Source organism: Brackiella oedipodis DSM 13743, assembly GCF_000621025.1.
Lineage (GTDB): Bacteria > Pseudomonadota > Gammaproteobacteria > Burkholderiales > Burkholderiaceae_B > Oligella > Oligella oedipodis.
In genome coordinates this window covers 57,672-173,014 of record NZ_KK211205.1, presented here as the reverse complement: position 1 = coordinate 173,014, position 115,343 = coordinate 57,672, and the positions used below count along the sequence as shown (strand labels likewise).

Below are 115,343 nucleotides of genomic sequence, written 5' to 3'. Positions count from 1 at the left end.
TGAGCCACAAGGGGACTGATGTGTTTAAAAACATCCCTTCACCGTTCACAGTCGTGCGCTACCATTCCTTATCCACGGATAGAGCGTCTTTACCCGATTGCCTCAAAATCACGGCGCAAACTGATGATGGCGAGATTATGGGTATTGCTCACAAAAAATTTCCGATTTATGGTGTGCAGTTTCATCCAGAGTCGATTTTGAGTGAATATGGTCATCGCCTTTTACAAAATTTCTTAGAGCTATAACAAGGATTCGCCATGGCTATTAGTTACCAAGAAGCCCTTACGCGCTGTATTGAACACCGCGAAATTTTTGAAGATGAAATGTTGGATTTGTTCCGTGACCTAATGGCGGGACGTATTCCAGATCCACTTGCCGCGGCGATTTTGATCGGCCTGCGGGTCAAAAAAGAAACCATTGACGAAATTAAAGCCGCGGCCCTAGTGATGCGCGAATGCGCCCTCAGGGTCGAAATAGATCACCCCGAAGATGCCTTGGATATGTGTGGCACCGGTGGTGATGGCGCGAATACCTTTAATATCACCACCGCTTGCATGTTTTTAACGGCCGCTGCGGGTGTGCCCGTGGCCAAACACGGCAATCGCAGCGCTTCTAGTCCTGCGGGCAATGCCGATGCCCTCGAAGCTCTGGGCGCCAAGGTCGAGATCCCTCCCGAAAAAGTGGCTGAATGCTTGCGAGAAACGGGGATTGGCTTTATGTTTGCGCCGTATCATCACAAAAGCATGAAAAACATCGCCCACATCCGCAAAGCACTAGGCGTACGCACGATTTTTAATATCTTAGGTCCACTGACCAATCCCGCTAATGCCGCGAATCAAATTATGGGCGTTTTTCATCCAGACTTAGTGGGTATTCAACCGCGGGTCTTGCGAGAATTAGGCTCTCGACACGTAATGATTATTCATGGCATGGATGGTATGGATGAGGCCTCTTTAGGTGCCGATACCATGGTCGGCGAATTAATCGATGGTGAAATCAAAGAGTACCGTATCCACCCCGAAGACTTTGGTTTTCAAATGCACTCTAATCGCAGCTTCAAGGTCTCCACTCGCGAGGAGTCAGTCAGCATTATTCGCGATATTCTGGACAATCATGACAGTCCTGCCAAAGATATCGTACTGCTCAATAGTGGTATTGCGATTTATGCAGGCAATAAAGCGGCCTCGATTGAAGAAGGCATAGAGGTTGCGCGCTCGGTATTGCAAAACGGCGCCGCCAAACGCAAACTTAAGGAATTCGTGGACTTTACCCAGAATTTATAACGCTAAATTCAGCCACAGTCGCTTCTTGAGGACGCGTGCTGTGGGTTCTGCTTAAAGGTGAGTTGTATGGAAGATATTCTAAAAAAAATTGTGAGACATAAACGTGAAGAAATCACAGCACTCAAGAATTACCGCAGTGCCGCGACCGTACTAGGCGAAGCGCAAGCACGTCAAGATGTGCGTGGTTTTGCGAATGCCCTCAAAAAGGCCATTGATGAAAAGCGTCCTGCTGTGATCGCCGAGATCAAAAAAGCCTCGCCTTCTAAGGGCGTGATTCGCGAGCACTTTGAACCTGCTGAAATTGCGCGCAGTTATGCCGCCAATCATGCCACTTGTCTCTCGGTTTTGACCGATAAAGAATTCTTCCAAGGTTCACCCGAATACTTGCGACAAGCCCGTGCCGCTTGCCAACTACCGGTATTATGCAAGGATTTTATTATCGATAGTTATCAAGTTATTAATGCCCGCGCCATGGGCGCCGATTGTATTTTATTGATTGTGGCGGCGTTGAGTGATCAGGAATTGCACGATTTTGAGCAACAAGCCGAGGCTTTAGATCTCGACGTCTTAGTGGAGGTGCATGACCAGAACGAGTTGGAACGCGCACTCAAACTCAATACCCCTTTAGTGGGCATTAATAATCGCAATTTACGCAGCTTCAAAACAGACCTGCAAACCACGTTTGATCTGCTGCCAAGCGTACCTAAAGATCGTTATATTATTACCGAGAGCGGCATCAATACCCCTGCGGATATAGCGCTTATGAAGCAGCATGACGTGTATGGTTTTTTAATTGGTGAAGCGTTTATGCGCCAAGCCAATCCTGGTGAAGCTCTCGCTCAATTAATCAATAAGCAAAAAGGATAAGCATGACTCAAGATTGTACTTTATGTGAAGAAGCCCCAGAAGGCTTGATCTGGGAAAATGCCCAAGTACAGGTGCTCAATGCACTGGACCAAGACTACCCTGCGTACACGCGCGTGGTCTGGAAAGCTCACCAAAAAGAGATGACAGATTTAAGCCCCGAAGAGCAACAGCAGTTAATGCAGGTAGTCTTTACGGTGGAGCGTGTACAACGCGATATCTTTAAGCCGCTCAAAGTCAATTTGGCGGAATTAGGTAATTATGTACCACACTTACACTGGCACATCATTCCACGCTTTGAAAATGACCGTCATTATCCCAATCCGATCTGGGCGATGCCCCAAGAAAACAACCCCATCAAAACCATGGAGTTAATTAACCAGCACAACGATTTACTTGAAGATTACGAACGGGCGCTTCGGGCGGCGCTCGATGCACTCTAAAGGGCTTAGTCGAGCCATTTCATAATCATCTTCATCGTTAAGACATGCCTCTACCTCACCGGGTCAGAGGCATTGTTATTAGGTAAAAAACGCGTCTGCCCTTGCTCACTTAACTCACTTTGGTGACCTGTGGTAACTACTTAAGTGTTACCCCTAATCTGTAATAATTGCTTACTCTTTTTACTAAAAATAAACTAAACTAGTTGCTTGATTGACTATACACAGGGAGACTCACTGTGACCAAAGCAAATAAATTGCCTCCTTTTATCAGCCACCTCTTGTGGTTTATCGTCGCCATTTTGGGCGCTTTTGCCCTGGGCTATATCGCTCTACAACGTGGCGAAACCATTAATGCCGTATGGATCCTGATTGCGGCCATCTGTGTTTATTTAATTGGCTATCGTTATTACAGCCTTTATATTGCTCGTAATGCCTTGCAGCTCGATAGCACGCGCATGACGCCCGCTTGGCGGCACAATGATGGCCTAGACTATGTTCCAACCAACAAATCGGTATTATTCGGCCACCACTTTGCGGCGATTGCGGGTGCAGGGCCTTTGGTAGGACCTGTATTAGCGGCGCAAATGGGCTATTTACCTGGCATGATTTGGCTTTTAGCAGGTTGTATTTTTGCTGGTGCTGTACAGGACTTTGTCGTCTTATTTATTTCCAGTCGCCGCGACGGTCGTTCCCTTGGCGAGCTCGTTAAAGACGAACTCGGTACGATCCCTGGTATTGTCGCCCTCGTCGCTTGTTATATGATCATGGTGATTTTATTGGCGGTGCTCGCGATGGTCGTAGTCACCGCTTTAACTCACAGTCCATGGGGTACCTTTACCGTCATCTACACCGTACCTTTAGCGATTTTTATGGGGATTTATTTACGTTATATCCGTCCCGGTCGCGTGCTTGAGGTTTCCATTATTGGTGTGGTTTTACTCATTCTCGGCATCCAATTCGGTGGTTATGTGGCCGCTCACGAGAGCTGGAGCAAATGGTTTAACTATGATGGCGTCAGCCTAACTTGGGGCTTGATTGTCTATGGTTTTGTGGCAGCGGTATTGCCTGTATGGTTGCTGTTGGCACCGCGCGACTACCTTTCTACCTTCCTTAAATTGGGCGCCATCATCACCCTAGCCATTGGTATTTTTATTGTGGCTCCAGAAATGAAAATGCCTGCACTCACCCAATTTACTGACGGTACGGGCCCGGTCTGGAAAGGTGATTTATTCCCCTTCTTGTTCATCACGATTGCTTGTGGTGCAGTGTCTGGCTTCCATGCGCTGATTTCTTCTGGTACCACCCCCAAAATGCTCAACAATGAAGCTGACGCCCGTGCTATTGGTTATGGTGGCATGATCATGGAATCTTTTGTCGCGATTATGGCCTTGGTTGCAGCATCTATTATTGATCCGGGTGTGTATTTTGTGATGAATAGCCCGCTTAATTTCCTCAACCCAGAGAATCTTCCGGACGTGGCTCAAGCCGCTGCTCATACCGTTTCGAATATCGGCTTTACGATCACGCCTGAGCTTATTCATCAGGTGGCCAGTGATGTGGGCGAAAACACTATCATCTCGCGCGCTGGCGGAGCGCCTACACTGGCCGTGGGTATGGCCCATATTTTGCATGCGGCCTTCTCTTCCTTTAGCTCCATGCCATTTTGGTATCACTTTGCGATTCTTTTTGAAGCCTTATTTATCCTCACCGCTGTCGATGCCGGTACGCGTTCAGCCCGCTTTATGTTGCAAGACTTCCTCGGTTTATTCCACAAAGGTCTCAGTCGCACGGATTCGCTTCCAGCCAACTTACTCGCGACTTTCTTAGTTGTGCTCTCTTGGGGCTACTTCTTATACCAAGGGGTGGTCGATCCATTAGGTGGTATCAATACCTTGTGGCCTCTGTTTGGGATCACTAACCAAATGTTGGCTGCCATCGCCCTTATGCTTTGCACGGTTGTACTTTTCAAAAGCAAACGTCAACGTTATGCTTGGGTCACGATTGTGCCGAGTATCGCCTTGATTATTTTCACGATGTCAGCGGCTTGGATTAAAGTCGTGGATGACAAAATCGGTTTCTTTGGGGTGGCCAACAACCTCAAGGCTAAGTTTATTGATGTGCCTTTTGTGCCTCAAGGTGCTTTCCATAGCGTTGAACAAGCTAAACAAGCGATTTTGGGTAATCAAATCAATGGTGTGCTCACTATCATCTTTATGTTGACGATTGTGATTATTGCTTTCTACACCATCAAAGCCGCCTTGGCCTCACTCAAAAAAGCGGAACCACATTCTGCGGAATTGCCTTATGAACCGCTACCCGAGTCGGCTTCTCAAGTAGTACACTAATAAGGCGCGGGGCTTTGTTTACCAAGCAAAGCCCCTATCTAGCTGGTACTTATGCTAAACCAACGGAAACAAATCATGTTCAAAAAACTCAGCAGCGCCGGCTCCTATCTAGGGCAAACCTGCCGTTTAATGATTGGTGTACCGGACTATCAAAACTATGTTGCGCACGTCAAACGCACCCACCCTGAGCAAGAGCCCATGAGTTACGAAGAGTTCTTCAAGGATAGACAAAATGCTCGCTATGGTGGTAAGGGCGGATTTAAGTGTTGCTAAGCGCATCGCTTAGCACGCTTTTGCTTGTCTAAGCCATAGCATAGAAACCACCGACACTAACATCTTAGTGTCGGTTTTTTTTAGGTAGGGATTTGCTGCCAGGTGCCATCAGCAAAGCGTTGTATTCTTTCTGCTAACTCAAGCTCCAGTAAATACATATTCAAGTCCTTGATCGACCAATTGAGCTCGCGCGCCAGTGAGTCAACTGACCAGACGGTAAAATCCATACGCTGGAGTAGATCGAGCGCTCTGGGCGATACCTCGAGGGCTTGACGACTCGCACTGGTCGTCGGTAGCGATTTGCTAGGCCGCGGTGACTTTGAGGATGAGCGTTTTGTCGTGGACTTAAGAACTTGAGAAGGCTGAACTGCAGCAGCTGGATTAGGCATAGGCAAGTGCAGTTCCTCAAAAATATCAGCGGCTGTTTCGACCAACTTGGCGCCATTTTTAATGAGCTGATGACAGCCTCGCGCCAGCGGCGAATGGATCGAATCAGGAATGGCAAAAACCTCTCGCCCCAGTTCTGAGGCCATGCCGGCCGTAATCAAGGAGCCGCTTTTGTGGGCCGCTTGTACCACCAAGGTGCCGAGCGCTAAGGCCGCAACAATGCGATTACGCCGCGGAAATTGATGCGCCGCTGCGCCCGTATCTAGCGGCAACTCAGAGAGTAATAAACCTTGTGCTTTGATTTGGCGCGCCAATTGTAAATTCGAGCTCGGATAGATACGATTAATGCCCGTCCCCATCACTGCAATCGTACAGGTCTTATTGACGGTACTGGCTAAGGCACCTTGATGGGCGGCGGTATCTATCCCTTGCGCTAAACCACTGACCACACAGACACCATTAGAGGCTAAATACTGAGCAAAGTTACGGGCATTGGCCAATCCGCTCAGGCTGGCGTTACGGGTACCCACAATCGCTAATGAGGCTTGCTTGAGACTCTCAATTTGACCATCTGCATACAAGAGAATGGGCGGATCATGGCTTTGTAAAAGCGAGGGCGGATAGAGATCATCAGCCAATGTCAGCAGATAATGCTCAGGTTCCTCTAGCCAGGCCAAGGTCTTTGCAATCTGTGCCTCGATTTCAGGCTCAATCTCAGCATGCAAACGCTCGGCAATGGCTGGCGGCAGATGGCGAGCAAGCGCCTGGAGTGGGGCCTCAAACACTTGTTGCGGCAAGCCAAAAGTCGATAACAATTGCCGCGCCCGTACGGGGCCAACCCCAGGCTCTAGCGATAGGCGTAACCAACTGTGTAGTTCTTGAGAGTTCATAGACGATGGCAAAGGCATAAGCAAAAATTGATTGTACGACTTGCCCACAAAAAGCGTTGCACAAGCGGCTGTTTTTATCACTCCATCATCGCCTGTCACAGGGATTGCAAACGAGAGGCATAGAGGATTAAGGCGTAGTCATAAGTGGTTATAATAAGAAGATCACAGTTATTTCAGCAAATTTATACAATTTTATCGTTTACATTATGGCTTTATTACCCATTCTTAAATATCCACACCCAAACCTGCACGTCAAGGCTGACCCCGTCTCTGAAGTCACCCCAGAGATTGCACAAACAGCCAGTGATATGCTGGCAACTATGTACGAATCAAAAGGCATTGGCCTAGCGGCCACTCAGGTGGATATCCAACAGCGCTTATTTGTCATGGATATCTCCGAAGAAGGCAATGAGCCGCAGGTGTTTATCAATCCACAAATCACTTGGTTCAGTGAAGAACTCCAAGAATACGAGGAAGGCTGTTTATCCATCCCTGGCATTTACGATAAGGTGACACGTCCAGCCGCCATCAAAGGCCACGCCACAAACGAAAAAGGGGAACGCTTCGAGTTTGACTACGAAGGCCTCAAAGCGGTTTGTGTGCAGCATGAGATTGATCACCTAGACGGTGTCTTGTTTATTGATCATCTCTCTAAACTCAAACAAAACCGCATCAAAACCAAAATCAAAAAGGCCCAAAAAGAAGCCGCCAAAAACGCTGACTAAAACGGCTTTAAGCTTTAGTTCATCGGATCTTCGATTCAGGCTAGGGTGCCAAACCCTGGCTTTTTTAGTGTGAGCCGTTAGCGGCTCCATTTGCATAGTCACGCGCCCCAAAAAGCGCCGAACCCACCCTGATTTGGGTGGCGCCTTCCGCAATTGCTAACTCAAAATCGGCACTCATGCCCATAGAGAGCTCAGGCAGTGCGAGGCCCGTCGCTTGCCGACATTGCTCGGCCAATTGCGCTAAGCGTCTAAAGCAATCACGCACAATCGTCTGATCGGACGTGTTTTCGGCAACGGTCATAAAACCTTTGACCCGCAAACTGGGCACCTCTTGGAGTTGCCGCAAAAAATCTAGGACCTGCTCTGGCGCCATACCGCTTTTCGATTCCTCGCGGCTAGTTTTCACCTGAATCAAGGCCTCTAAAGTGCGATGATTTTTTTGTAAGTGTTTATCTAGAGCTTGCACTACTGACCAACGATCTAAGCTTTGGATTTCTGTGGCAAAACGCGCCACATATTTGGCTTTATTGGTTTGTAGTGGGCCGATCAGCACCCATTGCAAATGATTGACCCCTTGAGCAGTAAAGTACTCAGCCTTTTGTTTGAGCTCTTGAACGCGGTTTTCGGCAAAGCGTAGTTGCCCCATCTCGATGGCCGGCACAATAGCGCTCTCAGGAAAGGTCTTGCTGACGGGCAAAATCTGCACTGAATTGGGATCGCGGCCGACCTGTTCACAGACTTGAGCCACACGGCGATGTAAGGCTTGATAACGACTTGCAAAACTTGATTGAAGAGCTGGGTTTGTCATAAGAGTTTATTATTCGTACTTTAAACTAAGATGAAACCTCTATCTAGCGCCGCTGTCTAGGGAGTGACGGGTCGTGCATGGACTATACCTAATTGATAGCAAAAGGCATGCATGATATATAGATAAAAGGGTTTTGTATATAATAACTTTGTTTTCCTGATTGTAATTTTAAAAATGAACAAAAATCTTGATGATTTGATTCAACAACTGACACTTCAAGCCATCGCTGAGGATAGTTTTTTAGGCAAGAGCACTGATTTATTCAACACAGGTCGTATTTTTGGTGGTCAAATTTTAGGTCAAGCCCTGGCCGCCGCCCAACAAACGATAGACCCCGCCCGCCATGCTCATTCTTTACATGCTTATTTTGTAAGACCGGGCAATACCAAACTCCCGATTCAATTTGATGTCACCCGCAGCCGGGACGGCCGAAGTTTTTCAGTGCGTCACGTGACCGCTAGTCAAGAAAACAAAGTCATCTTCCAAATGAGCTGTAGCTTTCAACTACTCGAGGAGGGTTTAGAGCGTTTTGATGCGTGGCCCGATGAAGTGCTACCGCCTGAGCAATGCCTTGACTACCAAGACGCCATGGCGAAGTTATTCCATGGCCGTGACAAAGCAGAGTTTTTTGACCAACAAGCCTTTGAGGTACGCATGCCCTACGTCGATCGTATCCTAGAGCGTGCCCAAGATCGCTATACCATGGCTTGGTACAAAGCAGCCGGTCCCCTACCAAAAGATGATTTAGTCCAAAAAAGTCTGCTTGCGTACATTTCTGACTTTAATCTCTTATACAGCAGTGTCTATCGTAACGGTTTTTATCAACATGATGATAAATTCCAAATGGCCAGCCTGGATCATGCTATGTGGTTCCATCGCCCGATCGACCTTAACCAATGGCACTTATACGTTAACACCTCGACCACGACCATGGGCTCACGCAGCCTCTGTATGGGTCAGGTGTACTCCGAAGATGGCGTACTGATCGCCTCTACCGCCCAAGAAGGCCTCACACGTATTAATAATCGCAAGAAATAAATCCAAAATGCTCAATCTTATTGCTATTTTAGTCTTAATTCTTGTGAATGCGATTTTTGTGATGGCAGAAATCGCCATCGTCACCGCCAAGCGTATGCGCTTACAGCACGAAGCCGATCAAGGCAAACGCTCCGCCAAAGTGGCTCTGTCTCTCATCGACAATCCCACCAAGGCGCTCTCCACCACACAAATCGGTATTACACTGATTGGTATTTTTGTGGGGGCTATGGGCGAAGCCTCCCTCGTCAGCATGCTTCAGCCCTATGTGGAATCGATTCCAGGTTTAGCGAACTATGCCTATCAAATTTCCTTGTTTATCGTGGTCATGGGCATTACCTTTGTATCACTGATTATTGGTGAGCTCGTACCTAAGCGCATTGGCATGCAATATGCCGAACAAATCGCCGCCTTTTTTGCTATTCCCATGAAATGGCTCTCCACCATTGTGTCGCCATTTGTCTGGGTCTTATCGTTTACGACGGAATTAATCCTCAAGCTATTGCGCTTTAATCGTCACAATGGCGATGCCCTCACCGAAGAAGATATTAATAGTCTCCTCAAAGAAGGCGCCACAGCCGGCCTCTTTGAAAAAACCGAGCACGATATCGTAGCCCGCGCCCTAAGCCTTGATGATAAGCCCGTGGCTAGTATCATGACGCCCCGCAACGATATTCACTACATCGACCTCAAGGATTCCTTACAAGACAGCTTAACGCAAATCGCTGACAGTCCTTATTCGCGCTTTGTGGTCTGTGAAGATGATCTTGATAATGTGGTGGGCATTATTGATGCCGGAACCCTGTTTGAGCAACAAATTCGTGGTCAGCCCATCAATATTCGTGAGCTCACCCGCCCTGCCAAGTTCGTTCCAGAGACCATTAGTGCCATGGACTTATTGGAAACCTTACAACAGCAACGCTCCGAAATTGCTGTCGTCATTAATGAATACGGAGAGGTTGAGGGCGTATGTACGCTACGCGACATCCTCAAAGTCCTTGTCGGCTATACCATTCCACTCAACGAGGATCAAAGCTCGGACTTTGTCTATCGTGCGGATGGCAGTTGGTCCTTAGACGCTAGCATTGACTTTGATCGTTTTCGTGAAATTCTCGAGACAGATACCGAGTTTCCTGGCGAAGATGAAGACTATCACACCCTAGCAGGTTTTATCTTCCAAGAACTGGGTCATATCCCTGAACCGAAGGAGCATTTCACCTGGCAAGGCTATTATTTTGAGGTCTTGACCATGGATAAGCACCGCATCGACCGCGTCTTAGTGCGGGCTCCTCAAAGTAGTAAAGACATGATTGAAGAATCTGACGACTAAGCGCCAGGCCTCAGTCAACCCTGATGTTTCTTAACACCTAACAAAAAGCCCAAGTCATTAAGACTTGGGCTTTTTTGTGAAATTTGCGCCTGCAGATTAAAAAGTGCTCAAAAGCGTGAGAAACACTAAGCCCTTGCAAGACTCAACACTGTGTGTCGACACGCTGGCTCTGTAAAGCAAGGGCCTTAGACTGTCGCTGAATTGTTCTACAGCACAGCGAATTAATCAATGCTGAGATTATGGTACTTCATGCCTAGCGCGATATTGGCCTTGAAGAAGCCCTCTTTGCTGCCACAATCATAACGCGTCCCCTTATAGTTGTAGCCATACACTGGACGAGTTTTTTGCATGGCAGAGATCGCGTCAGTTAGTTGAATCTCATTGCCGGCACCTTTGCCAACATGGCGTAAATGCTCGAAAATCTCCGGTTCTAGCACATAGCGACCAACCACGGCTGTCGTAGAGGGCGCTTCTTCTGGTTTAGGTTTCTCGATGATTTGTTTGACTAAGGTGACACCCTCACCCTCGTCCTTGCCGGCGATAATGCCATACTTACCAGTATGTTCGCGTGGTACTTCTTGGGTGCCAAGCACACTGCCATTACGCGCATGAGCCACTTGGATGAGCTGCAAGGTCGCAGGGCTTTCGGAGTCGATCAAATCATCCGCTAAAAGCACCGCGAAAGGTTCATTACCGATGACTGGCTCAGCGCACAGTACCGCATGACCTAAACCCAATGGTGCATATTGGCGAATATAAATACAATTGACATTGCTAGGCAGAATATTTTGGACAGCCTCGAGTAGTTCTTGTTTGTTCTTTTGGGCAAGTTCTGCTTCTAGCTCTGGCATGCGATCGAAGTGATCCTCAATAGAGCGTTTGTGACGGCCAGTAATAAACACTAAGTCCGTAATACCGGCTTTGACAGCCTCTTCGACGGCATATTGGATTAATGGTTTATCGACCACAGGTAGCATTTCTTTGGGCATTGCTTTGGTAGCTGGCAAAAAACGCGTACCCAGACCAGCGACTGGAAAAACCGCTTTACGAATTGGGTTCATTGTATCTCTCTGAAGTCCTAAAAGAAGTAATAATCTTCTGATTGTACCCTAAAAAAATAGCGATACAAAAAAAAACGGCTTATACTTAGCTGTTAATAAACCCACTCAAATAGATTGCAAAATTAGTGTATGTCCAACGAAATTTTCTGTCGTACGCCTTTAGACAAAATGCCAGAATGGGCGCAATTCACGCAAGCGACCCAACAAGCCAATGTAAAAAGTGATCACCTACGCATTCTCAATGCGGCGGGTCTCAGCATTGATCTGAGTACGCAACGCCACTCTCAGGAATTGGATCAAGCTGGTGAAACCCTCTTACAGGCTCGCAATTTTACGCAAGCGCGCCAGGCGTTGTTTAACGGCACCAAAATCAATACGACTGAAAATCGCGCGGCCTGGCACACCATGCTCAGAGAGCCCCGTCCTCTACCAGAGGTGGCACACGAATATCGCCGCATGTTGGAATTTGTCCGTCGCACGGATAGTGAGCGACGTTGGCGTAATATTGTCCACATCGGTATTGGCGGAAGTGACTGGGGGGTGCGTTTACTCACGAGTGCCTTTGGCTATACTCATATGTGGCGTAACATCCGCTTTGTGGCCAATGTCGACGGCCATGCCATCGAGAGTGGTTTAGCGGGTCTTGACCCCAAAGAAACGCTCGTCGTCGTCGCCACCAAATCGTTTACTACCGCCGAGACCATGGCGAATGCCCAAAGAGCTCTAGACTGGCTCAAGGCGGGCAATGTCCGCAATCCTTTTAACCAAATTATTGGGATTACGGCCAATCCAGAAAACGCCCGCGCCTGGGGTATTCCTGATCATAATTTATTCCGCTTCTGGGATTGGGTCGGCGGTCGCTTTTCGCTGTGGTCATCGGTGGGCGTAGCGGCTGGCCTAACGGTCGGCACCCCTGTGTTAGCCGGTTTAATCAGTGGCGCGCATGCCATGGATCAACATTTTCTTAACGCACCATTTGCTGAAAACGCGCCAGTGCAATTAGCCTTGGCAGGCATTGGCAACCGCAGTGTCCTAGAGTACGGCTCTCACAATATCGCCGTCTATGACTCTCGCTTAAGTCAACTCGTACCGTATTTGCAACAACTCATCATGGAGTCCCTCGGTAAATCCGTCGATCACTATGGCGAGCCTATCAATGTGCCCACTGGCCCGGTGGTCTGGGGTATGCCCGGCACGGATGCCCAACATACCTTCTTCCAATGGTTACACCAAGGCAGTGACGGTGCGCCGATTGACTTTATTGTCTGTCAAGAAGCTGATCACCAATGGCCGTCTCACCACCGCAAATTATTGGCGCATTGCTTGGCACAGCGTCAAGCTTTGTGGACAGGCAAATCCATCGAAACGGCTTATCAAGAAAATCTTGCTGACGGTAAATCTGAAGCAGAGGCACGCTTATTAGCAAAACACCGTGCCTTGCCAGGCGGTCGACCTTCTACGCTGATCGTCATGCCGCGTCTGACCCCATTTGCACTAGGCGCACTATTGGCCCTCTACGAGCACAAAGTATTTGTACAAGGTCTTGTCTGGGGGCTCAATCCATTTGACCAATGGGGTGTCGAGTTAGGTAAACAGTTGGCCGGCAATATCGAAAAAGAAATTAACGGTGATAGCACCCAAGCCAAATTACACGACTCCTCAACGGCTCATTGGATCAATACCTTCAGAAATAATCACGCATCCTAATCAAAACCCCAGAAGTTTTGGGGGTTTGGCATGCCAGCTAGCGGCAAAGGATTAAAGTAATACTATCGCTGTCTTTTTGCGCTGATTTGTAGGGGTTTGATTTTGGCTTATTTATATCCAGTTTTATTAACCGTGCATATTTTCTGTGCCATTATGTTCGTCGGCACGGTATTTTTTGAAGTGTTAATTATGGGCGGCGCTCGTAAATACACGTCAGCTCGTCTCATGGATGCCATTGAGAGCGCTTTGTCGGCGCGCATCGTCAAAATCGTGCCGATCGCCGTCGTACTCTTATACTTAGCAGGGTTAGGTATGGTGGGCTTGCGCTTCCATACCCTACTTGCACAGCCCTTTGCTAGCGCATTTGCCTGTATGCTCTGGCTCAAGATCCTCTTGGCCGTCAGCGTATTTGCTCACTTTCTCATCGCCTTAATCAAACGCCGACGTGGCACACTCAGTGGTCATTTTTCTAAATGGTTGCACTGGAGCGTGTTTGCCCATGTGGTACTGATTGTCTTGATCGCTAAGTGGATGTTTTATATTTAGTCATGCCCGTTGTGCTGCGGCCCAAACTTGAGCCCAATTCGGTGCTAGTCTAGCGGCATGCTTGGCAGCCAACATCAAACTGGTCTCTCGAGCGATATTTTTGCCGGCGATATCAAAGGCGGTGCCGTGATCCACTGACACCCTGACGACGGGCAAGCCCACGGTAATATTGACGCCCTCATCACCATACACGGCCTTGAAAGGTCCATGCCCTTGATCGTGATAGCAGCAAACTAAGAACTTATAAGCTTTTTCTCGTACAGCCTTAGGCCACAGTACATCTCCCGGGATCGGCCCCAGTGTATGAATACCTTTGGCTTGAGCACGCGCAATGGCCGGTGCAATAATGTTGAGTTCCTCATCCCCAAATAGACCATTTTCACCGGCGTGAGGATTCAAACCCGCGACGGCGATGGTTTCTTGCTCACGGCCTAAGGCTCTTTGAAAGGCATAAATAAGCTCAAATAAACTATCAAAGCGTTGTGCAGTACAGTCCAACACCGCTTGACGCATAGGCACATGGGTGGTGGCATGGAACACATATATATCCTCCGCCGACAACACCAAAGAAAAATCCTTGACACCGAATTCATGCGCCAATAACTCGGTATGCCCTGGCCAATCATAGCCGCCCATGTGCATGGCTTCTTTATTCAGTGGCGCCGTCACTATTCCCGCAATTTGGCCTTGCCGCGCTAAGTCACAGGCGAGCATGACGGCCTGGGCCGACATCGCTCCCGCTTGCGCATTGAGTTGCCCCATGACGACATCATCTAGCGGTGTCGCGGCTTGTAAGACCTCAATAGTACCGATTTGGTTACGCACTTGCGCGGGCGTTTGTAGGGCTTGCACGCAAGCGCCATCATGACCAATTTGCTGAGCCGCCTTACGCATGCTAGCGACATCACCGATAACGACAAAGCGCGCGATTTGCCGCAGTTCGGGATGGTTAAGCAGCATGCGTGCGGTCACTTCGGGACCAATGCCCGCGGCATCACCCATGGTGACGCCTAATACTGGAAGAGCTGAAGACTGCATAAAAAAGATCAAGGGCCGCGAGGCCCTTGTATGAGTAAGTATTATTGAATGAAGAAGATAAAGAGTTTAATGACCATCGCGTTGGCTAAATCGACAAAGAAAGCCCCTACCATAGGCACTAAAAGATACGCTTTTGGAGAAGGGCCAAATCTATCGGTAATGACCTGCATATTGGCAATCGCGGTTGGCGTTGCACCCATACCAAAACCACAGTGACCAGCGGCTAAGACGGCCGAATCGTAATTCGAACCCATCACTTTAAAGGTCACATAGGTGGCAAACACCATCATGACCACGACTTGCACAGCCAAAATCACCAATACAGGTAAGGCCAAATCCGCTAATTCCCAAACACGTAAGCTGAGTAAGGCGATCGCTAAATATAAGGAAAGGGAGGCATTGCCAAAAACGTCGATGGCACGGTCGAACATATCAAAACTAAAGAGATGCGTCAGGACATTGCGTAACACTACCCCCGTCGCCAAGGCCCACACGAAGGTCGGCAATTCAATATAAGTGCCAGCGGTCACAGCGCTAAGAATATCGGCCACCGCCAAGCAGACCGCAAATAAGGTCAAGGTTTCAATCGCAGAAGAGGTGGTGATTAAGCGCATCTCATCACGACGGTTGAACATATCATCACTTTGACGATCACTACCATCATCTGTTCTGGCGTTTTTGGAGGTTCTAAAAAGAGATTGTCGGTTGGCGACTTTACCTAAGGCAAAGTTATCTTCCGTACTGGACACTTGTTCACGTTTGATTTTTTTGATCAAAAAACGCGCCACTGGACCGCCAATCAAACCACCACTGACTAAACCAAACGTCGCCGTTGCAATCCCTAGGGTCGTCGCGCCACTCACGCCCATTTTTTCAAAAATATCACCCCAGGCCGCTGCCGTACCGTGACCACCCGTGAGGGTCACAGAACCAGCCACCAAACCAATTAAGGGATCTAAACCCAACCCACTCGCCATGGCCACACCCACACCATCTTGAATCATGATGAAGAATGACACCACCACTAAGAAAATCACCAACGGCATACCACCCGCTTTGAGGCGTTTGAAGTCTGCTGCTAAACCGATGGAGGTAAAGAACATCAACATAAAGAAGGTTTGTAAGTCGGTATCAAAAGTAAACTTAAGTGCTAATGACTCAGAAGCACCAAACCAACTTGGCCACATTCTTAAAATAAAGATAATAATGGCGGCCACCAAACCACCCGCCACAGGCTCAGGAATATTAAAGTCAGATAAAAACTTAACTTTAGAAACTAACAAGCGTCCTAATATCAGAACAAATGTGGCAATAATCAGGGTATACACCCCGTTGAGCTCGAATTCCATAGACACCCCTATGTAAAATTAATACAACTTTTACAACTTGCTATCGTTGCTTACAATCACCAGAATTGTAGCACCATTCAATTGCAAGTTTTAATTTACTTGTCAGTCACACTAATATGATAAAAAGAGCACCGCAAATGTTAAAAAAATTGATCTAACTTAACACTATATGCAGGCTACTGACGGTAATTGACCGAGTTCACCTGGGTTTTACTAATAGTCAAAAGGAACTTGGCGTTTTAAGATGCAAGACATATTCTTGTTGTCTAACTTAATGATATTTTGTTCCAATGTCAGTGTCTGAATCGCATACAATTATTGGCATTAGTGGCTGCTCAACCGACAGCGATGATCACTATAGTCAAGTATCCAACACCATAGAGGCTGTTGAACGCGCTGGCGGCATTCCACTTATTTTGCCTCCCATTAATCCTGGCTTTGTACCGGCCTGGATTGATGTTATTGATGGTCTGATTATTGGCCATCGCATTGATGTCGATCCTTCCACCTATCAGGGTCAATATCAACCCGATTTACACAATAGCAACCCGACCCAAGACACGGTCGAAATCAAACTGATCCTAGCGTGTATCGAGCAACAAGTGCCTTTGCTATGTATCAGTCGGGGTTTGCATTTACTTAATCTGGCGCTGGGCGGCGATTTACGAATCTGTGAAGCCTATGGTAAACCTCAAACTCAAGCCAAAGCGGCGACGGCGTCTAATGGCACCCTGCCCTTACAATCAATCAAGATCAAAAAAGACTCTATTTTGTATTCGATTTTTGGGCATCATCATTTGCAGGTAAACTCTTCCCATCACCTGGCGCTTGACGGCCTGGGTCGTTGTCTCAATGCTACTGCTCGCAGTGCTGGTGGCATGATAGAAGCCGTGGAACTATTTAGCCACCCAGAAGTCCTGGCCGTACAATGGCAGGCAGACTTAATGGCGCGCCAAGATCAACGGCAACAAAACTTATTCGATTGGCTTGTCCAAAAAGCCTCGCAACGACGCCTCACCAAAGCACCTCGTAAATCTGCCTAAAAATATCTACCACATAGAGGTTTTTTAGGCATTGCATTGTGCTCCGATACGGATCGATCGATAGCCTTAATTATCCAGCGGCTTGACTTCGACAGGTAAATATTCTGATTTAAGAATGCCTTGTAGGGAATAATACGGTAATTTAAGCTCTATAATCCCATCAGCATAGGAGCCTAATGCATACGGGCCATAGGAAAAGACCATAGCGTCATGCCCAAAATAATAATTGTTGTTGTCATAGGCATCTGGATTATTTGACTCCACTTCTTCAGGCGTGAAACCACCAATTTGTGATCGATAATCTACAAAAGCTTCTCGTAAGAGCGCCTTGAGTTTGGGGCGTTGACCTGGAACGAGAACATCATCTAGATTTAGGCGTTTGTGCTGCTCGAGATCAAATACTGAATAACCCTTACCGTATATACCATGCGCACCGCCCGTATAACCACTCCATTGATGGACAAAAGTGGCAAGATTCTGGCGCTGATCAAGAAAACGCGCTTGGTTGACATACCAATAAGGGCCTCTACCCATCGCCGTGTAAGTTTTGTCTTTTTGCTGCTCACGAATTTCATCTTGTCTGAGCTCTTCCAACCATTCGACCTCAGATTGCAACCAATAAGCGGCCGTTTTGTAGGCAAGTTTATCGACCGATGACGCCTGTGAGTTCGTCTCAGTGTTCGACGCTGTCGTCTCTGCAGGATGATTTTCTGTGGTAGAGAGCTCTTCGTTATCAGGTAAAAATGGGACGGTCAGATCTTGTACTAACAAGCGATCCAACCATACTAAACCAGTTTTGTCGATGGCAATTCTTGCGGTTGCGCAATACATATTAGGGGTATCAGGACCCAATTTAAGTTTGTCGTGTCCTTTAATGCATTTTTTGTCGTCAACCACCATTTGTAATTTAGGTCGTAGCAAAGGAATATCTGATATTTGTGCTTGGCTTTGCTGGTTCTGCTCAACGTGGGCGCGGCTGACCGCTGTACTCGCTGTTTGCGGGTCTTTTTGGCAAGAAATTGATAAATTTCGACACCAAAAGCCTTGATTCTGGTGTGGGCCGGGGTGTTGATCGGCAGCACTGACGTTTTCTGGGCTGCAAGCACTCAGCATCCATAGACTAAAGAGGGCCGGTGACAAAATTTTGAGGGATGGCATATCGTTTCTCTGAAAAAATAATGACTTTTCTAAGGGATGTTTGGGATTAGAACTCGCGCCAATTAGTGTAGTTTGGAGCCTCTACAAATTATAAGCCAACCTGAGTGGCTAAGCACTGAGGTTGGCTCTAACTAGGTATGAGGATGGTATTCCACTAAGCTGAGCAACTGCCGCAGCTAACGCAATTACTTGTAGCTTAGTCGAATTGATTCATGGTATTGTCCTTACCCCCGGCTTTGAGTGCTGCTTCGCCAGCAAAGTAGTCTTTGTGGTGGTCGCCAATATCAGAGCCCGCCATATTTTGGTGTTTGACGGTCGCAATACCATTACGGATCTCACGGCGCTGAACACCCGTCACATACGTGAGCATGCCTTCCTTATCGAAGTAACCCTTGGCTAAATCATCCATGGACAAGGCCGTGGTGTGATAGGTCGGTAAGGTAATGAGATGATGGAAGATGCCAGCACGTGCGGAGGCATCGGCTTGGAAGGATTGGATGCGTTTATCGGCCTCTTTGCCAAGCTCGGTATCATCGTAATCCGCACTCATCAACTTACTACGATCATAAGCTGAGAGATCTTTGCCCTCGTCATGCCATGCATCATAGACTTGTTGACGGAAATTAAGCGTCCAGTTGAAAGATGGACTATTGTTATAGACTAATTTGGCTGTCGGCACCTGTTCGCGAATGCGATCAACCATACTTGCAATTTGCTCGACGTGAGGCTTTTCGGTCTCGATCCACAATAAGTCCGCGCCGTTTTGTAGGAAGTGCACACAATCCATCACCACTCGATCGACGCCACTGCCTTTTTTGAATTGGAAAAGACCACTGCTGAGCTTAGTAGGACGAATCAATTTACCCCCGGTGCGCACCACGACTTCACCATTTTTGATGTCGTTAAGGTCTTGAACCTCGTCGCCTTCAAGAAAACTATTGTAGCGATCACCAATATCCCCCTCCTCACGTGAGACCGCAATTTGCTTGGTTAAACCAGCTCCTAGCGAGTCAGTCCGTGCCACAATGACCCCATCATCAACGCCTAACTCAAGGAAGGCATAACGGACGGCGTTAATCTTGGCGATGAAATCATCAAGAGGCACGGTGACTTTACCGTCTTGGTGACCACATTGCTTTTCGTCAGCCACTTGGTTCTCGATTTGGATAGCACAAGCGCCTGCCTCTATCATACGTTTAGCCAATAAATAGGTCGCCTCGACATTACCATAACCCGCATCAATATCGGCAATCATCGGTACAACATGTGTTTCAAAATTGTCGATCTGCTCTTGAATTTGCTTGATCTGAGCTTGATCGCCGGATTCTTTGGCCTTGTCGAGTGCGGTAAAGAGTAAATCAAGCTCACGCGCATCGGCTTGCTTAAGGAAGGTGTAGATCTCTTCGATGAGTTTGTTGACCGCTGTTTTTTCGTGCATAGATTGGTCTGGTAAAGGCCCAAACTCAGAGCGTAGACCAGCCACCATCCAACCTGATAAATAAATATAACGCTTCTTGGTGGTTTGGAAGTGTTTTTTGATGGAGATGAGCTTTTGTTGGGCGACGAAACCATGCCAACATCCCAAAGATTGGGTGTATTTGCTCGGATCTTGATCGTATTCGGCGATATCCTTGCGCATAATGGCAGCACAGTATTTGGCAATATCTACCCCACTTTTGAAGCGATTCTGCAGGCGCATACGGGCTACATAGTCTGGATTGATAGCATGCCAACTCTCTCCTGCTTGTTTGATCGTCTGTTGCGCTTGTTCAATGTTTTCGTTGTATGTCGTCATAGTAAGACTCCTAATCGAGGAAAAAGAAATGGTTAATAGCGTGGCCTAACACTACTTGTCTAGAGTCAGGCAGCCATACAGCACTGCTTAAGACATTGCCACGGTGAACATCACTGTTAAGCACAAATTAGCACGGGAGGTTAGCTTTGAATATTAGCAGTAACACTTATATAAGATATAAGATATATGACTTGCGCGTAGACTTATCGCAGGTCATCGGCTAATCCTAGTATAAGTCCGTAATTTCAAGGATTTAGCCACACGAAGATGGGAGTACACGTATATTGATCTATATAGAAAATATATAGCGAAATGCACAAGGAGACTATCATGGCAATCACTCATCACTCGACATCCAAGACCATTGCTGTAGCCATCCTGACGGGCTTTAATAAGCACTATTTTATTTTTCGCTCCTACTCCAAACGTGCCAAAAATAAATTCGAAGAGGCCGATTGGCTAGGTGTGCAGGCACTCGTGGCCGACAGGGTGCGCTGCTATGACGATAGGGTGGATGAATGCGTCACTTGGTTACATGAACATTACCCCCAGCAAATTTTGGATGAAACACTCTGGAAAAGCATCAAAACCGATTTTATTGCGCTACTTACCAATCATAAACAACCCGAATTGGCCGAAACGTTTTTTAACTCTGTTTCAACGCGCATGTTGGATCGTAGTTACTACAAAAATCAATATATTTTTGTACGCCCTGCCATTGCCACCGAATACATAGAATCCGATGAGGACAGCACCTTCAAGCCGTTTTACCCTGACAATAACGACTTAAGTCCTTGCGTGCGTAATATGTTGCTGCATTTTAATTGGCGCGTGCCATTTACGGATATTGACAAAGATGTCACGAATATCATGTCGACCATCCAAAAAGAGATGGGACCATGGCCTTTCGATGAGTTCAATCTGCATATTCAGATGTTGCAATCGGCGTTTTATCGCAATAAATGTGCTTACATACTCGGCCAAATTATCAATGGCAATGAATCTTATCCATTTGCCATTGCTGTGGTACACGACAAGAAAGGCGGGCTCAAGGTCGATGCGGCCTTGCTGAATGCGCGCTCTATTGCTGTCTTATTCTCTTTTGCTCGGGCCTATTTTTTGGTAGAAATGGAGGTCCCCTCAAATTACGTCAATTTCTTGCGGGCTATGCTGCCGATGCGCAGCAAAATCGATCTCTACAATATGTTGGGCTTACAAAAACAGGGCAAAAATATTTTTTGGCGCGATTTCTTGCAGCATTTACATTATTCAGAAGATAAATTTATCCTCGCCCCTGGCATCAAAGGGTTAGTCATGTCTGTCTTCATGTTGCCCTCGTTTCCCTATGTTTTTAAAGTGATCAAGGATAAATTTGGCCCCAATAAGGATTTTGACCGCGATTATGTTCGTGGCAAATACCTTCTCGTCAAAAAACATGATCGGGTTGGTCGCATGGCCGATACGCTGGAGTTCTCAAAAGTCGCTATCCCGCGCGATCGTTGCACCGATGAAATGCTCAATGAGTTACGCGAGTTTGCGCCTTCTATGCTCGAGGAAAATGATGACTACATTATTATCAAGCACTGCTATATAGAACGACGCCTCAAGCCACTCAATATTTTCTTACCCAAAGCCAATGCTGAACAGCGCCGCGACGCTATTATCGATTATGGGCAAGCACTCAAGGATCTGGCCGCCGCGAATATTTTCCCTGGCGATATGCTGTTTAAAAACTTCGGTATAACACGCTTTGGTCGGGTGATTTTTTATGACTATGACGAAATTGAATACATGACGAGCTGTAATTTCCGACGTATCCCACCTGCCCCCTATCCCGAAATGGAGCTCTCGGGAGAGGTTTGGTATCCCGTCAACAAAAACGATGTCTTCCCAGAAGAATTTGGCACTTTTTTATTGACGGATCCAGAGGTGCGCGAGGTGTTTATGGCACACCATGCAGAACTATTAACACCAGAATTTTGGCAGGAAAAAAAAGACCATATAGAAGCAGGTTTACTCGATGATTTTTATCCATACCCAGACTCGGCTCGTTTTGAAATCGATGGTGATCCTAATTACCTGAGGGAAGGTGCAGACGCCTAGCACATTGGCACAGGCGTATGGCGCTTTTACGTAAGTCCCAGGCACAGACAAACGCCCCAAGACCACAAGAGTCTGGGGCGTTTGTGTTATGGATCACTACTATATAGGGAAACTAAAGGCACCCTAGGAGTCTAGATTGAGAATCTCAGGTGCTGAGTCTTACACTCAAGAGAATCAAGAGGATAAGGCCTGCTTTTTAGCAATTTGGCGCCAGTGATGTAATAAGGGCTCGGTATAGCCTGAAGGCTGCTCCTGGCCCTTGTAAATCAAGTCGCAAGCCGCGCGGAAGGCCGGTGATTGCTCAAAGCGACCGACCATAGGTACATAATGGGCATCGCCTTGGTTTTGGGCATCGACCACTGCCGCCATTCGTTCAAGCGTGGCTTGCACTTGCTCTTTAGTGACGACACCATGCACTAACCAATTGCAAATATGCTGACTGGAGATACGGAGGGTGGCGCGATCTTCCATGAGGCCGATATTGTTAATATCGGGCACCTTGGAGCAGCCAACGCCCTGCTCGACCCAACGCACTACGTATCCTAATAGGCTTTGGCAATTATTATCGAGTTCATGTTGAATGGCCTTAGCCTCCCAATCGGTATGCGCTGCTAAAGGCGGCACAAGAATTTCATCCACATAATTATGGGTGTCATCGAGTAACTGTTTTTGGACCTCAAACACATTGACTTGATGGTAGTGAATCGCATGCAACGTCGCGCCCGTAGGTGAAGGAACCCAAGCGGTATTGGCACCCGATTTAGGGTGCGCAATTTTTTCGGTGAGCATTTTGTGCATGAGATCAGGCATAGCCCACATCCCCTTACCGATTTGAGCACGACCAATAAGTCCACACAGTACCCCCGTCTGGACGTTATTTTTTTCGTAGGCGGGAAACCAGGTAGTGTTTTTGATGTCATTTTTGGGGACCACAGCACCACCACTCATAATGGTATGGATTTCGTCGCCCGTGCGATCCAAGAACCCCGTATTAATAAAGACCAGGCGATCTTTAGCTTGGAGAATGCAAGCCCGCAAATTAATGGAGGTTCGACGCTCCTCATCCATTAAGCCCATTTTGAGGGTGTTGGCGGGTAGTTGAGTCAGTTGCTCAGCGGCCGTAAATAACTCATTGGCAAAAGCAACTTCGGCAGGACCGTGCATTTTGGGTTTGACAATATACACACTACCGGCACGGCTGTTTTTGTTGTCTTGGCGATTAAGGTCAAAAGGCGCAATCAAAGCCGTGACGACAGCATCCATAATGCCCTCATAGACCTCGTCACCATTTTGGTCGAGAATGGCAGGATTAGTCATCAAGTGACCGACATTTCGCACTAGCATGAGGGAGCGCCCGCCTAACACAATGGTCTTTTTGCCATTGGCGGCTGTATATTCACGATCTGGATTCATACGACGGATGAACGTCTTGCCATTTTTGCTGACTTCTTCGGTGAGATCACCGCGCATTAAGCCCAGCCAGTTTTTGTAGGCGAGGGTTTTGTCTTCACCATCGACGGCGGCCACCGAGTCTTCCATATCCATGATGGTCGATAGCGCCGCTTCTAGGATAATGTCTTTGATATGGGCAGGATCCTGTTGACCGATGCGATCCTGAGCATCAATTTGCACATCGATATGTAAACCATTATGCAAGAACAATAAGGAGCTTGGCGCCTGTGCCTCTCCCTGATAACCGATGAATAGTTCGGGATTCACTAAAGTCACGCTTTGACCATTCTGTAAGGTGACCTGTAAACGCCCGTCTTGGACCTGATACTGCTTAGCGTCTTGATGACTAGCGCCTTGTAAAGGCAGACTTTGGTCTAAAAATTCTCTGCCAAAGGCAATCACAGCGTCGCCGCGTTTCGCATTGTAACTCTCACCCGGTGCTAGCTCGCCACTTTGGTCGATGGCATCGGTGCCGTATAAAGCATCATATAAAGAACCCCAACGGGCATTACAAGCATTAATCGCATAACGTGCATTCAGAATAGGTACCACTAATTGCGGCCCCGCTTGCTCAGCAAATTCACGATCTACATGGCTAGGATTGATGGTAAACGGCTCTGGCTCTGGTTCAAGGTAGCCAATGTCTTGCAAAAATTTCTTGTAGGCATCTTGGTCTTGCACCGGGCCTGGATGCTGCTGGTGCCACGCGCTAAGTTGCGCTTGGAACTCATCTCTTTTTTGTAGTAATTGTTTGTTCTTAGGGCCTAACTCTTTAATAATCTTGGCAAAACCAGGCCAGAAGTCGGCGCTTTTGACCGTTGGATGCTGCGCTAAAACTTGACTTTCTAAAAAATCATAAAGCACTTTGTCTACCTGTAGACCAGAGGTTTCGATCCGCTCTGTCATGCTTGTCTCCTCAAAATGATAATGAATAGGTGATTGTTCGGCGGCTAGTGGCTGAAAAAACAGCTTAGCCACAAAACCTCTCTGGCTTTGCGGCTAAGTTCAGCGTTTATTTAGGATTATGGCCTTGATTGGCTTTTTCTCTGAGTGTTTTACGCAGAATCTTACCTACCGCCGTTTTTGGTAATTCGTCCAAGAACTCAATATCTTTAGGCACCTTGTAACCAGTTAAGCGCTCACGACAATAGGCGATGATTTCTTCTTTGGTAAGGCTAGGATCCTTGGCCGTGACATAGAGTTTAATGGTTTCGCCAGAGACAGGATGGTCAACCCCTACGGCGGCTACTTCTGAGACTTTAGGGTGCGATACCACGACGCCCTCAACCTCGTTGGGATAGACATTAAAGCCAGAGACAACAATCATGTCTTTTTGGCGATCGACAATATAGAACTTGCCCTGCTCGTCCATATAACCCAAATCACCGCTCCTAAAGAAACCATCCTCGTAGATGACTTTGGCGGTTTCCTCTGGGCGATTCCAGTAACCCCGCATCACTTGCGGACCCTTGATGCACAGCTCGCCAACTTCGTGAATAGGTAGGTCCTTGCCTTCGGTATTGCGGATGACGATATCGGTCGAAGGCACCGGCATACCGATAGATCCCGTGAAGTGATCATTATTGATATCTTCGACCGTCGCCAACGGTGAGGTCTCTGTAAGGCCATACCCCTGGGTGATCACCTTGCCAGTCTTTTCTTGCCAACGATCTGCAATGGATTTTTGGATGGCATCGCCACCCCCAATACAAAACAGGAACTGACTGAAATCCACCTCTGGAAACTCAGGATGCTGCATTAAACCGTTATAGAGCGTGTTGACGCCCGTCATATTGGTCATGCCGTAGTCCTTAATTTGAGCAATAAAGCTATCCATATTACGAGGATCGGCAATTAGTAAATTACGACCGCCCATGTACACCATACTAAAGAAATTAGCGGTTAAGGCAAAAATATGATAGAGCGGAATCGCTGTGACACAGCGCAGTTCAATGGTAGATAGGTCGATGTTTATGACCGCTTCTACCTGTTTGACGTTACTGAGAATATTGAAATGCGTCAGAATGGCGCCTTTAGAGAGCCCCGTCGTGCCGCCCGTATATTGCAAGAACGCGATATCCTCTTGTGTGACCTCTACCGGTTTAAAGCCAGCCTCTTGACCCTTTTGGAGCGCCTCTTTGTAAGTGATAAAGCCCGGGAAGGATTGTAAATAAGAACCGAATTGCTCGAGCACATCAACACCACCAGTAACCATGAGTGAAGCTTGTTTGGCCTTGTGGACGATTTCAGGATTGAGGCTAGGTTTACCAAACACATCACCGAGACTGGTGACAATCACATGCTTAATGTCGGGTAGTTTGTCTATGCACTTCAGTAAGGTTTCAAAAAAGACATCGGGTAGGATAATGGCCTTGGCACCGGAATCCTTGAGTTGATGGTGTAATTCATAAGAAGTATAGAGGGGATTACAATTAACCACCGTCGCGCCACAACGCATAATGCCGAGCACAGTAATCGGGTATTGAATGAGATTAGGTAGCATCACGGCCACGCGATCACCTTTTGTAATGCCCTGGCTCTGTAAGTAAGCCGCAAACTTGGTACTCTCTGCGCCAAATTCCTGGTAAGACAAAGGTAGTTGTGAACCAATAAAGGCCGTGCGGTCAGCAAATTTCTGGATGCTAGCGTCACACATGTCGACCAAGGATTGATGCTCTAGTGCAGAGATTTCTGCAGGAATACCACTAGGATAATGCTCCAACCAAATTTTCTTACTCATCAAAGCCTCCTTTAACTCTCTGAATGATGTGGAAATGTTGTTTGTTATTTTTTGGAACTGGATAGTGTCTAGTTCATCTTTTATAGCACATCGTTTTTAGTGCAGTAACGATGAAAAACCCTAACAGCTCGGCACTGTTAGGGGTTTTTCGCTAAGCGTTACGCTGCATTAGGCGAGGTTGAAATCAGCGGTTGAGAATTTTAAAATGCACCGACGTAAAAGCCCACGAGGCCAGGGGCTTATTGAGGTGACTGGCGTGTTGATGACTGTGCTGACAGCCCCAGTTGTTGCTCTAGGTCACGATAAAAATCATTATAGGTTGAGGCACCATTTGGTAATTCACCGCGGTTATTGGTATAAGGACCATTTAGATCCTCTAACACAGATGTACCCGGATCACCTGCTTTGAAGCGACTCGCATCCAAATGCACTTGCGTCTGACCATCGGCCAGGCTGCGAGTATAGAGTTTCCAATAATCAAAGCCGCGACTCCCCCATAAATAATAGCCATCATCCCAAGCATGTCGAACTGTAAGATTGCCTTGATGAATACTTGCTTTGTAGCCCTCTGGGTAGCGGTGATCAAAGACTTGTTTGGCGGCCGTTAAGATCGTTGCTTGATCGTAAGCATAGGTCCGATTGGAGACGCGCTGATAGTCTTGGTCGCTAAGGCTAGTGCAAGCAACTAAGGAAGCCAATAAGGCGCTTATGGTGAATTTTCTGAAGATAATCATAATAAACTAAGATTGCGATGAGGAATGAGTGGTATTGGCCGCTGCCTGGCTATTTTCGTCTGTATTTGGCTTAAGATCCATGTGATCACCCTCACTGACTCGATTACCCACTTGAATGAGTTTGCGTAAGATAAAAGAAAAAACAATCAAGAAAATTACAAATACAGCGCAAACAATAATGGCAATCGTCCACATGTGCTGACCTCCATAAAACCGAATACATTTAACTTTATTATAAATATTTACTAGTGCTTTTTATAGGAATAGCCCTTGTTGTCTGCGGTATTTATTGCCAACGCCCCCTTCACTTAATAGGCAGTCTGGCATTACAGAGACTCGCTTAACCTAGATAAATAAAAACCCAAGCACGCATTGCGTACTTGGGTGAATGAATGACAGTGCTCTACAACTCGTCTAATGAGCGCCTAGGCTTGCGCAATGGCCGCGTCGAGCACTTTAAGGGCCTTTTGTAATTCTTCGCGAGAAATAATCAATGGTGGCGCTACATGAATACGATTCTCTGCTACTAAAGGCAAGACCCCTTGTTGGTAACAATAGTCCTTGATTTTGTTCATGCGTTCTGCAGGCAGTTTTTGTTTGCTTTGTTTGTCGGCCACAAACTCAATCGCCCAAAATAGGCCAAGTCCACGAACTTCACCGATAATATCATGCTTTGCCGCCAACGCTTGGAGGCTAGGAGCGAGCACCTCTGTGCCCAACTGGGCGGCATTTTCGACAACTTGGTGCTTTTCCATGGCTTCTATGTTTGCCGTAATCGCCGCCATGGCCAAAGGGTGACCAGAGTAAGTTAGCCCACCCGGATAGAATTTGTCTGCGAAATATTGCGTGAACTTCTCGGACATAATGACGCCACCGCCAGGCACATATCCACCGTTGACGCCTTTAGCAAAGGTAATTAAATCGGGCGTCACATCAAAATGCTCAAGGGTAAGCCATTTGCCGGTACGCCCAAAGCCTACCATGACCTCGTCCATAATAAACATGATGTCAAATTCGTCGCATAGCGCTTTGACACCCTTCATATAGTCTTGTGGTGGTCGAATGACGCCATAAGAACCCGGCATACTTTCGAGCAAAATGCAGGCAATCGTTTGTGGCCCCTCGGATTCAATCACACGACGCAGATACCTGAGGGCACTCTCGCACTCCTGCTCGTCGCTGGTGGCGCCAAAGGCTGAGCGATAGGTATACGTGCTAAAAAAGTGCACATGGTGCAAGGCATATTCGTTTGGAAAACGGCGGTTATCTCCCGTCGCTTGAATGGCCGCGCCCGTATTGCCGTGATAGGAATAATACGAAGATAGTACCTTATGGCGACCTGTGTAGAGGCGACACATGCGAATAGCATTTTCGATCGCATCGGCTCCGGCATTAGTGAAGAATACTTTGTTAAAGCCTTGTGGGGCATGTCGTAACACTGCTTGTGCAGCTTCAGCACGGGCCTGATCAGCATAAGATGGGGAAATCGTGATTAACTGCTCAGCTTGTTTGATGATTTTTTGTAGGACCTCAGGGTGTTGATAACCCATATTGGTATTGACCAGTTGGCTAGAGATATCGAGGTATTGTTTGCCCTCGAAGTCCTCTAGATAACAGCCATGTCCCGTCTTAAAAGCCAGCGGTTTAAATTGATCTTGTACCACCCAACCATGAAACACATGCTCTAGATTGGCTTGCACTACGGCTTGATTGCTGCTTGCTGCTGTTGCCATGACATCTCCTTTTTTGTGTAAGTATTCTTCTTATAGTAAAGCTATTTAGAGTGACTTGATATGAGCGTTTTTATTTAGAAAGGTACATCATCTTCTGGCATATCGGCGCTGGTTACATCGGGTACACCGGTTCTGTTGTTACTACGCTGATTATTACGATTAGACGTATTGTCAAAACCGCCATCATTGTATGATGAACCAGATGAATAATCGTCATAGTTTGGCGCCGAAAAATCCGCGCTACTATCGCGACTACCACCTAGCATTTGCATTTGTTCGGCAACGATTTCTGTGGTCCAACGATCCGCGCCATCACGGTCTTGCCATTTGCGCGTTTGTAGACGACCCTCAATATAGACAGGTCGACCTTTTTTGAGGTATTGGCCTGCAATTTCGGCAAGGCGGCGGAACATAACGACGCGATGCCACTCGGTATTTTCGCGGTTTTCACCACTGTTACGATCCTTCCAATTGAAACTAGTAGCGATACTTAACGTGCATACGGCAGCACCATCTGGGGTGTAACGCATCTCTGGGTCACGACCTAGGTTGCCCACTAAAATGACTTTATTGACTGAGGCCATAATTTATATCCTAAAAATTAATCTGTAATGATTGCTATTGTAAATAGTTTAACAAGCAAATGGGTCTCGATCACCCATATAGCGCTTTGCGATTGCCACGCTGTTATTATGCAAAAAAATGACGTAAGCAAACTACAGAGCGGGCGTTTTTGTCCAGGCAGAATTAGAGGCAGACCTTAGGAATTCACTACATTTTTGATATTGAAAGCGATAATAAACCATAGCAACGCTACGACAGCGGCTAAGCCAAACACGTAATGCACCTCAAAGCGAGCCGCCATCAGGCCGCCCATGGCACCGCCTGCGGCCACCCCTAAGGCTTGCGCCATATTAAAAAAGCCTAAGGCCAGCCCTTTGTGTTCAGGTGGGCAGGCACGGGACACCATAGACGGTTGCAAAGCCTCTAAGACGTTAAAGGCCACAAAATACAAGACTAAACAGACGATAAGAGCGCTTAAGTGCTGACTAAAGAAAGGCATCAGCGCCAATACCACGATGAGTAAAGCAACGCTGCCTAATAAGCCTTGACGATGCAAGTAGCGCGTTTCTATGAAAAAGATAACCGGCACCATCAAGATAAAGGCCAGTAGCATGACGGGTAAATAGATTTTCCATAAATCACCCGTACCTAAATGACTCAAGTGCGTGATGATACTAGGCAGCACCACAAACATAGCCATCATGCCAAAATGCAAACTGAACACCCCCATATTGAGGCGAAGCAAATTAGTATTTTTTAGCACCTCTGCGGCTTTAGTATTGCCCATGGCTCGCCCCTGTATAGCTTGGCTTGGCACACGAAAGGCGGCGATTAATAAGCAAATGACACCAATCCCACTAATGGCCCAAAACAGTCCTGTTAGGCCTGCCCAACGCACAATCAGTGGTGATAAAACCAGCGAAGCCGCAAAGGAGATACCAATTGAGACCCCCGCCATGGCCATGACTCGAGAACGCACTTCTGGACGGGTGCTATCGGCAATCCAAGCGGTAATAGCGGCCGAGACCGCACCAAAACCCTGAATGGCTCGACCCACAATGACCCAATGAACACTGGCACTCAAGGCACAAATAACCCCACCCACAATAAATAACAACATGCCAATCACCACAATGGCTTTGCGACCAAAGCGATCTGAGGCCATGCCCATAGGGATTTGCATAATGGCTTGGGTTAAACCATAGGCGCCAATAGCCAGTCCAATCAGGAAAGGATCTTGCCCACCTCTTAAGATATGAGCCGCTTCTGCAAACACAGGGGTCAATAAAAACAACCCCAACATACGCACGGCAAAAAGAAATGCCAGACTTAACCCTGCCTGACGTTCCTGTGTCGTCAGTTTGAGGCGCGGTTTTCGGGAAGAGCGAGAAGCAGATTGTGAATCTTGGTGAACATGAGTAGCCATAATCAAACAGTAAAAACGACTTTAGATGACGTGCCTTTGTATAAATTGGATTCAGACGCCAAGTAAGTTATAGTTATAGATTGGTTGTTATTTATTATACTATGTCGGCAATTTTTCTTAGCGGCCGAGTCTTTTGCCAAGCCACACCTGAGACGTGTGGATCTGGTGCTAGGGCGGTGGTAGGCGCTCGCTTGCCGTCTTAGGTGCATAGTCTCTTAAGATTCTACTATTAAGGTTCTGGGATGAGCTTTAGGGGCTTTAGGGGCTTTATGACTAGAAGATTTGGGGTATAAGAGGTTAAGGGTTTAAGGTTAAAGGCTTCACAGTTGAACTCGCTACGTCCAGCTTGAGGCGAGTCGCTTTGAGGACTGACCGTATAACCGTAGCACATGGGTTCGCTTCCAACACGCTAAAGTAAGTCACCGAGTCGACGAATTGTATTGTTTTTACCCCTATGCCAAGTTCACCTTAAGCGGTCTCACAGAAGGGCCCTATGACACCTATGAGCTTACACCTGATACCAAAGATCTAAATGTGGCAAATATCCATAGAGCGTTACAAACAGCGTAGGCGTTTAGCTTACACGGAGCAAACCTCATCCTAAGATCATCGACCTATTTCTAAAAGAGTCACCTTTTATGCAATCGAGTTCTGTTAAGCCGCCTCGCAAAGATATTATTCATATCCAAAATGCCCGTACGCATAATCTCAAAAACATCACTTTGGATTTACCACGGCAACAATTAGTGGTCATCACAGGCAAATCGGGTTCCGGCAAATCCTCACTGGCATTTGACACCCTTTACGCCGAAGGGCAGCGTCGCTATGTGGAGAGTCTGTCGACCTATGCACGGCAGTTTTTGCAACTCATGGACAAACCCGATGTCGACCTGATCGAAGGCCTTTCTCCGGCCATCGCCATCGAACAAAAAACGGCGGGTCGCAACCCACGCTCGACTGTCGGTACCACCACCGAGATCCATGATTACCTCCGTTTACTCTATGCACGAGCGGGTACGCCTTATTGCCCGATTCATCATGAACCACTCCAGGCCTTTAGTATTTCACAGATTGTCGATGCCGTGATGGCCATGCCCGAGCAAAGCAAATTAATGCTACTGGCTCCTATCCCCTTAGAAACGCCCGCAGCACTACCAAGCGTCATCGATGATTTACAAGCCCAAGGGTTTATTCGCATTCGTCTCAATCAAGAAGTCATAGAGCTGGATCAAGCGATGCATAGGGTCTTCTCAGATACTGATTGTGAACATTTAGAAGTCGTTGTCGACCGCTTAAAAGTCCGTGCTGATAATCAACAACGTCTGGCCGATAGCCTCGAGACAGCGGTACAAATCGGCCATGGTCGCGTCAAAGTCCTCGATCTCGATCATGACAAGCTCTTAAGCTTTTCGACCCTACCCGCCTGTGCGCATTGTGATTATCACATTCCCAATATGGAGCCACGGCTCTTTAGTTTTAATAATCCCATGGGCGCTTGTGAATGCTGTGGTGGGATGGGCGAAGTCGAGGTATTTGATCCCCAAAAAGTCGTAGCCTTTCCTGAGCTGAGCTTGGTCGATGGTGCAATCAAAGGTTGGGATCGGCGCAATCTCTTTAGCTTAAAGCTGCTCAATAGCTTAGCGGTGCATTATGACTTTGACATAGAGGCGCCGTTTGAACGCCTTCCCAAAACCATTCAAGACATTATTTTGTACGGTTCAGGCACTGAAGAAATCGATTTTTTATACCTCAATAACAAAGGCTCAAGCACACTTAAGCGTCATACCTTTGAAGGCATTATTCCGAATTACGAACGGCGTTGGCAGGATACCGATAATCAAGCCGTCAAAGAAGAACTCAGTCGCTATCGTACCACTATTGAGTGCCCTGAGTGCCACGGCGCCCGCTTGCGTGAGGCCGCGCGCCATGTGTTTATTGGTCAAGCACCGCGCCAGGATGGAGGCCAGGGCTTGGCAATCTATGAGGTTGAGGCGCTGCCTTTAAATGAAGCCTTAGACTGGTTTGAAAACCTTGAGTTAAGTGCGGCAAAGCAAACCATTGCCATGCCGATTCTTCGCGAAATTATGAGTCGTCTCGCTTTTTTAAACAACGTCGGTCTCAAGTATTTATCATTAGATCGACGCACCAATACCATCTCGGGAGGTGAAGCACAACGCATCCGACTGGCAGGTCAGATTGGTTCGGGACTAAGCGGCGTCATGTATGTGTTGGATGAGCCTTCTATCGGGCTTCATCAACGCGATAACGATCGCCTGATTCAAACCTTGTGCCAATTACGCGATATTGGTAATAGTGTCATTGTGGTAGAACATGATGAGGATATGATCAAAGCCGCCAATTATGTGGTGGACATGGGGCCAGGTGCTGGTGAGCATGGTGGTCAAATCATTGCACAGGGTTCACCCACAGAAGTTATGCAAAACAGCCAGTCCTTAACGGGTGCCTATCTAAAAGGCGACTTGCAAATCCTGCAAAAGCAACATCGTCCTGTTGACGCCGATGCCGTACCCTGGCTCCAGTTAAGTGGCTGTAGCGGTCACAATCTCAAACATGTCGATCTCTCACTGCCGCTACAACGTTTAGTCTGTGTCACGGGCGTTTCAGGATCTGGTAAATCGACCTTAATTAATGATACTTTGGCGGCCCTTCTCGCTCGCGAACTCAATCGCGCTAAGCTCACCCCCGCCCCTTTTAAACAAATTCAAGGCTTAGAGGCTCTGGATAAAATTATCAACGTTGATCAAAGCCCTATTGGTCGCACACCGCGTAGCAATCCTGCCACCTATACAGGCATGTTTACGCCTATTCGTGAGCTTTTTGCTAGCACGGCCGAAGCCCGCGCTCGCGGCTACGATTCGCGACGTTTTTCTTTTAATGTCAAAGGTGGGCGCTGTGAGCACTGCCAAGGTGACGGTGTCATCAAAGTGGAAATGCATTTCTTACCCGATGTCTATGTCCCTTGCGACGTCTGTCATGGCAAACGCTATAACCGCGAGACCTTAGAGATTCGCTATCGAGGACTAAACATCAGTGAAGTCTTGGAGCTCACTGTCGAAGAAGCTCTGCCGTATTTCGATGCCGTGCCCGCAATAGAGAAAAAACTACAAACCTTGATGGATGTGGGACTAGGCTATATTCGTTTAGGTCAAAGCGCCACCACCCTTTCGGGGGGTGAAGCCCAGCGCATTAAGTTGTCGCAAGAATTATCCAAACGCAGCACAGGCAATACCCTGTATGTGTTGGACGAACCCACCACTGGATTGCACTTTGCTGATATTGATCTTTTGTTACAAGTGCTCAATCAGTTAGTGGACAAAGGCAATTCTGTAGTGGTCATCGAACATAATCTGGATTTAATTCAAAACGCTGACTGGATTATCGATATGGGACCTGAAGGCGGTAGTGGCGGTGGGCAAATTATTGCTACCGGTAGTCCAGAGCAGATCGCGGCAACGCCTAATAGCCACACGGGTCACTACCTCAACAAACACCTACAGCGTCATCATCGTTGAATTAAGCGAGCACTGTGCACCCCGCCTTGCTAACCGTGCTTCATTACCGACAAGATAGAGCGTCTGCACATGTCTAGAAGCTCTAAGACGCCCTAAGAAGATAAAAAGACTACCTAGCCACAAAAAAACCACCTTAAACAAGGTGGTTTTTTTAGTTTAGAAGCGGATAGGTGGGCCACCCAATGGATTGAAGTTATCAATGGCTTTATTGACTGGATCATTTTGCGGTTGATAACTTGGGGCGGTTGGCACCGTAAAGCTAGGTTCAGACGGTTTGACGCCAACATTCATAATAGCTTTGCCCTTAGGGAACTCGTCATAATAATAATTACCATCGACTTTGCTCAAGCCTTTAGGCATAGCAGGCACCTTGGCGACAGGTACACCCTTCAGGGCTTTTTGCATATAAGAAATCCAAATCGGCATCGCCACTCCACCGCCTGTCTCACGATCACCGAGTGAGGCCGGATGATCAAAGCCCATCCAAGAGATACCCACTAAAGAAGGCGTATAACCTGCAAACCACGCATCAAAGGATTGATTGGTAGTGCCGGTTTTACCGTGTAAATCAGAGCGTTTCAGCGTACCCGTAATACGTGCGGCGGTCCCTGAGGTGGCTACCCCATGCAATAATTCATTCATGAGGTAGGCCGTACGTGGATCGATAATGCGATTTTTTTCGTCACCGGCTTTGGCTGGATGCGCTTGCATTAAGACCTTACCGTTATTGTCGGTGACATGATCAATAATATAAGGATCCACCAAGTAGCCGCCATTTGCAAAAGCGGCATAACCTGTCGCCATCTGCAACATTGTGACATTACCTGCACCGAGCGCCATGGTTAAATAAGCTCGTTTGGAGGGTTGATTCTTTTTGTCAAAACCAAAACGGGCCACAAAGTCTTGGGCGAAATCAGCGCCAGCCGCTTGCAAGACCCGAATCGAAATCATATTACGCGATTGATACAAACCACGACGCAAGGTTTGTGAGGCGGTAAAACGCCCACCATAGTTCTTCGGTGTCCAAGGTTTGCCGCCGGTTTGTTTGGCGCTTAAGACAAAAGGCTGATCCGAGACATTGGTTTCTGGCGTCAAGCCCCGCTCTAGCGCCGCGGCATAGACAAATGGCTTAAAGGTGGAGCCGGGTTGGCGCCAAGCTTGTGTGACTCGATTGAAGTCTCCACGTTTGAAATCAAAGCCCCCAATCATAGATTGGATCGCCCCATCTTGACTGTGCATGGCCACAAATGCGCCTTCGACCGTAGGTAGATTGACAATGCGCCATTGATTAGCTTCTTTGGCTTTAAAGCGCTCTAAGTACACGACCGAACCACGCTTAATTTGACGTGAGGCAGGCGCTTTGGGATTGAGCGCCCGGCGCGCAACATTCAGACCATCACCGCTAATCTCGTAGACTTGCTCTGGATCGCGCATAACGACCACTTTATTGGCTGAGGCTGAAAGAACCACGGCACCAATAATGCTGTCACTATCAGGAAATTCATTGTGGGCTTTATCGAGAATCTCTGCGATTTGATCTGGATCTTGCTCTACCCCTGCAGGTAAATCCACATGCCCTGCGGGCCCTGGATAGACCTTACGCCGCGTATAGGCCAGCACGCCCTCGCGCACAGCGTTATAAGCATAACGTTGGTCTTTGGAGTTGACAGTGGTATAGACATTGAGGCCACGCGCATAAACATTGTCTTTGTAGACGTTATACATCAATTGACGCGCTAACTCAGAAACGTATTGACCGTGCGTGGCATATTGTTTTTCTTCGTCTTGATCCATTGGATCCGCACGTTTACGCACCTTGATTTCTTCGTTTAGGGCTTGATCGTGTTGCGCTTGATTAATGAAACCCAAGCTCAACATGCGTCCCAAGACGTATTCTTGGCGACGTTTAGCGCGTTTCAGATTGGATCGTGGGTTATTAATCGAAGGCGATTTAGGAATACCCGCCAAGATCGCCGCTTCGGCTAAGTCAATATCTGACAGCGGCTTACCAAAATAAGTCCGCGCAGCGGTTGAGAAACCATAGGAATGGTGGCCCAAATAAATCTGATTCAAATACAATTCGAGAATTTGATCTTTGGTGAGATTTTGCTCGATTTTATAAGTCAATAAGAGTTCGTAGAACTTACGGACAAAGGATTTTTCGGAACTCAAGTAGAAGTTACGCGCCACTTGCATGGTAATCGTACTAGCACCTTGGGCTTTGGCACCAGACACTAAGTTGGCTAACACGGCGCGACCAACACCGCTCCAATCTACCCCACCATGCTGATAGAAGCGATCATCTTCGGCAGCAATCATGGCTTTTTTGAGGACATCCGGAAACTCATCAATACGCAAAACATTGCGCCGCTCTTCGCCGTACTCGGACAATAGCAGGTTATCGGCGGAATAAATGCGTAGCGGCACCCGCGGCCGATAATCGGTCATGACCTTGAGATCGGGCAGATTAGGCCATACCAAACTGACAGCCAACACTAAGCAGATGAGGCCACAAATGCCAATACCTACACAGAAGAAAATGGTCTTTAGGAGAAATCGTCCCAACCAGGACACGGGAGAATTTGTGGAAGCTTTTTTAGTTTCGCTCATTCGATTTGCGTATCAATAAAGAAATTTAATAGCCTATCTTAATGCTGCCTGATCTTTGATCAGCGTAAAGCCATATAATAAGATAATATTTTTGCTAACTAGTATTAAAACAAATTTTTAGGCAAATGACAGATATAAGTACCTTACCCTCGGAGAAGCCGATTATTTTGATCGGGATGATGGGAGCAGGCAAAACCACGGTTGGGCGATTTTTGGCAAAAGCCCTAGCGCGTGAGTTTATAGACCTAGACCATGCGATTGTAGAGCGTTGTGGCGTAAACATTCCAACCATTTTTGATATAGAAGGTGAAGAAGGTTTTCGCAAACGCGAACACAGTACCCTGCAAGCCGTGATACAACAACCTAATCTTGTACTGGCGACTGGCGGTGGTGCTATTTTAGCGCAACCCAATCGCCAATTGTTAGATCAGCATGGCATCGTTATTTATTTAAAAGTCGATATTAGCGAACTTTGGCGTCGCGTCAGTCGCGACAAAAATCGCCCTCTACTACAAACCGCCCAACCTCGTAAAGCCCTGAAAAAACTCATGGATCAACGCAGCCACCTCTATGAATCGGCCGCGCACTACACCATAGAATCAAAAACGCACTCAGCCCATCATGTGGTCGAACAAATTAAACAACAATTAGCCCAGGAAACAGTATGAGTTTAGTACGTGTGCATACGCCAAGTGGTCAATATCCCATTCATATCGAACAAGGTAATTTGCCGAACCTCGCCCAGCTGGTACCCAGCAATACTAGCGCGATAATTTTGATAAGTAACCCGACCGTCTATGATTTATATGGCGCCACGGTAGAACAAGCCCTTCAAGCTATCCAAAAGCCTCTCTATAGCTTGCAAATTCCCGACGGTGAACAATACAAAAGCCTCGCCACACTCGAGACGGTCTATCAATTCATGCTCGAAAAGCAGTTGGATCGACATGCTGTGTTAGTGGCTTTGGGTGGCGGTGTCGTCGGTGATCTGAGTGGTTTTGCAGCAGCGACCTATATGCGTGGCATTCGTTTTATTCAAGTGCCCACCACCTTATTGGCACAAGTGGACTCCTCTGTCGGCGGCAAAACCGCCGTCAATCACCCTCTTGGCAAAAATATGATCGGGGCGTTTTATCAACCGATTGCGGTACACATCGATACAGCGGTCCTCAAGAGTTTGCCCGATCGGGAAATCGCCGCGGGTTTGGCCGAAGTCATTAAATACGGCATGATTTTGGATGCGGGCTTTTTCCGATGGTGTATTCGCAATGTGCAGTTATTGCGGCAACTCGATCGCGAGGCCATTATTTACGCCGTTAAACGCTCCTGCGAGATCAAAGCCGATGTGGTCTCTAAAGACGAAAAAGAAGCCGGCATGCGGGCGTTTTTAAATTTTGGTCACACCTTTGGTCATGCCATCGAAACTGGCCTGGGCTATGGGGCCTGGCTGCATGGCGAGGCTGTCGGCTGTGGTATGGTACAAGCGGCTGAACTCTCGCATTTGGTATTTGGTCTGAGTCGCAACAATGTCGAAGAAATTCGCGATTTAGTCGCGGCTATTGGTTGTCCTACCCTAGCCCCTAATCTAGGCAATGAGCGTTGGTTGGCACTAATGATGCATGACAAAAAAACACTCAACCAGAAACTTAAATTTATTTTATTAGAGGCCATTGGTCAGGCCAAAATTACTGAAGTCCCCAAAGAGGCTCTGCTGGACGTCCTCAACCGTACTGTCTGCACCGCTTAGCGCTTAGCGAGTCTGTTTTTTAGAGATAGCCTTATGACATTTTCTACTCATCCTGCACTGTGTGAATTAGCCCCCTATGCCAGTCACCCCAAAAACAGTTTGGGACGCATGCATGCGGAGGTGAGTGATCCTAATCGTAATCCTTTTCAGCGCGACAAAGATCGCATTATTCATTGCAATGCCTTTCGCTTGCTGGAGTACAAAACTCAGGTGTTTGTGAATCACGAGGGTGATTTATTCAGAACTCGTTTGACGCACAGTCTTGAGGTTGCCCAGATCGGCCGGGCCATTGCGCGCAACCTGCATATTAACGAAGACCTCACTGAGGCCATTTGCTTAGCTCATGATTTGGGACACACGCCCTTTGGCCATGCTGGTCAAGATGCACTGAACCATGTGATCAGGGAGTTAGCGCCAGAAATTGGCGGCTTTGAACATAATCTACAAAGCCTCAGAATCGTGGATCATCTAGAGGAGCGGTACGCTGAATTTAATGGGCTCAATTTAAGTTTTGAGACACGTAGCGGCATTTTAAAGCACTGTTCACGAAGCTGTGCCGAGCAATTGGGGGCCGTGGGTGAGCGATTTTTGCATAATCAACGCCCTAGTCTAGAAGCGCAAATCGCCAATTTAGCCGATGAGATTGCTTATAACAATCACGATATTGATGATGGCTTGCGTTCAGGCCTCATTACCCTACAGCAAATTAGCGAGATACCGATTTTCGCTGAGCATTATGAACATGTGCTAGAGACTTACCCAGCACTCAAGGGCAAGCGCCTGATTTACGAGACCATTCGGCGCATGATCAATACCCTCATTGTAGATGTCACCACGAATACCTTGCAGAATATCCAAACCGCTGGCGTACAAACCCATCTGGATGTGCCGCATGCGAAAACACTAGTGGCGTTCTCAGATCATATTCGCCAACAAGAAGATGAACTCAAGCATTTTTTGATGCACAATCTCTATCGGCATTACAACGTCTATCGCATGTCCAATAAAGCCAAGCATATTATTCATGAGCTTTATCGTGCTTTCTTAGATAAACCAGCACTGCTACCGCCTGAGTGGGTCTTCAAAGACCAGGCCATACAAGCTCGAGCGATTGCCGATTATATTGCGGGTATGACCGATCGTTATGCGATTCGTGAATACAAACGCATTTTTGAAATCTAAACAACACCGCTACATAAAGCTAAGGGCGGTCTGAACCGCCCTTAGCTTTTTGTCCTTATGGTGAGGTTTCGAGTGACTTAAGTGAGTCTAAACACTAGCTGGACTAAACATTAAGCCCTTGCTCAGCGGCACAAATATCCTCAAGCGTCTCGCGACGTCGAATCAAATGACAGTGTGCGCCGTCAACCAATACCTCTGGGGGGCGCGGCCGAGAGTTATATTGACTCGACATGACAAAACCATAAGCACCACAGGATTCGATGGCTAATAAATCATGATCCTGCAAAGCCAGTGGCCGTTTTTTCGCAAACCAATCACCACTCTCACACACAGGGCCCACCACATCATAAGGGCGTGCAGTTGCTGTGCTCTGGGTTACAGGCAAAATGCCGTGATAGGCTTGGTACAGCGTAGGACGCAGCAAATCATTCATGGCCGCATCAACGATGGCAAAATTGCCATCCGCTGTGTGTTTGAGAAATAAGACTTGTGTCAGCAAGACCCCCGCATTCCCCACAAGTGAGCGACCAGGTTCAAAAACCACTTGTAAATGACCTAGGTCCGCTGCCTGCAGTTTGGCAAACACTTGATCGGCCAGCGCCTTCGGTGCGGGTGCTTGCTCGTCACGATAGCGAATGCCCAGGCCACCCCCCAAATCCAGGTGTTGCAACGCAATACCACGCGCACGCAATTGCTGTACGAGCTCGATAAGATGCGCCAGTGCATCTAAATAGGGTGCAATCTCTGTAATTTGTGAACCAATATGGCAATCGACCCCTATGATTTGCAAATGCTCCAGCCGCTGCGCTTGCTCATAAGCTGCCAGAGCTTGATCCATAGCAATGCCAAATTTATTGCCTTTAAGGCCGGTCGAGATATACGGGTGGGTTTGAGCATCGACATCGGGATTAATGCGCAAAGAAATGGGGGCTTGCAGGGCCATTTTTTGGGCGACGGCATTGATAAACTCCAGCTCCGGAATAGACTCCACATTAAAGCATTTAATGCCGGCTTTGAGCGCAGCCTCTATTTCCCAAGCTTGTTTACCGACCCCAGAAAATATAATTTTGCGGGCATCTGCCCCGGCTTGTAGGGCGCGTTGCAATTCACCGCCAGACACAATATCAAAGCCACTACCCCATTGCGCAAATAACTGTAAAACGGCTAAATTGGAATTGGCTTTCATACCATAGCAAACCATGACATTATGACTTTGCATAGCGTCTTGATAACGCTGCCAGGCGTGTGCTAGGGACGCCTTAGAGTAAACATAGACTGGCGTACCATAGCTTTCGGCGATAGACTGCAGGGATACGTCTTCAACATACAATCGCTGTGCTTGATACCTAAAAAAAGGAGCGGCCACTGGATTCGGGCCGTCGGCTTGCGTAGCTACCATGGGGTTGCATCCTTAATTTCTTCGAGTTCTTGAATGCGCTCTGGGCTGAGATGCTCGCGCTGGCGTAGTTCCTTACGGGCTTGTGCCGCCGCTTCTTTTCGTTTTTGGATACGGGCTTCTTTTTCTTGGAGTTTTTGGCGCTGTTGCTCCGTTGGATAGTATGGCAGAGCCTTGTAGCCACAAGCGCTCACTAAAAACGTCAGGCTCAATAAGACAGCCATGGCGCGCCAAGCTGTGGTCGACCTGAGAACATGGGTGTTGGTAACTTTCAAACAAAACTCCCTTATACTTATAATATAAAGTACAAATAATTAAGATTTTTGAGGCAAATTATAATGACAGAAATGACTGAAACTGAGTTTTTAGCACTTACTGACGATATTTTAAACAAAATCGAAGACCAGGCTGAGTCTTGGTTTGAAGATTTAGATATTGATATCGATACCAACCGTAGTGGTTCCGTCCTGACGCTGGTTTTTAATCAAAAAAATGAAATGGTGATTAATAGTCAAGCCCCTTTTCGAGAAATTTGGGTCGCTTCACCCCTTGGAGCCCATCATTACAAGCAGGCTGATAACGGCCAATGGCTAGACACCCGCGAAGACGATATCAATCTTGCCGAGCGACTTTCCACGGTCTGTTCGCACTTTGCAGGTCGCGACCTCAAAGTCGCTATCTAATCAAAAAAAGAGTTGCACAGCTTCTGCTGGCAACTCTTTTTAGAAAGCTTATAACTCACCGTAAGAGTGTAAGCCCGATAAGAAGATATTCACTCCCAAGAAAGCAAAGGTCGTGACGACTAAGCCTATCAGAGCCCAATAGGCGGCCACCGTGCCACGCATTCCCTTCATGAGGCGCAAGTGTAACCAGGCCGCATAATTGAGCCAAACCACAAAGGCCCAAGTTTCTTTGGGGTCCCATTGCCAGTATGTACCCCAGGCGTCGGCGGCCCAAAACGCTCCCAGAATCGTGGCTACCGTAAAGAAGGCAAAACCAATCGAGATGGCACGATACATAATATCGTCTAGAACTTCAAAACTAGGTAGACGCTCAGCGATGGGTTTACGGAAAATCAAAATCCCAGCCACTACTAATAAACTCAAACCAAAATAAATAAACCAAACCTCGTATTGATCTTTGGCACTAAACATAAAGGGTTCTGCCACCAAGGCGCCCCCCACCACAATGAGCGGTAGCATGGGCTTCCAAGAGCTCGTATTGCCATGCAATTTAATGAGGTAAGCAAAACCAATCATGGCCGACAATGCAAAGGTACCATAACCAATAAAGTTAGCCGGCACGTGAAGCTTCATCCACCAGCTGCGCAGCGCATTATTGAGGGGACCAATGGTGGCTGCGTCACGGGCAAAGGTATACCACAGCAAGAAAATCACCGCTGAGGTCACCACTAACATGACAAAGCCTCCCAAGGCCCGCGTGTTGTAGCGACGCTCATAGTACAAATAGAACAAAGCGGTCACTAAACAGAACAGTACAAAAACTTCATAGAGATTGCTGACGGGGATATGGCCAATATCGGCCGCAATCATATGGCCTTCGCGCCAACGCACTAATAAGCCCAAGACGCCCGCATACACCCCCAGCCAAGTAAACGCCGACCCCATCCAGGCTAAGCGTGGATTGATCATGCCCAACCAATACATCAAGGTGGCCATAAAGAACAAAGCACACATCCACAAAATAGCCGTTTGTGAAGACAGTAAATACTTCAGGAAAAAATTACTTTCTGCACGGCTAATATCCCCGTCATACAAATAAATGGCCAATAGTGCTAAGACGCCTGTGACCAAGATTAGGCGCCGTAAAGGGCGCCATAACCAGCCTAACCAGGCGGCCGCAAAGGCAGCGCCGATCAAGATACATTTTTCGTAAATGTCCATGGCATCGGGATAGGTGCGTAAAGCATAGACAGCGCCTGCCAAGAGTATGAGCAAAAATACCCCATCGCTAAGCGCTGGCAAACCGCGGTGACTGCGCTCATCACCTGTGCTGTTGCCTAAACTCTGCCACGCACTCGGCAGTTTTTTGTCAGGAAAGGTTTCAGCAGACATCTTAGAGATCCTTATAACAATGCGTTACTGTAACTTTTTAAAGTCTTGCACAAATTGATCAAATTCACGGTCAAAATCTAAATTGCGTTTGCGTGAAGTCATCGCGGCTTTGATAGTGCTACTGTCTGAAGCACCATCTGGATGTTTATTGACCCAGAACCAAATCCGACGATCACGAATATAGAGCATAGAAAAAACGCCCAAGGCCAAAAAGATAGCGCCCAAATAGACCAAAAATTTACCCGGTGAGCGTGTAGTCTGGAGCACACTGGCCTGGATATGTTTGAAATTTTTGAGTTCAAAACTCAAGGGAGCTGGATACAAGCTAATATCAGAAATGGCCAAAGCCGCATTTTGCAGCCACTTGCTTTGTGCTTGCTGGACGCTGTTATCCGCATAATCGATGGGCGCTACGTGCAAGTCTTGGCGCACCTGTTGGCGCAAAGCCACTAAGCCATAATACACATAATCGCGCATCAAATTACGCATGGGTTCACGCAAACTCTCTGGCAATCTCTCGGCTTGAGCCATGTCCGCGCCCTTGACAAAGCGTTCCATCCCCGCAAAACCACCTTCTGCAAATAAGTCTAAGGTTTGTTTCATGAGTTTATAAATCGTGGCCTCATTGATCTGCGCATTGGCATTTTGGGCCGCAAACTGCCGACTGACATGCTCGCGCTGCTGCGGGTCCGCCAAGGCGGCACGTAATTGTAAAAATTCCTGCATGCTATTGTCAGCATCCGCCGGTATCCGCACATAGGTGTATCCTGCATCCTGAGGGCGTTTAACCCCCATCAAAAAGACCCGTGAGCCTTGTAAATCCAGCGGCAACATATAGTTTTTGAACTCGATCTTTTGGTTCGTATCATCGGTCAAGGTATACGTGAACGTCGGCCCTACATTGTGCAAATTTTCTTTTTTGTGGTTAGCCGCGCTACCGGTGACTTGCAATACTTGATCCTGTAGACTTTTGTGGGGCTCACTCGGATCGCTCGGATTACTCAGATTTTCGACATTAATCGGCGCAAAATCAGTCATGGTCAACACATAGTTGACGTTGTGACCATCCTCATCGAGCGCTACGACTTGCTGCGCTCCAACCTTGGTGTCTAAATCAAAGCCCTTAGTGTCTTTGCCTTTTAGGGGAATGGCGCGAAGTTGTAATTCGGAACCGCCATCACTAAAGCTGGATTGATACAACGTTACCCCATGCAAAGTAAATGGGTGATTCACCTCAATTACTTCATTACTCTGATGACCGTTTTTGAGATCAGTAATAGTGACCTCGCTAGCAAAACGCTTAGGCATGCCATTTTCTTGGTAGTATTCAATCACAAACTTATTCAGTTTGACTGAAAACGGCAGTTTTTGAAGGTATTGTTGGTCACTCAAGCTAATCGTGGAGTAGGCACTGCTATTGCCCTCAGAGACCACTAAATTACCTCTAAAGCTAGGATTAGAGTCTTCAAACCAGGTCCGCGGATCGACTTCCGAGAGATATAGGGCATTGCTAGGAATGGCGGGTTTATTGGTAAACCAAATCTGCACGCGATTGAGTAACTCACTATCTAGCAAACCACCAATGCAGATCAGAACAATAGCACAATGCGCAAAAATATAGCCTAAGCGATTACTGCTGCCCTTCTTGGCGGCCAATAAAAAAGCTACATCGGACTCCTTTTGGCGCCATTTGTAGCCATGGCGCTTGAACCATTGTTGACCCAAAACCACTGTTTGCTCAGCACTATAACGACTCTTGACCTCAAAGCGATGCGGAAAGGCTCGCAAACTACTTTGTTTGATGTAATCGCGATAACTGAGCATATCGCGCATCATACGCGGCGCATGTCGAATCACACACAAGGTGGTCGAGAGCACCAAAAAGCCCATAATGAGCAAAAACCACCATGTATTGTAAATTTGCGCAATATTAAATTTGCCAAAAATACTGTACCAAAACGTACCAAACTGATCGATGTAGTGAATCTCTGGGCGGCTTTGTTCAACAATCGTGCCAACAATACTCGCGATACTTACCACGACCAATAAGCTAACAGCAAAACGCATGGAGGCCAGTAATTCAAAAAAGTTTTTGAAAAACGGCATAGGAGGCGGAGAAGATTGAGGGGAATGCGACATAACAATAAAGGGCACATACAAAAATGCACCCTTTAGACCTAAAAATTATCATTAAGTTCCACGATCAAACAGCAAACGGCAAACGGCAAGCGATTAGATCGTGGCCACTTATATCAACGTAAGTAAGCGCTCATCTGCGGCTCGATCAAATGTGATTAGCGTAACCCTGCCGCATAATCGGCCACCGCTTTGATCTGTTCGCGGGTGAGACGACTAGCAATCGTGCCCATTTGATTTTCGGGGCCGCCATTGCTGCGATAGCCATCGGCAAAGAGAATCATTTGTTCTTCTAGATAATTAGGGCGCTGACCAGATAAACGAGGGTACAAGGCGGGCATACCTTGACCACTGGCACCATGGCAGGACGCACAGGCGGGCACACCACGATCCGGAATACCAGCACGCCAAATCAAACGACCCATATTCACTTTTTTGGCGTCACCCATAAATTTAGCGGCTTCTGGATTTTCTAGTTTAAGACCATCGATATAGGCCGCAATATCTGCCATATCTTGGGGCTCTAAGGACATTACATTCGGTGACATCGCCGTTGGTTGGCCGTCTGCAGTCATGCGTTTGGCTTGGCCCTTGTCATCGAGTTTGAAGTTTTTGAGTTGCGCAACAATATAATTATAATGCTGACCCGCTAAATGTGGGTAGATCTCGACGACACTTTGACCCCCGGGGCCATGACAGGCGACACAGGCAATAATGCCTTTGGCAGCATCACCGCTCGTGTATAATTGCTCGCCACGTTGCGCGTCGGGTTTATTGACTTCTTGAGCATGTAGGGCACCAGACACGGTTAGGGCGACCAAGCTCATACAGGCTGACACTGTCAATTTCTTTAAAATTTTCATGAATACCCTTATGGTTCTTATTATGAACCGCGACTAATTAAATAAGCACTAAATAAATAAGCACTAAGCGACGCCATGAATACCCTTTTTAAATGCTGTACTGGCAGGGTAAACCTAGTGCTATCACACCGCTCACTCTCTGCGCAGGCAGCACACAAAGCCGCCACAGCTAAAAAGGGCGCTTTGCAACAAAATTTTGCAATTTTTACATGTAGTTTGGAAAATAGCGGTATTCTGGTGCTTTTAAAGTCATACAATAACGTTATTCTTCTATTATTTCTTTATTTTTTATCAACCTGTGTCTATTTTACACCACGCTAAGTTTGTAACATCTGCCGCCAAATTACAACAACTCCCTCCCCCTGGACCACCAGAGGTGTGCTTTGTGGGCCGCTCGAATGCTGGCAAATCGTCGGCGATTAATGTCTTAGCCAACCAAAAACGCCTCGCGTTTTCCAGTAAGACCCCTGGCCGCACGCGCTTAATCAATATGTTTGGCATTCCCGATAGCCTCGAGCCCGATGCTATGTTGGGTTATTTAGTGGATCTGCCTGGCTATGGTTTTGCTTCGGTCGCCCGTGATGCCCAAGAGGAATGGTCAGTGGTGCTAGGCGCTTACCTCAAAAAACGCAGTAGTCTTGCCGGTATTGTCCTATTGTTAGATATTCGCCGCGGCTTGACTCAACAAGATATGCGCTTGGTCGATTGGATTGCTCCTACCGGCAAGCCCCTACTCATTCTACTCACCAAAGCCGATAAATTGCCTTACGGCCAGCGCCAAAAAGCCGTGGCTAGTATTAACCAAACGCTTAAAGCCATCGGTAATGTGCATACCATTGCTTTTTCTTCGACTCATCGCATGGGTCTGGAAGAAGCCGATGAGCGGATTGTGCAATGGATTTCACCGCAGGCTGTGCCCTAAGAGACTGCGTCCCATAGTGGCCTGACCGCAGATTTCGAATCTCTCAAAAGCGCACCTGATCGGATGCGTTACAATACACACATAGATAAGACTTGCTCCTGGCCGCCGTTGCCTCTATGGCTGTGTCAGCCAAATAAACCCGTGTGGTTCAGCGCAAGTGCTTTATTTCTTAGTCATCATCTCAAGGAATCTCTATGAAATCCGTTATCTTGTCAGAATTTCCCAATGCTAGACCTCGTCGTAACCGCCGTAACGAATTCTCGCGTCGTTTATCGCGTGAGCATACACTGACAACGGATGACTTAATTTATCCGGTGTTTGTGCGCGAAGGCCAAAATGTAAAAGAAACCATCAGTGCCTTGCCTGGTCAATTCCGCTATTCACCGGATACCCTACTAAAGGTCGCTGAACAATGCGTCAAATTGGGTATTCCCGTTTTATCCCTATTCCCGCATATTGATCCCGCCAAAAAAACCCCTAATGGCGCAGAAGCCACCAATCCCGAGGGCTTAATTCCAACCGTCGTGCGTAGCCTCAAAAAAGAATTCCCAGAACTGGGCGTGCTATGTGATGTGGCCTTAGATCCTTTTACTTCCCATGGTCAAGATGGGGTGCTCGATGAAGACGGGTATATTTTGAATGACCCTACCATCGAGGTTCTTGTTAAACAAAGCCTGGCCCAAGCCGAAGCAGGAGCCGATTGGATCGCACCTAGCGATATGATGGATGGCCGTATCAGCAAAATCCGTCAAGCGCTCGAACAAAAAGACCTGATCTATACCCGCATTATGGCGTACTCTGCTAAATTTGCCAGCGCCTTCTATGGTCCTTTCCGAGAAGCCGTCGGCTCTGCGTCCAATCTCGGTAAAGCCAACAAAATGACCTACCAATTAGACCCCGCTAATCGGAATGAGGCCTTACGTGAAGTGGCCTATGACATTCAAGAGGGTGCCGATAGCGTGATGGTCAAACCGGGCATGCCTTATTTAGATGTACTGCGCGAGGTCAAGGACCATTTCGGTATGCCAACCTATGTGTATCAAGTGAGTGGTGAATATGCCATGCTCAAAGCCGCCGCCCAAAATGGCTGGCTTGATAACGAAAAAATTATGATGGAGTCCTTGATTGGCTTTAAACGTGCTGGTGCGGATGGTATTTTGACTTACTTTGCGATTGAAGCGGCGGAGTGGCTCAAAAAACATCAAGCTTAAGTTGTATACCTGAGGCTCTATCACCCTACAAAAGACCGTTGCGCAATGCCAACGGTCTTTTTTTAGGCTAACTGATAACGCGTATATAGGATTACTCAGGCAAGACCTTGGTTTCGAATTTACTGCGATGCATGCTAAAAAAGGTGCGAATATTGCGCACATTGTTTTTGGATGTCAAAAACCGTCCGACCAATGCATGATAAGTCGCCATATCCTGCACCTGTAATACCATCACAAAATCTGCGCCACCCGAGACGCGATAGCATTGCAAGACGGCAGTCTCCTTTTGCACTAAGGCCTCGAAAGCGCTGAAGGCCTCGGCATCTTGATTTTTGAGCGAGACTTCGACAATCGCCGTGAGATGATGCCCCAATAAAGCGGGATTAAGCAGAGCGACTTGCTTTTCGATGACCCCCATATCATATAAGCGTCGCACGCGCCGCAAACAGGTTGGCGGCGAAGCAAACACCCGCTCCGCAAGCGCCTGATTACTCTGGGCGCTATCACTTTGTAATTGCTTAAGGATCCGTAAATCTAGTTCATCAAGCTCAACCGAGTCTACAGAAGCCGACTCACGGTTGCTGGCTTGCTTAATGGCCGAATAATTCATAGTAATAACTAAACACAACGCTAAACACAAGGCGCGCCCCCCAAGGTAGAGAGTGACTAAATCCCGCAGCCTGTAACTAAACTTAATAAAAATGAAATAATTAAAATATAAAATATTTATAGCTTAATAATATTTCATATCCATATATGAATGCAATATCTATTAAATTTATTTAGTTTTTTGGTAATTAATTTCATTAAAAATACAGCACAATATCGTTTGTTTCTTAATTATTCAATTAGCCAATTTAATTTTTGGAGTTAATTTATGTGCGGAATTGTAGGCGCCGTGGCGCAACGCGATGTTACCCCTATCCTCTTAGAAGGCCTCAAGCGCCTAGAATACCGTGGTTATGATTCTTGCGGTTTGGCCGTCTACAAAGATGGCGAACTACAAAGAACTCGCAGTACCAGCCGCGTCGCTGATCTAGAAGCGCAGGTCGCACAAACGGGTCTACAAGGGTTTACTGGCATTGCCCATACTCGTTGGGCCACGCACGGTGCTCCTGCTACGCACAATGCGCACCCACATTTTTCAACCCCAGAAGAACCACTCATTGGCTTGGTACACAATGGCATCATCGAAAACCACGACGAATTACGTGAGGAACTCAAGCAACAAGGCTTTCATTTTGAGAGCCAAACAGATACCGAGGTCATTGCCCACTTGATCAACCATTTATATAACGGCGATCTCTTAGCCACCGTGACGCAGGCCGTTCAACGTCTCGAAGGCGCCTTTGCTATCGCGGTGATTTGTCGTGATGAACCGCATCGTGTGGTCGGTGCACGTCAAGGTTCACCATTGATTGTTGGCCGCGGTCAGGGTGAGAACTTTCTAGCCTCTGATTCAATGGCGATTGCAGGCACCACGGATCAAATTATCTATCTTGAAGATGGTGATATTGTGGACTTACAATTGGATGATGTGTGGATTACCGACACGCAAGGCAATGCGATTGAGCGCGAGGTACACACGATTCAAGCGCATACCGCGGCCGCCGATCTAGGCCCTTATCGCCATTACATGCAAAAAGAAATCTTCGAACAACCCCGCGCTGTGGGTGATACCTTACAAGACATTGAAAACATCACGCCTGAATTGTTTGGTAAAAATGCCGCGGCCGTATTTGATGATATCGATAATATTTTGATCTTGGCTTGCGGTACTAGTTATTATGCAGGCATGGTTGCTCGCTATTGGATTGAAGCCGTGGCAGGAGTACCTGTGAATGTCGAAATTGCCAGCGAATATCGCTATCGCAGCAGCATCCCTAATCCCAAAACGCTAATTGTCACAATTTCCCAATCTGGCGAGACTGCCGATACGCTTTCTGCGCTTAAACACGCCAAAAGCATGGGCATGAAGCATTCCTTGACGATTTGTAATGTACAAACCAGTGCCATGGTGCGCGAGACCGAACTAAACTTTATTACGCGTGCGGGCGTAGAAATTGGGGTCGCTTCTACCAAGGCTTTCACCACGCAATTGGTCGGTTTGTTCCTATTGGCCCTGACTTTAGCCAAACAAAACCACCGCTTAAGCGAGGAAGAACAAAGCGAATATTTACACACGCTACGACATCTACCTTCTGCCATTAGCTCAGTCTTGGCCCTTGAACCACAAATTATCGATTGGGCAGATCAATTTGCCAACAAAGAAAACGCCTTATTCTTGGGGCGCGGCACGCATTACCCGATCGCTCTCGAAGGTGCCCTCAAACTCAAAGAAATCAGTTATATCCACGCCGAAGCTTACCCAGCCGGTGAACTCAAGCACGGTCCGCTTGCCCTTGTAACTGATCAAATGCCTGTGGTGGTGGTCGCCCCTAACGATAGTCTCCTCGAGAAATTAAAATCCAATATGCAGGAAGTGCGCGCCCGTGGCGGTGAGCTTTATGTGTTTGCCGATAGCGATACCGAGATCAAACCCGCAGATGGTATGCATGTCATTCGTATGCCAGAGCATTACGGTCGCCTCTCCGCCCTTTTGCATGTGGTGCCATTACAATTATTGGCCTACCACACAGCGCTTGTACGCGGCACCGATGTGGATAAACCTCGTAATTTGGCCAAGAGTGTCACTGTAGAATAAACTTAATTACGCCAAAAAAGTAACTACAAAAAAAGCCCAGTCTCTGCGCGCAGACACTGGGCTTTTGCTTAAGTACTCGGTTTAGAAGTTAAATGTCACACCTAACTTAGCCGTGCGGCCTTCGCCGATAAGGGCATAGCCACTATTGAACACACCTTCCCAATAGCGTCGGTTACCGACGTTTTCAACGCCGGCGCGGAATGTAGTTTCAACCCCTGACACTTTAGTGGTGTAACTAGCCCCCACATCAAAAATCGCATAAGAAGGAATACGCATCTCATTGGCATTATCAATATATTGATGGTTCACAAACGTGGCGCGACCATTAATACTTAAACCCGGTACGTATGGGATTTTGTAGTCTAGGCTTAAACCTGCCGTCCACTCTGGTTGACCCTCAATGGTTTTACCCTCAAGAGACATCTTACCGGCTTGACCGCGCTTATACTCTGCTTCTAGATAAGCCACATTACCTAACACGGTTAAGGTGTCATCAAACATAATGCCAGAGAAGCTGTATTCCACACCTTTGGATTTACTCTTACCGTCATCCGTGGTGCGTTGCGTGATTTTTTTGTTGGCTTTGTCACGATAAGTCATATCGGTGACCGTAGTCGGTCTTTCGATTTGGTAGAACGCCAAGGTATGCAACCAACTGTCAGACTGGTATTTAGTACCAATTTCATATTGCTTAGCTTTGTACGGTGCAAAGGTTTGACCATAATTGGCATCTTGCAAGGCATTGACTGTCGCGCCCCTGATCAAGGCTTCAACATAGCTACCATAGAATGACCAGTTTTGCTCAAATGGCTTAAGTACCACAGCAAAGGTCGGTGATATTTTGTGATCATCATATTTAGTATCGTTACTGTGATCGCGAATATCCATGTCTTGGTAACGGGCACCAATAATGAACTGCAAGGCATCGTCATAAACCGAGATTTGATCCACTAAAGAAGCACTGTAGTAATCACTATCGTTTTGGTTAATCATATGCGGATCATCAAATGGCATATGACCGCCATGACTTGGATGGTATAAATTGGTTTTAAAATCGACGGGTTTGGCACCGCGGCCTTCGTGTTTTTTCTCACGAATATTTAAGAAGTCGCCACGCGCAGTCACGTTATGCTCAAGTGCACCCGTATGGAAAATCCCATTCAAGGATAAATAAGCCGTTTGGTTTAGGGTGCGAGAACCGATACCATAGTATTGTGAGGTCGCATTACCAGCTTTGTCCTGCACAATCATACGCGTACCAAAGACATGCCCCCTGTACTCTTGCTCATTAAAACCAAAACCACCCTCGAAGGTTAATTTATCGAGTAATTTTTGTTCGAGGCTAAGACCGATATATTTACCGTTTTGTTTGGCCCAAAGATGCTTGAAGTAATTGTTCTTTGGATCTGGACTATCGAGCACTTCGCCTAATTTTGGAAAACCAATCATCGCTGGTGAACCATCCTTACGATGGGTACGCACATAGTAGGCATCCAAGTTGATCTTGGTTCTGTCAGTGGTGTAGTCCAAGGCCACAACGGCATTGACGTCTTTATCGTGGAGGCCACGCACTACATGTTGACCCTCACCATAATTGACACTGGCACGGGCACCAAATTGTTTTTCATCACCAAAACGACGCGCCACATCAATGGTCGGGCTCCAGTACCCATTTAAATCATATTCAGCAGAAATTTCATTCAAGTCAGTGTTGGCACGCTTGGTGTGAATCATCACCGTACCACCGATGCCACCATTCGGCGGCATCCCTGCCACGAGCGCGTTTGGTCCCTTCAAGACCGTGACAGAGTCAAGAATACTGGTAGGCACACGACCTGTCGGCGCCATACCATAAGAACCGTTTAAGTTAGTATCTTCCCATTTGGAATCAAAACCACGAATTGAGAAATTCTCATTGATGTGGCCTTCATTGGTATTGCTACGAATACCTGGATCGACCTTAAGTACCTCACCCACCGTCGTGGACATGGTTTCTTTAAATTGTTTAGCACTATAGTTTCTGATTGAAAACGGCGTATCAACAATATGTTTATCGCCTAAGATATTTAGGCTTGATAAGGTATTGATACGACCCGTAGGGTCAAAATCAGCGATTTCTGACGTTACCACAATAGGCTGTAGCAACTCGGTTTGCTGCGCGTAAGCCGCAGCCCCAGGAAACGCGGCAGCCAAGGCCGCGCAGGTATACTTAAGTTTACGATTCATCTCCGAACCCTCGTCAAAATTAAAGCCACACCGATAGGCAGCCACAACAACTACCACACTGCAAAAAAACAACGCTAGGACGGCTGTAAAGCCATGCGCCGTTGATTGGTACGATAGAACAAATAAAACACGCCAGCACTTACCAGCGCCATCACGTCGACCCAAAGCAAGCGACCACTGTTATGCCAAAGCGCTAGATCGGGCATAAGCATGGATAACAAACTCGTCAATGGAATACCGAGCAATACCAAGGCACAGGCAATCATTAAGTGCCTTCTGGCTTTTTCTGCGCGCAAGGCAAAACAATAAGCCACAGAGCCTAAAAAGATCACGTAATAGCCATAGCCAAGAATCTTATTGACACTATGGACTTCTGGCAGCACCACATAGAGCCAACGCACCATAAAAAAGCCACAGAAAATACCCAACATACAGCCAAAACAGGTGCCTACTGTCAGATTCTCTAGAATACGCACACTGAGTTTTTGCTCTTTGTAAGGCAGCAGGACTTTTTTGACTTTTTTGAGTCGACTGTTAATCCACAACATATTGCCGCTATAGAACAAAAACGCCCCTACCAAACCAAGCACGAAATACACCCAGCGGACAAAGTCGCCGCCATAATTACCGAAGTGCAAGCTAAACATCGACTTGATAAAGGCACTGGCTTTGCTGGACTCGTTGGCTTTATACAGACTGTCATACGGACGCTGTTGATAAGTTTGCGCAAAAATAAAATCGGTATGGTCGCCGCGCTTGAGCCCATCGTCTTGTTGGAAGCCAATAAAAATTCGTGATTTTTGGGGCTTATCTAAGCTGGTGAAACGTACTGTGCGTATATGATCTTGACCGACGGCATCACTGACGCGATTAAGCAGCGTCTTAGCGTCAAATTGCGGGTTTGGAATCATCGTATTACCGCCCGCCATCATCTTTTGCTCAATGGTTTTATCGTGTTTGGCCAGCATCTCTAGCCCTTCAAAAAACTCATCGTGAAAGGCAAACGACACGACCGTGACACAGATAATGATATGAAATGGCAAACTCGTAATCCCTGCCACATTGTGCATATCTAACCAAAAGCGTTTTTGGTTTTTGCCATTACGAATCGCGAAATAGTCCTTCACCAGCGTTGGCAGCAACACAATGAGGCCAGACATAATCGCTAAGAAATATAACGCTGCCACCACGCCCATTACGGTCACACCATTATTGTGGTGGTCTTCGATGATGTTCGGTAATCCTGCCGTCTCGTGAAGCTGCTCGAGCAAGAAGCCCGCCCGACTGAGGTTTTCTTTTTGGACAATGAGATCACCGTGCTGATCCAAAGAGGCTAACATGCTGACATTGTCAAACGAGAAGGCGCCCCTAAATACCGAATCACCCTGTGGCCTCCAGGACATCGGGGCATAGAACTCCTCAGGTGAGGCAACGCTTAGTAAAAAGTCATTTCGGGACTCTGGGTATTGCGCATGCACTTTCGCGATCAATTCTGGATACTGCTCGTAAGTGATACTCGGAAGTTTTTGCTGAGGCGGTGCAGCCCAACGGCTTAAATCGTGTTGGAACATAGAGAGTGCCGCTGAAAAAAAGCAAATAAACAATAAGATACCTGAGCAAATCCCCACCCACGTGTGCAGGTTTTTGCTCATTTTTAGGATATCGTTGCGAACCTTCACAGCGCCCCCCTCAAGAGGACAATCAAGCCGTAGAAGCACATCGCCACCACCGCATAAATCACTAAGGCTTGCCAGCCTTTGGGCACAAAATAAACCAAAAACATGAGGGGCAACCAGAACCAAGGGATAGACCACATGGCCAGTTGCTCTGCGAGTCCAGAATGCACGCCAACGACTCCCGCCCACATCGCGATGAGGGTAGCGCACATAATCGCTAATATGAAGCCCAATATCACACCCGTCAGGCTTTTGAGCCACCAGTCGGGTTGTAATTGTTTTTTACTTGCCATGACTTGGTTCATCTTTAAGCACAGAAATAAAGGGTAAAGCAGAGCCCACCGTGATCATTATGATCAACCAACTGAAAATAGCGACCAATAATGAGGATTTTGCGAGTAGAATAAGCAAACTAATCAGCAACAAGGCGTAAGCCACCCAGCGCCAAGGTCTGCTAAGTGATTCTTGTAATAAATTCTGATTGGCGTGGCTAAGTACAAAAAGCACTGAGCCTATGACGACCATAAAAAATGCCACGATGGTCATATTTTTAGCATTTAAAGGGTAATTACTTACAGCGGTATAAACAAAAAGAAGCTTAAATTAAGCTTCTATCATCTACCTTTAACGATTAGACACATTATAAGTGAATTAGACTGGTAATGATAAATATTTTCATTGTTACTTTCCGTTGCAAATAGTCGAGCCTCTCAGATTTATTGCTGGTTTTCACTGTAGAATTCTGCCTTTTTATGATTAAAATGGCACATTGCTGTGTATTTACAAGTTGTTGCATATAGACGACAAAATTCAATAAGTAGCAGAATTTTGGCCGTACTTTCGGGTGTTGGCTTAGGCCCAAGCTGAATGATGTCTGATCTGCTCAACGCGCCCTATATTTGATGGATAACCATGTCTTTAAGTCGTTTTAATTCTTCTCATGCAAGCGCTGCTGCCCTCTGGATGGTGCTTTCTGGCATGGCCTTTGCAGCTATTAATGTCATTACCCCAAGCATTAGTGAGTTTGCTCCCACCTTTGATTCCAGTTGGATTGCCTTTTACCAATATTTCTTTGCTTTTTTATTGTTACTGCCTTCTCTGCTCAAGCATGGCTTTACTCAAGTGTTTGCAACTGAGCATTTTATGACACATTTTTGGCGTATCGTAATTGCCGTCATCGGCATTCAATTTTGGGTTAAGGCACTGACGCTTAATTTTCCGATTGGCGAGGGTGTGGCTCTCCTTATGACCTCCCCCCTATTTGCGAGTTTGGGGGCGATTTTATTACTCAAAGAAAAAGCCAGTAAACTGCGTGTCATTGCGACGTTTACGGGCTTTTTGGGCGCGTTGATTATTTTGGAGCCAAAACTGCAAAACTTTAGTGTGATTGCGGTGTTCCCGTTATTAGCCGCCTTTTGTTGGGCCATGCATTCCGTTCTTCTGAAGTTTTTGTCTAACAAAGACAACGCCACCACTATGGTGGCTTATATGTATTTGCTCATGATTCCGATTAATTTTGCCATTGCAAGTTTTACGGATTTCGGTGCGATCGCGCAACCCTTTAGACAGGGCCAAAGCCAACTCTTACTCAGCCTGATACTCCTTGCTTTGCTGACCTGCATCGGTCAATATGCAATTGCCAAGGCCTACGCCCTCGCCGACGCGCTATTTACTCAACCTTTTGACTATCTCAAACTACCGCTCAATGTGCTACTTGGCTATTTATTTTTTGGCTGGGGGGTGTCATGGCAATTTTGGCTCGGCGCTGTGATGATGGTGTTGTCGTTATTAGCGATTAGTTATTATGAGGGGCGTGCGGGACAAGCCCGTTGAGATGACATAATTTAGACTGATAAAAAAAACGTTGCGACTTCAATCTACTCGCAACGTTTTTTGTACTTATTTAGGTTTGACCCAAGTGGCCATACGCGGTAGGACATCTTGGTCACTACCCGAAACGCGGTGTTTGATGGCCATAAAGATATGACCGACCACACAGGCCATTAATAGCCAGCCGAGGTAAACATGCCAGCCATCGGTGGCACTAACAATCGCTGGATTTTTTTGGCCAGTGCCCTCGATGAAAGTAATACCTAATAAATCCACAGGACCGCCGTTGCCATAAAAGCGAATAATCATGATGAGTGGCACAACAAAGAGCAAGATCTTGATCGCGAGATGGCCTAAGGAAGAGACGGTGTTGTAGCGTGGTGGTCGCTGACTGACCGTACAGGCCGCCACAATCATGCTCAGAATATTGAGTACAAAGATAATTTTGCCGATTTCAAAGTGGATGGGCATCATGCCTTCTAGTTTGATGCCAAAGAAATGAATCACGGCCGAGCCCGCCATATATATCATTAAAATGGCTATGGTCCAATGTAGATAACGGGTTAGCGCAGGATACGTGCGTACTTGATACGTTTGCATGGTGTCACCTATAAGTTAACGTTAAGGGGGCAATCATACAGCATTCATATAACAATATGGCGAGCCGCTCAAAAAGAGCCAGCGTATGATTTGCTCAGCCGACTGCAGAGCAACTTTCATTATAGTCAAAGCTGTGCGCTAACTTCCTGTTTTTTATCAACAAAAAACAAAAGCGCCAAGTCTCAGAGACTGGCGCTTTTAGAAAAAATAACACTACGTTATGTTAAAAGGTCTTGGTGATTTTGAGACCAACATTGGCTGTGCGTTTATTGGCAGGCTCAAAAAAGCGGCCATTACCATCATTCACAATCACCGAGCCAATGTATTTACGGTTAAAGAGATTATCGACCCGAGCAAATGCATTGAACTGCCAATCCTCATGCTTCCAGATATAACCCAGACCCGCACCAGCCACTAGGTAACTTGGTGCATGGTCGGAATTGATATCATCGACTTGGATCTTATCCTTATAGGTCGCATCCAAAGTGGCCTGTAATCCCTGCTCTGGTGCCCAATCGATACTGGCATAGGCTTGATGTTTGGCTACACCTGGAATACGATTGCCAGCGTTGACCATAGGGCGCTTCTCTAAGGCAGGAATGTCTGAGGCAAAACTCGCACTCACAAAGCTATAACTGGCACCTAAGCGCAGGTCTTGCCAGAGGTATTTCTCCCAAGCCAGATCGACGCCTTTGCGGCGAGTTTTGTCGGCATTACGGAAGGTACTGCGTCCGCCCGCATTGACACCCGCCACGATATCATCCTTGGTAGTGATGTAGAAAAATGCCGCGGTAAAGCGCCCTAGCTGATTGTCTGATTTGAGGCCGATTTCGTAGTTATCGCTGCGAGAAGGTTGTAAATCAGTATTAAATCCAGATTTATCGTCGGCGCGATACGCACTCTCGGTAAAGGTCGGGGTCTCAAAGCCTTTGCTATAGCTCCCATACACATACAATTGATCTAAGGCCTGCCATCCCAAGGCAACGGAAGGTAACCAGCGATCATAACTGCTTTTACCGCTATCATCACCATTGCCTGGATGCACGTAATGGTCATCGGTTTTGAAGTGAATATTGCTATAGCGCAAGCCTGTATCGGCAAAAACACCTGGTAAGAACTCCCAAGAGGCCTGCACATACGGATCCAAATTCCATAAGGTATTGGTCTCGTCACGACGCATATTGCCTTTGGTGCCATACTTCGGTTGTTTGCCTTGCATCACAAAGTTCTCATAACCGTGGCGGTTCTCTGTCATGCGATCAAAGGCTAGCCCCACCGTGGAGCTAACACCAGGCAAACTATCATGATTGAACCAACGTAGATCGGCGCCATAGTAATGACGGGTAAAGTCCACCACACCCCCGGCATGCGCAGGTTTCTTTTGGGGAGCTTGCGGGATAGTAAGGAATTGTAAGACGTGACGTCGTCCAAAATAAGCCATGGCATATAAGTCATTATGCTCATTTAGCGGTTTATTCCAAGTCAGACCCGTTTGCGTTTGTTTAAGGACCTTACGACCCTTGTATTGTTGCAAACCCTCATGTTGTTTGCGAGGATCATCCTCCCAATCCTCACGCGTGATGCCGCCTGGATCCTGGGCATTGATGTGCACATCATTAAAAATCCAATTAATGTCGCTACCATCATGTAATTGCCAATGCAGCTTCGCATTGTTTAGATTTTTGTCGGTCCGGGTGCGATCACGATAACCATTGGTATGAAAATAATTCGAGCTCAAGGTATAGTCTGGCATCCAAGTGCCTACTTGGCCACCACCTTGCAGCAAGACATTGCCTTGTTGCCGCTTCTTGCTACCCGTCGTACCTTGTAAAGAGATACTCGGACGACCCTCGCCCGTACGTGTATTGGCAAGAATCGTACCACCAGAGGAATTACCATACAGCGAAGAAAACGGTCCCGTAATGACTTGCATACTTTCGAGACTGCTTAAATCGATGTTCGAGGTTTGCCCCTGCCCGTCAGGCATGGTCGCCGGGATACCATCAACATAAAGACGGATGCCGCGTACCCCAAACGTCGAGCGCGCACCAAAACCATGGATAGATAATTGGGCATCTTGTGCGTAGTTTTCTCGATTATTGACCTGTAATCCTGGCACGCCTCGTAGCACCTCATCAAGATTGATATTGGTACTCATCGCATCAGGGTTTTTGACGACCTCATATATCGAGGTCGGACTCTGCATAATCGTACGCTGGATATGGGCCGCATTGACTTCTATTGGCGCCAGTTGCGCGACCTTAGGTTGGGTGGCCGCGACACTGGTAGCAGAAGCTTTGGCTGCCGTATTTGACTGTGCCTGTACGACGGGTCCAACAAAGGCGCTTAACAATAGCACTGCGCTAGGTTTAAGCCGAAAACTACGCATCATTCCATACTATTTTTTGAGTTTAAAAGCGACCACACTATCGCCAGGAGTGGTACCTAAAGACCCGTGACCTCCCGCGGCAATTACAATATATTGCACACCGTCATCGCCTTCATAGGTGGTTGGCGTAGATTGTGCACCCGCACTCAACTCGGTTTGCCATAAGGTTTTACCGGTGTTGAGATCGTATACGTGGAAGTAATCATCGGCAGTGGCACCTTGGATCACAATATCCCCAGCGGTAATCACGGCACCACCGTGTGCTACCATGCCCATGGTGAACGGAATAGGGAAACCAAACGGTAAGAAATTGGTTTTGAGGTTTTTGGTGTTACCAATACGACGTTGCCATGCTGTCTTACCCGTTTTGAGGTCGACACCCACCAAGGTTCCCCAAGGTGGTGCAGAGCAAGGCGCCCCTGTCGCAGAGACCATATTTTGGATTTTGATGGAGTATTGACCCTCCATGTTCTCGTTCCAAACAGGATCCCCTTCTTTAGTGAAAATACGTTTGGTTAAATCGTCGCCTTTACGTTTTTCAAGCATAACTTGATAAGGTAAGCGTATCGGTGCGGCAACGAGCAATTGACGCTCTGGGTCAATGGCCACGGAGCCCCAGTTAAAGACCCCGATATTACCTGGGTAAAGCAAGATCTCTTTGGTTGAAGGTGGTGTCCACGCATTGTGATCATAGCGTAAGCGGTGATACATGAGCTGACACTGCATATGATCAAAAGGTGAAGTCCCCCACATATCTTGAATAGAGAGCGGTTTAGGGGTGAAGTTAAGCGCAGAGACAGGCTGCGTTGGTGATGGACGCTCACCAGGGATGACACCATCGGTGGAGACTTCTTTTTGGGTCACTGGATAGACAGGCTCACCCGTGAGGCGATCCAAGACGAAGATATTGCCTACTTTAGTGGGTACAAAAACTACCTGACGTTTTTGACCTTTGTAGTCGATATCCGCTAAAGGTGGTTGTGAGGGATTATCGCGATCCCACAAATCATGATAGGTCGTTTGGAATTTCCATTTGAGATGACCCGTTTTGATGTCTAAGGCTACTAAGGCATCACGGAATTGCTCTTTGGCAGAATCCATATCACGGTTAACACCAATTTGGTCAGGTGAATAGTTACCATACGGCACATAGATGAGGCCGTTTTGGATGTCAGCCGACATATCTGGCCATGAGATCGGCGTGTCATGATCGTAGACACCGTCTTCAGCAATTGGTGTTGTGTCATCGGGATGCGCTGGATTAAAGTTCCAAACAAGTTTACCGGTGCGCGCATCAAAGGCACGTAAAACACCGCCCGGATTGCCTTTGTTATAGGCATTGTCGGTCACTGAAGCATTAATAATCACTAGACCATCGGCAACTACAGGAGGTGAAGTCACCATATAGGTATGAGGACGAACCTCACCGAGATTCTTTTTGAGATCGATTTTGCCGTTGTCCGCAAAATCTGTACATACTTCACCAGTATTGGCATCTAGAGCAAAGAGCTCGCCCTCTGGCGTGCTGTTATAGATGCGTTTTTGGCAAGTTTGTGCCGCTGGCGTCTCGGTGCTTTTGGCATCGCTAAAGCGGCTATCGCTAGCGCCCATATCAGCCAAGTCGTAATAGCTCACGCCACGGCAAGTTTGGTGTTGACGTTGATTGCTTGGATCGGTAGGTGGAACAAATTTCCAGGCCAACTCACCCGTTTGTGGATTGAGCGCATGCACCTCGGCATGTGGCGTACATATATACAACAAGCCATTAACCTTGAGCGGGTTGACCTCAAAGGTATATTCAGAGGCATCAACCTTAGGATCACGGATATCGCCGGTATGATATTCCCAAGCTTTCACCAAGTCCTTCGCATTGCTATTGTTGATTTGCTTAAGCGCAGAGAAACGACGGCCATTGAGGTCACCCCCATAAGACGACCAGTCCTTGCTAGGCACATTGTCTAAATCCACTCTTTCGTTGGCGAGTTCCCCTTTAGTGGGATAAGCATCATAAAAAGCAATCACCACGGTCATGATCAACATGATGATGACGGTAGAGCCAAGAAATGGATGGAATCCAGAGGCATTTTTAGGATCATGCGGTTTGTTGACGCGTCTGACCGTCCATGGCAATGCTAACCATAAACCAATCACAGCAATCACATCACCGCGCGGGATCCATTGCCATTTGTCAAAACCGACTTGGTAAATAATCCAGCCGAGGGTGACCCACATTAATAAGGCATAAAAGGTCAGTACAAATCGGCTGTTGGTAAAAAGTAGAATGGCGGCAAATATCAAACCGATAGAGGTCACCAAGTAGAAGGGACCCGCGCCGGCGTTGAGAACTTGCCAACCCATATAGGCTAGCACCACGCCTATCACGAGCATGATGAGGGAGGTAATTTTGTTGAGCATGTTACTTCCTGATACAGTAGATGAAAGGGCTTACAAAGTAAACCGCAATTGGGAACTATTATACACCCGCTTACAAGACCTTGATTTCTAGGGAAAACACGGTATTACCAGCATGACCTTAATGGCCCGGTGCATATAGCACAAAAAAAACCCAAGTGACACTTGGGTTTGAAATGACTAGTGTTGGGTTTGTCTCTTAATTTGTTTGAGGCTATCGATAAATTCTTGCAGATTATGTGCGGCGGCACGACGACAAATTTCGTGTTTTTCGGCACTCGAAGCTTGGCGCAAATTGTTTTCAATTTCGCCATGGGCTTTTTTGAGATCCGGCAGTTGGTTGAGGATCTTAAAGTTGGTCTGTAAGCGATCAACAATATAACTGGCCTCTTCGGCATTGACTTTATTGGTCAAGACCAGGGTTTGCTCGATTTTTTGGCGCGCCTCATCCATGGTTGGGTGTGATCCCACATGCTCACACGCTTGTGCAACCGCAAACACCACCGTGCCTTTTTGTTCGGCCTGACGATAGACATGAATCTGTTTTTCTTGGTCCGATTCTGTGCTATTGAATGAACTATGTTGACAAGCCCCCAATAAAACTGTCAGTCCTAGTAGGCTGGCTCGACTCAATCGCCCTGCTATGGTCATACTTCCCCCCTGAGAATTAATTTAATAGACGTCAGTATAGTCTGTTCTAGCAAGCCTGACCTACTTGCTGAGAGTGCTTAACAATTTTAACTAGACTTTTGGCTGCGTATTGGGTAGGGCCGCGCTAGGCTCCGCAGAGGCCAGAGACCCTCCCCGTCGCAAAATGTCTTCGTACACGTGGCGGACTTCTTCTGTGCCGTATTTTAGTTCGAGTCGCTTCACAATAAAGTGCCCCTTGGCCATGTTCTGGTAAAAGCGCAAGAATAAAGCGTTCAGGGAAGCGCCCGCCGCCGCACCGAGCACGGGCACGAGCTGAGCCGCCATTTTCTCGGAGATGACGATGCCAAAGCGTTGCGCAATGGTATCTATAAACCGCGCTAATAATTTGCTCGCACTGCTCGGTATATTTAAACCGCCCGCGCCTTGCGTGACAAGTTTAGAGAGTTCCTTCGTCGTCATATTCGTGATTTGTGCCAATCCCGTGCGTGTGAGGTAGTAGCCTGACTCAGCATTATCGTCATGTTCGCTATAATTGCCTTTGAAGCTAAACACCTCTATGCAACTGAGTCGGGTCTCAGGGTCCTTGACAGAAAACCCCTCACTGCGTGCAATATCCATAATCGAGCGCATGATAATGGTTGTGGTCAGAGGCAACTCGACCGTCAAGCCTGAAAAACCAAAAAAACCACCGACAGCCCCCGATAAGCCTGCAGCGACTAGATGACTTTTATTGGCGCTTTTAGTGTTGCCCTCTTTGAGGGTGCCACTGGCAGCCTCAACGGTTTTGTATAAGACCTTACTGATCGCCTTGTTGACCGTGCCTTGGGCACTCTTGGGCACATACTTCATAAAGTAATCAACCGGTTTTCCCACTACATGGCTAATTTGCGTAGTGATGGATGGCGTCTCTAGTAAGCGGACGGCCAGTTCTAAATCCTTGAGGTCTTGGGGCTGCATCTTGAGGGGACTCCTATGGAGCGATTGAAGTGATAAGTGACGCCAGTATAGACGATCTTAGTTGCTGCGCTTGAGGGTCTTGAAATAACATTGCTTGATACTTTGCATGCCCACATCAATCAGCGCCTTACTCGGTCCTTGTTGATCCATCAGGCTAAGATCATCATCACTAAAACGTTTGGAAATGCGTTCAAACGCACATTCGCACATCTCTTGATTGACACCTTTGGCCGTACAACCAGTGACAAATTTAGCCTGCAATCGCTGATGCTCTTCACTGCTACCTGAGCAAGCGACCAAAGCCACGGTTGCACTGCCAATCATCATGATTGTTTTGATGTTCATAAATTTGAACCTGTAAGCGAGGGGATGCATTCATTATAAACATATAAACACCATGCTTAGCAAAACCACTAGCGCTGTCCGCGCTCCTGACCGGATTTACCGCATTTGGATTGATTTAAGTCAATCGCTGACGACGGTTTAATTTTGCTTGCTGAGGCTCTCGCAAAGCAGCGCCACGATTCAGTCTTAACCCGAATTGTCAGAATTTGCGATGCCCCATAGAATGGATGGATCCCTCTGCGCAATCACCACTGCGTATTCAAGCATGATATCGAGCATTCTAGCGACGCTAATTGCGTTTAGAAATGCGCAAACTTGATCTAAAGGTGAGTCTATGAGCCCAGTCGCAACAAGCAACGCTAGCCAAGTTAAGATGGCACGCAAAGCGGGCTTCGCTTCATTTATTGGTACCGCGATTGAATGGTATGACTTTTATGCCTATAGCACGGCCGCGGCCTTGGTATTTGGGCAGTTATTTTTTCCCTCTGAAGACCCCACGACGGGCACGCTGGCGTCGTTTGCCGCGTTTTGGGTCGGCTTTTTGGCACGCCCTTTAGGGGGCGTGGTTTTCGGTCATTTAGGTGACAAGATTGGCCGCAAAAAAACTCTGATCATCACGCTAATGATCATGGGCATCTGCACGACGGCGATTGGCTTGTTACCCACCTACCAACAGATTGGTATTGCCGCACCCATTTTGTTAGTCACCTTACGTATTATTCAAGGGTTTGCTGTGGGTGGCGAATGGGGTGGCGCCGTGGCCTTAGCGGCCGAACATGCCCCCAAAGGTAAGGACTTAATCTATTCCGCGTTTGCGCAACAGGGTTCTCCAGCCGGTAATTTACTCTCAACAGCTGTGTTTTTTGTGTTTTCTTATTTGGCTCCCGAGGCCTTTTTAGATTGGGGTTGGCGCGTGCCGTTTTTGCTTTCTGCACTCTTAATTATTGTCGGCCTATGGGTTCGAATGGGAGTCGAAGAATCGCCCACGATCAAGCAAATGCAAGCACAAAACACCGTGCTCGAAGTGCCTATCACACAACTTTTACGACACCACCGCAAAATGCTCATGCTCGGCGTAGGGGCTTGCGTTATCGGTGTTTCCGCCATGTATTTTAAGAGCACTTTTGCACTCTCCTGGGCCGTCAATGAAATGCATATTTCGCGCTCACAATTTCTGGGCTTTTTAACCATCGGTATTGTGGTGCAGTTATTCTTTCAACCTTTGGGCGCGCTGATTGCCAGTCGCATCGACCTAAAAAAGGCCATTATTTGGATTCTTACCCCCGAGATTGTGCTCTTACCCCTCATGTTTTTAGCGATCGCCAGCAAACAATCGGGACTCATTATTGCTTGCATTTGCTTGGCGACATTACCGCATAGTATGTATTACTCTTTTTTAGGCGGTATTTTGGTGCGCGCTTTCCCACCGCAAGTGCGCTACACCGGGATCTCTTTGTGCTATCAACTCTGTGGCATGATATTTGGTGGTTCCACGCCTTTATTGGCGCAATTTTTGTTAAACAAAAGCGGCAGTATCATCGCGGTCATCGCCTTAGCTATTGTGCATATCCTGCTGAGTATGGGTTGCGCGGTGGCCGTCGTCACTCGCTATGAACGGCAGCAGCGCTTGCGTACGCACACGGTATAATGGGCTTTTGCTAGGCTAGCGGATATCAGGCAGGCTTGCCGCCCTACCTAAGTGGTAGGGCCAGCACAACTTAGTATCTATGTGTCCTTTTAGGTATAACGTCAGGATCAAAAAATGATGGCAACGTGGAGTGATGTACTCGGTGCACAAAAACAGCAACCGTATTTCAAAGAAATTTTGCACAGAGTGCAGCAAGCACGGGCGCAAGGCCACATCATCTTTCCTGCTAATGCCGAGATATTTAATGCCTTCAAAAGCACGGCTTTTGCCGATGTCAAAGTAGTCATCCTAGGCCAAGATCCCTATCATGGCCCTAATCAAGCCCATGGTTTGGCCTTTTCAGTTCAAAAGCCAACGCCCATTCCACCGTCTTTACGCAATATTTATAAAGAATTGCAAACCGATATTCAAGGTTTTGTGCCCCCCTCACATGGCGATTTGCAAGAATGGGCGCAGCAAGGGGTGTTTTTACTGAATACCGTGCTGACGGTACAACAAGGCAAGGCGCATTCACATGCCGATTGGGGCTGGGAGCACTTCACCGATGTGGTAATTCGGCAGCTTAACGAACACCGAGAGCATTTAGTCTTCATGCTGTGGGGCGCACATGCTCAAAAAAAAGGCGCCTTTATTGATCGCCAACGCCACTTAGTGCTTACCAGCACGCATCCTTCGCCGTTATCAGCGCACCGAGGCTTTTTGGGTTGTCGCCATTTTTCAAAAGCTAATCAATACTTAATACAGCAAGGTAAGACGCCCATTAATTGGCAAATTCACTAAGCCTTCTAGCACGCTTGAGCCGCATGCATACAGCCAAGAAAAAGGGCGCATGCCCCAGTCACCTCTGGAAAACTGCGCCCTACTGTGAGACTCCGTCTACGGCTTAACATCTAACCTAAGCGAATTTGACGCTGCAGCTCTTCGATTCGATCGAGCAATTGCAACACCAGTGACAAGCCATCACCCTGGAGCTCAAAGTCATCGCGCAAACGTCGCGCCTTGGTGGCGGTCACCATGCATTCGCTATAAAACACATAAGGACTTTCGCTTTGTTTAGTGTCCACCATGGGTAAAACGCCCGCGTCGGCTAAGCTAATGACCTCGGGCTCGGTCAAACCAGAAACTTCTACAATATGTTGTAGGCTACACACTTGATCTTGGTTGAGCCAAATCGCTTCGGTGCTAATTTGTGTCATTGTTATACTCCTGCGAAATAAGATTTGCGGGGGTCAAAGTCTGAGACTTGTGCCAATTGCTGCATTAATTCTTTTTCTTTGTCGCTGAGTTTGGCAGAGACCTGGATGCTAATTTCTAGGATAAGATCGCCTTGTTGACCTTTGACAGAAGGCATACCGCGTTTGGCCAAACGCATCTTACGACCCGCTGTGGTACCCGATGGGATATTCACCTCTACTCGGCCGCCTAGGGTAGGCACTTGTACGGTCGTACCTAGCGTGGCTTCCCATGGGCTAAGCGGCACTTTCATCGTGAGATTTAAACCATCGACTTTGTAGTGCGGATGCTTTTGCATACGCAAAATCACAAACAAATCGCCAGCGGGTGCACCATGTAAGCCCTCACCCCCTTTACCTGCTAAGCGTAAACGTTGGCCGTCTGCGGCGCCTTTAGGGATTTTGACTTGGAAGGTTTTTTGTTGGCGTTTGGGCATACCCTGCTCATCATAGGATGGAATCTGCACCGTAAATTCGGTGCTCGCGCCGTGATAAGCTTGCTCCAGCGTAATCGGCAATTCAAATTCAAAGGTTTCACCGCGTTGTGGGGCTTGTCTAAATCCAGAATGGCTGCTAAAACTACCTTGGCGACCACCCCCAAAAGCGGCAAAAATATCTGCCAGGTCCACATCCTCAAAACCGCCTTGAGAGCTTTTATAAAATTGCTGCCATTGATGCGGTGGCACAAAATCCTCACCCTCGGCATGCTGACCTAGATTGTCATAGGCAGCTCTTTTTTCGGGGTCTTTAAGGGTGGCATAAGCCTCGGCGACCTTTTTGAACTTTTCTTCGGCATCAGGCTCTTTGGAGACATCGGGGTGATATTTATGGGCCAAGTTACGATAGGCTTTTTTAATATCGGCTTCTGAGGCATCCCGAGGTACGCCTAGGACCTCATAAAAATCAACATATTTCATACGCAATCCAATATTAAATTCATAGTCAGTATTTATTTCAGATACAAAGTATGTAAGTCTGAAACCTTGATTTTCAAGCCTATAGGCGCTGTAACGCCACTAGCCAGCCGCCGCCTTAATCAATGCTACCGTCAGCCATTGCTCCCAGTGTCTCTTTACTTGGTACAAAAAACAAGGTTCCGGTCACTGCCGTGCTGTATTCCAATAATTTGTCGTGGCTCGCTTTATCATTGCCCTGAAACATATGTCGTAGCATTTGGTGAACGGTGGAAAAGTGCTTGGAATAAGAAATGAAAAAAGTCCCGTATTGGTTTTTGGAGGGTTCGGCAAAAATCACATTGGCACGCAAGATGTCTAGTTCATTGCCCTCATCGTCATAAGCCTTGGAAATTTCGACGTGAGCACTCGGTTTTTTGTTAGTAAGTTGCATGTCATTAAACTTATGGCGACCGATGATTTCTTCTTGTTGCTCAACGCTTAAGGTCTCCCAACCTTGCATATCATGCAGGTATTTTTGGGTAAACATATAACTACCGTTTTTGTAATCAGGATCCTCATCACCAATCAAAGCCGCCTCACAGGCATCATCATCTTGGGGGTTGGCCGTACCATCGACAAAGCCAATAATACTGCGTCCGTCTTGGTAGCCAAAACCATGAATTTCATAGACGGACTCAGTAATATCACCTAAAAAAACCATATATTGTTTGAGGGCTTCATAACAAATATCGGTATTGCGAGCACGCAAGTGTACAAAAATATCACCCTCTGTGGCTGGCGCAGTAAAGCGTGGCCCCTGGATAGGTTCAAAGGTCACTAATTCTTTTGGCGGTGTAGTATTGGGAAAAAACATATCCCAACAATGCCGACTCAGTGCCACTGAGCTTTTGAATTCGTCCTTATCAAAGCGCAATTTAATACTATTGTTAATTTCAGTCAGATTGCCACAGAAGTCACGAAACGCCTCCAGGGCTTTTTCGACCTCGATATCGGGGCGGATCTTAAGATTGACAAAAAAAACGTTTTTACCGGGTTTATTGAGAACATCCTGAATTAACATGTTTTTCCTTGAATGGCTGTAAGACGGTGTTAAGCCGTGCTGACAAATGTACTAAAACGCCTGTGACGCTTCAGATATGCCACAGGCGTGTAGCTTTATATTATTTTATATTATGCGCTTATTTGAGCAGTGCATCAAAATCCGAGGCCGAGTGACGCTCAGCTAATTGCTTGCCTTCAGGGGCATTGAGATTATTGACCATTCGGCCTCTGATCACCGCTGGCCGTTGCGCAATTTGTTTGGCCCAGCGACCTAAATTGGCATAAGAACCAATATTTAAAAAGGTCGCGGCTCCCTCGTAGATTTGGTTCAGTGCCAAGGCACCATACCACGGGAAACAAGCAATATCGGCGATACTGTATTCGGTCCCAGCCAAGTACGGATGCTTACCGAGTTGCTGATCGAGCACGTCTAATTGTCGTTTGACTTCCATGGTATAGCGGTCAATAGGATATTTAAAATGCTCTGGCGCATAGGCAAAGAAATGACCAAAACCACCACCTAGCAAGGGCGCCGCCGCCATTTGCCAAAATAACCAATTTAAACACTCGGTGCGCTTAGCATGATCAGTTGGAATCAATTGCTTGAATTTGTCTGCTAAATACAAGAGGATAGCGCCAGATTCAAACACACGCACTGGCGTTTCATCACTGCGGTCAAGCATAGCGGGGATTTTGGAGTTTGGGTTAATATCTACAAACCCCGAACCGAATTGCTCACCATCGATTTTGATCAGCCAGGCATCGTATTCCGCCTCTTGCACCCCCAACGCCAACAACTCTTCGAGCATGATCGTTACTTTTTGACCATTTGGCGTTGCTAAGGAGTACAGTTGCAGAGGATGCTTACCGACGGGTAATTGCTTCTCAAAGCGAGCGCCTGCCGTAGGGCGATTAATGTTGGCAAATTTACCGCCATTGCCCTGCTCCCATTGCCATACTTTAGGTAGTTCATAATTTTCTTCAGCCATATTGCTCTCCGATCGTTAGCTTTTGTTACTGCTACTCTTTGTAGTTTAAAGGAGGTGGTAAGGCTTTTCAAACTGAGCCTTAGCAGAATGGTTTGATGTTATAGACCACGCCCGCAAAATAGGTACTTGCTTTTATAATTTAGCCTATGAAACGAATTTTGTTATTGATTGTCATGCTCTGCCTGAGCCAATTATTTATTATGCTCAGCGCCTGGGGCTTGTATGAATATGGCCGCGGTTTTTTTCCACAGCTACACGCGGGTTATTTCTTGGTCACCTGCTTCGTATTAGCCGATGGATTTTTATTGGCTTTGTTTAAGTTACCGCGGCATTGGCGTTTTAAATTATTGATTAGTTTTATGGTGGCCATTTTTTATGGCAGTTTATTTACCTTACTGGGCGCCACCTTAGCGACTATGTTTAGCTGGCTCACGGACAAGGCTACGGCTGAAAGCGCCGTACGCTTTTTTATACCTGTCTTTATGCTGGTACTTGTCGCCTACGGTTTGTGGAGCGCCTACTGCCCCAAAATCGTGCGTTATTCAATCAAATTACAAAAACCCATGCCGCAAGCCGTGCATATTGCGTTTTTGAGTGACACGCATTTTGGCTATTTAATTGGGCATCGACACATTAAATGGCTCCAAAAAGCCATCCAAGCCGAAAGCCCTGATTTAATCTTGCATGGTGGTGATTTTATGGCCGACACCTCGCGGGTGTATGAACGTCGCCATATGGCCAAAGCGCTCCGCCAGGTGCAAGCCCCCTTGGGAAAATATGCCATTTTAGGCAACCACGATGTCTATCAAGGTCAGCAAACGCTTTTTCAAAAAGATATCGAAGCCGCCGGTTTTGTGTGTTTACGCGATGAAACCATTAATATTCAGGGTGAAATGCTGTTAACAGGCCGCAAGGATTTGGCCGAAACGCGCTTGGCCGCCAAAGACTGCATTAAGCACGCGCTGCTGCCGGTAGTGGTGTTGGATCATCAACCCGAAGGCGCCAAAGCCATTGCACAACAAGGCGCTGATCTCATCTTGGCCGGTCATACGCATAATGGTCAATTATTTCCGGGGACGGCTCTATTGCCGCTTTTTCAGAAATACACGTATGGGCACTACTTTATTAAAGGCTCACAACTCATCGTCTCTGCAGGGTTAGGCCTTTGGGGCTTACCATTCAGAATAGGAACACGTGCCGAACTGGTCATCATCGAGCTCAGCGGTAGCCTATAAACTGCACACTTTTCCATACTTTCAAACACCTCCGTTAAAAGACAAAAACTACTATGACGCCTCTTCATCTGCCTTACTGGAAATGTTTTCTTGCCTATTTTGTAACATTTTTGTTGTTATTTTTGGGCTATGCCGCTTTGATTTATTTTAGTGGCGGTGTTACCGCCGTCACAGGCACTCAATTGAGTGTCGGCACCTTATGGCGCTTTATGATGGTGGGCTTTATGGTCTTAATCCCACCATTTTTAGTCATGAGTGCCGTGTGCTTTTTTGTGGCACAGGCCTGCGCCTTCAAACAATTTCTTAGGGTGATGACGCTTTTTAGCCCCTTTTATCTGTTTATTATTCAACCTGTGAGAGCGACCTATTTCGGTAATGCTAGTGTCCATGGTTTTGCGAGTGCCCTGATTGTGTTCTTACCGGTGATCGTATTGGGCTTTATGTGGTGCTTTTATCGCACTGGTTTTGCACAGGCCAAACGTATCCTGTGGCTGCTCACCGCTGTTTTAGTGCTCATGCTACTGGCTACCTGGCTGCTCAATGTCGATTTTTGGATCATGCCATGGGGCGAATGGTTGAGTGAGGTTTTCTGGGTGCAGCTACTCAATGCTATCTGGTTGATCGTGCCATTCCTCATACTGCAATATTTGATACTGAGTCTCGCCGCCAAACCTTATCGTCAACAACAATAAAAATGCCGTTATCGCTGAATGAAATTAACGATAACGGCCATTGACTCGTCTAGAACTACGCGAATGTTAAGGTACTAGGCCTGTATACGTTGTGGAAAGATCGTGCTCAATGCCAAGCCAAGCACAAAACCCACAGCGGCAGGCACAATCCATCCTAAACCGATGCCATACCATGGTAACCATTGGTCAATACTGGCGGCAAAGGCATCTGGATTCTCGGCTAATGCGGCTTTGTAGGCATCGAGTAAACCGACCACGAGCGTCAGACTCAAAGAGCACACATAGACCGCGCGGCGACCTCCAAAGACTTTATTAAAGAAAGCCAAAATAATCAAAACAATCGAGAGCGGATACAATAACATTAGTACCGGAATGGATAAGCTAATAATGCCTGACAAACCGTAATTGGCAAAAGCGCAAGAAATAAGCGTAAATAAGAACACATAATTACGATAAGACATTTGCGGTAATAAGCGATGGAAGAACTCAGCATTCGCCGTGATCAAACCAATAGCGGTACTCAAGCACGCCAATAAAATAATCACAAATAATAAGACATTACCGTAGGTGCCCCAATAATAATATGTGATCTTGGCAAGGACATCGGCACCATTGTCTAGCATGCCGAGCTCGGCGACACTATTGGCCCCCATATAAGCCACAGCAGCATAAACAAGCCCTAGAATTACAGCAGCAATGACGCCTGCGCCCATCGTAAAGCGCATAAGTGAGGAGGTCTCTTTGAGGCCGGCTTCACGTAAGGCGCCAATCACAATAATAGCAAACACTAAGGCGGCCAGGCCGTCCATGGTGTTGTAACCCTCTAGGAACCCCGTGACCCAAGGCGTCGCACTATAGCTCTTAGTGGCTTCTTGGAGGCTGCCCATCGGAGAAACTAAGGTGGTCACCACGAGCGCGATAATACATATTAATAGGACTGGCGTCAGGATCTTACCGATGCGATCAATCAATTTGCTTGGACTTAGGGAGAACCAGCAAGCAATTGCAAAGAAAACGATGGAAAAGATCAATAAATAAGCCGCTGAGTGCTCGGCTTCATGACCAATACCGACATTGATAAGAATCGGTTTGACGCCCATCTCGTAGGCTACAGTCGCCGTACGCGGCGTTGCAAACAGAGGCCCGATACTCAGATAAAGGGCGCTAGCAAATAAAACGCCATAGACGGGATGAAAGCGGGAAGCCAACACGCGCACGTCACGGACCTTGGAGAAACCAATGACAGCGACCCCTAATAATGGCAATCCCGCTCCAGTGATAACAAAGCCGAGCACGGCTGAGCTGACGTTTTGGCCGGCTTGTTGCCCCATCAACGCTGGGAAAATCAAGTTACCGGCGCCAAAAAACAAGGCAAATAACATTAAGCCCGTCGCCAAAAATAACACCAAAGGTGAAGAGTTATTAGATTTCATATTGTGTTCCAATATTATGTTGATGTGTCTTGTTAGGCGCTCATTAAAATTTAGAATTGCTTATGCTCGATGACAAGGCACATTTAGGGCAATCAGTGATGGGCAACAAACTAAGGTTTAACCCGATTGCTGTAGATCAGCATTTACGCTATAACAAGTGTAAATAATAGTAACTAAATTGTAAGAGCTGTGCACCTAGTTATAACCCTCAGACGCAATTTGTTTACAAATCGATCTATTTTCCCGCAAATTCCAGTGATTTTACGCTATGACAGACGCTTACTACGAACTCAAAGATCGTCAAACCTTGTCTAATGGTGCCGTGGTGGCCACCTATCAACCTACTCTTCATGCCCAAGGGGCTTGGCAAGAGACAGAACAGCATATGGCGCCAGCAACCGGCATTATTTGTCATGAGTTAGACATATTTCAGCCACAGGATCACCTTCGCATCGGTCGCGTGAGTCTCGATATTTGGGGCATGATTTACCTCGATGAATTTACCGTAACCACACAAATAGAGCGGCCTGGCCGCACCATACAATTACTCAAATCAGAGCTTAAGGCCAAAAATCGAACCTGTATTGTGGCCTATACCTGGCGCATGGTGACCACTGATAGCTCATCAGTCATGGGTCTAGAAGACCAACCGATTCCAAGCCCAGAAGCCTTCCCTACTTGGACTGGCATGCGCACCTGGCAAGGTGGGTATATACGCTCTGTCACCGCCAAAAAATCACCAGAGAGTCGCAACGGCGCTGGGATTGTCTGGCTCAGCAACTCATTAGATATGGTCAAGGGCGAACCCACCAGCGATTTTTGTCGTCTCATGGGCATGGTCGACACTTCTAATGGCATTGTGACCCGCGAACCCTTGGGTGAATTCAAATGGATGTTCCCAAATGTCGATCTACAAATCCATTTATTTAGAGCGCCTCAAGGTCATTGGCTGGGTCTCGAAACCACACAACAATTTGGCCCAGACGGTATTGGTTTAACCAGCTCAGTTTTGCACGATACACACGGACCTTTTGGTCGAAGCGAGCAAATTCTGACGGTTCGTCCCATCCCTGAAGGCTTCAAACAAATCAAACATGATTAATAAGCGCTTCTAAATTTCTGTAAGCCTCCCTAAAGTTCTCAAGGCTTTTTTCTAAGCATCGATAAGCATCAGCTAGACACTTCATCGGTCGCAGGTGCTCCTCCGAGTCACCCGCCTAGTCAATGAGGCAAGGACTAGTTGCCATTAAAAAAGGGTAAATGCACAGTTGCTGGCATTTACCCTTTTCCCCTTTTGTGTTCCAGTGCCGCAGCACTGTCCCCCTATTTAAGTGGTTGTATTAAGGAAGCTCACCTGATTTGCGTCGAGCGCGGAAGTCACGGGTTTCTTTGACCACAACACCTGACAAGACCAGCAAGCCGATCAAGTTAGGCACCGCCATCAAACCGTTGAAGGTATCGGAGAGATTCCACACCAGATCCAAACTCACAACGGCGCCCAAATATACGGTGATGATATAAACCACTCGATAAGGCAAAATGCCTTTTTCGCCAAACAAGTAGGCGACACATTTTTCACCGTAATAAGCCCAACCCAAAATGGTAGAGTAGGCAAAGAAAATCAAACCAAAGGTGATGAGATGACGTCCACCCATAGGCAATAGTTCATCAAAAGCAAACGCCGTCAATGCCGCACCGGATAAATCGCCAATTTCTGAGGTGGAACTGCTATTGAGAGCCATCACCAACACAATACCCGTAATGGAACACACGCAAATTGTGTCTAAAAAGGTACCCGTCATGGACACCAAGGCTTGACGCACAGGGTGGTCGGTTTTGGCAGCCGCGGCGGCAATTGGCGCCGAACCCATACCTGCCTCATTTGAGAATACGCCACGAGCCACACCATAGCGAATCACCGTAAAGATGGCGCCGCCCGCCACCGCCTGACCTGTGAAAGCGTCATGGAAGATAGTGCGAATCGCCGGAACGAATAAATCACCATTGACAATAATGATCACAATACCGCCCACCACATAAACAACGGCCATGACAGGCACAATGAAGGAAGCCGCTGTTGAGATACTTTTGATGCCACCGATCACCACAATGGCGGTCAACACGGCCACGACAGCGCCCGTCACCCAGGTTTGTACGTTCCAGCTTTGGGCCATGGCTTGGGCCATTGAGTTAGACTGCACAGAACTACCAATACCAAAGGAAGCGACAATCGCGAAAATGGCGAATAAAATACCGAGGATACGACCGATGCTTTTGTTCTTGATGCCGTTTTGAAGGTAGTACATTGGGCCACCAGACATCTCCCCTTTGGAGTTGGTGGTGCGGTATTTGACCGCTAACACACCCTCTGCATATTTGGTCGCCATCCCAAAAAAAGCACTTAACCACATCCAGAAAATAGCGCCTGGGCCGCCAACCACAATGGCCGTCGCCACCCCCGCAATATTACCGGTACCAATCGTGGCCGATAAGGCCGTCATCAAGGCAGCAAAATGCGATACATCGCCCTCATGATCGGTGCCATCGTCTTTTTTGGGATGTGGAAAAAATGCCAACTTGAGGGCGTAAGGCAACATCCAAATTTGCATAAAGGCAAGGCGGATGGTTAATAAAATACCGGTGCCAACCAGCAGACCTAACATCCACGGTCCCCAGACAGCGCCGTTGACTGAATTCACAATACTTTCAAATGTTTCCATATTATCTTTCCTTGACGGTTCTGTTCGATTGTCTCAAACGTTTCTATTTGTAGCCTGATGTAAACAAAAAAACAATACGGGTTATTGATAAGAGGAAAGATACTAATTCCTGTGAATACACCCAATAATTCATTAGAAAAGCGCAGATGAAGGGAGTTTAGTGGCTAATAAAAACAATAGGCCGCCAATGCGTTCGGCGGCCTTATCAATTATTTTGAAAAAACGGCTTGATTAGAATGCTTATATATAATTTTATTGATTACCAACCGGCTTCTTGCACTAATTGTTGCACTAATTCTGTGGCGGGCAAAGTACGTACCTGCGCTGCACCTTGTCCGGCCCAAAACGCTCCATAGTCATGCACACCCTGCTGGCTGGCAAGGGCGTTTAGCTGTTTACTGGCATCATACACGCAGGGGTAACCGGGCAAAGTCGGTGCTTGTGCTGCAAGCTGGGTCAGCGTATTCGGGATACCGCGAGCAGGCCGCCCAGAAATCATCTCAGTCACTACAGTATGTTGAGCCGCCGCACTGTTAAGTGCCTTTCTGTAAGCGTCGTTGGCATTGCTTTCTGGACACGCCACAAACGCTGTACCCATTTGTACCGCGGCGGCCCCTAATTGCAGCACGGCCTGGATACTGTCTCCAGTCATAATGCCTCCAGCAGCAATAATGGGCAATTTGCAATGGCGCACTAGGGTTTCGACCAGTGCCAGCGTGCCCATACAATCGTCCTGTTGCGGATTAAAGACACCACGATGACCACCGGCCTCGTAGCCTTGCGCCACTACATAATCCATGCCAGCGGCTTGTGCTTGCAGGGCTTCTTCTAGGTTTGTGGCGCAAGCCACCAATAGAATCCCAGCCTCATGCAGGCGCTTAATCGCCTGCTCATTGGGCAAACCAAAATGAAAACTCGCTACAGTAGGTTTAAATTCCAACAATAACTCTAACTGCCAGTCACAACTATTAAAGCTCTCATAAATGCAGTTGAGTTGCTTCGGTACTTGGCCACCTGCCTGCTCGTAGTAAGGAGCTAAAAATGCCAACCATGCTTGCTCTTTGGCGTCATCTCGAACAGGGTCTTGGTGACAAAAAAAGTTTAGATTAACTGTCCTCACTCCCTGCGCTTGCAGCACTTGTAATTGCTTCTGGCAGGCCGCTTGATTGAGTGCGCCCAAGCCCAGGCTACCCAGGGCCCCCGCCCGATGGACGGCTAGCGCCAATTCTGGCGTCGTAGTGCCTGTCATCGGCGCTTGAATAATGGGATATTGAATACCAAATGCTTGAATTAGAGATTGGCTAGCGGCGTTCATATTGTCTCCTTGCGATGGCTAATAGTTATTGCCTCAGTATATTCGTTGTAGAAGCAAAAAAACCAGTAATCCGTGATTACTGGTTTTTTGGTTTGTCGAGGTGACGACTAGTGATAAGTAGTAGTGCGTGAAGTTAAAGCCAAAAAAGCCTAGGCCGATTGCGCTAAACCCGCTTGATGTGCTTGTTCATCGGCATGATAAGAAGAACGCACCATGGCACCCACAGCCGCGTGAGTAAAGCCCATGTCGTAGGCCTTTTGCTCAAACATTTTGAAGGTCTCTGGCGTTACATAGCGTTGTACTGGCAAGTGGTGAGCTGAGGGTTGTAAATATTGACCAATCGTCAACATATCAATGTCGTGCGCACGCATATCGCGCATGACTTCTAGAATTTCTTCGTCAGACTCTCCCAAACCGACCATTAGACCTGATTTGGTGGGTACGTCTGGATACATGGCTTTGAAGTCCTTGAGCAATTTAAGCGAATGCTCATAATTAGCCCCTGGACGCGCTTGTTTGTAGAGACGTGGCACAGTTTCCAGGTTATGGTTCATGACATCCGGTAAGCCTTCGGCAAAGATCTTGAGGGCTTTTTCGAGACGCCCCCTAAAGTCAGGCACCAACACTTCGACCTGTGTGAAGTATGAACGCTCACGAATCTCGTTAATACAATTGACAAAATGCATGGCACCACCATCGCGCAAATCATCACGATCGACGGAGGTTACCACCACATAACGTAAGCCCATCGCGGCAATGGATTTAGCAAGATTACGTGGTTCGTTTTCGTCGAGTGGATCTGGACGGCCGTGGCCGACATCACAGAACGGGCAACGACGTGTACATTTGTCACCCATAATCATGAAAGTGGCGGTCCCTTTACCGAAACACTCGCCAATATTTGGACAAGACGCTTCTTCACAGACGGTCACCATATTATTGGCACGTAAAATCTCTTTGATTTTTTTGAACTGAGAATTGACAGGAGCCGCTTTGACACGAATCCAATCAGGCTTTTTGAGTTTTTCGGTTTGGATGACCTTAATTGGAATACGAGAGACCTTATCGTAGGATTTTTGTTTTTTGGTGGCGTCGTATTGAGTGTCTTTAGCAATAGGGGCTGTTTCAGTGTTCACTGCGATAACCTTTGAGTTGTCATTAAATAATTACTAAGATTGCCTTCTATTGTAACGCTAAAGTCACGGTTCTTTAGCTAAAACCCCGTTGGAGGCTCAGACTAGAATACCTTAGCGGCACTAAGGGGCTGCTTCACACAGCCCCTTGAGCGCCAACCTTAGCACTCAAGGTTGAGTACTAAAGCATTGAGGCAATTAGGTGTTAGAGGCCTCTGACCAGCCAGAAATGAATTTGCTGTTCATGAAGCTCTTGAGGCCATAAATACCCCCTTCGCGGGCATGACCAGATTCCTTGATACCCCCAAAAGCGGAGCCATCAGCGCGTGATTTACCGTTGGTTTCTACCATACCGGATTGCACAGCACGAGAGAGGCGACGGCGACGATCGACATCACGAGTTTGGATGTAATTGGTTAAACCATACACCGTATCGTTGGCAATTTGTACGGCCTCTTCTTCTGAGTCAAATGGAATAATAGAAAGGACTGGGCCAAAGATTTCTTGGCGAGCAATCGTCATGTCATTATTAACGTCCGCAAACACGGTAGGACGCACAAAGTAGCCTTTGTCCTTGCCTTCTGGTTTGCCAGTACCGCCAATAACTAAGCGCGCGCCCTCATCGATACCTTTTTGGATGAGATCTTGGATTTTTTGCCATTGTTGCTCTGAAACGACGGGACCAATGTGGTTGCCTTCTTTGGCAGCGTCGTCGACTTGAGTTTGCTCAGCCACTTGTTTGGCAATTTCGATGGCTTTGTCATAGAAAGAACGTTCAACCAACATACGGGTTGGCGCATTACATGACTGTCCAGAGTTATTGAAGCAGTGAATGACGCTGCGTTTGACAGCTTCTTCACCCGCATCGGCAAAGACTAAATTCGCACCTTTACCGCCTAATTCAAGCTCGACTTTTTTGATGGTGTCGGCGGCACTCTTGGTGATTTGACGACCAGCACGTGTCGAACCCGTAAATGACACCATGGCGACGTCTGGATGACTCGTTAAGCGAGAACCCACACCGGCACCATCACCATTGACCAGATTGAAAACACCAGCTGGCAGACCAGCCTGATCAATGACCTCGGCCACGATCATGGCGTTGATTGGAGCAATCTCGCTCGGCTTAAGCACCACCGTATCACCCGCAAGAATCGCCGGGATAATTTTTAGGAAGATTTGGTTCAGCGGCCAGTTCCATGGTGTGATAGCGGCGACTACGCCTACAGGCTCCCAAGCGACGACGGTGTCATCGGTTTTGTCGTTAAGTGGTTCTACGAACTTGAAGCCCTCAAAGGCGTTGATGAAATTTTCCATGTGTTTGAGGCCGACTGGCGCTTGGGCGGTATTTGCCAGTTTGATCGGGGCACCCATCTCGGCACTCACGGCTTCGGCAACATCACCCACACGTTGTTTATAGGCGTCATAGATTTTTTTGACAAACGCTAAGCGCTCTTGTGGCTCCGTAGCGGACCATTTAGGCAAGGCGGCTTTAGCGGCGGCGACGGCCTTGTCGGCATCTTCGGTGCTACCCAAGGTGATGACCGCAATGCTTTCTTCGGTGGATGGATTGATCACCTCAAGGTCTTTGCCATTGCTGGATTCGACCCATTGACCATTAATGTAAAACTTTCGTAAGTCTTTTAGTTCGCTCATAAGTTGTCCCTTAGAAATTGTTGTAAGAATCGTATTTGCGATACAAGCAAGTTTAAATTGTAGGACAAAATCAGATTTTGCACTTGCATTGCACAACAAACGCTTGGATTGTCGTTAGAGCGACTAGCGTGTGGTAACCACTAGTCTATTACTAAAAAGCTTATCTGAAAGAGCTGATAAATACAATGCAATGGGCAGGAAACGAGCAAATCCGTGAGCCTCTAATGATCGCTGATTACTCGCTGGGAAACGCCGTTTGTAGGAGTTTGGCGGCATAAGCCGCCACTAAAGAAGGATCCACCACAATCCCTAACGTGCGCATATCGATGGTGCGCAAGCCTGCGTAGCCACATGGATTAATACCATAAAAAGGCTGTAGATCCATATCAACATTGATTGCTAAGCCATGGTACGTGCAGCCTTTAGTGACTTTCACCCCAAGGGCAGCGATTTTGGCCAGGCCATCACCAGGAATATCTGCCATAGGCACATACACCCCAGGGGCTTTGACTTTGCGGCAGGCATTCTCTATACCAAAATGCGCAAGGGTCTGAATAATGACCTCTTCTAGGGTATTAACATATTCTTTGACGAACATGTTCGCCCGATGTAGATCGATGAGTGGATAGATCACCACCTGACCTGGACCATGATAAGTAACCTGACCCCCTCGATTGCAATGGACAATCGGGATTTGTCCTGGATTGAGGATATGCTCAGGCTTACCGGCTTGACCCAAGGTATAAACAGCTTCGTGCTGCAAGACCCAAATCTGATTGGAGGTGTGCGCATCACGTTGCTCAGTAAAGTCTCGCATGGCCTGCCAGGTGGCCTCGTAGGGCTGAAGTCCTGGCAGCGTTTTGATCGTTGTTGTCATTAGAGGACGACTTTAACCAAATGATGGGCGTGCAACGAACGATAAATCGTATCTAATTGCTCTCTGGACGTGACATACACCGTAAAGGTCAAGCCCACATAATTGCCCTTGCTACTGGGGCGGATAACAATCGTATCGGGATCAAAATCAGGCACAAACTCACGCACAATCTCGGTTAGGTGCTGAGCCAAATGTGGCTCATTATGCCCCATCACTTTAATAGGAAAATAGCAGGGGTACTCAATTAATGACTCTTCAGGAGGAATGTCGTGGGGGGTTTGTGCCATTAGAGTTGCTCCAAGACGCGATCATAAGCCTTGCGTAGGGTCCAGAACACAGGCCCCGGTTTGCCATCACCGACAGGCTGACCATTAAAGCTGGTAATGGCCTGCACTTCTTTGGTCGCTGCCGTAATCAAGATTTCATCGGCCTCGGCAATTTCGTCTTCGGTGATATTGCGAGATTCAAAGGCAATCCCTTCTTCTTGGCAGAGCTGTTCAATAAAGCCATAACGCACGCCCTCAAGAATCAGGTTATTGCGTAGTGGTGCGGCCACTTTACCATCCTTGACTAACCAAATATTAGAAGAAGACGCTTCGCTCAAAAAGCCATTACGGAACATGATTACATCATCCACGCCTTTGCTGAGCGCGTATTGCTTGGCCAAGACATTGCCCAACAATGAGGTCGTCTTAATATCGCAATGCAACCAACGCAAATCATCCATAGCAATGGTAGATAAACCTTTGGCAAGTTTTTCAGCGCTAGGACGCTGAAAAGGCGTATTCATCATAAAGATCGTTGGCGCTACGGGTGGATTAGGAAACCCATGGTCACGCTTGGCTACACCGCGTGTGACTTGTAAATACACCATATGATAAGGCCACGGCGAGCGCTCAATCATAGCCGACATTAAGGCTATCCAATCCTCGGCCGATTTGCCAGTTTCGAGGCCAATGGCCGCTAAACTACGCTGCAAACGTGCCACATGTTGATCAAAGCGAAACGGTTTGCCGTTATAGACCGGCACGACTTCATAAATACCGTCACCAAAAATAAAACCGCGATCAAGTACGGAAATTTTGGCTTCGGCTAGCGGCAAATACTCACCATTGAGGTATACCAATGAATCGCCATGAGAAATATCTATCATTACTTCTATAACCTTATAAAAACAGGGCGCAGGTGCAAACCGCAGCTGCTTTGCCCTACGGGAGAGTCTAATTAAACAAGCTCATCAACTTATCCCACATACGACCAAAGAAGCCAGCGCGCTCGACCGCGTTGAGGGTCACAAGAGTGTCTTGTTTGATGACTTGATTATTTAAGAGAAATTGCACTGAGCCCACCGCTTGGTTTTTTGCTAAAGGGGCCACTAACCTATTGCTATCAAACTGGGTGATGGCTTGAACGTTATTTTCTTGGCCTCGTGGCACAGTAACGGCAACGTCATTTAGAGAACCTAAGGCGACTTTTTTGCTTTTGCCTTCCCATACACGGCTCTCGGTTAAGGGCTGGCCGGCTTTCGCGAGGGACTTGATGGCAAATTGTGAGAAGCCCCAATTTAATAAGGCTTGGTTAGCATTTTCACGCTCTCTGAAGCTCTTGGTACCAATGACGACCGAGATGAGGCGGCGATCCCCTTGTTTGGCACTAGCTAATAAATTGTAGCCTGCTGACTTGGTATGGCCCGTTTTCATGCCATCAACGCCGGTGCCTCGGTTCAGTAAGCCATTGCGGTTTGGCTGTCTAATTTTGGCGTAGGTGTATTCTTTGACACCAAAAAAGTGATAGTACTCAGGGTAGTCTTTGATCAAATGCAACGCCACCACAGCAATATCGTGCGTAGAAATATAAGTACCCTCTGAAGGCATACCTGCAGGATCATCAAAGTGTGAATTGCTAAGACCCCAGGCTTGCGCTTTTTGGTTCATCTTTTGTACAAAATTAGGGATGCTGCCGCCCACCACTTGCGCTAATTGCACGGTGGCATCATTGCCTGATTGCACCAACATACCATTGATCAATTGCTCAACGCTGACTTGAGTATTGACCTCAATAAACATGCGTGAACCTTCTTGAGCACGTGCTTCTGGAGACACAGTCACCATTTGATCAAGACTGATTTGACCTTTTTGGAGAGCTTCAAAAACCAAGGCCGTGGTCATCAGCTTGGTTAAAGACGCAGGTTCAACGCGTTGATTGCCGTTTTGTTCGGCGATAACCTGATTGCTATCGGCATCCAACAAGAGCCATGTAAGACCGGCCACTTGCGGTGGCGCCACATGACTCATGGCAGCGACGGTTGGCGCATTGCCATCGATGACAGGCACAGTACTGTTGGATGCTTCTTCTGCTTCGGCTGTTTTTTGGGGTTGAGCCTCTAACAACACCTGACTATTTTTGCTTTGTGGGGCGTTGGTTTTGGAGTCAGAAAAAAAGAATAAATAGCCGCCTACCACAATGACGACGAGTAGTAGGATAATCAGAATACGCTTGAACATAGATGAATCTCGTTTGGAATTTTAGTAAAGAGTTATTGTAAAGCTTAAAGCCAAGCTCATGTACAAATAAGTTGCAAGCCAACGCTTGCACTAGCTTACGCCTGTGACGCTAATTGAATAGCGTTTTCTACCAGTTGTCTGAGTTCAATCAAACAACCATGGAAAAAATGACCCGCGTCCGTAATCACGGTCACGGCTTGTTTGCTATCGCGGAGCCATTCAAAGACTTCTTGGAGCGGTACGACATCGTCTTTTTCACCATGGATTAAGAGAGTTTGTGGTGGTAATGGACAGTCGCGGTACTGAAAACGCCAGACCGCCGCACCGGTCAGAATCAAGGATTGGGGCGGCGCGATGCCTTGCTCTTGAACCTCATGAAAGAGCTGGGTAGCCACCGCCGTACCAAATGAAAACCCAGCTAAGCACCAAGGTTTAGTGGCTAACTCAGGCTGCGCGGCCAGCCATTGTTGAACCAAGGCCAGCATGTCCTTGGTCTCGCCTTCGCCTTTATCAAATTCGCCCTCAGAATTGCCGACGCCGCGGAAATTAGGGCGCAGCACAACGTAGCCGTGGTTCAAAAAAGCTCGCGCCATCGTAGTCACGACTTTGTTGTTGCGAGTGCCATCATAAAGTGGATGAGGATGTAAGACGAGCGCCCAACCTTTGGGACTTTGTTGAGGTTCAAGCTCAGGCCAATCAATAGCGGTATCGATTAAGCCGGCTTGACCTTGAAATTGCGGCGTAGCTTGGTGATTCATAGCAATACGAAGGTGATTTAGCGATCAATTTGGATGGTTCGGGGTTTAAACTCAATGGGCTTAGCGACCTTGTTGGCGGCGCTACCTTGGGCAGGGATATACCCAAAAAACCAGCCTGCACTCAGCCCGTAAAGAGCCACATTGCCCAATATTAGGATGCAAAGAAATGTTTTCATAGGTTTGCCAAAGAACGGTGTCTCACACAGACACCAAAGGGGCATTAGATCGAGGACGACGCGGCTGCAAAATGGGCGGCTTGGACATAAATGCGCAAGCCTTCTAGGACGGCGTCCTCAAAAACTCTGAGCTTCATTGTATCAAATCCAAGCCGTTTGACCGCGCTCTGCAAAGCATCTTGTAATTCCTGAAAAATGCTTGGAAAAGCACCGCCACTAATCACTAATTCAGGCAGGGTCTCAGTGTAATCGTAGGTGGCATACCACTGTTTGATGACAGTGCCGACTTGAGCCGCGATAATGCCTTGCGTAATCGCATCATCGGTACTCGTCGGAAAATTACCCGCATTATGATATTCCCAACCGACTTCGGGTAGTTGCGCCGTACCGCTCTTTAAGCTTTTTGCCATCATTTGTAAGCCTGGGGTGATGACACCCCCCAAAAAGCGATTTTTGTAAATCGTTTCAACCGTCGTAGCCGTACCAAAACTCGCCAATACCAGCGCCTGAGTTTGGGTTTGACTATGCGCACTGACGCCCAGCATAGCAAACCAGCGATCTGCCCCTAACGCACCGGGATCCATATAACTATTTTTGAGATGTAGCGTTTGCGCCTGTGATTCTAACCAATGCATCGGTATAGGCTTGGGGACGGCATGGGCGACGGCCTCTCGAGCCGCTGCGCCGGCGACATTCACACCGTATACGGCCTCTGGCAGACATTGCTGGCGTTGTAGCCAAGTTTTGAGTTGTCCTATTTCTGAATGATGAAACGCTTGTTGACGCGTCGCCAGCGCGGTTTTGCGATTGACTAAACAACACTTGGCGCGACTATTGCCGACATCAATTAAGAGAATGGACATGTTTATCCCCTGGGGAAACTAGCAGCGGCGGGTGCTGCCTCATTGTCGGTGCGAATCGAGATCTCGCCATTGTGCAGCGCTTGCACGCCGCTCTCGGTGGCGACCAGCAAACGCGCCTGCTCATCTAATCCTTGGGCAGTACCGCTACACAGCAATTCACCATTATTGAAAACATTAATTGCTCTCCCAAATAAGGCATCGACTTGATGATGTCGATTGATAAAGGCCTGAAAACCATAGGTCTCGAATACCTGTAAGGCTTCAAACCAAGCCTGCGCTAGCGCCGCCACCAAATTATCTGCTTGAGTGGCTTCTGTTGTCTCAGTTTCTGTAACATCCCCGCCTCGAGCGCAGTCGGTTAATACTTGAGACCAATCCGCAATTGGCCGTTGCAATTGCCGACTTAAACGTTCGGCATGATTAATATTCAGACCGATGCCCGCCACAATGGCCGTACACCATTGCGCTGACCCCGAATCTTTAGAGCGTACAGACTCAACCAAAATACCAGCGAGCTTGGCACCATCATACAAAATATCATTGGGCCACTTCATGCTCAGACGTGCTTGAGCCGACGGCTTGAGATAGGCACGCAATTGTTCACAGACCACGATACCCAGAATGGGTGCGACCGTAGGTAGCTGCTCGATAGGCGCCTGTAATGAGAAGGCACAGGAAAACATTAAGGTTTGTTGCTGTTGACTAATCCACTGCCGCCCCAAACGGCCTCTGCCTTGAGTCTGTTCATGCGCCCCCAAAAGACGTGGCATGGGCATGTTGATATCGTGCCGTAAGGCCTGCATAAGTTGCAGATTAGTCGAATCAATAGTGGTACGCCAATCGACCTGCACAAAGCAGTCTTTGAGGCGTGATTGTAATAAGGCTTGCATCTGCTCAGCAGTAGGCAAGTGAATCACTCGCGACTCAGGAGCGGATGAATGAAAGGAACTCGTGGTCATGGTGCTTATAAATAGGGTTGAATGGCATCTATAATGCGTTGGGTGACGCCATTATGAAGCGACATCCATTGCGCAGCGGCTTTAGACATCGCATCGGCTTCTTCTTGATTCTCAATCAGATACTCTGCCATTTGCAAGGCTTCTAGAGGGGTTTGGGCACGCCGCGCGGCGCCTTCAACAATGGCGTCCTCAACGGCTTTTTCGAAATTGCGTGTGTATGGACCCACAATTACAGGCACCCCGAGAGCACTGGCTTCGATGTGGTTTTGGCCACCTAAATTCACAAAACCGCCGGCCACAATGGCTACCTCGGCCATGCCGTAATAAAAAAACATTTCGCCCATACTGTCGCCTAACACCACATCGACCTGCATCAAGGCCTTGTCTGTGGGCTGACTACTACGCTTCGTAAAATTTAAATAACTGTGCTGCAGTAATTCTTCAACTTCGGCAAAGCGCTCAGGATGACGCGGCACAATCACGTATAAGGTCTTGTTTTGGCGAATGCGTTGTCGCAAAGCATCCTCTTGCATGGCTTTGATAAAGAGCGCTTCCTCACCATCACGTGTGCTAGCAATCACAACGATGGGACGCTTGATATGCTGACCTGTAATACGGCCCTGGTGCACTTGTTGCGGCGATTTGTCGACATCGAATTTGAGGTTACCGACGACCTCAAGATGCTTGAGATCAAACTGTCGCAAACGGCGCTCATCTTGATAGGTTTGTGCCAGCACCATATCCAAGCTGGCCAAGGCTTGGCGCATAACCTTACCGAAGCGTTTAGTTTGCTTGAGCGCCCGCTGTGAAAAGCGCGCACTCACTAACAGCATAGGAATATGCTTGGCTTTGGCACTGAGAATCAGATTGGCCCAGAGTTCTCTTTCGATCAAAATGCCACAGCGAGGCTGCCAATAGTCATAAAAACCATTGACGGCCTCAGGTAAATCGTAAGGAATCCAGGCTTGGCGCAACTGCCCACGCGCAATATCACTAGCGAATAACTTGGCACCCTGCTCGCGCCCGGTCAAGGTCATACAAGTCAATAAAACCGGTAATCCCTGGGCGAGCAAGGCCGCAATCAACGGTTGCGCTGCTCGTGTTTCTCCTAAACTAACAGCATGAATCCATACAGGGGCGACAAAGGCTTGAGCCTCATTATTCTGTGCCGTTGTATAGGTACCTAAGGATTCTTTAGGATAGCGACCAAAGCGCTGATCACCATAAATATCCCAGGCTTCTTTTTGACCCTTAGCACGGCTTTGTAACCATCTGAGCAGCAGCGGCGATAAGGCCTTAAGCGTCAGGTTATAGCAGAACAAGTTCATACGGCATCCACCGCGGCTGCACTAAAGGAAGTGGTGGTTGCCGTTGCTAGCGCTTCGTTCTGTAGCGCTTGCTCTATTTGCGATAAGACCAAGGCCTTAGAGGGTGGCACCCCACGATCGCCTAGGCTAGCACAAAACCCATTGCCCATTAAGGGCGTACGTACCGGCGTGGAGGCGCAATAAATGCCTATCGTTGGACGCCCCAAAGCGGCCGCTAAGTGCGTCAAACCACTATCGAGGCCGATCATGATTTTGCAGGCCGCAATTTGTTGCGCCACTTCGGTGAGGCTCATCTTAGGCAGTAGCACACTATCGGGGAAATTTTTAACTAATTGTACAGCCCTTTCGCGCTCGATATCGTTACCCGATAAAACGCGTAAGGTGATGCCTTGGGCTCGTAAATACTCGAACACGGCTTGCCAATTGTCTGCCGCCCAGAGCTTGTCATCGCGACTAGCTGACGGCATGACCACGGCATAGGGTTGTATTTGGGTGTGCTCGGTAAATTGCTGTAAACCAAAGTCTGGCGGTCCAGAAAACTCATAACCAAACGTTAAGGCCGCCAGCTTACGCTGGCGAATCACCGCGGGCTGCCAGAAATCGACTTTATGTTTGTGTTTGTAGAAAAGAGAGGCTAAAGGCTCTCGCGCTGACTTCCAGTCCAGGCCATGGCGTATACCCTTGGTTTGGCGCACGACCCAAATAGACTTCATGAGTGCTTGCATATCGAGCACCACATCATATTGCTCTTGGCGCAAAGCCTCTTTAAAGGCATGACGCTCTTGTCTAACTTGCTTGGACCACCAATGCTTACGCCAGCGGCGATGGGCGAGCGTAATGACACGATGCACCGCAGGGTGCCAAGAAGGAATTTCGGCAAAACTGGACTCTGCGACCCAATCGATTTGTGCGTCAGGCACATGTGCGGCGATATCTGAAATAGCCGGCAACATATGCACTAAATCACCTAAAGACGAGGATCGAACGATTAAAATTTTTGTAGTCATAATATAGGTCATCGATGGTGAAAGTACGCCCTGAACACTAGCGAGGTACGCATGACACCTAAAAAACCTGAGACATGGGAATTATTATGTGATAAGTAGCTGCTTATTGTACTGATTTCCGTTGATTTATACCTTTAGTATTATCCCAAAGGATCAAATTTCAGTTCCACCCACAAGGGGGCATGATCAGATATTTTTGACCACGGTCGGCCCGTCAAAACCTGAGCTGAAACCACATTAAAGCCCCTCTGATACATACGATCTAGGCGCAACCAAGGTAATAACACGGGAAAGGTACGCGGTTGTTGTGTGAACACCTCGTGCAAATTAAGGGCCTGCACAAATCGCGGCTCAAGCTTATTATTCCAGTCATTAAAGTCACCCGCAATCACAATAGGCTCATGCTCGGGCACCAAACGGCGTATACGTTCCGCTAGGGCATCCACTTGACGCTCGCGACTGCGCTTAAACAGCCCCAAATGCACCACAAAACAGTGCAAATTGACGCCATAACAATCCACCATGACATGTAATAAACCGCGCTGTTCTAGGCGATGATCTGAAATATCTTGGTTGTCCTGATTGAGAATCTCAAAGCGACTGAGTAAGGCATTGCCATGATTACTATGTTTGCGCACCGCATTGCAACCATAGGCGACATGCAGACTGAGATAATCGCTAATCATCACCGGTTGGTTATGCAGAGATTGCACACGATTATTCACACCTTGCACTTCTTGTAAAAAAATCAAATCGGCTTGTAAGGGCTGCAAGCTACTTTTGAGTAATTCAAGCGAAGGCTTAGCACCTGATGCGGTCTTGCCCTTATGAATGTTGTAGCTGACGATTTTTAGGGTCTTCATCATGTCTTTGTATTAAAAAAACAATGTGCGTAATACTAACCAGATGGCTTCTGAAATATGCATAATGATGGGCGTTAGCACACCGATAGCAATCAATAAGATAACAATAATAAAACCATAGGGTTGTATTTTTGCTAACGTGGTCGCGTATTGCGGCGGCAATAATGCCATCAAAATATGGCCTCCGTCCAAAGGGGGTATCGGTAACAAATTAAAGACCATTAAGGTGATATTGAGTCGAATACCGAACCAAGCCATTAAGGCCACAAAGCTTTCGGGCATGCCCACTAGGTGCGAAATTTTGAAGATAAGACACCAGAGAATAGCCATTAGCAGATTGGCCAGCGGTCCCGCCACGGTGACCAAGACAATATCGCGCCGCGGCTTCTTAAAGTAGCGCGAATTAATCGGTACAGGCTTGGCCCAACCAAACAAAAACCCCCCCATCACAAAGCCCAGAATCGGCATCACGATCGTGCCAATCGGATCGATATGTGGCAGCGGATTGAGGGTTAAGCGACCTTGGGCCTTGGCGCTATTGTCGCCCAAGCGCGAAGCCACATAGCCATGTGCCGCTTCGTGCAATGTCACGGCAAAAATGATAGGAATAATGGCCACTGTAATGAGTCGCACCGAGGAAGCAAAATCCATGCAAAATATCCTAATTAATTCTTTTAAATCCTTATTTTACCTAGTCTAGGCTTGATAATATGGACTAAATTATCCATCTAAATTATTCTTTAACTAAGTTTCAGGTAAACTGAAAGGATTACATCTAGGAGATCAAGTATGAAATCACATCTACTCAAAGTTAGTGCGCTTGCGGCTATCTTAGCACTGACGGCTTGTGGCACCAACTATCGTCCAATGGTAGATAGCAAAGGTCAAGACATGAGTTTTTATGAGTCTGACCTCATGGAATGCCAACACTATGCCGAACAAAACTCCACCGTCACTAATACAGCGGGTAGCACGCTGCTTGGCGCGGCGCTCGGCACGGCCATTGGTGCTGTTTCTGGCGGCAATCACAATACCTTAGCGTCTGGTGCGGCCATCGGCGGTATCACTGGCTTAGCCGGTGGTGGTGCCAAAGCGCACTACGACGAAAAACACATTATTCGTGAGTGCATGCGTGGTCGTGGTTACCGCGTTCTAGACTAAGCCGTCATCGCTCTCTATTTAGCGAGACGATTACCAAAAAGCGTGTGGGCACAACCTCACGCTTTTTTTTTGTCATGTTTCTTGCCGCGAGGCTGTCACCCTGCCGATGGCATGGTCATGGTGTGAGGCGTATTAAGACTCTGTCTGAATGGTTTTAGACGATTTGCCTGCTTCCCAGGCGTTTTCTTTGGCGGCCATGGTTTTGCCAACGATGTTAGGATTACGATGCACATCATGCACCACTAAACCATGTTTATTGTCGGCTTTCGTAAAGAAATGTCGGCATTTCAGGGTTTTTTGAATGTCACTCAACCCCGCGTCCCAATGGGCCTTAATCGCTGATGGATTAAATTGATAATCCTTGTTTTGGTTTTGTAGTTCGCGCGAATTATAAATTAAATGAATTAAATTGAATTTACTGATATTCGCCATTTCGGTGGCATGCGCTAGGAATTTAGCGTGTTGGCGACGTTGTTCGGGACTGGCGTTTTCGAGAAGCTGCCCCAGCGCAAAACGTAGGTCCTGGTTCTCACACCATAAATCGGTCACTAGGCGGGTGCGACTCGCATATTGAATCTCTTTGATGCGATCATAGACTTGTAGGATGGTGGTGGGCATTTGCGCCCTCGCGCTCCACAAATCGACCTGAAAAATCACCGTATCTTGGCCATTATCCGTGCGAAAAACGTAATTTAGAGGCGTGTTTGAAACCACGCCACCATCCCAGTAAAACTCACCATCAATTTCTACAGGGGGGAACAAGGGTGGTAAGGCGGTAGAGGCCATAAAATGCTCGGGGATGAGGCGTTGATGTTGATTGTCAAAATACACAAAGTGGCTATTGCGTACATTGACGGCGCCTACAGAGACATGACCACAATGCTGTGGTGAATTAATTAAATCAAAGTCACAAAATTTCTCGAGTGTGGCCTTGAGTTGATCGGTGTGATAAAAGCTTGCTTTGCGCGGATCATCTGAGCCTACCGTCAACGCCGGAAATAATCGCGGTGAAAAAAAGCCTTTTTGACCATCCGTGAGTGCCGAAAAACCACCCCATGCATCGAGCCCAGCACGCGTGAAGTCATTTGATTTGTACAAAAAATCCTCAAACATGGGCATCAGATTGACACCCAAATTGGGCTGTGAAATGTACTGCCAGAACTCGTATAAGCGCTCGAGGCGGCGGCGGCGCGGATTGCCAGCAATAATAGCGGTATTGAGGGCGCCAATCGAAATCCCTGAGATCCAATTAGGATGGATATCGGCTTGATAGAGCCCCTGAAAGACCCCGGCCTGATAGGATCCGAGGGCACCCCCACCTTGTAATACCAAGGCGACACGATCAAAATCAGCGACTAAATTTGCTTTCATGCTTGGCTCCATGATGTCTTACATAAAGCGCCCCGATACCACGGTTCTCGCTATTGCATAAACCAACCGTGACTCACCACGATCGACTGGCCGGTCAGGGCATTCGTTGGGAAGGCGGCCAAATATACCGCTGTTTGGGCAATGTCTTCGATAGTTGTGAATTCTTTGTCTACCGTATCTTTGAGCATCACGTCTTCGATCACTTCTTGCTCAGAAATCCCTAGATCAGCCGCCTGCTCGGGAATTTGTTTCTCGACCAAAGGCGTGCGTACAAAGCCTGGACAAATGACATTCGAGCGCACACCGTATTCAGCGCCTTCTTTGGCGAGCACACGCGCTAAACCCAATAGCCCATGTTTGGCAGTCACGTATGGGGCTTTGAGTTTGGAAGCTTCATGCGAGTGCACGGAGCCCATATAAATTACCGAGCCGCTGCGCTGTGGATACATATACTTGAGCGCCGCTTTGGTGCATAAAAAAGCGCCATCGAGATGGATGGCGAGCATTTTTTTCCAGTCTTCGTGACTGAACTTCTCTAGACGTTTAACGATTTGTATCCCCGCATTGGCGACGAGAATATCCAAACGCCCAAACTTCTGTACTAAGGCCTCTGTGCCTTGATTCACTGACGACTCATCGGTGACATCCATCTCGATGGCCAGCGCCTGGCCGCCCTGATTGGCAATTAAATCAACCGTGCTTTGTGCTTTTTCTAGGTCCAAATCAGCAATCCCTACCGCCGCACCGGCTTTGGCAAAAGCCAGCGCCATGGCCTTGCCTAGGCCGCTCGCCGAGCCCGTCACTAAAGCGACTTTATTTTGTAGAGAGGTCTGTAATTGGGTAGCGACTTGAGTGTGATCTGACATAGTATGTCTCCTGATAGCACGACGCTGACGCAGAAACGACAAACCTAAGCCTGCCGTCCATCGATTTAGTGATCTATTGCTTGGCGTCGTTATTGAAGTGATGACTAATGATAATCACTTAAACTACAACACAGCTTAATACAGATTACAAGTCAATTTGATGACCATGCGATCAGCCAATCCTTTGCCTAGTACAAGTCCTGATTTCAATGATTGAAAATTCGTAGCACACTAAAAAAATAATTATCTGACGGCCTATGATCAGGGACTAGCATGACGACGTTCATCGGCGGCTAGCCATCATCACTGCTGTAACGCTATTTTCCAGTGTTCCTGTATCACCGCTCAGAATCATTTCCTCATTTCTAAGGAGTACCTATGTCTGGAAACATTGAATCCGTTTTACACGAAAATCGTGTATTTAAGCCTTCTGCCGAATTTCGCCAACAGGCCAATATCAAGTCCATGGATGAGTACAAGGCCTTATGTCAAGAAGCCGAAGACGATTATCAGGGTTTCTGGGGTAAGCTGGCGAAAGAACGCTTAAGTTGGAGTAAGCCATTTACCCAAGTCTTGGACGATAGCAAAGCGCCTTTTTTCAAGTGGTTTGCAGACGGTGAACTGAACGCTTCTTACAACTGTTTAGACCGTCATCTTGCTGACAAAGGCGATAAAGTCGCCATTATTTTCGAAAAAGATGACGGTTCGCACGAAAAAATCACCTACAAAGAACTGCATCAACAAGTCTGTCAATTTGCCAATACCCTCAAACAACAAGGTGTCCAAAAAGGCGATCGCGTCGTCATTTACTTACCGATGATTACGCAAGCGGTGGTAGCCATGCAGGCTTGTGCCCGAATTGGCGCGATCCACTCCGTAGTGTTTGCTGGTTTTTCTGCCAGTGCGCTTAGGGACCGTATCAATGACACGCAAGCGCGTTTAATTATTACAGCCAACGAGGGCGTGCGTGGCGGTAAGGTCACTGCTCTCAAAGCCACGGTCGACAAAACCCTCGCCGAAGGTTGCGACTCGGTAGAGACCGTTATCGTTTACCAACGCACTGAGTCAGCTTGCGAACTTCAAGAAGGTCGTGACATTTGGTGGCATGACGCCATTGATGGCATCAGCAGCGAGTGCGAACCCGAACCTATGAATGCTGAGGATCCTTTGTTCATTCTCTATACCTCAGGTAGTACGGGCAAGCCCAAAGGTGTGCAACATAGCACGGCCGGCTATTTATTAGGTGCGGTCAATTCCATGGATTGGGTCATGGATTACAAAGACGAGGATGTCTTCTGGTGTACAGCCGATATCGGCTGGATTACTGGTCACACCTACATCACCTATGGCCCATTGGGTATTGGTGCGACCCAAATTTTATTTGAAGGGGTGCCTACCTATCCAGATGCATCACGCTTCTGGCAAACCATAGAGAAACACAAGGTCACTGTGTTTTATACCGCTCCGACGGCCATTCGCTCTCTCATCAAGAGTGGTGCCGACTTGCCGAATAAATTCGATTTATCTTCTTTACGCTTATTGGGTACCGTCGGTGAACCAATCAATCCCGAAGCCTGGATTTGGTACTATGAAGTGGTCGGCAAATCTAAATGTCCAATCATAGATACCTGGTGGCAAACCGAGACTGGCTCCAATGTCATTGCTCCTATGCCAGGTGCCTTTGATCTTAAGCCAGGCTCTTGCACCTTGCCGCTACCGGGTATGATAGCGGATATTGTCGACGAGTCAGGTAACTCTGTTGACAATGGGCAAGGCGGCTTCTTAGTCATCAAAAAGCCATTCCCTAGCTTATTACGCACGGTTTGGGGTGACGATCAACGTTTTGTTAATACTTACTTCCCACCAGAGTTTGATCATAAATTTTACTTAGCAGGTGACTCTGCGCATCGCGACCAAGATGGTTATTTCTGGATCATGGGTCGTATCGATGACGTCCTCAATGTCTCTGGACATCGTTTGGGTACCATGGAGATCGAGTCGAGCTTAGCCGCGCACGAATTAGTGGCCGAAGCGGCCGTGGTGGGTAAACCGGACGACATCAAAGGCGAGAGTGTGGTGGCTTTTGTGATTCTCAAGGGCGATCGCCCCGAAGGTGAAGAGGCGCTTCAAGTCGCCAAGCAACTGCAAGAATGGGTCGGTAATGACATCGGCAAGATTGCACGCCCAGATGATATTCGTTTTGGGGACAATCTCCCAAAAACTCGTTCTGGCAAAATCATGCGTCGTCTCCTACGCTCGCTCGCGCGCGGCGAAGAAATCACTCAGGACACGTCTACCCTAGAAAATCCACAAGTGATGGAGCAATTAAGCCAAAGCGCCAATAAATAATCCAGTACGTGGCTCATGCGGTCTCTATATGCAATAGCATTTAGGCCGTCTGCCCTCCATAGAATTAAGCGCTAAAACGTCTCTTCGTTTTGGCGCTTTTTCGTTGGGCGCAGGCTAGTAGGATGTACATCGCTTATCGAAACGAAAAAGATGCTACAAAGATACAAAAAAGCCTTATTGCAAGCTGTGCAATAAGGCTTTTTAAGTGTTGCGCCTAATATAGCTAACGATAAGGGCGCTAGCCGCTTAAACCGCCGCTGTGCCTACAGCCATAAAGACTCTACTTTAGGCGCTTTTGTCTTCGGTACCCGCTTGAGGTTTAGAGCGCAAACGAATATGCAATTCTCGTAATTGCTTATCGTCCACCGGTGATGGCGCATGGGTGAGCAAGTCTTGAGCGCGTTGTGTTTTAGGGAAGGCAATCACGTCACGAATTGACTCAGAGTTGGTCATAAGGGTGGCTAAACGATCTAGACCAAAAGCAATACCGCCATGCGGTGGCGCACCATAACGCAAAGCATCTAGCAAGAAACCAAATTTGAGGCGCGCTTCTTCATCATCAATGCCCAGTGCATTAAAGACCTTGCTTTGGACGTCTGCACGGTGAATACGTACTGAACCTCCACCAACTTCCCAGCCATTGAGCACAATATCATAGGCTTTAGCATAAGCTTTATCAGGCGCACTGCTGAGGAACTCTTCGTGACCATCTTTAGGGCTGGTAAATGGGTGATGCGCCGCGTAATAACGGCCATCATCTTCGTCATATTCAAACATTGGGAAATCAATCACCCATAGTGGTTGCCAACCTTCTGTGAAGAGACCGTTGGCTTTACCAAATTCACTATGACCGACCTTAACACGGAGATTACCGATGGCATCATTGACGATTTTGGCTTTGTCGGCACCAAAGAAAATCAAGTCACCATCTTCGGCTTGGGTGCGTTTTAGAATCTCTGCCAAGGCAGCGTCGTGAATGTTTTTGACGATTGGCGATTGCAAGCCTTCACGACCCTGATCTTTGTGGTTGACTTTGATCCAGGCCAAACCTTTGGCACCATAAATGCCCACAAATTTCGTGTAATCGTCGATTTCTTTGCGACTTAGGGCGGCCCCTTTAGGGACGCGTAACGCCACTACACGACCATTAGCTTGATTCGCTGGTCCAGAGAACACTTTAAAATCAACATCTTTCATGACGTCAGTGAGTTCCGTAAAGGCTAATTTGACACGCATATCAGGCTTATCGGAACCGTAGAGACGCATTGCATCATCCCAAGTCATCACAGGGAAAGACGGCGGCAAGTCAATATTTTTGACCTCTTTGAAGACTCGACGCATCATGCCCTCGAAAATATCACGGACTTGTTGCTCATCCACAAAGGACATCTCGCAGTCAATTTGTGTGAATTCTGGTTGACGATCAGCACGTAAATCCTCGTCGCGGAAGCACTTAGTGATTTGGTAATAGCGATCAAAACCAGCCACCATCAACATTTGTTTGAATAATTGTGGAGATTGCGGCAAGGCAAAAAATTCACCTGGGTTGACGCGGGAAGGTACTAAATAGTCGCGAGCGCCTTCAGGCGTACTTTTGGTCAAGACAGGGGTTTCGATATCGATAAAACCTAATTCATCCAAATACTTACGCACGGCCATCGTGATCTTGTAGCGCAACATCAGGTTTTGTTGCATCTGCGGACGGCGCAAGTCAAGCACGCGATGTGTCAGACGAATCGTCTCAGAAAGATTATCATCGTCGAGTTGGAATGGTGGCGTTACAGAGGGATTTAGGACCTCAATTTCTTGACAGAGAATCTCAACCTCGCCGGATTTAAGGTCTGGATTCATAGTGCCTTCGGGACGATTGCGTACTCGGCCAGTAATTCGCAAGCAGTATTCATTACGAATGCTCTCGGCGATTTTGAAGGTTTCTTGGTTGTCGGGGTCACAAACTACTTGTGCTAGACCCTCGCGATCGCGTAGGTCGATAAAAATCACCCCACCGTGGTCGCGGCGTCTATGCACCCAACCAAATAATGTAACTGTCTGGTTTAATTGATCCAGGCAAACCTGACCAGTGTAGCAGGTACGTTGCATAAATCACTCCGCTTGAATGTTAAAAAAATTGCAAGAATATGTACTCTATATGGTGAGACTTCAGCTAAGTCTACTGCGTGGTGTGAGTACTTGGTGTACTTGTCGAGTCGCTAGAATCTGCCGCCGTGCTAGGGTTCGAGCTTGAATGGCTGCTTGCACTATGAGAAGCACTCGAATCCCCCCCTCGAAAGTCCGTCACATACCAACCTGAGCCTTTGAGTTGAAAACCAGCCGCCGTGACTTGCTTGGTTAAAGCAGGATGCCCGCAATACGGACAGTCCTTAAGTGGGACATCGGACATTTTTTGTAGTTTTTCGAGGCGCTGACCACAGTCATTGCAGCGGTAAACGTATATAGGCACTTTTAGAATCTCACACAAAAACAAAAGCAATCATCCCATGGTAAGGTCCACAGGATGATCGATTGCTAATCCGTGATTTTAACTTTTTTTGTGAGCTAAATTACAGATTAAGCAAAAATTAAAAACATAAACGCAGCGATGAGGGTTGGGATCAAGGCTGACAATAAGACCCAAATGGCAGAAATTGCGGCATGCGGAAAGCTATTGCGCAATAAAGCAAAACCAGCTGGGTTTGGCGCATTGGCGATCACGGTTAAACCCCCCCCCGTCACCGCACCAGCGACCAACATATAGCGCCAGGCATCATCGGTACCCTGTACGAGAGAACCCAAATAAGTGAGCGCGGCGTTATCAGTAATCGCCGTCAAGGCGGTGGTACCCCAATAGAGGACTTTGGGTGATAGACCCGCCAAGAGATCTTGCAGCCACCATTGTTGTAAGCCTCCCAAGACAATTAAACCAGAAAGGAAGAAGCCCACCATGATGGCTTCTTTGATAAGAAGGCGATTTTGGTATTGGCGATAGCCGATACAGTAGCCAATAAATAGCATTAATAGACCGATAAAGATCTCTGTATGATGAGAAGAAACGACGACGCCAATCAAAAATAAGACGTGAATGGCAATCACAGAATTAGGCACGATAGCGCGTTTGTCATTACCAGACTCGTAGGCATCGACCACCTCACGGACAGGGACGCGAGAACAACGAATAATCTCTTTGTGACAGATTAACGTAGCAAGAGCCGCATTGATCACCACAGCAATCACAGCACGCCAGCCAAAATGTGACAACATGTGCAGCAAGCCCCAGTCGAATTTTTGGGCAACCATAAGCACTGGCGGTGCCGCAAAGTGGGTTAGCACGCCACCGATAGAAATATTGACTAACAAGACACCGAGGGTGATGTATTTATATTTGTTAGAGTTTGAGCGATCAAAAAACAAATCGCGCATCATCAGTGCGGCTAAAGTCATTGCGGCCGGTTCGGTAATAAAAGAACCGGAAATAGGCACTAAGCTGAGAGTAATAAAAAACTGAGCGACTTCAGTTTGGACGGGGATGACGCGTGATAAATAACGCACAACGCGTTGTACCAGCTCGAGGATCGGGCGACTTGCCGCAATCACCATAATTGCAATCACAAATAGCGGCTCGGTAAAGTCGCGAGAATCCATGTACTCTACCGCATTATGAAAACCACCAGTGATCACCATGAAAATCACAAGGATGGCTGCCCAGACACCAAATACGGCCTCAACTTCTGAGAGCAGATGCCAAAGACCCGCGTGTGGTCCCTCTTTGCTCGCCATGTTTGCAAAAAAGGAAACTGAAAAAGTATGAATAATAGCCACCGCAAATAAAACGGTGGCGATGATCTCTATGAAATTTGGTTCAATCATCATACGTGTAAACTCTTTGTGTAAAACGAATTTAAGAAAACGGTTAAACGCGCTTATGCCAAAAACCGTTAGATTCATTACATTTTGGCATAAGATCCACGCAATTTCACAATTAAAAACGGCTTCTTAACACTTTTTGAGTTTAACAGTTGCCTGCACTAGGGTTAATACTGACTTCTAGTGCATGTTAATTAATATACGCCGATTTAAACACCGGAATGCTTCAAATTTGCCAGGGTTTTCGATTACAATCAAACACAATGCAAATCATCGACTAGTGGAAGGTGCATTTTGATGCTGCTTGGCTAGTTTCTCATAGAGCTTATTTTTTGGGGTTACGAGGCGTGAACTCAGGCAAAGATCTTAACGACATCACCCAAGATGACTGGGTCCAAAAATATCTGCCAGAGGCCTGGCAACCATATGCCAGAATCTGTCGCTTAGACCGTCCTGTCGGTACTTGGCTCGTGGTTTTGCCAGCCATTGCCGCCCTCTTTCAGGCCGCTGGTGGCTTCCCCAATATCGGCCGTCTGATCATCTTTTGTCTGGGCGCCCTGATTGTACGCAGTGCGGGTTGCACCATTAATGATATCTGGGATCGTGATTTTGACAAGCATGTGCAACGCACTCGCAGTCGTCCACTCACTAGCGGTCAGATTACCCTGCATAACGCCGTGATATTTTTGGTGGCGCAATTACTATTAGCAGCCTGCTTACTTTTTTTTATCAATGCCTACAGTGTCTTGATGGCTATTTTAGTATTGCCATTAGTCATTATTTACCCGCTTTGCAAACGCTTTACGTACTGGCCGCAAATCGTGCTGGGCGCAGCCTTTAATTGGGGCATGCTCATGGCCTGGACCGATACCACAGATCATTTGCCGCTAGAGGCTATCCTCATGTGGCTCGGTGCGATTGCCTGGCAGGTTGGCTACGACTCTATGTATGCCTATGCAGACATGGAAGATGACCTTAAACTCGGTCTCAAATCGACAGCCATTCGTTTTGGCGAGCAAGGCTATGCTTGGTTAGCAGGCTTTTATGCAGCGGCTGTTTTATTGTGGTCCTTAGCCGGTCATTCTATGGGTATGAATTACGGCTATTGGATCGCCATGGTATTGGTGTGTTTGCACTTTTTCTGGCAGCTCAACAAATTCAATATTAACAATCGCAGCCAAAGCTTTTTCCTCTTTAAGGCCAATATTATCAGTGGTGTCATTCTTTTAGTAGGCGCCTGGCTCGGTACCTTTTAAGCACGGCTCCCCTTTTTTACGCACAGGTTAACTAAGCTCTCCCGTATTAGTTAACCCTTTGATGAATAAAGGGTTTACCCTAGTACTCATGGCCGTCATTTCTGTATATCCTTTGCATAATTATTTTTCAGAGGATAGAAAATGAGTGATGTCAGTACGACGCTTGGCATAAAAGTCGACAGCCAGGTCAAAAACCGCCTTCAATCCGTCGCGGACAAATTGGGTTGCACGTCCCATTGGTTACATAAGCAAGCCCTCTTATCTTTCTTAGAACAAATCGAAAGTGGCCATTTGCCTGCTGAACTTAAGCATTTGCTCAAGCAAGGTGTCAATGAAGAGAATATCGACGATATCGATGCAGCCCTGCAACTCGAGCAACATCCGCCTTTTTATCATTTCGCTCAGGACATCCGTCCACAATCTGTTTTGCGCTCGGCCATTACGGCGAATTATCGCCGTCCCGAGACGGAGTGTTTGCCATTTTTATTACAGCAAGCCACCAATGAATACCCCGAAGCCACTAAGCAAATGGCGTTAGACTTAGTCAAACGACTCAAGAAAAAGAATACCGGTGGCGGGGTCGAAGGCATTATTCAGGAATTCTCACTCTCTAGCCAAGAAGGAATTGCCCTCATGTGCTTAGCTGAGGCGTTATTACGTATTCCCGATCGGGCTACCCGCGATGCCTTGATTCGCGACAAAATCAGCAACGGCAATTGGCGCTCTCATGTCGGCACTTCGCAGTCATTATTTGTCAATGCTGCAGCTTGGGGTCTGATGATTACGGGTAAATTAGTCACCACCACAAGCGAACAATCCTTATCCACGGCCCTCAATCGCCTCATTACTAAAGGCGGTGAACCCTTGATTCGTCGTGGTGTGCATGTGGCCATGAAAATGATGGGTGAACAATTCGTATGTGGTCAAACCATCGGTAAGGCACTCAACAACTCTCGCGCTTGGGAAAACAAAGGTTTCCGTTATAGCTACGATATGCTCGGCGAAGCCGCGACCACCGATGAAGATGCCCAACGTTATTTCAAAGACTACGAGCAAGCCATTCATGCCATTGGTAGCGCTTCTGCTGGCAAAGGTATTTATGAAGGGGCGGGGATTTCGATTAAGCTCTCTGCCATTCACCCACGTTATTCCCGCTCTCAACGTGACCGCGTCCAAAGCGAATTATGGCCGCGCTTACTTAATCTAGTTAAACTCGCCAAAAGCTACGATATTGGTATTAATATCGATGCCGAAGAAGCCGATCGCCTAGAACTGTCTTTGGACTTACTCGAACAGCTTTGCTTTGAGCCTGAGCTCAAAGGTTGGAATGGTGTCGGTTTTGTGATCCAAGCCTACCAAAAACGCACGCCTTTTGTGATTGATTATCTTATTGATCTCGGCCGTCGTTCCCAACACCGTCTCATGATCCGCTTGGTGAAAGGCGCTTATTGGGATACCGAAATCAAGCGTGCTCAAGTTGACGGCATGGAAGACTATCCTGTCTACACGCGCAAAATGCATACCGATGTGTCGTACTTGGCTTGCGCGCGCAAACTCCTGAGCGCCCCGGATTGTATCTATCCACAATTTGCAACCCATAATGCCCAAACGCTATCGGCCATTTATCATATGGCCGGCAAAAACTACTACCGTGGTCAATATGAGTTCCAATGCTTACATGGTATGGGTGAAGGTCTTTACGAAGAGGTGGTCGATAGCAAGAAATTCAACCGTCCTTGCCGTATTTATGCGCCGGTAGGCACCCACGAGACGCTATTGGCTTACTTGGTGCGCCGCCTACTCGAAAATGGCGCCAACACCTCTTTTGTCAATCAAATCCATGATGACAAAATTGACCTAAATACCTTAGTGGCGGATCCTATCGAGGAGGCCAAAAAACTGCAGCCGCTTGGCAAACCGCACGACAAAATTCCGCTACCGCGTCACCTCTATGAATCCCAAGGTGAAAACCGCAAGAATTCTTATGGCTTAGATCTCAGCAATGAACATCGTCTCAGCTCCCTGTCTGCAGCACTGACGATTAGTGGTAGCCAACAATGGCAAGCCACTCCTGGTGGCCTCAAAGAATGGGATGAGAGTCGTCAACGGAGCCAATATAATCCAGCCAATCACCGCGATATTGTGGGTTATGTGATTGACAGCACCGAGGCGGAAGTCAAAGACGCCATTGCTCGCTCACAACATCAATTCGATATTAACCAAGCCGTACCTGTGCAAAAACGCGCTGATTTATTGAAAAAAGCGGCCGAAATCATGGAAGCTAATACGCAGCAATTGCTTGGTTTAATTGTGCGTGAAGCGGGTAAATCCCTACCAAATGCTATTGCCGAAGTGCGCGAGGCCGTGGATTTCTTGCGTTACTATGCCCTGCAAATTGAAACGGAGTTTGCTGACGGTCAGCAGCGCCCTCTCGGCCCGATTGTTTGCATTAGTCCTTGGAATTTCCCCTTAGCGATTTTTACGGGTCAAGTCGCAGCCGCCTTGGCAGCGGGCAATACCGTGCTCGCTAAACCGGCTGAGCAAACGCCTTTAATTGCAGCACAAGCTGTCGAGATCCTGTATCAAGCAGGTTGGACACAAGATGATGTGATCTTATTACCCGGCGATGGTGAGGTAGGTGCCTTATTGACCCAGTCGCCAGATATCGCGGGGGTCATGTTCACTGGCTCCACCGAAGTGGCACAACTCATTAATCGTAACTTGGCCAAGCAACTCAATGAGGACGGTCAGACACTACCGTTAATTGCTGAAACTGGCGGCCAAAATGCCCTTATCGTCGACTCCTCTGCCTTGGCTGAGCAAGTGATTTTCGATGTACTCAATTCGGCCTTTGACTCTGCCGGCCAGCGTTGCTCCGCGCTACGCGTCTTGTGCCTACAAGAAGATGTAGCCGATCGCACCTTGCACATGCTCAAGCAAGCCATGCACGAGTTACGTGTGGGTAATCCAGATGTCCTCAACACGGATGTGGGTCCTGTGATCGATACCGAAGCACAAGAAAACATCATCAAGCACATCAAGGATATGCAGGCCAAAGGCTTTAAGGTTGAACAAGTGGCGATGGCACCTGAAACCGCCCATGGCACATTTGTCGCACCGACCTTGATTGAAATTGACCAACTCAGCGCCCTCAAGCGCGAGGTCTTTGGTCCGGTCTTACATGTATTGCGCTACAAACGCGAACAGCTCGGTGATTTGATCGATCAAATCAATCAAACGGGTTATGGCTTGACCTTTGGAATTCACTCACGGATTGATGAAAGTGTGAATTTTGCTTGCCAGCGCATTCATGCCGGTAACTTATACGTTAACCGCAACATCGTGGGTGCCATCGTGGGTGTACAACCCTTTGGGGGGCAAGGCCTATCGGGTACCGGTCCTAAAGCCGGTGGTCCATTGTACTTACAACGTCTCTGCGCCGAAGGTAACCAGCACTTGCCACAGGCCCTTCAACAAACACCTGAGCGCTGCCTTGAGTTGCCTGGCCCTACGGGTGAGAAAAATGTCTATCGCATTTATCCACGAGGCCATATCTTAGCTATTGCCAAAACCCAAAAAGGCCTAGCCCTACAGCTTGAACAAATCCAAGCCAGCGGCAATCAGGCGCTGGTGTTGAATGAACAAAAAGATTGGCTTGCCAAGGCAGACGACACCATCCAATATATTGATCGTGAGGCGATGAGCGATTGCCCATTAGACATGGTCTTGTATGAAGGTGATTTTGATATGCTCAAAGACATCAATCAGCAAGTGAGTGCGCGCGAAAGGGCCATCGTAGCGGTTTATGCCTTATCTTCTAGTGATATTGCTAACGGTAGACGTTATCCTGAGTTTGCCTTCTACCATGAGCAAAGCACCAGCATTAACACGGCGGCCGCCGGCGGTAATGCGAAGTTGATGACGATTGCCTAAAGAAGCGATAGACTCACAAGGGTAGACCGTCTAAGGTCGACCCCATGGCTACAAATAAGCGATGTCCGAAGACATCGCTCTTTTTTAGTCAGGCACCACCGGTTCATGTAATTTACTTGGAATAAATAAGAGCGCCACTACGCCAGAAATAATATAAGCAGCGCCTAAGAACATCATGCCAATCGTGAAATTATAGTGTGCGGCCACAAAACCAATAATAGTGGGCCCAATGGCTGAAATCGCTTTGCCTAAGTTCATGACCCCACCAATCGCTGCACCTCTGAAGTGACTTGGGAAACTCTCTGATAAATAGGCGGCCATAATACCGTAAGAATTCCCTAAAAAGCAGCTACATAGAATAATCCACATCAAGGCGTTATCTGGATGACCGTAATAAGACATCATTGGCATGAGCACCCCTGTAACCGCCGCCATGATGAAGAAGACAGCGCGTGTGCCGAATTTATCGGCGATGAGTGCTGACAAAAAGCTCGTAATGCTGCTGACTAATGACACATACAACATATAAGTGGTCATGGTGTCATACGATAAACCAAGTTGTTTTTCGATGAAATAAGGTAACCACAAAAACGTGCCATACAAGCCAAATTGAATAAAGCCAGAAGCAAAAATCCAAAATATAAAGATTTTGAGGGAAGCCTTGTCTTCATACAGCGCCTGCCAAGGATTGCTCCCATGTTTTTGGGCACTCGCCTTGCTAGTCGCTTGTTTGAGCTTAAGCCAGACCGCTGACTCTCTGACGACAAAGGGCATCACCACTGCAACAGCCGCCGGCGCTAACATAACCCAATACATCATGCGCCAGCCCCAAACAGGCACAATGCTATGTGCCATCTGGGCCAACAGCATATTGCCAACACTCATGCCGATAATCAATAAGGTCATAAAGGTGGTGCGGATTTTTGGGGGCAGTGATTCGGACATCAAGGTCACCGTCGACACATAGATTGCTGACATAAAGACAGACGCTAAAAAGCGCAAGATGATAAAGCTCTGAAAACTATGGGTGTAACCTTGCAAAAAGGTAAAGACACTACAAAAAAACAAGGAAAAGGCATAGGTCTTGACGCGGCCAAACTTATCGCTGGACCAACCGCCCACAATGCCTCCAAGCGCCAAACCAATCAAGGTCACCGTACCCACGCTACCAGACTGCGTCAGCGTGATACTAAACTCCTGCTGCATGTCCTTAAGAGTAAAGGAAAACAAGTTAAAGTTGATAGCTTCTGCAGCCGTACCAATCACACAAAAAATAAACTTAAGCAGCCAAGAATCACGCCACGAAGCCGTGCTAGAAGGCATCGATACAGGACTTGAACTGTGTAGATTTTGCGACATAAGCAACTCCCCCCCAAAAGATAGATTTTGCAACTATTTATTGCATTCTATAAAGAGCCCCATGGATTGAATATAAGTCATTTCCCTATTGCCGTAAGTACTGAATTTTTCTCATAATTATCTTTATTTATCAATAGATTACGGTTGCAAAGATTCACTTGCGATGAGCTTATTAGAGATTATTGCCCTACAATTTTTGAACGCCTAATGGGAGCCATTTTGCGCAGGCAAATCGCGCTATTGTGCAGATGTAAACGTAAGCTCTAGCCTAGAATTGGCCTGAAAAAGTTAGCAGAATGATCTGCACGCAAAAACCACTGTATTTTCGTTTTTGTACCACAAATAGTATTTGTATATTGACAAATTATCTGCCTAGTCAGATAATATCTTGCCTAGCTAAGTTAAGGCGACTTTAAGACGCTAATCTACTGATTTTAAGGTAGAAACTGGCTTAGTTAACCCCTTTTTGCCACTTTGACTGAGCTCATCATGACAGCAAATTCCAGCCCTAATTCCAGCAGCCCCGCTCAACCTTCTGTCCCTGCCGACGAGACAGAGGAGCAACTGATTAAGCGTCATAAACGCCGACGCCTATTAAGCATCGCTTTACTTGTCCTGCTCTTAGTCGTCCTCGCTTGTTTTTTGTACTACTACTTGTATGCCCGCTGGTACGAAGACACCGATAATGCCTATGTCCAAGGCGATCTTGTACAAATCACCCCTCAAGTCAGAGGCACAGTGGTCGCCATCAATGCGGATGATGGTGATTATGTCAGTGCCGGGCAAGCCTTGGTTGAACTTGACCCCGCCGATACTGAGGTCAAACTCGATAAGGCTAAGGCAGATTTAGCCAATACCGTTCGTCAAGTACGCAGTCTATTCAGCCAAGCCAAGGGCGCGCATTCGGATACTCATGCCCAAGAAGCCCTGGTCAAGGCGCAAGAAGACGAGGTCAAAGCGGCTAAAGCCAGTCTCGATAAGGCGGCCGCCGATACCAAACGGCGTCGTGCGCTAGTACAAAGTGGCGCCGTTTCGGCGGAAGAATACGCCCATATACAAGATACTTACACACAGGCTTCTAGTCGTTATCAAGCGGCTCTCAGTAATTTAGCCGCCACTAAAGCGCAACTGAGTTCTGCCCAAGAAAATGCCAATGTACGCCAGGTGATGGTCGATCATGTTTCCGTACCTGAGCACCCCTCCGTCAAACAAGCGGCAGCACAACTCAAAAGTGCGTATTTAGACTATGTCCGCAGCCGCCTACTCGCCCCTATCAATGGCTATGTAGCCAAACGCACCGTGCAGCTTGGTCAACAAGTCAATCCCGGCGAGAATCTGCTAGCTGTCGTACCGTTAGACAAGGTTTGGGTCGATGTCAATTACAAAGAAACACAAATGACGAATATGCGTATCGGTCAAGCAGTCAAACTACATTCTGATTTATATGGCAGTCAGGTCGAATACGATGGTCAAATCACGAGCCTGGGGATGGGCACGGGCAGTGCTTTTGCGCTCTTACCTGCGCAAAACGCCACCGGTAATTGGATTAAGATCGTGCAACGTTTACCCGTGCGCGTTAGATTTACAAAACCAGAACAATTACAAAAGTATCCGCTACGGATTGGTCAATCGATGATCGCTACGACTAAGCTTTCAGACACCGATGGTGCCTTGCTATCAGACGCTGTCGATACTAGTAATATCGTTCGTACCGATGTCTTTAAGCACCAGTTGCAAGAAGCCGAGCAAATGATTACGCAGATTATCAAAGACAATATGCAAGTCATGAGCAGCGTCCGCCTCTTCCCTTCTGCCGCCAGTCACTAAGTGAATAAAAAGCATTATGGCCAACTCCCAAGCGACAACCATGGCTACCAATAGCAGCGCTGCGCCGCTCAATCTTCCTGTGACATCGTTTGCACTCTGTTTAGCGGTGTTTATGCAAGTGCTCGATGGCACCATTGCAAATGTGGCCTTGCCCACCATCGCCGGCGAATTGGGTGCCAGCGCCTCTCAAAGTACGTGGATAATTACGGCCTTTGTGGTTTGCAATGCCATTACCTTACCCTTGACTGGTTTTTTGGCCAAAACCTTCGGTGAGGTCAAACTATTTGTGGCGTGTACCTTTTTGTTTGTGGTGACCTCTTTTTTGTGTGGCATTGCCACAGGATTGCATGAACTCGTACTGTTTCGAGCCTTGCAAGGGGCGGTGGCGGGTCCTATGTATCCACTTACACAAAGCCTGATGATTTCGATTTATCCCAGCAATAAGCGTGGTTCGGCCCTGGCGACGCTGGCCATGGTCACGACAGTAGCACCGGTCGCTGGCCCAATTCTGGGCGGTTGGATTACCAGCAATTATGCTTGGGGTTGGATCTTTTTTATCAATGTGCCGTTGGGCTTATTGGCTAGCGCTGTTGTCTATCTGCAAATGCGTCATCGTCCACAAAGTAAAGTGCTACAAAAGGTTGACTACATCGGGCTAATTACGCTCATCGTCGGCATCGGTGCCCTACAAATTATGCTAGATTTGGGTAACGAAAGGGACTGGTTCGCCGATGATTTAATAATCACGCTCAGTATTATTGCCGCCATTGGTTTAAGCCTTTTTGTGTACTGGGAATTAACTACCCAAAATCCCATCGTCGATTTAGGCTTACTGTTCAAACACCGTAATTTTGGCTTAGGTACCTTGTGCTTAATGCTAGGTTTTGCGGCCTTTTTCGGCATTAATTTATTGATACCCCTTTGGGCGCAGCAAGTCTTGCGTTATGACCAACTCTGGACTGGCTGGGTAGCCGCGCCGATGGGCATCCTACCGATTATTTTCGCCCCTATTTTGGGACGCTACGCCAATCGCCTTGATATGCGCTGGCTCGCGACTTTTGCCTATTTGGTGTTTGCGGCGACTAGTTTTTGGCGGGCTCACTTCAATACCGAGATCTCAGCCAGCTATATTGCTTTTACGCAATTTATCCTAGGCCTAGGGGTGGCCTGCTTTTTTATGCCATTATTGACCATTTTAATGTCTGATCTGAGTGGTTCCGAAATCGCCAGTGGCTCTGGGGTTCAAGCGTTTTTAAGACAAGTCGGTAGTAGTTTTGCGACTTCCTTAACCATTTATTTTTGGCAACATCGCAGCATTATTCATCATGCCGACTTGGCAGTACATATCAATCCACAGAACCACGCCGCCATGCAAACGATCGCGCTCTTTGACGACCCGCAGCGGGGTTTAGCCAGTATTAATCAATTGATAGATCAACAGGCGGCACAAATGGCTTTTAATGATTACTTGTATATGTTGGGCTGGATATTTTTGAGCCTAGTGGTGCTTGTGTGGCTAACCAAACGCGTTGACCCTAACAAACATCACTAATCGTCCCAGTGATCCCGAAAGCGCTCTAAATCACGGCGCTGACGCTTAGTAGGTCGCCCATGTCGGATACTCTCGGCAGGCTCAAAAGCCAAGCGACGGCTTTCAGCGAGTTGTTCTCTTTTGAGAATGCTTTCTGGCGTTTCTTCGTAAAGGGTTTGAGCGACTTTGGCGGGACCGCGCACATTGCTTAAGGCTTTGACGATGACGGTTTTGTGTTCACGTTGTAGCTTAATGAGGATTTCATCACCTATCTTGACTTCACGCGAAGGTTTTACATTTTGCTGGTTTATTTGTACACGATCTTTATCGATTTGTTGTGTGGCAATTGAACGGGTCTTAAAAAAGCGCGCGGCCCATAACCACTTATCGATGCGCACCGATTCGAGTTCTGCCATAAGAAGTCCTGTCTCGTCCTTTATAATGAGCTGCATGGATAACTACAATTTGCATAGTGGGGAGCGCTTCAGAGCCGCCTTAGCATGCTTACACAAGCTAGACTTGAAGGCCCCTTATTGGCACCATTATAGCCCATGGCTGGCACAGGCCCTGAGCGATGCGCAGCGAGCACCGCTCAGTTGTGCTGACTTCTTAAACCTTTATAAACCTGACGATCTTCAGTATCGTTTTATCAATCAAGCCCACTTGCCCAGCCACTTTATCTACGAAGATTATATTTTTAAACAGCATGAAATTCCCAGCAGGGATAATTTGCACGATTTCTTTAATGGTTTATGTTGGTTTCGCTTCGCAAGCAGTAAGATACGCATGAATCAATTGCACCAAGACGAGATCCAGCGTTTGGGGGGGACCAAAGTGCGGGGTTGCGTTCGCGACGCCCTCACGCTACTCGATGAAAATGGTCTCTTATTGCAGTGCACGGATGCGCTTTGGCACGCCATCGTCCACAAAGATTGGTCAACGGCTTTTATAACACTGCGCCATGAGTGGTCCACGTGCCACATCCATATCATTGGCCACGCTCTCCTAGAAAAACTCGTCCGTCCTTACAAAGCCATCACCGCTCATGTCTTACGTCTGCCGCCATGTGACTTAACTGCAGTCGACGAGAGTCTGCGACAACGCCTAACGGCGGATTATTTGGCAAGTAAGCCATTTGTACCTTTACCCGTGATGGGTATCCCCGCTTGGCATCCTGAACAAGACACGACCTTTTATAACGATAGGCAGGTATTTCGTGAGCCAAAGCGGCAGAGTCATTCAGCCACGCTTCGGCCTTAGGTCACACACCTTGGCCTGCCTTTTTGATTAAGGCATTAATCGCCACACAACTCTGCACACAAAAAAAGCACCTTATCGCCTGATAAGGTGCTACTGGAGATGAAGGTAGCGAAGAATAAAAACATCATTCGCTACAGTTGCAATCCAAATTAATCTTTGTGATTGCTTAAGAAGTCGTTAACTTCTTTTTCGGCTTCTTCTTTAGTTTTGCCGTATTTTTCTTGAACACGACCAGCTAATTTTTGAGAGCTGCCTTCAGCTTCAGTTAAATCGTCATCAGTAAGATCACCCCATTTCTCTTTGATGGCGCCTTTAAGTTGTTCCCATTTACCTTTTAGAGTATCTTCATTCATAGCTAACTCCTTTGAGTTGATAAAATTAAGTCTACTTCTGTGATAACCGGCAATGATTTGTGCTGGTTGATTCACTCACCATCTTAGACCATTTGACGGCAACTGTCAGGGTTATTATGTAACAAAGTTTGGAAGTTGGTTTTAAATTACGTTAATAAAATCAATTGGTTAAAGGGTGGCACCGCAATCTTTCTTACAATTAAGCAGCACTAAGCACGCATGTCTTATTTGAGATTACCGGACAAGAATTGTTGTAAACGTTCTGTTTTTGGATTGCCGAGTACATCCGCCGGTGCCCCTTCTTCGACGACCACGCCGTTATGTAAAAACATGACATGAGTGGCTAAATTACGGGCAAAGCCCATCTCGTGGGTGACCACAATCATGGTCCGGCCCTCTTCAGCCAGTTTTTGCATGACCTTGAGTACTTCACCGACCAATTCAGGGTCGAGCGCTGACGTCGGTTCGTCAAACAACATCACCTCTGGTTCCATGGCTAAGGCGCGAGCAATCGCCACCCGTTGTTGCTGACCGCCAGACAGTTGCGATGGGTATTTGCTCTCAACACTTTCTGGCAGGCCGACTTTTTGAAGGTACATTTTGGCACGTTCAATCGCTTCTGACTTGGCAATACCCAAGACATGTACTGGCGCTTCGATAATGTTCTCGAGTACTGTCATATGTGACCAGAGGTTAAAGTGCTGAAACACCATAGATAATTTGGTCCGAAAGCGTTGCAACTCACTTTCGCTTTTTACCTTGAGTTGACCTTTTTTGCCGGCTTCTAGCCCTAATTCTTTGCCGTTTAAAAAGATGCGACCCTGATTGGGTTGCTCTAAAAAATTAATACAACGTAAAAAGGTACTTTTGCCAGAGCCACTTGAACCAATGATGGCAATCACATCTCCAGCCTGAGCCCTTAAGGAGACGCCTTTGAGGACTTCGTTTTTGCCATATGATTTGTGAATTTCTTCGACCTGAAGTTTATACATTACTATCCTTTAATCCGAGCTAGGTACGGTATTCTGTGTATTACTTGGCTTGAGCTAAAAAAGCCAACGCACGTTTTTCCCAGAGCCTAAAGAGCCATACAAAGATAAAGGCCAAGCACATATACAAGAGTGCGGCAGTGCCGTAGGAATAAAACGTTAAATAAGTTTCTGAGTTGACATCGCGAGCGACTTTGAGGATATCCGGCACGGTGGCCGTAAAGGCTAACGATGTTGAGTGCAACATTAAAATGACTTCATTGCTATAAGCTGGCAGTGCCCGTCTAAGCATAGAAGGAATAATTAAATAACGATAGATCTGAAATTTACTCATCCCATAAGCTTGTGCGGCTTCGATTTCACCACTTGGCGTGGTTCGTATATAGCCAGCAAACATCTCTATGGTATAAGCCATGGTGTTGAGCACCAGTGACAGTACCAAGCAGTGATAACCGCTCGCAAAAAAATGGCTAAGCGTGGCATTATTGTGAATAAACCCCACCCCTATCATGCCGCTGTAAATCAGCAATAATTGTATGTATAAAGGCGTGCCACGAAAAACGTAGGTAAAGACATAAACAGGCCACTTTAGCCATGGTTTTTTGGAGACGCGTGCAATCGATAAGGGCAAGGACAAACAAAAGCCAATCGCCAAAGCGACCACCAAAACCCAGAGGGTCACCGCCAGCCCTGACCATTCGGTGCCATCCCAATAAATAAAGGGCTGCCAATAATCTTTTAAGAGGTCTAAAAAATCACTCATACAGCACCTTAAAACAACTCGGTGCTTTTGACACCGCTAGAATACTTGCGCTCTAATAAATAAAGAACAATGTTTGAGACGGTAGTGAGAGCGAGATAGATTAAGCCCGCCACCGCAATAAACAAAAAGACCTTGCCCGTGGCTTGACCCGCCGATTGGCTGATTTCGACTAGGTCACTCAGACCGATAATGGAGACCAGTGCTGTGGCCTTGAGGACAACAAGCCAATTGTTACCAATCCCTGGCAGGGCAATACGCATCATTTGCGGGAATAAAATTCGATAAAAAACACCCCAGGAGGTCATGCCATAGGCCTTGCCTGCTTCGAGCTGCCCCTTGGGCACACCAATAAAAGCTCCCCGAAAGGTTTCAGCAAAATACGCCCCATAAATAATGCCAATCGTCAGGGCGCCCGCCCAAAAGGCATCGATACGGATCATATTCAGGCCGATCATATCGGTGATCTGATTGAGCCCCATTTGGATACTAAAAAAGAGCAAGAGCATGAGCACCAAATCAGGCACACTGCGCACCAGCGTTGTATATAAATTACCCAGAGCGCGCAGCAATAAACCGCCAAAAAGTTTGGCGGCCGCGCCTAGCAAGCCCATAACAAAAGCCACAAGCAAAGACAATAATGACAGCTTAATGGTTTCTAGGGTGCCATTTAGTATTTGTGGACCATAACCTTCTAACAACATGCGTCCCTTTGTGCCAAATTGGCTTTAATGAGTGATGAATTTAATTTCATCATCTTTGAAATATTTTTTGGAAAGTTGCTCAATCGTACCGTCAGTTTGCAACGCTTCGATGGCCTCATCCACTTTATTTTTGAGTTCATCAGAATCTTTACGTAAACCAATCGCTACTTCGTTGTTAAGAATAGGATCGTGTTGCAGAGGTTCTCCCACAAACTCAAAATCTTTACCCTGATCTTTACTCAAGAAACCCGCTTGGGCATTTGGTTTTTCGATGAGCGCCGCATCTAAACGACCATTACTCAGATCAGCAAAGGTCAAGGTTTGGTCTTGGTAAGCAATCACATTGACGCCTTTACGGGCCCAATGTCGACGTGCATAGGTTTCTTGGACTGAGCCTTGTAAGACACCGATTTTTTTGCCTTTTAGAACCTCAAGATCAGGTGTCAGTTGGCTGCCTTTTTTGGCAACGAGTTGACTCGGGATGCTATACAAAGGCACTGTAAAATCAATGACTTTTTTGCGCGCCTCATTCACCGTAATACTGGAATGAATCATGTCAAATTTACGCGCTTTAAGGCCCGGAATTAAGCTATCAAAAGGTTGCACCACCCAGACGCATTGGGTGTCTAGTTTCTTGCAAATCGCATTACCAACATCCACATTAAAGCCTGTAGGTTGACCATTGGTATCCTTAAACTCAAACGGCGGGTAGGCCGTTTCTACGCCGATTCTTAGTTCCTTAAGATCGCCCGCGTGTGCCTGTGCCACCACCGCTAAACTACTGACCGTTAGCGCTGACAGCAAAAGATTTTTTAGAAGTTTCATAATGGTCTCCTCAAGCATAAATTTGCATTAATCGTTAATTATAAAATGGATTGTACCCATAACAGGCGATCCGAGGCGTTTCATGTAAAAAGATGTGTCAAAATCAACTATTTAAGTGGTGTTATGTGGTTTTACTACCATTTTAGCCCGCTCTCTTTTCGTTGCTGTTTTGTTTTTACCAAAAATTAGCCATGCTCATGCAAATTCTTTCGGGTATTTGGCCTATTGCCCTCGCCTTAGTGATCGGTCTCATCAGTGCCACTTATCTACCCAAGGCTCTCAAACACTGGCTCATCACCTGTATCGGGCGTTTTATTAGTTTGCTACTCGTGGCCATCGGTTATAACTTTGCGGCCAATCTAGAGCGTTTAGGCAGTGTCACTAAACTCATCGGCCAAGCCCTACTTTATGCTGGGGTCATCAATTTGTTTATCGTTATCGCGATAACACTGATGTTTGGTGTCACTCATGCGCAAGCCTTAGTACGTCATGGCCACCATTGGCGGCAGGTGATCTGGGATTGCGCGCATGCCTTTCTTTGTTTGGCGCTGGGCATGGGATTGCAGTTTATGGTGCAGAGTCTCGGGGGGCTTGCCGTTCATCGACTCAATATTGATTATTTTTTGTATGTCTTGTTATTTTTAATCGGGATCGATATTCGCTGCACACAATTTTCGGTACAACGCCTAAGCCTCAGGGTCTTCGTCTTGCCCTTGATCATCATTGTGGTGTCATTAGCCGCGAGCGCTCTATTGGCGCATTTGCTTGGCATGAATCGGCAACTTGGTCTACTCGTAGGTAGTGGCTTTGGATGGTTTTCCTTGTCAGGGGCCTTTGTGACTGCTCAATTAGGTGAGTATTACGGTGCCTTATGCATGTTGACGGATTTATTTCGCGAGATCATGTCAATTTTTATCCTTTTTGCACTGGGGCGGCATTTTCCTTATGCAGGTATTGCCACGACGGCGGCAACCGGGATGGACACGACTTTACCCATTGTACGCAAAGCCTGTGGCGAGAATTACACCGCCGTGGCCTTGTATGTGGGCTTTGTCTGCAGTGTAGCCGCGCCTTTTTTGATTGGTATTTTTGTCAGTTTGGCCAAATCAGTCCTCCCCATGGCTTAACACAGCCAAGTACAGCCACCTAGGTGTGGTCTCACGATAGCCAAGCCAGGCCTTTATAATAGTGATATTTAGTCTTTACCAATTTTGGCCGGAGTCAATATGCCAACTTCGTTTACTGCGATGTGGATAGCCGAAGCGATTCGATTACGCGAGGTCCATCATGGCCCC

At 47.3% G+C, this 115,343-nt stretch carries 100 protein-coding genes (2 of these 100 cut by a window edge); 36 read left to right on the top strand and 64 right to left on the bottom strand.

The window, feature by feature from the left end:
• The 6 genes from Q335_RS0104095 to Q335_RS0104070 all read left to right on the top strand — a co-directional run.
• Nucleotides 1–245, top strand: partial view of an anthranilate synthase component II gene (locus tag Q335_RS0104095; RefSeq protein ID WP_028357554.1) — the end only. It extends 319 nt beyond the left edge of the window; the window shows 245 of its 564 coding nt (coding positions 320–564); its start codon lies beyond the left edge, outside the window; the stop codon is at nucleotides 243–245.
• 12 nt (nucleotides 246–257) lie between these two features.
• Nucleotides 258–1,283 carry an anthranilate phosphoribosyltransferase gene (gene trpD / locus Q335_RS0104090; protein WP_028357553.1) on the top strand — a complete coding sequence of 342 codons (1,026 nt, stop codon included), beginning with the start codon at nucleotides 258–260 and terminating at the stop codon, nucleotides 1,281–1,283.
• Between the two features lie 66 nt (nucleotides 1,284–1,349).
• A complete protein-coding gene (trpC, locus tag Q335_RS0104085) occupies nucleotides 1,350–2,150 on the top strand; it encodes an indole-3-glycerol phosphate synthase TrpC (protein ID WP_028357552.1) in 801 nt (266 codons plus the stop codon).
• A 2-nt stretch (nucleotides 2,151–2,152) separates the two neighbouring features.
• Nucleotides 2,153–2,590: an HIT family protein gene (locus tag Q335_RS0104080; RefSeq protein WP_028357551.1), complete on the top strand. Its 438-nt coding sequence runs from the start codon at nucleotides 2,153–2,155 to the stop codon at nucleotides 2,588–2,590.
• A 236-nt stretch (nucleotides 2,591–2,826) separates the two neighbouring features.
• Nucleotides 2,827–4,935, top strand: coding sequence for a carbon starvation CstA family protein (locus Q335_RS0104075; protein ID WP_084493536.1), 2,109 nt, complete (start codon nucleotides 2,827–2,829; stop codon nucleotides 4,933–4,935).
• A 75-nt stretch (nucleotides 4,936–5,010) separates the two neighbouring features.
• Entirely contained in the window at nucleotides 5,011–5,208 is a 198-nt protein-coding gene (locus Q335_RS0104070) for a YbdD/YjiX family protein (RefSeq protein WP_028357549.1), read from the top strand.
• Between the two features lie 80 nt (nucleotides 5,209–5,288).
• Here the strand turns inward: Q335_RS0104070 and dprA are convergent, their stop codons facing one another.
• Entirely contained in the window at nucleotides 5,289–6,497 is a 1,209-nt protein-coding gene (gene dprA / locus Q335_RS0104065) for a DNA-processing protein DprA (RefSeq protein ID WP_425393513.1), read from the bottom strand.
• Nucleotides 6,498–6,691: 194 nt separating this feature from the next.
• Between dprA and def the strand changes: the two genes are divergently transcribed.
• On the top strand, nucleotides 6,692–7,210 hold the full coding sequence (gene def / locus Q335_RS0104060; RefSeq protein ID WP_028357547.1) for a peptide deformylase: 519 nt from the start codon (nucleotides 6,692–6,694) through the stop codon (nucleotides 7,208–7,210).
• A gap of 64 nt (nucleotides 7,211–7,274) precedes the next feature.
• Here def and Q335_RS0104055 read toward each other — a convergent pair whose 3' ends face one another.
• The gene (locus tag Q335_RS0104055; protein ID WP_028357546.1) at nucleotides 7,275–8,018 is read right to left on the bottom strand and encodes a YggS family pyridoxal phosphate-dependent enzyme; all 744 of its coding nucleotides are present in this window, start codon (nucleotides 8,016–8,018) and stop codon (nucleotides 7,275–7,277) included.
• A gap of 174 nt (nucleotides 8,019–8,192) precedes the next feature.
• Between Q335_RS0104055 and Q335_RS0104050 the strand changes: the two genes are divergently transcribed.
• Nucleotides 8,193–9,056 carry an acyl-CoA thioesterase gene (locus Q335_RS0104050; RefSeq protein WP_028357545.1) on the top strand — a complete coding sequence of 288 codons (864 nt, stop codon included), beginning with the start codon at nucleotides 8,193–8,195 and terminating at the stop codon, nucleotides 9,054–9,056.
• Between the two features lie 7 nt (nucleotides 9,057–9,063).
• On the top strand, nucleotides 9,064–10,383 hold the full coding sequence (locus Q335_RS0104045) for a hemolysin family protein (RefSeq protein ID WP_028357544.1): 1,320 nt from the start codon (nucleotides 9,064–9,066) through the stop codon (nucleotides 10,381–10,383).
• A gap of 221 nt (nucleotides 10,384–10,604) precedes the next feature.
• On the opposite strand, the gene galU is transcribed toward Q335_RS0104045, so the two are convergent.
• Nucleotides 10,605–11,444 carry a UTP--glucose-1-phosphate uridylyltransferase GalU gene (gene galU, locus Q335_RS0104040; RefSeq protein WP_028357543.1) on the bottom strand — a complete coding sequence of 280 codons (840 nt, stop codon included), beginning with the start codon at nucleotides 11,442–11,444 and terminating at the stop codon, nucleotides 10,605–10,607.
• Between the two features lie 129 nt (nucleotides 11,445–11,573).
• Between galU and pgi the strand changes: the two genes are divergently transcribed.
• Both pgi and Q335_RS0104030 read left to right on the top strand, forming a co-directional pair.
• Nucleotides 11,574–13,151 (top strand): glucose-6-phosphate isomerase, encoded by a 1,578-nt coding sequence (gene pgi, locus Q335_RS0104035; RefSeq protein WP_084493535.1) that lies wholly within the window; start codon nucleotides 11,574–11,576, stop codon nucleotides 13,149–13,151.
• Between the two features lie 102 nt (nucleotides 13,152–13,253).
• On the top strand, nucleotides 13,254–13,697 hold the full coding sequence (locus Q335_RS0104030) for a CopD family copper resistance protein (RefSeq protein WP_038369370.1): 444 nt from the start codon (nucleotides 13,254–13,256) through the stop codon (nucleotides 13,695–13,697).
• On the opposite strand, the gene pdxA is transcribed toward Q335_RS0104030, so the two are convergent.
• Together pdxA and Q335_RS0104020 are read right to left on the bottom strand one after the other, a co-directional pair.
• Nucleotides 13,698–14,735 carry a 4-hydroxythreonine-4-phosphate dehydrogenase PdxA gene (gene pdxA, locus Q335_RS0104025; RefSeq protein ID WP_028357540.1) on the bottom strand — a complete coding sequence of 346 codons (1,038 nt, stop codon included), beginning with the start codon at nucleotides 14,733–14,735 and terminating at the stop codon, nucleotides 13,698–13,700.
• A gap of 41 nt (nucleotides 14,736–14,776) precedes the next feature.
• Nucleotides 14,777–16,084, bottom strand: coding sequence for a sodium/glutamate symporter (locus Q335_RS0104020; protein WP_028357539.1), 1,308 nt, complete (start codon nucleotides 16,082–16,084; stop codon nucleotides 14,777–14,779).
• 290 nt (nucleotides 16,085–16,374) lie between these two features.
• On the opposite strand from Q335_RS0104020, the gene Q335_RS0104015 reads away from it, so the two are divergent.
• Nucleotides 16,375–17,127 carry a gamma-glutamyl-gamma-aminobutyrate hydrolase family protein gene (locus Q335_RS0104015; protein ID WP_028357538.1) on the top strand — a complete coding sequence of 251 codons (753 nt, stop codon included), beginning with the start codon at nucleotides 16,375–16,377 and terminating at the stop codon, nucleotides 17,125–17,127.
• Nucleotides 17,128–17,193: 66 nt separating this feature from the next.
• Here Q335_RS0104015 and Q335_RS09160 read toward each other — a convergent pair whose 3' ends face one another.
• Nucleotides 17,194–18,285 carry an RsiV family protein gene (locus Q335_RS09160; RefSeq protein WP_038369368.1) on the bottom strand — a complete coding sequence of 364 codons (1,092 nt, stop codon included), beginning with the start codon at nucleotides 18,283–18,285 and terminating at the stop codon, nucleotides 17,194–17,196.
• Between the two features lie 196 nt (nucleotides 18,286–18,481).
• The gene (locus Q335_RS0104005; RefSeq protein ID WP_028357537.1) at nucleotides 18,482–20,080 is read right to left on the bottom strand and encodes an isocitrate lyase; all 1,599 of its coding nucleotides are present in this window, start codon (nucleotides 20,078–20,080) and stop codon (nucleotides 18,482–18,484) included.
• A 330-nt stretch (nucleotides 20,081–20,410) separates the two neighbouring features.
• Here Q335_RS0104005 and aceK point away from each other — a divergent pair, with 330 nt between their 5' ends.
• Nucleotides 20,411–22,183 (top strand): bifunctional isocitrate dehydrogenase kinase/phosphatase, encoded by a 1,773-nt coding sequence (gene aceK / locus Q335_RS0104000; RefSeq protein WP_028357536.1) that lies wholly within the window; start codon nucleotides 20,411–20,413, stop codon nucleotides 22,181–22,183.
• 174 nt (nucleotides 22,184–22,357) lie between these two features.
• On the opposite strand, the gene Q335_RS0103995 is transcribed toward aceK, so the two are convergent.
• The 7 genes from Q335_RS0103995 to Q335_RS0103965 form a co-directional block, all read right to left on the bottom strand.
• On the bottom strand, nucleotides 22,358–24,541 hold the full coding sequence (locus Q335_RS0103995) for a malate synthase G (RefSeq protein WP_028357535.1): 2,184 nt from the start codon (nucleotides 24,539–24,541) through the stop codon (nucleotides 22,358–22,360).
• Between the two features lie 106 nt (nucleotides 24,542–24,647).
• Entirely contained in the window at nucleotides 24,648–26,375 is a 1,728-nt protein-coding gene (locus Q335_RS0103990) for a long-chain-fatty-acid--CoA ligase (RefSeq protein ID WP_038369367.1), read from the bottom strand.
• 239 nt (nucleotides 26,376–26,614) lie between these two features.
• Nucleotides 26,615–27,073 carry a hypothetical protein gene (locus tag Q335_RS0103985; protein ID WP_156929886.1) on the bottom strand — a complete coding sequence of 153 codons (459 nt, stop codon included), beginning with the start codon at nucleotides 27,071–27,073 and terminating at the stop codon, nucleotides 26,615–26,617.
• Between the two features lie 42 nt (nucleotides 27,074–27,115).
• Nucleotides 27,116–27,304, bottom strand: a complete 189-nt coding sequence (locus Q335_RS0103980; protein ID WP_028357532.1) for a hypothetical protein — start codon at nucleotides 27,302–27,304, stop codon at nucleotides 27,116–27,118.
• A 230-nt stretch (nucleotides 27,305–27,534) separates the two neighbouring features.
• A complete protein-coding gene (locus tag Q335_RS0103975) occupies nucleotides 27,535–28,842 on the bottom strand; it encodes an aminotransferase class III-fold pyridoxal phosphate-dependent enzyme (RefSeq protein WP_028357531.1) in 1,308 nt (435 codons plus the stop codon).
• Nucleotides 28,843–28,916: 74 nt separating this feature from the next.
• A complete protein-coding gene (ssb, locus tag Q335_RS0103970) occupies nucleotides 28,917–29,426 on the bottom strand; it encodes a single-stranded DNA-binding protein (protein WP_028357530.1) in 510 nt (169 codons plus the stop codon).
• Nucleotides 29,427–29,602: 176 nt separating this feature from the next.
• A complete protein-coding gene (locus tag Q335_RS0103965; protein WP_028357529.1) occupies nucleotides 29,603–30,832 on the bottom strand; it encodes an MFS transporter in 1,230 nt (409 codons plus the stop codon).
• 638 nt (nucleotides 30,833–31,470) lie between these two features.
• Here Q335_RS0103965 and uvrA point away from each other — a divergent pair.
• Nucleotides 31,471–34,365 carry an excinuclease ABC subunit UvrA gene (uvrA, locus tag Q335_RS0103960; protein WP_038369365.1) on the top strand — a complete coding sequence of 965 codons (2,895 nt, stop codon included), beginning with the start codon at nucleotides 31,471–31,473 and terminating at the stop codon, nucleotides 34,363–34,365.
• A gap of 156 nt (nucleotides 34,366–34,521) precedes the next feature.
• Here the strand turns inward: uvrA and Q335_RS09155 are convergent, their stop codons facing one another.
• Nucleotides 34,522–36,975, bottom strand: a complete 2,454-nt coding sequence (locus Q335_RS09155) for a penicillin-binding protein 1A (protein ID WP_038369363.1) — start codon at nucleotides 36,973–36,975, stop codon at nucleotides 34,522–34,524.
• 125 nt (nucleotides 36,976–37,100) lie between these two features.
• Here Q335_RS09155 and Q335_RS0103950 point away from each other — a divergent pair, with 125 nt between their 5' ends.
• From Q335_RS0103950 to Q335_RS0103940, 3 genes are read left to right on the top strand one after another with little or no spacing between them, the layout of a single operon-like run.
• Nucleotides 37,101–37,643, top strand: a complete 543-nt coding sequence (locus tag Q335_RS0103950; RefSeq protein ID WP_028357527.1) for a shikimate kinase — start codon at nucleotides 37,101–37,103, stop codon at nucleotides 37,641–37,643.
• On the top strand, nucleotides 37,640–38,722 hold the full coding sequence (gene aroB, locus Q335_RS0103945; RefSeq protein WP_028357526.1) for a 3-dehydroquinate synthase: 1,083 nt from the start codon (nucleotides 37,640–37,642) through the stop codon (nucleotides 38,720–38,722). The genes Q335_RS0103950 and aroB overlap by 4 nt, the downstream gene beginning before the upstream one ends.
• Nucleotides 38,723–38,755: 33 nt before the next feature.
• Nucleotides 38,756–39,904, top strand: coding sequence for a deoxyguanosinetriphosphate triphosphohydrolase (locus tag Q335_RS0103940; protein WP_156929885.1), 1,149 nt, complete (start codon nucleotides 38,756–38,758; stop codon nucleotides 39,902–39,904).
• A 103-nt stretch (nucleotides 39,905–40,007) separates the two neighbouring features.
• Here the strand turns inward: Q335_RS0103940 and lysA are convergent, their stop codons facing one another.
• Nucleotides 40,008–41,303 carry a diaminopimelate decarboxylase gene (gene lysA / locus Q335_RS0103935; protein WP_028357524.1) on the bottom strand — a complete coding sequence of 432 codons (1,296 nt, stop codon included), beginning with the start codon at nucleotides 41,301–41,303 and terminating at the stop codon, nucleotides 40,008–40,010.
• Complete coding sequence (locus Q335_RS09150; RefSeq protein ID WP_156929884.1) at nucleotides 41,297–41,575, bottom strand: hypothetical protein; 279 nt, start codon at nucleotides 41,573–41,575, stop codon at nucleotides 41,297–41,299. The genes lysA and Q335_RS09150 overlap by 7 nt, the downstream gene beginning before the upstream one ends.
• A gap of 63 nt (nucleotides 41,576–41,638) precedes the next feature.
• Here Q335_RS09150 and cyaY point away from each other — a divergent pair, with 63 nt between their 5' ends.
• Nucleotides 41,639–41,983 (top strand): iron donor protein CyaY, encoded by a 345-nt coding sequence (gene cyaY, locus Q335_RS0103925; RefSeq protein WP_425393509.1) that lies wholly within the window; start codon nucleotides 41,639–41,641, stop codon nucleotides 41,981–41,983.
• Between the two features lie 48 nt (nucleotides 41,984–42,031).
• Here cyaY and ccsB read toward each other — a convergent pair whose 3' ends face one another.
• From ccsB to Q335_RS0103910, 3 genes are all read right to left on the bottom strand, one after another.
• The gene (gene ccsB / locus Q335_RS0103920; RefSeq protein WP_028357522.1) at nucleotides 42,032–43,375 is read right to left on the bottom strand and encodes a c-type cytochrome biogenesis protein CcsB; all 1,344 of its coding nucleotides are present in this window, start codon (nucleotides 43,373–43,375) and stop codon (nucleotides 42,032–42,034) included.
• Between the two features lie 24 nt (nucleotides 43,376–43,399).
• Nucleotides 43,400–45,514: a cytochrome c biogenesis protein ResB gene (locus Q335_RS0103915; RefSeq protein ID WP_051532359.1), complete on the bottom strand. Its 2,115-nt coding sequence runs from the start codon at nucleotides 45,512–45,514 to the stop codon at nucleotides 43,400–43,402.
• Nucleotides 45,515–45,669: 155 nt separating this feature from the next.
• Nucleotides 45,670–46,374 carry a c-type cytochrome gene (locus Q335_RS0103910; protein ID WP_028357520.1) on the bottom strand — a complete coding sequence of 235 codons (705 nt, stop codon included), beginning with the start codon at nucleotides 46,372–46,374 and terminating at the stop codon, nucleotides 45,670–45,672.
• 298 nt (nucleotides 46,375–46,672) lie between these two features.
• On the opposite strand from Q335_RS0103910, the gene yihA reads away from it, so the two are divergent.
• Complete coding sequence (gene yihA, locus Q335_RS0103905; RefSeq protein WP_028357519.1) at nucleotides 46,673–47,296, top strand: ribosome biogenesis GTP-binding protein YihA/YsxC; 624 nt, start codon at nucleotides 46,673–46,675, stop codon at nucleotides 47,294–47,296.
• A 194-nt stretch (nucleotides 47,297–47,490) separates the two neighbouring features.
• The gene (gene hemB, locus Q335_RS0103900) at nucleotides 47,491–48,507 is read left to right on the top strand and encodes a porphobilinogen synthase (protein ID WP_038369360.1); all 1,017 of its coding nucleotides are present in this window, start codon (nucleotides 47,491–47,493) and stop codon (nucleotides 48,505–48,507) included.
• A gap of 91 nt (nucleotides 48,508–48,598) precedes the next feature.
• Here hemB and Q335_RS0103895 read toward each other — a convergent pair whose 3' ends face one another.
• Nucleotides 48,599–49,117 carry an Lrp/AsnC family transcriptional regulator gene (locus Q335_RS0103895; RefSeq protein ID WP_051532284.1) on the bottom strand — a complete coding sequence of 173 codons (519 nt, stop codon included), beginning with the start codon at nucleotides 49,115–49,117 and terminating at the stop codon, nucleotides 48,599–48,601.
• Nucleotides 49,118–49,384: 267 nt separating this feature from the next.
• On the opposite strand from Q335_RS0103895, the gene glmS reads away from it, so the two are divergent.
• Entirely contained in the window at nucleotides 49,385–51,211 is a 1,827-nt protein-coding gene (gene glmS / locus Q335_RS0103890) for a glutamine--fructose-6-phosphate transaminase (isomerizing) (RefSeq protein ID WP_028357516.1), read from the top strand.
• Nucleotides 51,212–51,292: 81 nt separating this feature from the next.
• Here glmS and Q335_RS0103885 read toward each other — a convergent pair whose 3' ends face one another.
• From Q335_RS0103885 to Q335_RS0103870, 4 genes are all read right to left on the bottom strand, one after another.
• Entirely contained in the window at nucleotides 51,293–53,437 is a 2,145-nt protein-coding gene (locus Q335_RS0103885) for a TonB-dependent receptor (RefSeq protein ID WP_051532283.1), read from the bottom strand.
• A 74-nt stretch (nucleotides 53,438–53,511) separates the two neighbouring features.
• The gene (locus tag Q335_RS0103880; RefSeq protein ID WP_028357514.1) at nucleotides 53,512–55,116 is read right to left on the bottom strand and encodes a PepSY-associated TM helix domain-containing protein; all 1,605 of its coding nucleotides are present in this window, start codon (nucleotides 55,114–55,116) and stop codon (nucleotides 53,512–53,514) included.
• On the bottom strand, nucleotides 55,113–55,406 hold the full coding sequence (locus Q335_RS0103875; RefSeq protein WP_051532282.1) for a hypothetical protein: 294 nt from the start codon (nucleotides 55,404–55,406) through the stop codon (nucleotides 55,113–55,115). The genes Q335_RS0103880 and Q335_RS0103875 overlap by 4 nt, the downstream gene beginning before the upstream one ends.
• On the bottom strand, nucleotides 55,396–55,659 hold the full coding sequence (locus Q335_RS0103870; RefSeq protein WP_038369359.1) for a hypothetical protein: 264 nt from the start codon (nucleotides 55,657–55,659) through the stop codon (nucleotides 55,396–55,398). Before Q335_RS0103870 ends, Q335_RS0103875 begins: the two co-directional genes overlap by 11 nt.
• Nucleotides 55,660–56,025: 366 nt before the next feature.
• Here Q335_RS0103870 and Q335_RS0103865 point away from each other — a divergent pair, with 366 nt between their 5' ends.
• Nucleotides 56,026–56,946 (top strand): DMT family transporter, encoded by a 921-nt coding sequence (locus tag Q335_RS0103865; RefSeq protein WP_028357511.1) that lies wholly within the window; start codon nucleotides 56,026–56,028, stop codon nucleotides 56,944–56,946.
• A gap of 66 nt (nucleotides 56,947–57,012) precedes the next feature.
• On the opposite strand, the gene Q335_RS0103860 is transcribed toward Q335_RS0103865, so the two are convergent.
• From Q335_RS0103860 to Q335_RS0103835, 6 genes are all read right to left on the bottom strand, one after another.
• The gene (locus Q335_RS0103860; RefSeq protein WP_028357510.1) at nucleotides 57,013–57,543 is read right to left on the bottom strand and encodes a cytochrome b; all 531 of its coding nucleotides are present in this window, start codon (nucleotides 57,541–57,543) and stop codon (nucleotides 57,013–57,015) included.
• A gap of 223 nt (nucleotides 57,544–57,766) precedes the next feature.
• Nucleotides 57,767–59,935 (bottom strand): TonB-dependent receptor, encoded by a 2,169-nt coding sequence (locus Q335_RS0103855; protein ID WP_156929883.1) that lies wholly within the window; start codon nucleotides 59,933–59,935, stop codon nucleotides 57,767–57,769.
• A gap of 6 nt (nucleotides 59,936–59,941) precedes the next feature.
• Complete coding sequence (locus Q335_RS0103850) at nucleotides 59,942–62,347, bottom strand: membrane-bound PQQ-dependent dehydrogenase, glucose/quinate/shikimate family (protein ID WP_028357508.1); 2,406 nt, start codon at nucleotides 62,345–62,347, stop codon at nucleotides 59,942–59,944.
• A 177-nt stretch (nucleotides 62,348–62,524) separates the two neighbouring features.
• Complete coding sequence (locus Q335_RS0103845) at nucleotides 62,525–62,995, bottom strand: hypothetical protein (protein ID WP_028357507.1); 471 nt, start codon at nucleotides 62,993–62,995, stop codon at nucleotides 62,525–62,527.
• 90 nt (nucleotides 62,996–63,085) lie between these two features.
• Complete coding sequence (locus Q335_RS09145) at nucleotides 63,086–63,952, bottom strand: EcsC family protein (protein ID WP_051532281.1); 867 nt, start codon at nucleotides 63,950–63,952, stop codon at nucleotides 63,086–63,088.
• 57 nt (nucleotides 63,953–64,009) lie between these two features.
• Nucleotides 64,010–64,297 (bottom strand): hypothetical protein, encoded by a 288-nt coding sequence (locus Q335_RS0103835; RefSeq protein WP_028357506.1) that lies wholly within the window; start codon nucleotides 64,295–64,297, stop codon nucleotides 64,010–64,012.
• A 334-nt stretch (nucleotides 64,298–64,631) separates the two neighbouring features.
• Between Q335_RS0103835 and Q335_RS0103830 the strand changes: the two genes are divergently transcribed.
• Nucleotides 64,632–65,945 carry an MFS transporter gene (locus Q335_RS0103830; RefSeq protein WP_028357505.1) on the top strand — a complete coding sequence of 438 codons (1,314 nt, stop codon included), beginning with the start codon at nucleotides 64,632–64,634 and terminating at the stop codon, nucleotides 65,943–65,945.
• A gap of 114 nt (nucleotides 65,946–66,059) precedes the next feature.
• A complete protein-coding gene (gene ung, locus Q335_RS0103825) occupies nucleotides 66,060–66,725 on the top strand; it encodes a uracil-DNA glycosylase (protein WP_425393508.1) in 666 nt (221 codons plus the stop codon).
• Between the two features lie 110 nt (nucleotides 66,726–66,835).
• On the opposite strand, the gene Q335_RS0103820 is transcribed toward ung, so the two are convergent.
• The 4 genes from Q335_RS0103820 to yghU all read right to left on the bottom strand — a co-directional run bounded on the left by Q335_RS0103820 (nucleotide 66,836) and on the right by yghU (nucleotide 70,124).
• Nucleotides 66,836–67,141 (bottom strand): chaperone modulator CbpM, encoded by a 306-nt coding sequence (locus Q335_RS0103820; RefSeq protein WP_028357503.1) that lies wholly within the window; start codon nucleotides 67,139–67,141, stop codon nucleotides 66,836–66,838.
• Nucleotides 67,142–67,143: 2 nt separating this feature from the next.
• Complete coding sequence (locus Q335_RS0103815; RefSeq protein WP_028357502.1) at nucleotides 67,144–68,094, bottom strand: DnaJ C-terminal domain-containing protein; 951 nt, start codon at nucleotides 68,092–68,094, stop codon at nucleotides 67,144–67,146.
• Between the two features lie 115 nt (nucleotides 68,095–68,209).
• Entirely contained in the window at nucleotides 68,210–69,154 is a 945-nt protein-coding gene (locus tag Q335_RS0103810) for a Dyp-type peroxidase (protein WP_028357501.1), read from the bottom strand.
• Between the two features lie 118 nt (nucleotides 69,155–69,272).
• On the bottom strand, nucleotides 69,273–70,124 hold the full coding sequence (gene yghU, locus Q335_RS0103805; protein ID WP_028357500.1) for a glutathione-dependent disulfide-bond oxidoreductase: 852 nt from the start codon (nucleotides 70,122–70,124) through the stop codon (nucleotides 69,273–69,275).
• Nucleotides 70,125–70,270: 146 nt separating this feature from the next.
• Between yghU and Q335_RS0103800 the strand changes: the two genes are divergently transcribed.
• Nucleotides 70,271–71,359: a metallophosphoesterase gene (locus Q335_RS0103800; protein ID WP_028357499.1), complete on the top strand. Its 1,089-nt coding sequence runs from the start codon at nucleotides 70,271–70,273 to the stop codon at nucleotides 71,357–71,359.
• Nucleotides 71,360–71,412: 53 nt separating this feature from the next.
• Nucleotides 71,413–72,051 carry a hypothetical protein gene (locus Q335_RS0103795; protein WP_028357498.1) on the top strand — a complete coding sequence of 213 codons (639 nt, stop codon included), beginning with the start codon at nucleotides 71,413–71,415 and terminating at the stop codon, nucleotides 72,049–72,051.
• 74 nt (nucleotides 72,052–72,125) lie between these two features.
• On the opposite strand, the gene brnQ is transcribed toward Q335_RS0103795, so the two are convergent.
• Nucleotides 72,126–73,484: a branched-chain amino acid transport system II carrier protein gene (gene brnQ / locus Q335_RS0103790; RefSeq protein ID WP_051532280.1), complete on the bottom strand. Its 1,359-nt coding sequence runs from the start codon at nucleotides 73,482–73,484 to the stop codon at nucleotides 72,126–72,128.
• Nucleotides 73,485–73,752: 268 nt separating this feature from the next.
• Between brnQ and Q335_RS0103785 the strand changes: the two genes are divergently transcribed.
• Nucleotides 73,753–74,586 carry a thioesterase family protein gene (locus tag Q335_RS0103785; protein ID WP_028357496.1) on the top strand — a complete coding sequence of 278 codons (834 nt, stop codon included), beginning with the start codon at nucleotides 73,753–73,755 and terminating at the stop codon, nucleotides 74,584–74,586.
• 238 nt (nucleotides 74,587–74,824) lie between these two features.
• On the opposite strand, the gene Q335_RS0103780 is transcribed toward Q335_RS0103785, so the two are convergent.
• From Q335_RS0103780 to Q335_RS0103705, 16 genes are all read right to left on the bottom strand, one after another.
• Nucleotides 74,825–76,204 (bottom strand): alanine/glycine:cation symporter family protein, encoded by a 1,380-nt coding sequence (locus tag Q335_RS0103780; protein ID WP_028357495.1) that lies wholly within the window; start codon nucleotides 76,202–76,204, stop codon nucleotides 74,825–74,827.
• A 259-nt stretch (nucleotides 76,205–76,463) separates the two neighbouring features.
• Nucleotides 76,464–77,519 (bottom strand): NAD(P)H-dependent flavin oxidoreductase, encoded by a 1,056-nt coding sequence (locus Q335_RS0103775; protein WP_051532279.1) that lies wholly within the window; start codon nucleotides 77,517–77,519, stop codon nucleotides 76,464–76,466.
• 149 nt (nucleotides 77,520–77,668) lie between these two features.
• Nucleotides 77,669–78,655 carry a lipoyl synthase gene (gene lipA, locus Q335_RS0103770; RefSeq protein WP_425393506.1) on the bottom strand — a complete coding sequence of 329 codons (987 nt, stop codon included), beginning with the start codon at nucleotides 78,653–78,655 and terminating at the stop codon, nucleotides 77,669–77,671.
• 195 nt (nucleotides 78,656–78,850) lie between these two features.
• Nucleotides 78,851–80,308: an aldehyde dehydrogenase family protein gene (locus tag Q335_RS0103765; RefSeq protein WP_028357492.1), complete on the bottom strand. Its 1,458-nt coding sequence runs from the start codon at nucleotides 80,306–80,308 to the stop codon at nucleotides 78,851–78,853.
• Nucleotides 80,309–80,543: 235 nt separating this feature from the next.
• Nucleotides 80,544–81,185, bottom strand: a complete 642-nt coding sequence (gene lipB / locus Q335_RS09140) for a lipoyl(octanoyl) transferase LipB (protein ID WP_051532278.1) — start codon at nucleotides 81,183–81,185, stop codon at nucleotides 80,544–80,546.
• Nucleotides 81,185–81,472 (bottom strand): HP0495 family protein, encoded by a 288-nt coding sequence (locus Q335_RS0103755; RefSeq protein ID WP_028357491.1) that lies wholly within the window; start codon nucleotides 81,470–81,472, stop codon nucleotides 81,185–81,187. The genes lipB and Q335_RS0103755 overlap by 1 nt, the downstream gene beginning before the upstream one ends.
• Nucleotides 81,472–82,338 carry a D-amino acid aminotransferase gene (locus Q335_RS0103750; protein WP_028357490.1) on the bottom strand — a complete coding sequence of 289 codons (867 nt, stop codon included), beginning with the start codon at nucleotides 82,336–82,338 and terminating at the stop codon, nucleotides 81,472–81,474. The genes Q335_RS0103755 and Q335_RS0103750 overlap by 1 nt, the downstream gene beginning before the upstream one ends.
• Before the next feature lie 67 nt (nucleotides 82,339–82,405).
• Nucleotides 82,406–83,689: a D-alanyl-D-alanine carboxypeptidase family protein gene (locus Q335_RS0103745; RefSeq protein WP_028357489.1), complete on the bottom strand. Its 1,284-nt coding sequence runs from the start codon at nucleotides 83,687–83,689 to the stop codon at nucleotides 82,406–82,408.
• A gap of 95 nt (nucleotides 83,690–83,784) precedes the next feature.
• Nucleotides 83,785–84,447, bottom strand: a complete 663-nt coding sequence (locus Q335_RS0103740) for an alpha/beta hydrolase (protein WP_028357488.1) — start codon at nucleotides 84,445–84,447, stop codon at nucleotides 83,785–83,787.
• Nucleotides 84,448–84,464: 17 nt separating this feature from the next.
• Complete coding sequence (locus Q335_RS0103735; protein WP_156929882.1) at nucleotides 84,465–84,623, bottom strand: hypothetical protein; 159 nt, start codon at nucleotides 84,621–84,623, stop codon at nucleotides 84,465–84,467.
• 44 nt (nucleotides 84,624–84,667) lie between these two features.
• Nucleotides 84,668–85,486 carry a type III pantothenate kinase gene (locus Q335_RS0103730; protein ID WP_038369356.1) on the bottom strand — a complete coding sequence of 273 codons (819 nt, stop codon included), beginning with the start codon at nucleotides 85,484–85,486 and terminating at the stop codon, nucleotides 84,668–84,670.
• Between the two features lie 2 nt (nucleotides 85,487–85,488).
• Nucleotides 85,489–86,445, bottom strand: a complete 957-nt coding sequence (locus tag Q335_RS09135; RefSeq protein WP_084493534.1) for a biotin--[acetyl-CoA-carboxylase] ligase — start codon at nucleotides 86,443–86,445, stop codon at nucleotides 85,489–85,491.
• 5 nt (nucleotides 86,446–86,450) lie between these two features.
• On the bottom strand, nucleotides 86,451–87,773 hold the full coding sequence (locus tag Q335_RS0103720) for a 3-deoxy-D-manno-octulosonic acid transferase (protein ID WP_028357485.1): 1,323 nt from the start codon (nucleotides 87,771–87,773) through the stop codon (nucleotides 86,451–86,453).
• Nucleotides 87,770–88,780, bottom strand: a complete 1,011-nt coding sequence (waaC, locus tag Q335_RS09130; protein ID WP_084493565.1) for a lipopolysaccharide heptosyltransferase I — start codon at nucleotides 88,778–88,780, stop codon at nucleotides 87,770–87,772. The genes Q335_RS0103720 and waaC overlap by 4 nt, the downstream gene beginning before the upstream one ends.
• Nucleotides 88,781–88,920: 140 nt before the next feature.
• Nucleotides 88,921–89,643, bottom strand: coding sequence for an endonuclease/exonuclease/phosphatase family protein (locus Q335_RS0103710; protein WP_028357484.1), 723 nt, complete (start codon nucleotides 89,641–89,643; stop codon nucleotides 88,921–88,923).
• Nucleotides 89,644–89,655: 12 nt separating this feature from the next.
• Nucleotides 89,656–90,294 carry a site-2 protease family protein gene (locus Q335_RS0103705; protein ID WP_028357483.1) on the bottom strand — a complete coding sequence of 213 codons (639 nt, stop codon included), beginning with the start codon at nucleotides 90,292–90,294 and terminating at the stop codon, nucleotides 89,656–89,658.
• 138 nt (nucleotides 90,295–90,432) lie between these two features.
• Between Q335_RS0103705 and Q335_RS0103700 the strand changes: the two genes are divergently transcribed.
• Nucleotides 90,433–90,804, top strand: coding sequence for a glycine zipper family protein (locus Q335_RS0103700; protein ID WP_028357482.1), 372 nt, complete (start codon nucleotides 90,433–90,435; stop codon nucleotides 90,802–90,804).
• A 132-nt stretch (nucleotides 90,805–90,936) separates the two neighbouring features.
• On the opposite strand, the gene Q335_RS09125 is transcribed toward Q335_RS0103700, so the two are convergent.
• Together Q335_RS09125 and Q335_RS0103690 are read right to left on the bottom strand one after the other, a co-directional pair.
• Complete coding sequence (locus Q335_RS09125; protein ID WP_245588275.1) at nucleotides 90,937–92,175, bottom strand: patatin-like phospholipase family protein; 1,239 nt, start codon at nucleotides 92,173–92,175, stop codon at nucleotides 90,937–90,939.
• Nucleotides 92,176–92,225: 50 nt separating this feature from the next.
• Nucleotides 92,226–93,041 carry a 3-hydroxybutyrate dehydrogenase gene (locus Q335_RS0103690; protein WP_028357481.1) on the bottom strand — a complete coding sequence of 272 codons (816 nt, stop codon included), beginning with the start codon at nucleotides 93,039–93,041 and terminating at the stop codon, nucleotides 92,226–92,228.
• A gap of 378 nt (nucleotides 93,042–93,419) precedes the next feature.
• Here Q335_RS0103690 and acs point away from each other — a divergent pair, with 378 nt between their 5' ends.
• Entirely contained in the window at nucleotides 93,420–95,390 is a 1,971-nt protein-coding gene (gene acs, locus Q335_RS0103685; protein ID WP_028357480.1) for an acetate--CoA ligase, read from the top strand.
• A 285-nt stretch (nucleotides 95,391–95,675) separates the two neighbouring features.
• On the opposite strand, the gene aspS is transcribed toward acs, so the two are convergent.
• The 3 genes from aspS to Q335_RS0103670 form a co-directional block, all read right to left on the bottom strand.
• Complete coding sequence (aspS, locus tag Q335_RS0103680) at nucleotides 95,676–97,490, bottom strand: aspartate--tRNA ligase (protein WP_028357479.1); 1,815 nt, start codon at nucleotides 97,488–97,490, stop codon at nucleotides 95,676–95,678.
• A gap of 70 nt (nucleotides 97,491–97,560) precedes the next feature.
• The gene (locus Q335_RS10115) at nucleotides 97,561–97,851 is read right to left on the bottom strand and encodes an FmdB family zinc ribbon protein (protein ID WP_028357478.1); all 291 of its coding nucleotides are present in this window, start codon (nucleotides 97,849–97,851) and stop codon (nucleotides 97,561–97,563) included.
• Between the two features lie 107 nt (nucleotides 97,852–97,958).
• On the bottom strand, nucleotides 97,959–99,257 hold the full coding sequence (locus tag Q335_RS0103670) for a putative Na+/H+ antiporter (protein ID WP_028357477.1): 1,299 nt from the start codon (nucleotides 99,255–99,257) through the stop codon (nucleotides 97,959–97,961).
• A gap of 341 nt (nucleotides 99,258–99,598) precedes the next feature.
• On the opposite strand from Q335_RS0103670, the gene ubiA reads away from it, so the two are divergent.
• Together ubiA and putA are read left to right on the top strand one after the other, a co-directional pair.
• A complete protein-coding gene (gene ubiA, locus Q335_RS0103665; protein WP_038369353.1) occupies nucleotides 99,599–100,507 on the top strand; it encodes a 4-hydroxybenzoate octaprenyltransferase in 909 nt (302 codons plus the stop codon).
• Between the two features lie 141 nt (nucleotides 100,508–100,648).
• Nucleotides 100,649–104,440: a trifunctional transcriptional regulator/proline dehydrogenase/L-glutamate gamma-semialdehyde dehydrogenase gene (gene putA, locus Q335_RS0103660; RefSeq protein ID WP_028357475.1), complete on the top strand. Its 3,792-nt coding sequence runs from the start codon at nucleotides 100,649–100,651 to the stop codon at nucleotides 104,438–104,440.
• An 84-nt stretch (nucleotides 104,441–104,524) separates the two neighbouring features.
• Here putA and Q335_RS0103655 read toward each other — a convergent pair whose 3' ends face one another.
• Nucleotides 104,525–105,799 carry an MFS transporter gene (locus Q335_RS0103655; RefSeq protein ID WP_084493533.1) on the bottom strand — a complete coding sequence of 425 codons (1,275 nt, stop codon included), beginning with the start codon at nucleotides 105,797–105,799 and terminating at the stop codon, nucleotides 104,525–104,527.
• A 489-nt stretch (nucleotides 105,800–106,288) separates the two neighbouring features.
• Between Q335_RS0103655 and Q335_RS09120 the strand changes: the two genes are divergently transcribed.
• Complete coding sequence (locus Q335_RS09120; protein WP_084493564.1) at nucleotides 106,289–107,626, top strand: HlyD/EmrA/EmrK family protein; 1,338 nt, start codon at nucleotides 106,289–106,291, stop codon at nucleotides 107,624–107,626.
• Nucleotides 107,627–107,642: 16 nt separating this feature from the next.
• The gene (locus Q335_RS0103645; protein ID WP_245588274.1) at nucleotides 107,643–109,178 is read left to right on the top strand and encodes a DHA2 family efflux MFS transporter permease subunit; all 1,536 of its coding nucleotides are present in this window, start codon (nucleotides 107,643–107,645) and stop codon (nucleotides 109,176–109,178) included.
• Here the strand turns inward: Q335_RS0103645 and Q335_RS0103640 are convergent.
• Nucleotides 109,175–109,573 (bottom strand): RNA-binding S4 domain-containing protein, encoded by a 399-nt coding sequence (locus Q335_RS0103640; protein ID WP_028357472.1) that lies wholly within the window; start codon nucleotides 109,571–109,573, stop codon nucleotides 109,175–109,177. The genes Q335_RS0103645 and Q335_RS0103640 overlap by 4 nt on opposite strands.
• Before the next feature lie 34 nt (nucleotides 109,574–109,607).
• Between Q335_RS0103640 and Q335_RS09115 the strand changes: the two genes are divergently transcribed.
• A complete protein-coding gene (locus Q335_RS09115) occupies nucleotides 109,608–110,417 on the top strand; it encodes a DUF3025 domain-containing protein (protein ID WP_051532276.1) in 810 nt (269 codons plus the stop codon).
• A gap of 149 nt (nucleotides 110,418–110,566) precedes the next feature.
• Here the strand turns inward: Q335_RS09115 and Q335_RS0103630 are convergent, their stop codons facing one another.
• From Q335_RS0103630 to Q335_RS0103610, 5 genes are all read right to left on the bottom strand, one after another.
• A complete protein-coding gene (locus Q335_RS0103630; RefSeq protein WP_028357471.1) occupies nucleotides 110,567–110,770 on the bottom strand; it encodes a CsbD family protein in 204 nt (67 codons plus the stop codon).
• A gap of 224 nt (nucleotides 110,771–110,994) precedes the next feature.
• Nucleotides 110,995–111,762 (bottom strand): ABC transporter ATP-binding protein, encoded by a 768-nt coding sequence (locus Q335_RS0103625; RefSeq protein ID WP_028357470.1) that lies wholly within the window; start codon nucleotides 111,760–111,762, stop codon nucleotides 110,995–110,997.
• Nucleotides 111,763–111,802: 40 nt separating this feature from the next.
• Nucleotides 111,803–112,522 carry a histidine ABC transporter permease HisM gene (hisM, locus tag Q335_RS0103620; protein ID WP_028357469.1) on the bottom strand — a complete coding sequence of 240 codons (720 nt, stop codon included), beginning with the start codon at nucleotides 112,520–112,522 and terminating at the stop codon, nucleotides 111,803–111,805.
• An 8-nt stretch (nucleotides 112,523–112,530) separates the two neighbouring features.
• Nucleotides 112,531–113,223 (bottom strand): ABC transporter permease, encoded by a 693-nt coding sequence (locus Q335_RS0103615; RefSeq protein ID WP_028357468.1) that lies wholly within the window; start codon nucleotides 113,221–113,223, stop codon nucleotides 112,531–112,533.
• 24 nt (nucleotides 113,224–113,247) lie between these two features.
• Nucleotides 113,248–114,048: a transporter substrate-binding domain-containing protein gene (locus Q335_RS0103610; RefSeq protein WP_028357467.1), complete on the bottom strand. Its 801-nt coding sequence runs from the start codon at nucleotides 114,046–114,048 to the stop codon at nucleotides 113,248–113,250.
• 197 nt (nucleotides 114,049–114,245) lie between these two features.
• Here Q335_RS0103610 and Q335_RS0103605 point away from each other — a divergent pair, with 197 nt between their 5' ends.
• On the top strand, nucleotides 114,246–115,175 hold the full coding sequence (locus Q335_RS0103605) for a LysO family transporter (protein ID WP_028357466.1): 930 nt from the start codon (nucleotides 114,246–114,248) through the stop codon (nucleotides 115,173–115,175).
• Between the two features lie 99 nt (nucleotides 115,176–115,274).
• On the top strand, nucleotides 115,275–115,343 hold the beginning of the coding sequence (locus tag Q335_RS09110) for a DUF2868 domain-containing protein (protein ID WP_084493531.1). The gene runs 1,368 nt beyond the window's last position; the window shows 69 of its 1,437 coding nt (coding positions 1–69); its start codon is at nucleotides 115,275–115,277; the stop codon falls past the right edge of the window.

Bases quoted from the DNA above. Each gene is read 5' to 3' on its own strand.
- trpD (WP_028357553.1), top strand. From the start codon at position 258: ATGGCTATTAGTTACCAAGAAGCCCTTACGCGCTGTATTGAACACCGC.
- trpC (WP_028357552.1), top strand. From the start codon at position 1,350: ATGGAAGATATTCTAAAAAAAATTGTGAGACATAAACGTGAAGAAATC.
- Q335_RS0104080 (WP_028357551.1), top strand. From the start codon at position 2,153: ATGACTCAAGATTGTACTTTATGTGAAGAAGCCCCAGAAGGCTTGATC.
- Q335_RS0104070 (WP_028357549.1), top strand. From the start codon at position 5,011: ATGTTCAAAAAACTCAGCAGCGCCGGCTCCTATCTAGGGCAAACCTGC.
- def (WP_028357547.1), top strand. From the start codon at position 6,692: ATGGCTTTATTACCCATTCTTAAATATCCACACCCAAACCTGCACGTC.
- Q335_RS0104055 (WP_028357546.1), bottom strand. From the start codon at position 8,018: ATGACAAACCCAGCTCTTCAATCAAGTTTTGCAAGTCGTTATCAAGCC.
- Q335_RS0104050 (WP_028357545.1), top strand. From the start codon at position 8,193: ATGAACAAAAATCTTGATGATTTGATTCAACAACTGACACTTCAAGCC.
- Q335_RS0104045 (WP_028357544.1), top strand. From the start codon at position 9,064: ATGCTCAATCTTATTGCTATTTTAGTCTTAATTCTTGTGAATGCGATT.
- galU (WP_028357543.1), bottom strand. From the start codon at position 11,444: ATGAACCCAATTCGTAAAGCGGTTTTTCCAGTCGCTGGTCTGGGTACG.
- pgi (WP_084493535.1), top strand. From the start codon at position 11,574: ATGTCCAACGAAATTTTCTGTCGTACGCCTTTAGACAAAATGCCAGAA.
- pdxA (WP_028357540.1), bottom strand. From the start codon at position 14,735: ATGCAGTCTTCAGCTCTTCCAGTATTAGGCGTCACCATGGGTGATGCC.
- Q335_RS0104020 (WP_028357539.1), bottom strand. From the start codon at position 16,084: ATGGAATTCGAGCTCAACGGGGTGTATACCCTGATTATTGCCACATTT.
- Q335_RS0104015 (WP_028357538.1), top strand. From the start codon at position 16,375: ATGTCAGTGTCTGAATCGCATACAATTATTGGCATTAGTGGCTGCTCA.
- Q335_RS09160 (WP_038369368.1), bottom strand. From the start codon at position 18,285: ATGCCATCCCTCAAAATTTTGTCACCGGCCCTCTTTAGTCTATGGATG.
- Q335_RS0104005 (WP_028357537.1), bottom strand. From the start codon at position 20,080: ATGACGACATACAACGAAAACATTGAACAAGCGCAACAGACGATCAAA.
- aceK (WP_028357536.1), top strand. From the start codon at position 20,411: ATGGCAATCACTCATCACTCGACATCCAAGACCATTGCTGTAGCCATC.
- Q335_RS0103995 (WP_028357535.1), bottom strand. From the start codon at position 24,541: ATGACAGAGCGGATCGAAACCTCTGGTCTACAGGTAGACAAAGTGCTT.
- Q335_RS0103990 (WP_038369367.1), bottom strand. From the start codon at position 26,375: ATGAGTAAGAAAATTTGGTTGGAGCATTATCCTAGTGGTATTCCTGCA.
- Q335_RS0103980 (WP_028357532.1), bottom strand. From the start codon at position 27,304: ATGTGGACGATTGCCATTATTGTTTGCGCTGTATTTGTAATTTTCTTG.
- Q335_RS0103975 (WP_028357531.1), bottom strand. From the start codon at position 28,842: ATGGCAACAGCAGCAAGCAGCAATCAAGCCGTAGTGCAAGCCAATCTA.
- ssb (WP_028357530.1), bottom strand. From the start codon at position 29,426: ATGGCCTCAGTCAATAAAGTCATTTTAGTGGGCAACCTAGGTCGTGAC.
- Q335_RS0103965 (WP_028357529.1), bottom strand. From the start codon at position 30,832: ATGGCTACTCATGTTCACCAAGATTCACAATCTGCTTCTCGCTCTTCC.
- uvrA (WP_038369365.1), top strand. From the start codon at position 31,471: ATGCAATCGAGTTCTGTTAAGCCGCCTCGCAAAGATATTATTCATATC.
- Q335_RS09155 (WP_038369363.1), bottom strand. From the start codon at position 36,975: ATGAGCGAAACTAAAAAAGCTTCCACAAATTCTCCCGTGTCCTGGTTG.
- Q335_RS0103950 (WP_028357527.1), top strand. From the start codon at position 37,101: ATGACAGATATAAGTACCTTACCCTCGGAGAAGCCGATTATTTTGATC.
- aroB (WP_028357526.1), top strand. From the start codon at position 37,640: ATGAGTTTAGTACGTGTGCATACGCCAAGTGGTCAATATCCCATTCAT.
- Q335_RS0103940 (WP_156929885.1), top strand. From the start codon at position 38,756: ATGACATTTTCTACTCATCCTGCACTGTGTGAATTAGCCCCCTATGCC.
- lysA (WP_028357524.1), bottom strand. From the start codon at position 41,303: ATGGTAGCTACGCAAGCCGACGGCCCGAATCCAGTGGCCGCTCCTTTT.
- cyaY (WP_425393509.1), top strand. From the start codon at position 41,639: ATGACAGAAATGACTGAAACTGAGTTTTTAGCACTTACTGACGATATT.
- ccsB (WP_028357522.1), bottom strand. From the start codon at position 43,375: ATGTCTGCTGAAACCTTTCCTGACAAAAAACTGCCGAGTGCGTGGCAG.
- Q335_RS0103915 (WP_051532359.1), bottom strand. From the start codon at position 45,514: ATGTCGCATTCCCCTCAATCTTCTCCGCCTCCTATGCCGTTTTTCAAA.
- Q335_RS0103910 (WP_028357520.1), bottom strand. From the start codon at position 46,374: ATGAAAATTTTAAAGAAATTGACAGTGTCAGCCTGTATGAGCTTGGTC.
- hemB (WP_038369360.1), top strand. From the start codon at position 47,491: ATGAAATCCGTTATCTTGTCAGAATTTCCCAATGCTAGACCTCGTCGT.
- Q335_RS0103895 (WP_051532284.1), bottom strand. From the start codon at position 49,117: ATGAATTATTCGGCCATTAAGCAAGCCAGCAACCGTGAGTCGGCTTCT.
- glmS (WP_028357516.1), top strand. From the start codon at position 49,385: ATGTGCGGAATTGTAGGCGCCGTGGCGCAACGCGATGTTACCCCTATC.
- Q335_RS0103885 (WP_051532283.1), bottom strand. From the start codon at position 53,437: ATGAATCGTAAACTTAAGTATACCTGCGCGGCCTTGGCTGCCGCGTTT.
- Q335_RS0103875 (WP_051532282.1), bottom strand. From the start codon at position 55,406: ATGGCAAGTAAAAAACAATTACAACCCGACTGGTGGCTCAAAAGCCTG.
- Q335_RS0103870 (WP_038369359.1), bottom strand. From the start codon at position 55,659: ATGACCATCGTGGCATTTTTTATGGTCGTCATAGGCTCAGTGCTTTTT.
- Q335_RS0103865 (WP_028357511.1), top strand. From the start codon at position 56,026: ATGTCTTTAAGTCGTTTTAATTCTTCTCATGCAAGCGCTGCTGCCCTC.
- Q335_RS0103860 (WP_028357510.1), bottom strand. From the start codon at position 57,543: ATGCAAACGTATCAAGTACGCACGTATCCTGCGCTAACCCGTTATCTA.
- Q335_RS0103855 (WP_156929883.1), bottom strand. From the start codon at position 59,935: ATGATGCGTAGTTTTCGGCTTAAACCTAGCGCAGTGCTATTGTTAAGC.
- Q335_RS0103850 (WP_028357508.1), bottom strand. From the start codon at position 62,347: ATGCTCAACAAAATTACCTCCCTCATCATGCTCGTGATAGGCGTGGTG.
- Q335_RS0103845 (WP_028357507.1), bottom strand. From the start codon at position 62,995: ATGACCATAGCAGGGCGATTGAGTCGAGCCAGCCTACTAGGACTGACA.
- Q335_RS09145 (WP_051532281.1), bottom strand. From the start codon at position 63,952: ATGCAGCCCCAAGACCTCAAGGATTTAGAACTGGCCGTCCGCTTACTA.
- Q335_RS0103835 (WP_028357506.1), bottom strand. From the start codon at position 64,297: ATGAACATCAAAACAATCATGATGATTGGCAGTGCAACCGTGGCTTTG.
- Q335_RS0103830 (WP_028357505.1), top strand. From the start codon at position 64,632: ATGAGCCCAGTCGCAACAAGCAACGCTAGCCAAGTTAAGATGGCACGC.
- ung (WP_425393508.1), top strand. From the start codon at position 66,060: ATGATGGCAACGTGGAGTGATGTACTCGGTGCACAAAAACAGCAACCG.
- Q335_RS0103820 (WP_028357503.1), bottom strand. From the start codon at position 67,141: ATGACACAAATTAGCACCGAAGCGATTTGGCTCAACCAAGATCAAGTG.
- Q335_RS0103815 (WP_028357502.1), bottom strand. From the start codon at position 68,094: ATGAAATATGTTGATTTTTATGAGGTCCTAGGCGTACCTCGGGATGCC.
- Q335_RS0103810 (WP_028357501.1), bottom strand. From the start codon at position 69,154: ATGTTAATTCAGGATGTTCTCAATAAACCCGGTAAAAACGTTTTTTTT.
- yghU (WP_028357500.1), bottom strand. From the start codon at position 70,124: ATGGCTGAAGAAAATTATGAACTACCTAAAGTATGGCAATGGGAGCAG.
- Q335_RS0103800 (WP_028357499.1), top strand. From the start codon at position 70,271: ATGAAACGAATTTTGTTATTGATTGTCATGCTCTGCCTGAGCCAATTA.
- Q335_RS0103795 (WP_028357498.1), top strand. From the start codon at position 71,413: ATGACGCCTCTTCATCTGCCTTACTGGAAATGTTTTCTTGCCTATTTT.
- brnQ (WP_051532280.1), bottom strand. From the start codon at position 73,484: ATGAAATCTAATAACTCTTCACCTTTGGTGTTATTTTTGGCGACGGGC.
- Q335_RS0103785 (WP_028357496.1), top strand. From the start codon at position 73,753: ATGACAGACGCTTACTACGAACTCAAAGATCGTCAAACCTTGTCTAAT.
- Q335_RS0103780 (WP_028357495.1), bottom strand. From the start codon at position 76,204: ATGGAAACATTTGAAAGTATTGTGAATTCAGTCAACGGCGCTGTCTGG.
- Q335_RS0103775 (WP_051532279.1), bottom strand. From the start codon at position 77,519: ATGAACGCCGCTAGCCAATCTCTAATTCAAGCATTTGGTATTCAATAT.
- Q335_RS0103765 (WP_028357492.1), bottom strand. From the start codon at position 80,308: ATGAGCGAACTAAAAGACTTACGAAAGTTTTACATTAATGGTCAATGG.
- lipB (WP_051532278.1), bottom strand. From the start codon at position 81,185: ATGACAACAACGATCAAAACGCTGCCAGGACTTCAGCCCTACGAGGCC.
- Q335_RS0103755 (WP_028357491.1), bottom strand. From the start codon at position 81,472: ATGGCACAAACCCCCCACGACATTCCTCCTGAAGAGTCATTAATTGAG.
- Q335_RS0103750 (WP_028357490.1), bottom strand. From the start codon at position 82,338: ATGATAGATATTTCTCATGGCGATTCATTGGTATACCTCAATGGTGAG.
- Q335_RS0103745 (WP_028357489.1), bottom strand. From the start codon at position 83,689: ATGTTCAAGCGTATTCTGATTATCCTACTACTCGTCGTCATTGTGGTA.
- Q335_RS0103740 (WP_028357488.1), bottom strand. From the start codon at position 84,447: ATGAATCACCAAGCTACGCCGCAATTTCAAGGTCAAGCCGGCTTAATC.
- Q335_RS0103735 (WP_156929882.1), bottom strand. From the start codon at position 84,623: ATGAAAACATTTCTTTGCATCCTAATATTGGGCAATGTGGCTCTTTAC.
- Q335_RS0103730 (WP_038369356.1), bottom strand. From the start codon at position 85,486: ATGTCCATTCTCTTAATTGATGTCGGCAATAGTCGCGCCAAGTGTTGT.
- Q335_RS09135 (WP_084493534.1), bottom strand. From the start codon at position 86,445: ATGACCACGAGTTCCTTTCATTCATCCGCTCCTGAGTCGCGAGTGATT.
- Q335_RS0103720 (WP_028357485.1), bottom strand. From the start codon at position 87,773: ATGAACTTGTTCTGCTATAACCTGACGCTTAAGGCCTTATCGCCGCTG.
- waaC (WP_084493565.1), bottom strand. From the start codon at position 88,780: ATGACTACAAAAATTTTAATCGTTCGATCCTCGTCTTTAGGTGATTTA.
- Q335_RS0103710 (WP_028357484.1), bottom strand. From the start codon at position 89,643: ATGAAGACCCTAAAAATCGTCAGCTACAACATTCATAAGGGCAAGACC.
- Q335_RS0103705 (WP_028357483.1), bottom strand. From the start codon at position 90,294: ATGGATTTTGCTTCCTCGGTGCGACTCATTACAGTGGCCATTATTCCT.
- Q335_RS0103700 (WP_028357482.1), top strand. From the start codon at position 90,433: ATGAAATCACATCTACTCAAAGTTAGTGCGCTTGCGGCTATCTTAGCA.
- Q335_RS09125 (WP_245588275.1), bottom strand. From the start codon at position 92,175: ATGAAAGCAAATTTAGTCGCTGATTTTGATCGTGTCGCCTTGGTATTA.
- Q335_RS0103690 (WP_028357481.1), bottom strand. From the start codon at position 93,041: ATGTCAGATCACACTCAAGTCGCTACCCAATTACAGACCTCTCTACAA.
- acs (WP_028357480.1), top strand. From the start codon at position 93,420: ATGTCTGGAAACATTGAATCCGTTTTACACGAAAATCGTGTATTTAAG.
- aspS (WP_028357479.1), bottom strand. From the start codon at position 97,490: ATGCAACGTACCTGCTACACTGGTCAGGTTTGCCTGGATCAATTAAAC.
- Q335_RS0103670 (WP_028357477.1), bottom strand. From the start codon at position 99,257: ATGATGATTGAACCAAATTTCATAGAGATCATCGCCACCGTTTTATTT.
- putA (WP_028357475.1), top strand. From the start codon at position 100,649: ATGAGTGATGTCAGTACGACGCTTGGCATAAAAGTCGACAGCCAGGTC.
- Q335_RS0103655 (WP_084493533.1), bottom strand. From the start codon at position 105,799: ATGTCGCAAAATCTACACAGTTCAAGTCCTGTATCGATGCCTTCTAGC.
- Q335_RS09120 (WP_084493564.1), top strand. From the start codon at position 106,289: ATGACAGCAAATTCCAGCCCTAATTCCAGCAGCCCCGCTCAACCTTCT.
- Q335_RS0103645 (WP_245588274.1), top strand. From the start codon at position 107,643: ATGGCCAACTCCCAAGCGACAACCATGGCTACCAATAGCAGCGCTGCG.
- Q335_RS0103640 (WP_028357472.1), bottom strand. From the start codon at position 109,573: ATGGCAGAACTCGAATCGGTGCGCATCGATAAGTGGTTATGGGCCGCG.
- Q335_RS09115 (WP_051532276.1), top strand. From the start codon at position 109,608: ATGGATAACTACAATTTGCATAGTGGGGAGCGCTTCAGAGCCGCCTTA.
- Q335_RS0103630 (WP_028357471.1), bottom strand. From the start codon at position 110,770: ATGAATGAAGATACTCTAAAAGGTAAATGGGAACAACTTAAAGGCGCC.
- Q335_RS0103625 (WP_028357470.1), bottom strand. From the start codon at position 111,762: ATGTATAAACTTCAGGTCGAAGAAATTCACAAATCATATGGCAAAAAC.
- hisM (WP_028357469.1), bottom strand. From the start codon at position 112,522: ATGAGTGATTTTTTAGACCTCTTAAAAGATTATTGGCAGCCCTTTATT.
- Q335_RS0103615 (WP_028357468.1), bottom strand. From the start codon at position 113,223: ATGTTGTTAGAAGGTTATGGTCCACAAATACTAAATGGCACCCTAGAA.
- Q335_RS0103610 (WP_028357467.1), bottom strand. From the start codon at position 114,048: ATGAAACTTCTAAAAAATCTTTTGCTGTCAGCGCTAACGGTCAGTAGT.
- Q335_RS0103605 (WP_028357466.1), top strand. From the start codon at position 114,246: ATGCAAATTCTTTCGGGTATTTGGCCTATTGCCCTCGCCTTAGTGATC.